This window comes from Robbsia andropogonis, assembly GCF_000970345.1.
Classification (GTDB): Bacteria; Pseudomonadota; Gammaproteobacteria; order Burkholderiales; family Burkholderiaceae; genus Robbsia; species Robbsia andropogonis.
Genome location: NZ_LAQU01000011.1, coordinates 57,672 through 162,197 on the forward strand (window position 1 = coordinate 57,672; position 104,526 = coordinate 162,197).

Genomic DNA, 104,526 nt, shown 5'->3' on the forward strand with positions numbered 1-104,526 from the left:
ACAAACTCGGGTGTCAGCACATGCTGCTCGAAGGCGCGTACCTTGGGACGCGCCGCGGTAATGAGGCGGTCATAGTTTCCGGTCTTCACTGCAACACGCGCTTCATGCGTCAAGGTATCGAGCAACGGCTTATACAAATTGCCCGTTTCGGCCCATGTGTCCTTGACCTGCGGATTGAGGGCATCCGATCCGAACAAAAAGCGATTCGGAAATTCGTTGATCAATGATGCCCAGGCGTGAATCGACTCGTGATTGGGCACTTCGGTGCCATCGGGCTGTGTTTTCAACACGATTTGACGCGCTACCCGCGACCAGGAAATATCGATGTGAACATGCTGCATCTTCGGGTCCGACAGAATCGTTCGCAGATTGTTCGCATGGTCTTCCGGTTTTTGCACGAAGCGCCCGATGCCGCCGCAATGCGCCCAAATCACCGTCGTTCGACTCGTCTCGGGTGACGCGAACAGCGATTTAAGGTCATTCAAATAAAGCGGCTTTCCAATTCCATTGGCTCGCTGATTATCCGTCGAGTCTACATCGCAATGCAATACCACCGGCATCCCGATGACGCCGGCGGTCGCTACCAGATTCTTGAAAGATTGAACGTTGGTGGTCAGGTTCGCTTGTCTTGCACCCTCATATTGCTTCTCAACAAGTTCTTTGTGGATGGTCACTTCACCCACTCCGGTAAACATCCCAGGATGCGTAGCAAGCTTCAGCAGCAGTGCTTGAGGACTTAAGGGCGAGCCCAAATGCAGTCCGGTTACCATAGGGTCCAGCCGGTCGCGTTCCGCTTCCGAAAGGTGCGAGAGCTGCATGAATAACGCTGTGTCCGCATCCACCTGCTGGTTCAGCATCAGGTGTGCGCTTTGTGCGATTTCATTCTCGACCGCGGACGTGAGTTCCTCCGGCTTTATGTTGGCGTACTGCTGCTTTACATAATAAGACTCAGGAGGAATGTTGTTATGGTGTGCCGTCTCGGAATGCTCGTCGTGACTGCCGCATGGCATCACATCCGTAGGGATGGGCGACAGTACAGTACGGTGAATACCCACCTCGTCCATCATCGCCAACGCTTCTCGTGGCACCATGCCTTGCTGAACGTAGTTCGTGGGGTGAAAATGGGAATCGTGCATCCAGTGGCCGGTAGCGTTACGACTCGCATGCGCGTCTGCCAGCGGCTTTTGCGCCATTGTGTCCACGGTCGCGGTCAAAGCCGCAGTCAATTCCGGCGTCTCGCGCAAACGCTGCGACACCGCACGACTTTCGTTGGCTGTACCGCGCCGCACTGGGGTCACATCGAACCCTTGGATCGACACGCTGTTGTCGTCAAAAAACCGTGTGTGAGAACGCAGCAGTTTCTGTGCACCAGTGCCTAACGGTGGGTTGCCGCTCACATTTTTTTCGGTCCCGGGACGCTTGGGTGCGGACCCTGAAGGCGCTCCGGCACCACCTAACGACGTGGCATTTCGTTTTCGTGTGCGGCTTGTGTTCGAGCCGCTATTACCGGGGGCGCTCGCTTGCGATGCATGTTCGCTGGCGGAAGCGTGGGACGAATTGATGCGAGGCATATACTTCTCCGTGAAGGTACTTGGTTGCGAAAACTCCTGAGGATGCTAAGCGCCGTAAAGCCAAGAACTCCGATGTCATGGCGAATATATGTTATCGGAAACGAAACAGTGCATATGCACGGAAAAACCGTGTATTTGCCTATGCGCGCTTATCCTCTCTAGGACTTTGAACGCATTAGCTCACGCTGTGCCAACACGCTTTCTGACGCGATACCGAAGATTGGCAAGCCCAACCCAGGAGTGCTCTTCTCGCGACCAACCAATTCGTTGGCGGCGATACGCTCCGGTAGCCAAGAGGCGCGCTCGTGCTACATCGCGTTGAGCGGCTTCGACCAGTCGGTACTGGCACCAGGAGCGGTCTCCCCTGTTGCCGCGTGCATGACCTCCAGTGCACGATACACATCAGCACGCATGGCTTTCGCTGGCTTGAGGCGACGGCGCATCAAAAATGTTTGATTCTTGCGCTGATGCGTTTTCATCAGGTCAAGATCGTGGTCGAGCTTGGCGGATGCCTCTGGATAGTCGCAATGGTAATTCTTCGAGTACATCTCGATCCATTCCTCGCGAGACTGCCTGACAGCCGCGGCAAATGCATCGAACGAAACGAACTGCTGATCCGCATAGCAACCTCGATTGAGTAGTCGCCCATCACGCGCCACCAGCATCACACGCCCGGCAGAGAGACGACTGAGGTGCGCGCCACCAATGCCGAACGGTACGGCACCAGGCAAACCACCGTTAAGATCGCCGTCACGCCAACTCGGATTCACGCTTGTATTACCCTGGGCACTTAATCGCGTCGTGTTGACAAGGGTCTGCCGATCGTATCGGCTCGACCCTTTTTCCTCACGCATTGACGTATCGTTGACACTGTTCAGGTCCAGTATCACGGTCCCGGTCAATCCATACGATCCTCGAACCGACGCCTGCCCGGGCGTCACCGATGCGCCAAGCGTCCCTCGGATATTCTGGCGTCGTGTCTTCCAGTGTGTATCCTGCCAGCCAATCGAAATGTCGGAGCGATCCCCGATTTTCGCTGCAAGACGCTCGAACATCGACGTTTCGGCACCGCTTTCGCGCACCGGCTCTTTGGCTTCGTCGGACAGGAAGTCAACCAGTTCGAGCGCGGTATTGGTTGTCCGTGCATCGTCGTAGGCCATGACGCCCCAATCCCGGCTTTCGTCTGTAAGCCGTTCGCGTGCTACGCGAATCAATACCCCTCGCGGGTTACGATGTTCGCGATCCAACGGCATAATACCGAATGACCCTCCGACCCGTAGTCCGCCAAGCCAGCGCAATTTTTCACTGTAGCCCAGCCGCGCTCCGACGCCTGCCTGGGTGCGACTTCCTTGTTCGGTACCGGTAAATATGTCGAAGCCGGCATTGTTGCGTTGAAGTGTCACCATCGCGCGACGGCTGCGATAATGGCCTAGCGTCAATTCGCCTCCCACGGGCAAATGCCGCAATACGCCTCGATTGGTACTTGTTGATAACCCCCCTGTTCTAACACCATATCGTCCGCCGTCTGCAAAGGACACCTGCGTCGACTGCTGAATATCGGTGATCAACTGCCGCAGTACCCGCTTGACCTCGTCCCGGCTCAAACGCTCGGGCTGCAGGAGCTTGGCTTTGCCCACATCGTCGACATGGTCGAGCGCGGTCTTCACCGTCTCCCATCTATGCACGAGAAATTGCTTGGCAACCGCCCGCAACGCACCGGCATCGAGAAGCATTGGTGCCTCGTCCCGTTCCATGGCACCCGCCACCGGCGCACGGCATTCGAGAACTGCACGCGTGGATTCGTCGACTTCCAAGTCGCCTATGTGGCTTGCAGGCCGAGTCGAAAGGGCCGCAAGCGCCGCAGCCGCGGCCTCACGTTCACGTGCTCGCGGGCTGTCGGGCGGCAAGACAGGCCCCCGCGGGCTGCGCAAGGCTTCGGCCAGTGCGCCACAAGCCGCCTTCAATGCATTGGCATAGCGGGCAGCCTCTTTTTCATACGACGGCCGGCTAGCGCTGGGCTTCCCAAGCATCATGCTGCGTAACGCCGATTTCTTCTGGCCAAACATGCGTTGAAAGAACCAGTTCTGCTTGCCCAGGCGCATCATGCCCCGCGAAATGAAACGATGCAGACGCGTTTGCACTTGTTTGAGGTTGCTTCCCGGTGCGTCACTTCGAAAGCCCTGGCGCCACGCATAAAGTGCGGCCACGTCTTTTGGCGCCACGGAGCCGGATAGCGCACGCAACACGCGTGGTGCCAGGTTGCCATCGTCGGTCCGGGCGGCGTGCGCGGCGGTGAGCGCGGCCTCAAGATCGGGATGCTGTTCGGGCAAGGCGTTCCACGCCTGCAACAATGTCGCCGCGGCGTCGCTTTCAGCACGGCCGGCATTACTCCCGGTTATGCCCTTCAAGACGTCGATACCGATGGGCGTGGCAGCCAAGAATTGCGCGATCCGCCACGCATCTGCCTGAGCATCATGCTGTGGCGGCGCATGAGTCACCTGATCAGTATTGGGTAGGTCACTGACAGAAGTCCTGGGTGTATGCCACGCTTCCTCCGTATCGTCCTGCAATCCGTGCGCTTCCGCATCGACTGCGTGGTCAATCTCCGGCCTTACGCTCGGACCACTCGGCTGGCGCGAAACGTGTACGTTTTCATCGGCAAGCGTGTCGGGCGCCACGAACGCGACCGAACGCCGAGTCAACTCTTCGAGGTCGACGACGTCCGGCAGAACCTGCAGCGCCGCAAGTAAACGCGCGGGATTGTCTGAACCAAGCGCAGACAATGTAGCGTAGCCGAGCATTAACGAGCCTGCGTACGGCGGTGTATTCTCTGCGATGGTGTTTTCCGCCTGGTCTGTGACACCGGTGGCCGCGTCACTGGCATCGGTGCGTGCAAGCGGCTCGGGAGCGCGCGCTTGTCGGGGCATGGTGGCCAGGACATCCGCAAGCGCGTCGACGGTCGCGTCGTGCGTGTCCGCACCATCCTGCGTGCGGAAAGTCTTACACACCCAGTTGTTCAGGCCATCACGATGTTCCAGCCAATGGTTGAGTTGGGTCGCATCGGGCGGAGGCTCCGCGGATACGCTCGGCTTCGCCATCGGTCCGTGATTGACCCGCGCCGTGAATTTATGCACTGTCTTTGCCAGAATATTATTGGCTTTCAGCGCGCGCCGCTCGGCAGGTAGGCCCACACCAGGCGCGGACGGTTGCCTTGCCGCGCTACGCCAATCCCCCGCGGGCTCGAGCGGCACGACTGGCTTTTGCTCGGGCCTCCTGATATCCCGGGCTTGAAAGGACGTTCCAAGCGTCCTGACCGCCGTGAACGGCGTGTGCCATTCCGTCTGGAGAAGCGACTTTCGCTCTCGCGGTACGCTTGGCTTGACGTAATTGGGACGCCCAAGTCCCAAAAATGATTTGAAACGTGCACGCGCCGCAGTAAAGCCGGTTTTTTATTCTTGCGTGTAGCAGCTTCGCTATCTGCGTCTATTGTATCTCGTGCGTTCAAGGTTTCCCGCATTGCAGACGACTTACCGAAAAAAAGGCTCGATAACTTCATGGACTTTCCTTGGAAGATCGCGCCGATTATTAATGACTAATATGACATTTCGGACTCCATGACGAAAAACTAACGACCTCAACGAAAGAAACGCGCGTTGTTTCCTTACCGCAGAAATCTGCATTTTTTCGTCGGCGTACCTGGAACTTCGCAGTGTCACGCATGACGTGGCGGCATAGTACCCGTAGTCTGTGGACTGTAACCTTTCCCGCGCGCTGTCTATCGGCATGCGCGTCATTTCCTTACCTATTGGCGATCCCCATGATACCCAGCGATCTGGCGAGTACAAGCCGCGCGCATGAGTCTATCTCTGCCGAGGAATCCGATAAAGAAACGACACCGAATCCTGCCAGGAATAATCATGTTGAACCGACGCGTCCTGAAATAAGCCGCCGAAACGACGGCTTCTGGTCGAACATGAAACGCGCACTCGCGCCGCGGCCCGTGACCACCACGAGCACGATATTTGGCAGTTACACACAAGCGCGCCCCACAACGGCGCGGGCGAAAGTCGGCGTGCCGCAGGACAAGCGGCATCGACCCAACCTTGATGCGACAGCGCCCGCCGCGGTCGAGAAACATACGAAAAAAGTGGCGCAGACCTTAGCCGGCACCCGTAAAACCGCGTCGGTGCCACAGACAATCGCCGCCCATGGCGGTGTTGACGCTTTCCCGATGGAACGATTGAATCTCCAAGGGTTAGAGGGCCTGGATCACCAGGCGCCGGACATCGTCCAAGCCTTGCGCGAGCGCCTGGAACCGCCAGGAAACGCGGACGAAACCGCTCGGATGGTGTCCGCCGCCAAGCAAGAACTAGTGTTGCATCGACTGCATCAGGCTTTTGGGACAAATACGGAGGCGGCGCGCGCGGCAATCACGCAACTCGACGCCGCCGGCGCACTGCTGGACATACGCGGCGAAGGATTCGAACTCGCGCGCCGCCTCACTTCATCGTCATTAGGCCATGAAACATTGCGGACGCTGTGCGGCGAGGCGGCAACGGATTCCGACCCCGTTTCACACGCCGTGCGTAATGACGCGACCAAATTGGCACTGCGCGCGAGTAACGCCCTGATCGACGCATTGCCCGCAGGTCATCCCGTGCCCGACAATATGGCGGCCATGGTGCAACTCGCGTTGTCCGCGCTACCTGAACACGAACGCCCTGCGGGCACAACCGGCACACCCGAACCCCTAACGATGCAAAGCGATGTAAGCGTGCCAGCAAAGGCGTTACTTGCGGCGGTGCAGCTTGCCGCCGATCCCTCGGCGAACCCCGAGGCGCACTTGAAGAGCGCTTATCTCGCGTGGCGCTGCGGATTCAAGCACGAGGGCCCGGGAACGCCGCTCGCGCATACCCAGCATCGACTGTTCAAGCTTTCACGCTATGCAAAACGCGCAAGTCAACCCGGGACATTGGCAACGCTCAGGCGAATGTTCGGTTTCAACAAATCGCCGATGTCTGCGCTTGCGTTCGGGGTAGCTGGCGCGAGTCTACGGCAACCGGAAGACGATTTGCAAAAGGCGGACGTGATATGGCAACTGGGCGCGGCGCTTGAACGGAGCGCGGCGACACCGCGTACGGGCCCCCTCGCACCACAAATTACCAACGCCGTGCGTGCCGCAACGCTGCAAGTCTGGTACGAGCGCGTAGCGAAAAAGGGGTGGCGGGACACGACTGCGGTGCCAAAGCGCATGCGGCAGACCATCGCTTCACGTGCCGCGGCCATGCTGAATATCTCTGAAACAGAGATCAAGCTCAGTCAGGCCTATGCCATGCTGAAGACGTCTAATGGTGCCAGGCTTACGACCGCGACGCTAGAAAACTGGATAGAACAGTTGGAAGCCACTCAGCCCGAGGAAGCTGAATTGGCGACGCGGTTAAAAGGCGCGTTGCAACAACTCGTCACGCTCGAAAAAAACGGCGAGATGCCTTTGGACACAGCCACGCCACAAACGGTGCTCGATAACTTCAAGCGCGTCATTACCGAGCCTCGCATGACATACGACGTACGGCTCTCGGATGGTGGGCAGTTCGGGGTCAATACGAGCATCGTCGAAGCGCTCAAACTGCCAGTCGTCAGCAAGGTACCGCTCGCACTCGTCGGGCCTGACGCCAAGCTTATTCATGGCCGCCATGCCATGATCAATGCGGGCTCTTCCGCCAACCACGGGCAGCTGTTCGTGGGCAGTGATCGCCGGTGGGCCGCGCATCTCGGCGTCAGTGGCGCGGCCGGCGCCAATCTGCTGCACAGTAATTTGCAGATGACGGGCACTGTTCAACTACTGCCAGGCGTGTTGGATATATCTCAACCGAAAGGCGTGATGGTGCGCGCACGACTTCAGCCGACAGGGACACCACCCGCCGGCCAGCAACCGGCGGGCGAACCAGATCCGTGGCGAAAGAAGCTCGTCGATGTCATCGACGCAGCCACCGCAAGTGGACCGAACAAGCAGTTACCTCGCGATGCCGGTGCGATGTGGGACGCTGTCGCCCATGCTTTCTACAAAGACCCTGACGTCTCTTTCAACTGGATGGACTCAAAGGCACAATCTGTTTCCAGCAGCGTTAACCTGACCACTGCCGCACGCTATGAACATCATAATTACAAGATCGGTCCTTACGCGCAAATCGGCGTGTCAAAAACGTGGGCGACCCGCGTACGTCGCCGCGAAGAGGGTCCACTGAAGGCGGATTTCGCGACTCGTAGCAGCGCGTTGCAAGTGCCTGTCTCGGCAGGGCTCATAGCAGCGGCGCCCCCGCAAGGAAATTTTTCGGATGAAAATGGTCACGTCAAATCGGTCGTGTTGCCAAGCGTGGGGATTGTAGGAGTAGGCACCACGGTATTTCAATCGGAAACAGGTTCGACATGGCGCATCGCGGAAGAAGACGGACATATCGATGCGTCGCTCAGCTATCGGGACACCACCTTTACCAATGTCGGACAATTCAAGCGCTATGTCGATAGCCAGCGTACCGCGTGGGATCGCGCCTATCGCGAGCAGCCGACGGGGGCGGCACAGCCCGAACCGATCGATGAATACCTGGCACGTGTCGACCACGATGCTACACGCGGTAACCAGTTGTATGCCGAGCGCGTGTGGCTCAGACCTGACGCTGCTGCCAAAATCAACGCCCTGCGCGAACTTCGCGACGCGATCGTGCCGCCTGGTCATGCACCAGATGCAACGCAACGCGCCGGCATAGACGCGCGCAATGCACAAATTGCAACGCTCCTGTCGGCGGAGGAAAGTTGGGACAAACGCTTTCTTTACTCGCTCGAAACGAACGGAACCTCGCGCGCGCTCGGCCCCGGCTTCATGGCGACAGTCCAGCGTATCACCGAGGTATCCCATCCGAGACAGTTGACCGTCTTGCGCGTCGAACGCCCCGTTTCGCCGCCCACGGACGACGCTTGAAGCAACGGCGCGGCCCCCTATCGCGCTCATTCGCCCTCAAACATGGTGCTTCGTTTTTGGAAACAGACAAAAACACCAAGTCTCTTACGCTTTCACATGGGACGGGTGGCATGCTGCCGCCGTCGCGCGGCCAGTAGGATTTCCATGCGGAAAGCGCTTATCGGCGCTGCGATCCGATCATCGTTCAATGTAAGAGGCTACGAATGAGCAACGTCAACAACAATGCTATCAGCAACGACAGCATCCAAACCGATCTCCAAAATCTAGAGTCCGACCTTCAAAATAACGGCAAGCTTAGCAACAACGATCTCGAGAAACTTCTCCAACTGATCCTCGAGATTATCGAGCAGAAGCTCGGGGGCGACCAGCAAAGCGGAAGCGGGTCCGCCGGCGGTGGCGGTGGCGGTGGCGGCACAGGTAGCGCAGGCGGCGCTGCTGGTTCGGGTGGTGCTGACGGTTCGGGTGGTGCTGACGGTTCGGGTGGTGCTGACGGTTCGGGCGGTGCCGATGGTTCGGGCGGTGCTGATGGTTCGGGTGGTGCTGACGATTCGGCGCAGAACCCGGATTCGACGCAAGGCGCGTCATCCGGCAATAACGTCGATCAAAGCGGCAATTCGAACAGCCTGCAGAGTCAAATCGCGTCGCTGCTGGAGCAAATCCTGAAGGTTTTGCAGCAATCGTCGCAAGGCAGTAATGGGGCTGACCAGCAGTCGGGGCAAACAAATCAGATCATCGATGATTTACTCAAGCTGCTGCAACAGATGCAAGGCACGCAAGGCGGTGGCCAGGCTGGCGGCGGCGACCCGGCAGGTGGTGGTGCCCCGGCAGGAGGTGGGTCCCAAGCAGGCGGACAGGATCAAACCTTGCAATCCTTGATCAGCGACGTGATCAAATTGTTACAACAGTTGCAAGGGTCCCAGTCCGGCAGCGCAGATAACAACGGCGGCGACGCAGGCGGCGGGGATTCAGGCGATACCTCCGGTGCCACTGGTGCATCCGATCCAAGCAGCGGCTCCGCAAACGGGACGAACGGCACGGACGGCACGGATAGCTCGAGCGACGCTAACTCGCAAACCAACGAGATGCTGAAACTGCTGTCCCAACTCTTGGCGCTGATCACCCAGAACCAGCAGCAAGGGGCAGCGAACAGCTGATTCTTCGGCACGTAACTCTTCATGCGGATAGTCACAAGGCCATCCGTTCAGCGTCGGCTCTCACGAGCCGAACGCATCAAGGAGAAGAAAATGAGTATATTTTCGAAGATCAAGCACGCGTTCCAACACCTAGGTCACGATATCGAAAATGCCGCGAAAGCGGTCGTGCACGGGGTCGAGCATGTAGTACATGCGCTTGAAAACGATATAAAGAAAGTGCTGCAGGATGCGCTTGCGATGACGGAGGCGCTGATGCAAGGTAACCTCAAGGAGGCCATGCAGGATTTGCTGAAGACAGCCGAGGACGTTGAAAAAACGGCCAGCGATGCATACACTGCCGGCGCGGAGGCAACACTCGAGGGATTAAAGGGGCTTCATCTCGGAAAAGGCTTCGACAAAGTGTTGAACACTGCCGAGAAGGGTGTCGAGACGGTCAAGAAAGACATCAATCAGGGAATAGATTCGGTTGCATCCGATCTCATTTCGTCTGCCGAGGGAATTGTTTCGGGCTCGGTCAATGCGGTAAAGGACCTTGCACACGGCAATTTTAAGGGCATGATGAACGATATGGAAAATGTCGCCAGCGATGCGCTTGACGTTGCGGCCGATCTTACACCGGAGGGGCTGGGTGCAAATGTCGTTGCCTCCACGCTCGCCGCGGCGCATGTGGGTAGCGCGCAGCTTGATGACGCGATTGCCGGCGCCATGCATGGTGGCGTGGGCAAGGTCGTCAAGGCGGTCGCCAAGACGGAAGCCAGCGAGGGTGCGCAAAAACTAAGCGAAACCGTGCTTGGCGATAACGGCACGCAAACAGCAGAGGCTGGCGCAACGGCCGGAGCAGCATTGTTCGCTGGAGGCGCCGGTCGGGGAGGCCGCCGCGGCACCCAAGGAACGCGGGAACCGAGTGAGCGTTTTGCCAAGACATCGAGCAACGGCACGAAAAACAGCAACAAGGCCGATGGTACATCCGAAAAAGAAGCGGATGCCAAGCAAACGCAGGATAAATCCAAGGAGCCTGACGACAAGACGAAACAAGCCGCCGGGACGCCTCCGAGCACGCTCAACACGTTGCTCCTCAGCTATCTTGAAGGTAACCAGCGCAAGCTCGCGTGAGCCGACCAATCATGATCACACACCCTGATCGACAACTGCTGACGTAGTGTACGTAGCAGTGGCGATCAGGCCATATTTTAGCAATATTATCGTGCGCTTATCGCTCGGGCATCCATGCGCGGGCGGTTCTTCTTTTTCGCGCTTGGCACGTATTACGTACGGGGACCGCCTGTAGGGTTGCAAGGCTTCTCCCTCCAGCGCAGGATGCCGCTCCATCGCTGAAGGCGGTTTTAGGACAGTCACCCCTATTGGTCATGTCCCGCGTCATTGTACATCCCAATAGTCGTCGGACCTGTCCGAAGGCCGGTTATTGAATGCATGTCAGAAAGACCGCTATCGCCCTGTTGCCGGGGATAGAGATTCATCGGAACGGGCGGCGGCGGCATCCTTTCCATTTGATTGTCCGGCGGCACTACTACACCTAAACCCGTATCATCGCTGCGTACTGCGCCACTGTCGCCACCACCCGCCGCCGCTGACAGCACTCGCGGCGTAAGAAGAAAGAGACGCTGAAAGCGCTGTCCCTGATGATGCCGAAAGCGAAAGAGACCACCAATTACCGGGATTTTCGAGAGTAGCGGTATCCCGGTTTGCGTGCGATCGTCTTGATCCACCGAATAGCCTGCAATCAGCAAACTGTCGCCCTCTTTGATCAACGCCTGGGTATCGATCGTGCTGTTGCTGACAACTGGCAATTTTCCCACCTCCTGATCGCTCAGCTTGCCATCCTCGATGTGCACGTCCATGCGTATATTCTCGCCATCAGGTGTGCTTACAATAGATGGAAGAACACGTAGGGAGACGCCTGCCGAGACGCTGTACAAGTCGGCCGACTGATAGCCAGATACTTGCACATAGAAGGTCTGCTTGTTGTCCATCAGCGCCTCGACGTTGTCGAGTGTTTCTACTTTCGGACTTGCCGTGACCCGGGCTTGCTCCGTCTGCTCCATTGCACTGATACGCGTCAACAAATAGCGCCCTGCGCCACCGATCACTGCGGTCAAGACACCGCCAGCCGGGGTTGTCAACACGCCAGCCGTCGTGGAGTCCAAAGGGTTGCCGAATCCCTGCGGATTCAATGAACTCGTACTGCTATTTTGCGATGTCTGGCCATTGCCAGTCTCGATATCGAAGTGGCCGGAATGCAGGCGCCAGTCGACGCCCAACTCTTTCAGAGCATTGTCCGTGATCTCGATGATGCTTGCGTCGATTTCCAGCACGCCCGGTCGCATGTCAAGTGATTGAATCAGCGAACCGAAGGCAGCCATATTATCTGCTCTGTCGCGTACGAGAATCGAATTACTACGCGAATCGGCCTCGATCGTCGGGCCGCCTTGCGCCCCTCCACTCCCGCCAGCGCGACCGCGTGCTCCGCCCGCGCCCCCTCCGGCCGACGCGCTCGCCATTTCCGTATCGCCAGCCGGTAGCGCCGCACCATCCCCCTTGGACGCGGCGGACTGCTGGTCAGCGCCCAGACCAGGCATGGAGGGTAGCGGCGGCGGTCGTCCGCTCGAAGCACGCGTGGCGCCTGCTGTCATGCCGTCGTCCTGCATTTCACGGACGCTGGGCATTCGGTATGCATCGCGCCGCGCCGGCGGCACATCGGTGGCGGCGTCGCCATTACGGGGCACGCCTTGCCCGTACAGCGAGCGCAGCAACGAGGCCACGCCACGCACCGTCACATTGCGGCCATTGATCGTGATGGTACGGTCGGTGGCCCATGCATAGCGCAGCGGAAACCGCTGCACCACCACCTTGTCGGCAGCGTCGGATTTATGGTCGATCAAATGCGCGACATCGGTCACCAGTTCGACGAAGCGCGGAGGGCCGGACACCACCGCGGTACCGGACACGCTATCGTAGCGTACCGGAAACCGAGGATCGTCGATCTGCAGCCTCGAGAGAGCGCGCCGCAGTTCATCGGTGCTCACATTAGAAAGACCCAACGTAGCGCTGCGTGCTTCATTGGCGCCATAGATCCGTAGCACGCTACCGTCGTAATACCACAATACCCCGAATGACTCAGCCATTTGATCGAGAAAGCGTTGCGGCGTCGCATTGAACCGTCCCGCCACCGTGCCTTCGACATGCGGAGAAATCCACGTGGCCACATGCTGGCTCGCGCCAAAATCCCGTAATACATCCTTGAGATCCTTGTGATCCGCCACGTACTCGAACCGGTTGCTCTGCCACGGAATATGCTCGGCATGCACCGGTAACGACAGCACGCCCGCGGCGAGAAGCCCCGCGCACAGCGTCCTTACCCGTAGAACCTTCTTGCGGTCGCGAAAAAGAGGTTTCATGACTGGCCCACCTCGCGATGCATCGTCTCTGACGGAGACTCATTGAATTCACGCCGGTAACCCTTGGCCAACGCGGAACGACTCTTCAGGCCCCAACGGCTGGCTGTACCAAAAATAGAACCGGCCGCGCGTTCGTCGCTTAGCAAGTCGCTCCGAATGCTTTCCAAACGAAGCTTGCGTATCAACGCGCTGGGTGACATACCGATCGATCGCCTGAAGGCAAGTTGAATGGCGCGCTCGGTAACATTGATTTGCGCGGCAATTTCCCGGGTATTCAAATCGGCCCGCTCCAGATTCTCGATAATGTAGCGATATGCCCGGCGATACTTCGCTGGCAAACGCGCAAAAACGTCATCCGTCGGCAGCGCACGACTCACCGAAGATTGCGTAATGCCGATATCCGTCGTTTCACTGCGCAAACAGCGCAACGCTTCCGATGCATAGCTTGCGTAAAGCTTCAGCGCCTCCGCGGGATTGCCACGGCACACCGCCATTTTGGACACGCAATAGAGATAATCGAAGTTGCTGCGACGGGTTCCCGTCTCGGCTTCGGTACGGCTGATCTTCGCGAGCACCAGGTCGGCGATGTCGTCGAGGCCGCCCGCCAGTGCAGCAAGTACGATATCCAGTTTCGCGAGGAACGCTTGATCCGCACCCCTAAATACCTGAGGTCGACTGATCGCATCCAGTAGTGGTCCGACCGCGGCGCGCTCGCCTCGTGCCAACGACGCGAGCCATGCAAGATATTCATGGCGCTGTACCAACAACGCAGGCATCGGCGACACAAGGACCGTGCAATCCGTCAGCTTGTTCGTCACGTCGATCCGATCAGCCGCGCCCTGCGCGTGCGACAGATAGGCTGAACTCCAAAATGCGTGATCCTTGAGTGTCGTGGCCGTACGAATGCGCAACTGTACGTCGAATTCGAGTGCAAGTAGCGAAATTACCAAGCGCCATGTGGGATCGGTATGGCAATCAGCAAGGTCGGCGGCCTGTAATAGCGCTTCGTCGGCGTCGCGCTGCCTACCCACCTGATGTTGCACCAATGCTGAGGCGATTAACGCTTCAAGTCGATCAGTAGTACTTGACGCTTCGTCGTTAATAATACGCACAAAGCATTTTGCGGTGGCTGCGTAGCGATCTCGCGCCATGAGTTGCCAACCCGTATTGCGGCACGACATGATGCGCAACCGGTTATCATCACCCACGATCATGCTCTGTGCACGACGATACGTTTCCTCCGCATCTTGCGCGTAACCTAAAACGAGTGATGCATCCGCCGCAGCGACCAGACGCTGGATATCGGTGTCGACTCGCTTATGAGACGGGCGCTCCAAGGCGTCGTCGACCAGACAATAGGCCCTCTCCGTAGCACCGTCGAGCATGGCGGCACTATATGCAGGCAAACCGTTCTTCTGTGTCAGCCCGGACAACAGGGCAAAGTAGATTGATGAAAACATGATGATCCCATCCCAGAATGTTGCCGATGCGGATCGGACAATCCGCGCAGGTAGCACAGCGTGACCTATGTTTTTCCCGGCCACGGGTTAATGGTAATGACATCACGTTCGCACAATCTCAATAATCGGCAGTGCTCTCCACAACAATGCTCATCAAAATGATGTGTAACAAGCAGACATAGCATCATGCACAGGTAACTGAAACGTCACAATACGCTTCCTGCCACGGGTCATGGCAGCATGCCTTTGATCAATTCGGTAGATAGACCCTGTATCTGCACGTCCCCAACCACCTGAGAGGCAAAAACTGCCACCAGAGCAATCAGCATCAGCACGCCAATGACGCCTCGCAGCGGTTGGCTGAGCGAACTGGGCTCAAGCTTGTCAGCGGCGCGAGCGACGATACCCAGACCCACGTCGACCAACACCAGCACAAGCATTACTGGGGTGCCAAGCTTCGCCAAGGCTGTCCAGATCGAATCCGTGCGCTGGATGAGAAACGTTTCGGTCGTGGCGGCAAGCGATGGGTAGAGGACGGATGGCGGCCACCATTTGAAAGAGCGAAACAACGCACCCAAGACAAACAGCATGCCGCCGCCGGCGTAAAAGAGCGTCACCACGAGTTGTAGTAGCAACGTGGAAACGGGCGTACTTTGATCACCTCGCAAAGGATTAGTCATCTGGACATTATTGAAGCCGGCCAAGTCATCAATCATCGTCCCAAGGGATTGCGCAATCCAGAAAACCGGTGCCGCGCAATAACCAAACGCCAGACCGAGGAAAGCTTCCTTGCAAGCCAGCACTAGGAACCCACCGCCACCAAGTCCTTCGAAGGCTTGTGGTGATTGCGCGGCGGCAGCAAATATCGACAAGACGTACACCACGCCATTGCGTGCCGTGCCGGGCAACACGGTATCACTGGTGGCGGGCAGTAGGATGAATGCCACCATGATGCGAATGCCAGTGAGCATCAGCATGACGATGAAGTTGTGATACGCCTCGAACCATCCTAGGAGTGCCTCGGACCATGCATGAAAATCGTGTGCCATCGATTACCTCGCGTGGCGGCGAGCCAACAGGTTTTCCGCCGCTTCTTCGTCAGTCGCAAGCTCTACCGCGACCGCAGCACGCTTCAGCAACTTGTCAAGCTTGCGACGACATTGATCAAGTGCCGATTGTGCCCGTGCAAGCGCCGCCTGCGCATCGGCGAGCCGCTGCTGCTGGTGTGTCACCGCCGCGCGGCATTTTTTCTCCGCGTTGCGCTCGGCCATAAGGACATCCTTCAGCGGCGCGCGCCAGGCGTCATGCGCAAGATAGTCGGATGTGACGACGTGGGTCGCACCATCGATCAACGCCACAATGCGTGCTTCGTGTTCAACGCATTTCTTTTCCGCCACGGTCACCGCGTGCATGGCCTCGGCGAGTCGGGACTGACGCTCGACGAGTGCCTTGCGCTCCCTTGTCACATCCGCTTCGCATCGTTCGCAGTGGCGCGTCTTTACGGATACGATGATGCGCCATTGACGGATCGCAAGCGCGGTCATGTCGGTATGAATTCGGAGATAAACGAGAGTGTGCGTGCCTCATCCGTCACTTCATCGGTGGGCTGTCCCAGAAATGATTCAATTGCCTCATGCTGGGCTATAGCCTCGTCGGCTAGCGGGTCGGACCCCTGTTGATACTCTCCCATCTGCATGAGCAACTCGACCTCCGCATACCTTGCAATAAGCTTACGTATATGGGCGGCGCCGCTGCAATGTTCTGGCGTTGCCACCAGGGTCATCACACGGCTCAGGCTGTGCAAGACGTCAATGGCAGGATAGCGATTGCGGGCCGCTATTTCACGAGAAAGCACGATATGCCCATCGAGAATGCCGCGGACTTCCTCGCTGATTGGATCATTGCCTTCGTCATCCTCCGCGAGCACTGTATAAAAAGCCGTGATCGACCCCTTCTCTCCCATTCCCGCCCGTTCCAACAACCGCGGCAACTCGGCGAAAATAGACGGCGGGAAACCCCGTCTTGTCGGAGGCTCGCCCGCCGACAGCCCGATTTCTCGCTGGGCGCGAGCGAAGCGTGTGAGCGAATCCATCATCAGCAGCACGCGCAAGCCACAATCGCGGAAATACTCGGCGACTGCCGTGCCAACGTAGGCGGCTTTCGTACGCTCGATGGACGAGCGATCCGACGTTGCGCAAATGACGACGCTACGAGCCATGCCCTCCTCTCCCAAAATCAGCTCGATGAACTCGCGAACCTCGCGCCCCCGCTCGCCGATCAGGACGATCACGTTGACATCGCATGCCGCCCCGCGCGCCAGCATGCCCAGCAACGTGCTTTTACCAACGCCGGCAGGCGCAAATATGCCTACGCGCTGCCCCTCTCCTACCGTCATCAGTCCATCAATGACTCGTACGCCGGTAGGCATCGGGGTGTCGACCATTCGTCGCTTCAGCGGATCAGGCGCAGCGGCCATCACCGGGCGTAGCGACTGCCATTCCAGCGGGCCTTTACCGTCGATCGGGTCGCCAAGGGCATCCACGACTCGCCCCAGTAACGTGTCTCCCACCGGCACCGAAAGCGGGCGACCAAGACCCGTTACCCGCGTTGCACGGGATAGCCCGGTGATACTGCCGAACGGCGCGAGTAATGCAAACTGCCGCGTGAAGCCCACGACCTCCGCGCGTTGCAACACCGCGCCGCGCGCATCACGCAATTCGCATAGCTCACCGAACGTGGCATCCAGTCCACCAACCTTCAACAGCGTGCCAACCGCCTCGACCACCTTACCATGACGCGCGCTTCCGTCTAGGACCGCAAGTTTCTCGCTCAAAGCATCTATATAGGCGGTAACGTCATTCATGGGTTCACCCTGGTGACGTCTACAGCATTGTCAGGCAGCGTATCATCGATGTCGCCTTCCGGTACAAGGCCCTCCTGATACGTGTCCGCGCTTTCGCTACTTGCGGGTTCGGCGGACGTCACGCGTCGAATCGCCGCCGCGATCGCGCGCAATTGCATGGGCAACCCGCCTTCAATGACGCCGTGATCCCATTCGCAAACGCAACTGCCGGGCTCCGCCTCAGGATCAACCAGGATTTCGGGATTCACCGGCCATCCGTTCGCCTCGCACACGTTCCTGAACGCGTGCGTTGCCTCGCGAATATCGCACTCGGCAACGCGTACAGTAAGAAAAGATGTATCTTCCAAGCTGCGCGATAGCGACACGGCGACTTGTGTGAACAACGCGTCGCGTTCTGTCTCGCCAACTACCTTCGTGACCGTGCGCATGATAAGCCCGGCAATACGCTGCCGGGACGCCACCAGGACATCGCGCTCGGCCTTGGCGCGGCGAAGCATGGTGGCGTGTGCCTCCTGCATCGCGCGTCGGCGGCCGGCCTCATAGCCGAGACGCGCGGCATTCTCATATTTCGTTTGCGCGGCCCGCAGCGTGCGCTGCGACTCTTCTTCGGCGGCGCTGTGTATTGCCTGGGCATCCCGCCGCGCCGCTGAGAGCAGTTCCTCGGTGCACCTTTCAAAATGGACCGAAGCGCGGTCCAGTTCAACCAGTTGCGCCAATTCGCTCGCGCGCAGGACATCCTGTCCGACACCGATGCCCCCGCTTGGTTTTCTCAGCCAAATAACCATGTCAACTCCGGAAACAACTTACCTGCATCCGAAAGAAACGCTTCCGAATCATCCGTCGGGCCACGTTCCAAACGGTTTGACGCCGCTTCTAGCACCGGTCCTTGTGCAGGCGTATCGCTTTCACCGGGATTATCGTCCAAGGCCAAGCCGATCAATCTGCGCGCAGGTGCGAGCGGCCATGCCTCGTCGCGCTCGAACAATAAGCGTCCCGCGGCAACAAGTGTGTCAGCCGTCGCGTCCTCTGGAACCGGCACGTTTGCGGAAAGCGCATTCAGCCCCATTTCCGTGAGCGCAACGAATGTAGGTTCGCCCAATGCATTGGCGAGAACGTGGCGTTGTTTGCCGGAGACGATACGGCGCAGTGCGCCGCGCGATGGATAAATGGCGCGTGCAGCCAGCACCGGTCGCAGTGATGCCGCATCCAGCAACGCGAGACGACTTGCCCGGTGCACGTAAGCGCTGACTGGTGCCGACGCACCTAGCCAGACATCTCTTGCCGCGTACCACATGCGGTTTGCGCGTGGGTTGAACGGCACGCCAAGCCGACGGCATTGCCCCGCCGCCAATCGCGCGGCACCGCTCGTTATGCGCGACTCATATGCGCGAAGCCATTGAAGCGTACGTTGCGGGTCAGGCGGCCTGTCATCCCAGCGCCGGTCGTGTCCCGCTCCATGCGTTAACGCAACTGACGCATGACCGTTGTGCGGTTCGCCGCCCATGATAGTCTCGATATGACCGCTCATGTAGCAGCCCCGCTGGCACGTGCGCGCAATCGCAAGGCTGCCGCCTTCAACGTTGAGCCAAAACGAATTACCAGATAGCAAAGTGCAACACCCAGCAAAGCAGCCGCGGTGATACTGATGGCCCAAAGCCACTGCGACGGAATCGAGGGCGCGGGAAGTTGCGGCGGTTCGGGCGATGCCGTGCCAGGCACCATCGTCACACTGACGTTATCATAGGTCAACCCCTCGACCGCGTGCATGACGAGGTTCTTCAGATTCGGAGTCAACGTCGAGACATCAGTACCGGGCAGGTACTTGATGAACACGGAGGCCGAAGAAGGTTTAACGGTTGTGGCGAGTGGGTCATTATTCGGCAGCACGATCTGCACGTTGGCATAGACGACACCATCGATGCGCGACAGTACTTCCGAGAGTTGTTGTGACACGCCGTAAATAAAACGCACGCGCTCCTCCGTCGGCGTGGAAATCAACCCCTCCTTCTTGAACATATCTCCTAGGTTCTGGAAGCGCTGGTGGGGCAAACCTCGCGCGCGCAGAACATCGATCGCCCGGGCAAATTGGCTTCCTTCAACGGACACGCTCCACGTCTTGCCGCCATCGTCGCTTTCCTTCGATGCGTCTACCCGGGCGTCCAGCAGCACGGCCAACATGTCATTTGCGTCGTTCTCCGATAACTGCGCAAATAGTTGCTTGCTGCAACCGGTCATCGCGATTACGACGCAGCACATAAGCAATACTGTACGGAACCACTTTAAATAGTAGGCCATTTGCATCCGTCCTGTACAAGGCAGTCGAACTACTGGTTCTTCATCAGTGTTTGCACCGAACTCTTACCACCCTGCGCGACCGCCTCGCCAACATACAATTTTCCCACCATTTCGGACACCATAAGTTGTACCTTGATCGACTGAGCCGCCGCCTCCTGCATCGACATCGTGGATGCGTCCCCGGCAAACTTGTCAACCTCACCACGCAAGTTCGCTACGGCCTGGTCTTGCTGGGTAACGACATCGGACAAGGCAGATGGACCCTGTGTGTGAGACATGCTGGGCGGAGCAAGACGCGCCGAATCCAGCTTGCTGCGAAACAGATCCACGAGTTGTGCGCTCGGCTCCTGGGCGGTCCCCGAACCCACCGCCGCGCCAGGAACGCTCGAGGAGATCGGTTCCTGGCGCGACACCGTGGATGTTGCGTCTAGCGGGGGAACGGGTGGAATCGTCAGACTCATCGTCATGCTCCTTTTGTTAGGCCCGCAAGTGGCGATGCTGCATCAGTTTCTGAAGATCGTCTCGATTGAGCTGCGACGCGTCCGCGGGCGTTTCGGGGGTGCGTTTCTTCCCGAGTAATGTCATCACCAGATCCACCGAGTCCTTGTCCTCATTGCGGCTTGCCACGTCGTTGGCATAGACGCGCCACGCCGGGTCGTCCAGACCGCACAGCGACACGGCAAGCAGCGCGGCCACGTAAGGACCGAAAGAACCTCGCAACGTGCGTTGTTCGAGTACACGCAGTTCGCGCACGGCTTGGGCAAAATCGCGCCGCCGGATCATCAACCACGCGTCATACGCATACAACTCCATGAAATCGGGACGTAACACATGCAAAGCAGCGAGCAGTCGCTCCGATTGCTCAATATAGCCATGCTTGGCACCAAACATCAGCGCCTCAATCAAGGCCGACACGAGTCGGTTACTACATTTTGTCAGCGACATGGAATGCTCCCGTTTTTGGTCGAAACACCAGATATCCGAACGACTTTCCTATTTTGGAATGGAAAGTCTGCGCCTCGGCGATGTGCAACGGTACTGCGGTGCGCACGTGCGATGAATCGTGGCGACGAACCACATGCGCTGTTAACGAAAGGGGGGCTTCGTCGAAAAGCGGCGCACGGCGGCGTTCGTCGTTAGACCCATCGTTTCGCCGCGGCCACCGGCAATCGTGATGAACGGCCACGAAAATCGCGCCGATATACAAGACAAAGGCTTCGCGATGGCCGACGAAAAGACAGAACAGCCCACTGACAAAAAGCTGCGAGACGCACGCCGCGACGGCGAGACCGTGAAGAGCACGGATCTTCCCTTCGCGGCGATGTTGATCGTCGCAGCCATCGCGTTTTCAGTTGGCGGCCCTCATATGGCGGAGCAACTGCGCATCGTCATGCGTGGCGGACTAGACGTGGTCAACTCGCAAAACGGCAGCGCTTCACTGCATGAGCTGCTTGTCTCGGCAGGCATTCACGCACTGCTATTGCTGCTCCCCATTGTCATGGGTGCCGCCTTTATCGGCGTTGCAACGATCGCTGCGCAAGTCGGACTGGAAATATCGCTCAAACCACTCGAGCCGAAATTCGACGCGATCAACCCGGCTTCCGGCCTCAAGCGTATTTTTTCGGTACGTTCGCTTATCGATCTCGTCAAGACCATCGTAAAAGCCGTCCTGATCACGGCGGTGCTTTGGAAAACGATGATGATTCTGATGCCGTTGATGCTCGGCGTGGTGTACGAGCCGGTCGACAGCATCGTCAAGATCGCGTGGAGCGTGGTTTGCCGGGTGCTCGGCATAGCGGGTGTCCTTTATCTTATTATCGGCATCGCGGACTATGGTATCCAGCACTGGCTTTTCATCCGCGATCACCGCATGAGCAAGGACGAAGTCAAGCGCGAACACAAGAATTCAGAAGGTGATCCGCTCATCAAAAATCAGCGCCGTAAAATCGCGCGGGAATCAGCATCGTCCGGTCAGCAGCAACCTGTCAAAAACGCAAATGTGGTTGTTGTGAATCCGACGCACTACGCTGTGGCGCTCCGTTACGACCCGTCCGAATTTGGATTACCGCGTGTTATTGCGAAGGGTGTTGATGCGGAAGCCCGCGTTATCCGTGAAGAGGCGGCGCGCCACGGTATACCGATCGTCGGCAATCCACCGCTCGCACGCGCGCTTTATACCGTGACGATCGAAGACCCGATACCCGAACAGCTCTTCGATGCTGTGGCGAGCGTGCTTGCCTGGGTCGAGAGCATCGGTGGCAAGCGTGAAGGCGCGGCTACCCCACACTGATTCCCCACGGAGGGACCCATGCTGAAGACATTACGCCTTGACGAGTTTGGCGGCGAGGTTGCGATCGCATCCTTGGTCGTTGCTGTTATCTCGCTGATGATCCTGCCATTACCGCCCTTTCTGATCGACACCTTGCTAGGGCTCAACATCACCATCAGCGTGGTGCTGCTGATGGTGACAATGTACATCCCGAACGCCACATCGCTCTCATCGTTCCCCGCGCTGCTCTTGTTTACAACGCTCTTTCGCTTGTCGTTGAACATCGCGTCGACCAAGTCTATCTTGTTGCATGCCGAAGCCGGGCACATCATCGAGAGTTTCGGCGAGTTGGTTGTCGGCGGTAATCTCGTTGTCGGCCTGGTGGTCTTCCTCATCATCGCGACCGTGCAATTTATCGTGATCGCGAAAGGTTCGGAGCGTGTTGCCGAAGTGGGCGCCCGCTTTACACTTGATGCGATGCCCGGCAAACAGATGAGCATCGACGCCGACGTGCGCGCGGGCAATATCAGTGCGGAGGATGCGCAGCGCCGCCGCGGCATGCTCGCCATTGAAAGCCAATTGCACGGCGGGATGGACGGTGCTATGAAATTCGTGAAGGGCGATGCGATTGCGGGCCTGGTGATCACGTTGGTCAATATCGTTGCCGGCATCGTCATCGGCGTGAGCTATCACGGCATGACGGCCGGCGAGGCCGCGAATCGCTTCTCCGTGCTTTCCATCGGTGACGCGATGGTTTCGCAGATTCCGTCCCTCCTCATTTCGGTTGCTGCAGGTATATTGATCACCCGCGTTGCAGACGAACACAGCAAGCCGAGCTCGCTCGGCACTGAAATCGCGAAACAATTGTCCACGAGCTCGCGTGCGCTTTACAGCGCCGCGGCATTGCTGGGCGGCTTTGCGCTGGTACCTGGTTTTCCTTCTACGCTGTTCGCGATACTGGCTGTGACCCTGTTCGCATCGGGGCATGTGCTGCGTAAGCAGTTGAATGATAAACAGCCGAAACGCGGGCCGGAACTGGCTTCGCTGCGTACCGATGGCTACAAAGGCCATACGCCCACGATCGGTGAGCATCCGCCGGCGTTTTCCTCGCCACTCTCGGTACGCCTGGCCCCGCGACTGGCGGCACAACTCGATACCACCGCGCTCGACCGAGCCTTTGATACAGCGCGCAGGAATCTCGTCAACGAGCTCGGACTGCCCTTCCCGCGCACCGCCGTATGGAAAGACAATGCGGTGCCAGACGGGTGTTACCAGGTGTTGTTGCACGACGTGCCGCAATCCCCGGTCAAATTAGACGCAGCCCGAAACATCCGTGAAAAAGTCCTCGTCGAAGCCATTACAGAGGCAGTGCACGAGAACGCACACTTGTTCCTGGGTTTGCAGGAAACGCAATGGATTCTCGAACGCGTCGGCACGGAATACCCTGGGCTTATAGCGGAGGTGCAGAAAGTCGTGCCGGTGCTGCGCATCGCAGAAGTGTTAAAGCGACTGCTGGAAGAACACGTGCCGATCCGCAATCTGCGCGCCATCCTCGAAAGCCTGACCAACTGGGGTTCGAAGGAAAAAGATCTCCTGCTGCTCACCGAATACGTTCGTGGCGACCTCGGCCGGTTCATTGCCCACCGAGCGACGGGCGGCAAGGGGGCATTGCCCGCGATTCTGCTCGACATCGAGGCCGAGCAAACCATTCGTCAATCGATCAAGCAGACGCCTGCTGGCAACTTCCTGACGCTCGAACCGCAGCAAGTCAATCAACTGCTCGACGCAATCGAGGAGATCGTCGGTACGCAGCCTCCGGAATATCTTGCCATCGTCACATCAATGGACATTCGTCGATATTTCCGCCGCATGGTCGAACAACGGCTCAAGTGGCTTCAGGTCTACTCCTTCCAGGAACTGGGAGATGACATAAATCTGCAACCTGTCGGCCGCATCGCCATTTAAAGCGAGATGATGCGATGACACGTATTCACCCGTCACGAGCAATTCGCGTCATGGCACCCGCAAAACCGGTCGGGCCATCGGTAGCGAACACCGCGCGTACGCTCGACGCAAAGGCACGACAGTTCGGCGCGTTATATGAGGATGCCTGCCTGCGCGCTACCCAGAGCAAATCACCAGATGATGACCCGAATGGCAACCCGCAGGGGTATCCGGACAACCCGGACCCTGGCGAAACCAAATCGGAGACGTCGCACGGCGTTGCTACGGTAACAGAATCCCTTTCATCGACACTTGAAGCCACGCAGCCGTTCATACCACCGGCGACGCTGTCTCCGCTGCCGATGCTGTCCTCGGAGACGCGCGCGTTGCTCGCAAATAAGGCAAAACCGCGCATTGTCACTGTGCGTCACGCCATCGGATCGGGAGTGCAAAGGAAAGGCCGGGACTATGACCGGACGCGAGCGTTCCATCAGCATGAGGAAAATGACGCGCAAAATGCCGTTGCAACACCATCTGTCTATTTGCAGTCCGGTCCGAGTGGTACGCATGTTTCCGAACACGTGTTACTCACTTCGCATATCGCGGAGCGCGTTGCGTCATTGTGCGTCAATTCCGTCATCCGAAAAACAAATCCTTTGGAAGTTCGGCTCACACTGGACCCCGCTATTTTGCCCGGCGCGGAACTTCATCTACATCTTTCGGGCTCGGCCTTATCCCTTCGCTTCAGTAGCACGGACCCGCACGCCAGAACGCTAATGTATGACAATCTCGGTGCGTTAGACACACGTCTCAGGAAGCTGCTTGACAGCGATATGAGCGTAATCATCACGGTTACTTGAAGGATTCCATATCTATGTCCATGCCACGCGACTTTACTCGACTTGGCGACCGACTGCGTCGTTATACGCCGGCGCTCGCCAGCATTTCGCGGACGATGTTCGACGCGCGTAACGGGTTTGCATCGAAGTATCAAATTGCATCAGCGTCAAGCGTGAAAGATCCACCGTTGCATCGGACCGCATGCGTGCGAATCGGGAGCGGACACGGTCAACTATCGGTGCGCGTGCGCGTAAGCGACTATGCTGCATTGGAATTGATTGCCTTGGAACCAGACCATGCACAGCGTGTGGCGCTGGCAAATCTTTGGCTCGCTTCGTCGACGGAAATGCTATCAAGGCATGGCATCATCGATGCCGAAGTGCTGGACGTTTCCCTCGATACGGAAATAATAGACACCAGCATGAGGCAACAGAGCAAGGACAGTGACCAGGCACTACACCTTGCTTATCATGACGCCAACGCTATACATACGGCATCGTTGCTTGATGCGTCGACCGACATCGCCGCAGCGCTTGCACGGCACGCCGCCGCCACTCGGGACGCGTCGTCGATGCTCGCCGATTCGATCACCACTATCTCGGTGCCAACACGGATACGCCTGCGTAGCCGCCGATGTACATCAAGCGTGCTGGCGTCGTTACGTCGGGGCGATGTCCTTCTTGGATGGCCGCACGCGCGCGGCTATGCGTCGGGCAATGCGCTTGGACACGTGACAGCATACTGGGGTGCAGCGAGCGGTCTTGCTGCCTGCGCCCAAGGCAGCATCGACGGTTGCAACATCATCCTTGAAACGCCTCCAAAAATGATGAGCTACGACACAGACCTTTCCCTCAAAAGCGCCTCCAATGCATCCGACGAAAATACGGCTCCCGACAATCCGATCGACATGAACCAGGTTGAATTACCTGTTCACATTGAAGTGGCGACCGTCAACCTGACCATCGGCCAGATCGCGGCGCTGCAACCGGGTTACATCCTGAACTTGCCGCTCACACTGAACGATTCCGAGATCCGTTTGATCGCACATGGGCAGACGCTCGCGACAGGCGAACTCGTCGTGGTCGGGGACAACCTCGGTCTCTTCATCCAGCATATTGCGAATCCCGATGAACGGAACGCCTGAAATCGCCTCGCTGCTGATAGCCGCTGTTGCAATAGCGGTTTTGCCATTCGCGGCAATGGTGGTCACCTCCTATACAAAAATCGTGGTTGTGCTCGGATTGCTGCGAAATGCGCTGGGCCTGCAGCAGGTGCCCCCTACGTCCGTTCTCAATGGCGTGGCCATCATGGTGTCGTGCTTCATCATGGCCCCCGTGGGCATGGACGCAATGCACCGCGCACAACTTTCCAGTGACGGCACTTCAAGCGTACAGGTTATGCCGCTTCTGGACGCGGCGCGCGATCCTTTTCGCGTTTTCCTGAAACGCCATGCCTCCGAGCGCGAAAAAGCGTTCTTTTTGCGCTCGGCGCGTGAAATCTGGCCTCCGGAACGTGCCGCCGAACTGAAGCCGGACGATCTTATCATCCTCGCCCCGGCTTTCACGCTAAGCGAGCTGACGAGTGCGTTCAAGATAGGCTTCCTGCTGTACCTCTCGTTTATCGTGATTGATCTCGTCATCGCGAATGTCCTGATGGCGCTCGGGTTGTCCCAAGTCAATCCGACCAATGTCGCCATTCCCTTCAAGCTTCTGCTGTTTGTCTCCCTGGACGGCTGGTCGACGCTCGTGCATGGACTTATCTCCACATACAGGTGACGCCTTGGAATATGACGCCATCACACATCTCACCACGCAGGCCTTGACGCTGTGCCTGCTAGTGTCATTGCCGCCAGTGGCCATCGCGGCCGTGACGGGCCTTTTCATCGCGTTCTTGCAGGCCATTACGTCACTGCAAGACTCCAGTATTTCGCAAAGCGTGAAATTGATCATCGTCACGGTCGTCATTGTCATTGCCGCGCCGTGGGGGGCGGCGGCCATCCAGAACTTCGCACGTACGCTTTTACAGGTGATGTTCCCATGAGCATTCAACGCCTTGGTGGCGGGTTCACACCGTCAGATACGCCTTCGGATACTGATATAGCAGATCAGCAAACCATGGCGGCTCAGACGCATCATCGTCGCAACCACAGGGGCATGAGCTCCCGGCGCCCATCGCTGCGCAAGCGACGTAGCGCAGAGACGCCCGACGCGAACGATCCCGGTGCCGAAAGCGAGGAACTACTGCAGATGCTGGATCAGCATCTCAAGAAGGACCGCGATGCAACAAAAAAGATCGACGCACGTGAGAGAGGGGGCAACCAGCAAGCCTTTGATCAAGACGAACACTTCACCAATGCAGGCAAGGAGACGCATCGTGACGTCCCCACGGGTGATGACAATGCGCAAAGACACGCCAGAAAACTGCGTTTGGTCGATCGCGATACCCGCGACGAATCCGTGCTATTGAAACACTGGCAGGCGCATCTTCGTGGATCAGGCCCCTTGCCGCGAGAGCAGGCCGAAGCGGCGCTTATCGGCATGCATAAGAGCGTGCGCACCAAGTCGTCACTCCCCTATGTCGACGAGTCCCAACCCGCGAGCACGACCTATGAAATCATCGCCATCGCGCGCGAATTTCTCCAGCAGCTCGCGGAAGGCGAATCCGCCTCGCCCATGCGATTGACGGAAATACGTCAGCGACTGGTGTCCCTTTCGGAACGTAAAGAGCGGACCGTAGCATCTGCTTCAGGCGCGGCGGGCATGCGCCCACTCGCCGCTGCCGAGGAGTCCGTGAATCTGCTCTTACCGATCGCGCTGCTGAACATCAGTCGGCGCCGGACGCGCAAAGGACGCGCGATGGCAATCTCCGCACTTGCTGCACTGATTCGCCGTGGACGCAGCTGGTGAAATTTTCCGATTGATTAGCGGTACTATTCAGGAGTTTCGCTCATGTCTAAAGAAATTCGCATACTTACCGGCTTTCACGCTGGCGCTCGGATAAAGTTGATTACACCAACGATGTCGATCGGTGCCCATCCCGGCGCTGACATCCTGATCACTGACTGGAGCGAAGTCGGCATGCAAGTAACAATAGATGCGCAGGAAAACGTGTTCATCGGCACGCCTGAGGGCGGTGGGGACTCGCCAATGGTCGACTTCGCACCGGAACGCTTTGGTCAAATCGCATTATGCGCGGGGCCCACGGACGGGCACTGGCCATCCGATCTCGAATTGATGGATGTCATGCTGGGACGGCGACGGGAAGGCCGAAAGTATGAAGGTGAATCGAGTGATGGCGTCTACCCTGCCGGGCCGACGGTTCCACAGATCACCGTACGTCGACGCGTGCCGTGGTTGCACACCGGCGTGGCGGCGCTCCTGGTCGGATCGATCGGTGCAGCTGCCGTACTGCTGCCTGGGGGGAAAGCGCCAATGGCGGCTGACAATGCACCTTCACGCGTTTCATTGACCGACGTGAAGCGGGTGTTGGCGCAATCCAATCTGTCCGGGCTTACCGTTATCCCTCAGGCAGACGGCTTCTCGGTCATGGGAATCACGTCAAATTCCGCTGAAACAGGAAAAGCGCATGCCGCATTGCTCGCGTTGATTGGTAACCGGCTGGACTGGCGCGTCAGATCGGGTGACGTCATCGCCAGTGCGCTCGAAGAATCCCTGCATCAGGCTAACGTCCATGTTCAGTACGTCGGCGACAATCGCTTCGAGGTGACCGGCACGGCGCGTGACCCTTCATACACGCGGAACGTGGCCGCGCGATTTCGCGGTGATATGGCGCCGCTTACCGCCCATATCGATGTCAATGTGGTACGCGCCGATGAGCTAGCCGATGCAGGCGGCGTCGATTCAGCGCTGTCCGCGGACAATGTGCAATACGTTGAGGCAAGCGACGGCACGAAGATTTTCGAGGCCAAAGCGGCCGGCAATGTGACCCTTCATTGAGGAACGAAAAAATGTATGCAGCAATGACCGACAAACTGATAGACGTACTGAGCGAGCTGCCGGAGGCTGTGACGCAGGCGCATCGCCAACAGGATGTCCGCGATCTGGCCAATGCGCTTGACACAGTCGCCAACACCATTGCGGCACATTCGAGCGGCACCGGCAGTACTGAAGCACAGTCTGGCCGTGTCGTCGTCGACGGATTTCGCGCAGCGGCGCAGTTGTGCCGCATCGCAACGTAGCAGTATCGCGTGTGGCGCAAGGCATCTGACCAGGTCGATGCGCGACACGCGTGCAATTGTGCACGGCCAAGTGGCGGTGTACTTTTCCCGGCGTTCCGTCCCATGCGGAATGCTTCAATGTTGTAAAGGCAGTTTCTTTTAAAGGAGAATCAACATGTCAGGAAGCAGCGCAGTTTCGGGTGCAGCATCGACCAGCAGTTCCATCTCGGACATCTACCAAGCAATGGCAGAGGAAAACGAGATCAATAAGGCCAACACGATCGCGAAGCTGGCGACGATGGGGCCGAAAGCCGCGAAGGATATCGTAGGCTAAGCGATCCGGCGCGCCATCCGGCCGCGCGTGGTGCGCCGGTTGGGAGCCCTGGCGTTCCCAACCGGTTTTTTTATGCGTGGTGCATTCATATCCAGATACACGCTAGTGAATCGTATCCGCCATAGCCATGAGTATCGAACGACGAGACGATTTGATCCGCGAAATTTGCGGGATTCGTGAGATTCCCGCTCCGGAAGCCGTATTGAAGCGCGGCGTACTCGAGATCGACGGATTCGACACGGCAATCGATCATTTCGAGGAAGATCAGGAAGCGCTATACGTCACTTTCCAGTTCGGAATCGTCACCGCCGGTCGTACTTTGCGGGTGTTTCGCCTGTTGCTTGAGGCAAATCTGGCTGTGTATGCGCAAGACCAGGCGCAACTCGGTCTGGAAGCGGATACCGGTGCAATTGTCTTGATCGCGCGGGTTGCATTGAGCGACGAAATCACCGCTCAGTGGCTACTGGAACTGATCGAACACTATGTCGAGCACGGTCGTTACTGGCGGGACAATATCTTCATTGCCCGCGACGACATGTTCGAAAATCTGGCACGCGGCGACTACGTCTGGATACGCGCATAACGTCATCTTCCTTGGGAAAATATCATGACTCATGTTAGCAGCAGCAATAGCAGCCACGGAACGGCGGAATCGTCTTCCACGAATAAACCCGACGATAAAAAAAACAAGGATACCCAGAGCAATCAGGGTGGTAGCTCAAGCGATCTGGAAGCCGCGATCCAGGCGGCAGGAGCCCAGATCATGACCCAAATATTCCAGGATCAACAGGAGCGGACGGCCGAAGACCGGGAAGACGACGCTGACGCGGCTTAAGCCGACATCGATGACCTCCGCGCGTCGGCGGACCCTTGCAACCACCTGATAGCACTCCGTTCCGCCGGCGGAAAACAGTCCAGCGGAACGGCCGGCCATTAGAACGTCATGGGCAATTGCCGCGCAAGCGCCATCGCGCCGGAGCCGCTTTGGACATACTCCTCTGTGGGAACGTCTTCTCCGTCGTCAAGGTCCTCTCGTGCAACGCCGTTTCCCAGCATGTCGGGCAAGGAGGAAGGCGCATGCCGCAGTGACGCACCGCTGTCGGACCCGGCCTTCGCCACCTGAGCGACGTCGAGCTTGTACCCCAGCGCATACACAGTCTTGAGATTCAGCGCGGAATTTTCCGACAGGCGCAACTTTTTGCGCAGCTTGTAGATGTGCTGCTCGAGCGTACGCGCGGCAATCTGCTCCGTCGCACCCCAAACGCTGGCAGCAATCTGCGCCCGGCTGAGAAATGCGCCAGGATTAGAGAAAAACAACCATGCAATCGCAAATTCACGCGAGGTTAACGGGATCTCGACGCCATCGATGGTTGCAACGCCGATATCCCGACGAAGCAAATAACCGCCTATCCGAATCTGATGCGTGACAGTCTCCGGGCAACGTCGCTGCAACGCCAGATGAACGCGGAAATAGATCTGTTCCATGTCGAATCGATTGACGACATCGGTCGCGCCCGCATCAATCCAGCGCAACAGCCCCATCCAACTTGCCTGATTTGTTAGGACAATTACCGGAGATGCTGTATCGGCGTTGCAATCACGCCAGGATAGTAACGCACTGTTTGGTGACGGCACAGTTTTCGCATCAATCAATACAAGATTGTAACGACTCGTGCGCATGGCACGCAGCAGTTCGAGTTCACAGGAAAAAGCTTCCACGACGATCCCATCCTGCCTAAACCCTTCTTGGATGTTTCGTTGAAGCACCTGGTCTGCTGTTACGAATGCAAAAAGCAAGTTCAGATTCACGGCGGTCCGCATCCCTAAAAAGCAATACTTCGCTATTCCGACCATCGTCTTACTGCAATGACGACGACATTTTCATAAAGCCAGCTTTTTACCGATGTGTTCTCGTTATTTAATCGCCACGCGGATCGATTTCGATGAAGGACGTTCGCGACCGATGCGTTGGGCTGTGACGATTAACTGTATCCGGCATGGTCTCTCTGTCCGTTAGTGCCTGCTGGAGGCACTTTGGATGCGCGCACCTGGAAATTTTCCACGAAACACCGAAATCGCTTCACCATGGTGCGGCAATACCGAGACGCCCCTGGCGCATGCACTCGGCTCTCCTCAGCATTGTGGTTGCCGAGAGGGCGTACCAATGTAGCTCCATTGGCGTGGTTCTGCAAACCACATGGTTGAAGCCTGCACCGATCACCGTGTACCGGTCCGTGCTGGAACGACGAGAACAGGCACGCACACGTATGAAAACGTTTCATCATGCGCGCTGAAAGCATATTGGACGACGGCCAAGATACGTCTCAGGACACAACGACCGAAAAGGTGAAAGCTCCAACGAAGGGGGCCGCAGACGTGTCTACGGCCCGTCCTCGGGGGTACTACGTGACGCATCAGGCATCCGCCGATAGCGTCAGGAGCGACTATTTCGTGACATGACCCGAATTTTCGCGTTATCGATAACGTAAAGAAAGGAGAGATCTCCACAATCCGGCTTTTCACAAGGTAATGGAGGAAACCCCGTGCGTCGCGACAGTCATCGTCCCAGGCTTGCACGCCGCAAACACATCGGTATCATGGTCGCCATAGGTCTTATGACATGGGTGCAGTCCGCCAGAGCCGACTGCTTCGACGACGCTGCTGTATATCAGCACGTCAATCCGATGGTGTTGCGCGCCATCGCCTGGCAAGAGTCACGCGGTCGGCCGAACGCGATGCATCTCAACGCGAACGGTTCGTTGGACTACGGGGTAATGCAAATCAATTCCATTCACTTGCGGGAATTGGCCCGTTACCATATTGATCGCGCCACCCTGATGCAGCCCTGTAAAAACGTTTACATCGCGGCATGGCATTTACGCGGCAAGATGGAAAAGTACGGCAATAACTGGACCGCGATTGGCGCCTACCATTCAGAAACACCGGCCGAACGCGATCTTTATGCACATCATATCGCTGCTATCCTCATGGCATGGCATCAGCTCGGCAAGCAAGCAGAAACTTATAAAAGAAAATAATTCAAGACGCAAGCCGTACCGTCACCGACTTAACGTCCCCACCTCGGTGACGCGGACAAGTTCAACAGCATCTCGAACCGCCCAACGCCCCTTCCTACGCGACAAACCAGCGAACGCAAGTGCACGTATCGCGTAGCGCATGTTTGCGCCCTGTCGCGCCGGATCAGTATCGTTTGCCTGATACGCGCCCCAAAGATATTTTAATTATATGATGAATATTTCACGCTTTGTCTGCTTTTAACCATAAACACGTCGTCATTTTGCATGTATGCTCATGCTTCGTGCAAAGTAATAATTTGCAATAATGGAGGTGCTGAACCGTAGCATGCTAGGTGCAAAGGACTGCAAGGAGCAAGCAACCTTTCGATATCAGCGACGTACACACTTGTATTGTGTGCCAATCCCTTGCTGGGTAGGTGCGTCGCGGTGTAGAGCAATAATGAGAGAAGCCAATGGTGCCAAACCTGATCATGGACATGGGCGTTTTCTGGTCGAGTTCCACTGGTCGCAATATTACGGATGCCTTACATAATCAGGGCGTTCAAATCTTGCATCAAGACCATTTGATTGCGGAAGCGCGTCCGGCAATTGTCTTCGTCGATTGCTTCAACGTTGACGCGACCACCGAGATAGAAAAACTGCGAAATCGCACGACAGATCAGCACTACTTGATAGCGGCTCAGCGCGCACCCTCCGCAGAGGGAGTTGTATCGCTCATCGCAAGCGGCGCCAACGATGTCGCCACCGAAAATGATCTGATGAATCCCAAAGCCATCATCACTCGGGCACGGGATCATACGCAACTGCTTCGCTTCGCGCGCAATGGTGTTGCCGATTTCTCCGCGTTGCAACGTCATGCGGACGGCATGCGTTCGGCGGTGTACTTCAAAGACAAAAATGGTGTCTACACCGGGTGCAACGAGGTATGCGAAAAGTTTCTTGCGATCGCCCGCAACGACATCCGTGGTAAAACCGTACATGACATCTGGCCGGCGCACCTCGCCACCACCTACTACAAAGCGGATCGCCAGTTGCTGGCGCGAGGCGGCACCCAGGTTTATATCGCCGCCGTGCGGGATGGGGCGGGCGTTGCTCGCATCTTGCGGTTCTATAAGGGCGTGGTGTACGACGAAAGCGGACGTATAAGCGGCATCGTTGGGACCATACATGAAATAGGCGATAAACAGGCGTATGAAGTAGCGCGGGACGAGGTCGAGGACATCATGCAGCATGTGTCTACAACCGTGTATGCGCCGCATTGCTCGCCTCCGGCCGTGGATAACGAAAGTTCCTTGCTCGACCAGGTTGGGCGAGGCGATGCCTCGGCGCTGGCTCGACTGTACAGGCTTTACGTTCGCCGCATCACGCGTTTTCTGAACCGACTTACGTGGAAGACCGAGGTGATTAATGAAATCATCAACGATACATTCATGGTCGTATGGAATAAAGCCAAAAGCTTTCGCGGTGATTCCAGCGTAGCAACATGGATCACCGGTATTGCCTATCGCTGCGCGCTCAGGTCGCTACGTTATCAAAGCCGTTCGGAATTCGAACTGCTGGACACGGATACGATGATGTCCTATGAACCCGATTACGAACTATCTGATCTGCTGAAAAAGGCGCTCGATCTATTACCAGAAGACCAACGCCTTGCAATGACATTGGCCTATATTCTTGGCCACACCGTCGAAGAAATATCCCAAATTCTGGGCTGCCCTGCAACCACCGTTAAGGCGCGCATGCATCGGGCGAGAAATAAACTTCGCGAGACGCTTGAAACCATTGGGAACACGCAATGCCAGCCCGCGCAGTGAGATAAGAAAAAGGCAAATTCGATGCTGGGCGGGTACCGCCATCTCGCCAACCGGCGGGCGGCACGTACCGTCTTTTACCGCTTTGCCCTATAACTGGCATCGGGAATGACGGTCTTCGGCGGTTGTCGTATTTCCGATCGGAATATCGACACGTTTTCATCAAGCGCATCATTCGGCGTGCTTGTCATGGCGGCGCGTTAGCGTCTCCCCCAACGATGATCGCTATAGGCGACGCGCATCGCCATCATGTGGTCGTCACGCTACGATCCAATTACGGTTTCGTTGCCATATCTTTAAGGCTTCGTTGCTATCTCGATCTTGTCTTGCTATCGCATCGTCGCCATTTTATTGCCAAGTCATTACGATGTCTACGCAACGACACGATTGACCTTGCCTCGAAACGACCTACAGCAGAGATATGTTAAAGAATCTTTTGAATAAAGGTGGAGATGGCTAAAAGAAAATACCGAACCGTCGCTACCCGAAGGAATTCCGAGGGGAAGCGGCAAGACTAGCAAATTTTGTAGCGCACAATGAGGGTGCACGCCGTCTAGGGGTTGCCGGTGGATCGGCAACCGGGCGCAGCGGCGCAAAGGCGCGTCTGCGTGCGGCGCTTATCCGCGGATCGTCTCGCTATATCCAACGCGCTCCATCGTGCCGATATGCCTGCTAAGCAATTGCAAGGCACGATCGGCATTCTTGTCTTTCAACGCCGTAATGATCAAGCAGTGATCCTGGTCAGAACGCGGTTGCCATCCGCGCTGCAGCCCTGCTGCAAAGAGATAACGAGAATTCGTCTGCTGCAACTGCTTCAGCATCGCCAGCAGTCGCGGCATGCGGCACTCCTTTACCAGAATGTCGTGAAATGCGCAGTTCGCCTCATCCCATTCGACAAGTGACTGTGCTGTGAAACAGCGTTCCTGCGCTGCCTCCAGTTGCGCGATCTGCACCGGGCCCAGCCTTGGAACACTGTGTTTTAAAGCGAGTAACTCCAGAGCGCCTCGCATCTCCACAGCCTCCTTGATCGCATCCTGGCTCAACGTCGTTACGCGGACCCCACGGCGCGGCAGGGCCACGACCAATCCCATGGCCTCCAAGCGCTGGAAGGCTTCGCGAACCGGAACGTGACTGGTATTGAACTCCCTCGCGACATGGTCCTGGCGTAGCGGACTCCCCCCTTCGATCTCGCCTCGGATGATGCGCGCACGCAATGCCTCGGCGACGTATTCCGCGGTTGTCGGGCGAACCGGCATCTCTTCTATTTGCGCATCCATTTGTAGATTATCTATAAAAATAGACATTGTTTTTTGAGTCGAGAGGTTTTTAAAATAAAAAAAGCTAATAAATGCTCAATACCAGGTCGAAATTCATATTTTATAGATAGTTTTATCTCACCGCATCTTTTTTCGAACGCAACGAGAACCCGGTCCCAACGCATGCCCCATACCGCCCACCCAAAGCCCATCCGCGTTTCAGGTCGCCTTCCGGATACCACCAGACCTGACTCATGGGTGTTAAGCGATGTCGAAGCTTTGTTCGCACGCCCTTTCCTGGATCTGTTGTTCCTCGCACAAAGCACCCATCGAGCAACGTTCAAGGCCAACGAAGTACAACTGTCTACCTTGCTTTCAGTCAAGACCGGCGGGTGCCCCGAGGATTGCGGTTATTGCTCTCAGTCCTCAAAGCACGAGGTGGCGGGCATGAAAGCGACGCGTCTGATGTCACCGTCCGCGGTCGTCAGTGCTGCAAAGCAGGCGAAAGAACAAGGTGCTTCGCGCTTTTGCATGGGCGCGGCATGGCGTAGTCCGAAGGCACGGGATATGCCCGACATCGTGGAAATGGTGAAGCAGGTGCGCGCCTTGGGCCTTGAGACCTGCATGACGCTCGGCATGCTCGACGGCGATCAGGCGAGGACATTGAAGGACGCTGGACTGGATTACTACAATCACAATCTGGATACGTCGCCTGATTTCTACGGCAGCGTTATTTCTACTCGATCTTATCAGGACCGTCTGGATACGCTGCAGCAAGTCCGCCAAGCCGGCTTGCACGTGTGTTGCGGCGGTATCATCGGCATGGGTGAAACGCGTCGTCAACGCGCGGCATTGATTACGCAGCTATCGAATTTGTCTCCCTATCCCGAATCCGTTCCCATCAATCATCTCGTACCCATAAAAGGCACCCCGCTAGCGGATGCCGAGCCGCTTGATCCGCTCGAATTCGTGCGCACCATTGCGGTCGCGCGCATCACGATGCCGAAAGCCTTCGTACGGCTGTCTGCCGGCCGCGAACAAATGGACGACGCTTTGCAGACCTTGTGTTTCGCGGCCGGCGCAAATTCGATCTTCCTAGGCGCGACGTTGCTGACCACGCCTAATGCCTCGATGGATCATGACCGCCAGTTGCTCGACCGCCTGGGAATGCGCGCCATGACAATGCCCACCGACGACACCGCTCAAACGCAAGGATAAGCCTTGGCCGACATTCAAAACATGCGACGGGTCGAAGTCAGGCACGGGCGGAAAGTTTCCGATACCGGTGATTATGGCGTCGCGCCGATATGGGATAAAGAACACGGTCCCGGCGCATGGATAGTACAGCGATACGCCGATGTCGCTGCGGCGCTCCGTGACCCACGATTCTCTGCCGCGCGTGCCGCTCGATGGGTCAACAGCAGCGTCTCGGCACCGATGCGGGACGAATTGCGCGAATTCAAGCGCATTTTGTCCCGCGCGCTTTTGTTTATCGAGGGCAATTCCCATGGTCGTGTCCGCCGCGCGCTCGCAGCCGGTTTCCATGGTGTCTCCCTTCAGCAGCACGCACCGACCATCACCGGAATCGCCGATGAATTGCTGGATGCCGTTATCGCGAAGGCCACACTCGATCAAAATGGCAACGCAAGCGTCACATTCGACTTTGTGGAAGATGTCGCCCGCGCGCTTCCAGCACGCGTCATTGCCAACCTGATGGGAATCGCTCCCGAAATACAACCGAGATTCATCGCGGCCGCCGGCGAGATAGCCGCGTTCATCGGTAGTCCTCTTCCGGATGCCCGACGCGTTTTCGCCGCGCAGGACGGCCTGCTCGCCATCCGCGACCATTTTGCATCGATGCTGCGTTACCCGGTCGAGGTCCCACCGCATAGCTTGACGGCGCGTATACTACGACAACGCGATGGAGGTACGTTGAGCACGGCTGAAATGCTGGCGCAATGCTGCACACTGCTCTTTGCGGGCTACGAAACGACCCGGCATTTGCTTGGAAATGGCATGCTGGCGCTGTTGAACCATCCCACCCAATGGCTGGCGTTGCAACGCGCGCCGCAGCGCCTGCCGATTGCTCTACGTGAGTTGCTTCGTTATGACAGTCCCGTGCAATATACCGGCCGGCGCCTGCGCGAAGACGTTGTCGTCGGAGGGCAGACGATGCGCAAAGGCCAGTTGGTCATTCTGGACCTCGCAGCGGCCAACCGCGATCCAAGCCGATTCAGTATGCCGGAACGGCTCTATCTGAAGCGTGACGAAGGCAACCATCTTGCTTTCGGGCATGGTCCACATGTCTGTCTTGGCGCCGGGCTGACCTATCTGGAAGCAGAAATTGCTTTTCGCGCCGTCATGCAACGTCTACCGAATTTGCAACTTGCGCCGCACACTCCGGAATGGCAAGACAACGCCGCATACCGAGGGGTGGCATCGTTGCCAGTGTACTGCTCGCTACCGAGCCCCGGCAAACAGCCAATTCCTGTGAACCTGACGGCCCAGGACAATACGTAATGCACGATTTCAAAGTGGCATTGGCCGAACTGGAAGCACAGCATTTACTGCGAAAGCGGCGTGTCGTAAGCAGCCCCTCCAGCCCCCGCATGCAAGTGGCGGACCGTTCGGTGCTCTCCTTCTGCAACAATGACTATCTTGGCTTGGCCAATGACCTGCGGATCGCGGCTGCCGCGCGCGATGCGATGGACAGCTTTGGCATTGGTGCCTCCGCGTCGGCGCTCATCAGCGGTCACAGCGCGGCGCATGCGTCATTGGAATACGCGCTGGCGCGCTTCGTCGGCATGCCTGGCGCGCTGACGTTCACAAACGGCTATATGGCCAACATCGGCGTTATCACGGCGTTGATAGGCCCAGGCGACACGGTGTTCTGCGATCGCCTCAATCATGCATCGCTGATCGATGGTATCCGGCTGTCACGTGCCGAGCTTAAGGTCTATCCCCACGTCGATACCGATCGATTGGCGCATCTGCTGGCAAAATGCACGAGCAAGCGCAAGTTGATCGTCACCGATGCGGTATTCAGCATGGACGGCGACATTGCCCCCCTACCCACGTTGCTGGCGTTGTGCGAGCGTTACGATGCATGGCTGATGGTCGACGATGCGCATGGCTTCGGCGTGCTGGGCCCCCAGGGCCGCGGTAGCCTCGCGCATTTCAAAACGGATTCCACGACACACTCGGAACGTGTGATCTACATGGCCACGCTGGGCAAAGCGGTGGGAGTCGCTGGCGCATTCGTTGCGGCAAACGAGGACATCATTGCCTGGTTGATTCAGCGAGCACGAACCTATATGTTTACCACCGCCAACCCAGCATTGCTTGCCCATGCCGCGTCAGCAGCGCTGACACTCATCGAAGAGGAGGAATGGCGGCGCGATCACCTCAAGATGCTTGGGGAAGCGCTGCGGCATGCGTTGAAGGGTCTGCCTTGGACGTTGGCGCCATCGCAGACAGCAATCCACCCGCTGATTATCGGGGATAACCAGACAACGCACATGCTCGCACGACTGCTTTGGAACCAATCAATCTGGGTTCCCGCAATCTGCCCGCCCACCGTTCCAAAGGGCACTGCCCGCCTGCGCATATCCCTTGGCGCCCTGCATACCATGGCAGACATTGCACACATTGCAGCATCATTGCACGCGGCCGCCGCGACACTCACAAAGGAACCCGGATGAAGGTCAACTACTCGGAAGATCTGGTCCAGCGCACGCTGCGTAGCGTCTGGCATCCGTGTACGCAGATGCAACACCATGAAAGGACACCGCCCATTCCAATCGTGCGCGGCCAAGGCGCCTGGCTGTACGACGCGGATGGCAACCGCTATCTAGACGCGATCAGCTCGTGGTGGGTCAATCTTTTCGGTCATGCGAATCCACGCATCAATGCGGCCCTGAAAGATCAGTTGGACCGTCTTGAACATGCAATGCTCGCCGGGTTCACCCATGAACCCGTGGTGGCGCTGTCGGAAAAGCTTGCAGCATTAACCCACCACACGCTCGGACATTGCTTCTATGCGTCGGATGGAGCATCAGCCGTCGAAATCGCACTGAAAATGAGCGTGCATGCGTGGCGTAACCTTGGGCAACCAAACAAACGGGAATTCATCTGCCTCCAAGGCAGCTATCATGGCGAGACACTTGGCGCGCTGGGTGTGACGGATACCCCATTATTCCGCGAGGCATATGGCGGCCTGATTCGAGCAGCCCACGTGATGCCCTCGCCCGATCCGCGCCAGGCGCGCGACGGACAGACTGCCGGTGACGTGCTGGCCCATGCTCTGAAAACACTGGAATCTCACTTAGAGCGCCTTGCCGGAAGTATCGCCGCCATCATCGTGGAGCCCATGGTGATGTGCGCGAACGCGATGGCGATGTACGACGCGGATTACCTTTACGGCCTGCGCGGACTATGTGATCGGTACGACGTCCATCTGATCGCCGACGAGATCGCCGTGGGATGCGGCCGCACAGGCCACTTCTTCGCATTTGAGCATGCCGGGACATGGCCTGATTTTCTTTGCCTGTCGAAAGGCATCAGCGGCGGGTATCTGCCGTTGTCACTGGTCATGACACGCGATGCGATCTACGAAGCGTTTTACGATACCGACATTGCACGTGGATTCCTGCACTCCCACTCCTACACCGGTAATCCGCTTGCCTGCCGCGCGGCGTTGGCAACGCTGAACCTATTCGAAGAGGACGATGTTCTCGCACACAACCGCATCCTCGCGGCCCGACTGAATGCCGCGTTGCAGCCGTTCGCGCACGATCCGCGTTTTCATCATTTCCGTCAGCAAGGGATGATATGGGCGTGCGATGCGATCATAGCGGACCCCAGCGAGGCAGCAGCGTTCTCTCGTCGATTCTTTGCCGAAGCGGCAAAGACCGAACTACTGATTCGTCCCATACGCCAAACAATCTATGTCATGCCGCCCTACATTTTGAACAATGAAGACATCGACGATTTGGGCAGCCGCTTGTATCGACTCGCTGACCGTATAATCGGGAGCACGCGCGATGCGCATGGATAAGGTAGCTAAAGAGAGGCACTATTTCATCGCCGGGACGGATACCGGTGTAGGCAAGACCTTGGTCAGCACCGCGTTGCTGCACCAATTTGCAGCAACCGGTTTGCGCGCCGTGGGAATGAAGCCCGTGGCGTCCGGTGCGGTGTTACACGCAGGACGGTGGTGCAACGACGACGTGTCCGCCCTCCGTGCGGCATCGAACGTGCCGGTACCTTATGCGTTGGATAACCCCTATCTTTTCAGGGAAGCCACGGCACCTCATCTCGCCGCTGAAGATGAACGCGTCCACATCGACCTCCTTCACATCAAATGTTGCTATGAGGCCCTGCTCGATCATGCCGACACGGTGATTGTCGAAGGCGTAGGCGGACTGCTTGTCCCACTAAACGACTACGCATGCACGGATGACCTCGCCGTACTGCTTGGACTGCCTGTGATTCTCGTGGTCGGCATTCGCTTGGGCTGCATCAATCACGCCTTGCTGACCGTACGCGCCCTATCCGCCAAGGGTCTAATACTGGCAGGATGGGTTGCGTCCACGCTGGATCCCGACATGTTGCAACTTCCAGCGACGCTGGATTGCCTGCGCAATCGGATACCGGCACCGTTGCTTGGCTGCGTACCATATTTGCGCAACCCCGACGCGTCCTCGGCTGCGCAATTTCTGGATTTGGCCCCCCTAGACTAGGCCGTGAACTTATTTTGAGGCGGGTGCGGCGCTCAAGCATACGTGCGCGACGGCACGATCCAACGCAATCCGATGCAGGACATCGAGCGACCTTGCCTGTGCAACGTCTCCCACTGCAACGGCAAGCTGCCTGTGACAATCCACATCGTTACGCGCCGTTGACGCCGCTTGCAGATCTTGCAGGATGGCAGTCTGTAGATTGTCCAGAATAGGACGTATGACGCCGGTCAGGCTCTTGCGTGCCGTCGCTGGTGCATTGCCCTGCCTTCGCCAGTCGTTCAACAGCGCATACTGAATTTCCTTGTTCGCTTCGATTTGGTCTTCAAAGATGCGCGTGGCGTCCTCGGCGCCGACGCCCAGCGCCGGTGCCATTGCCGCGACGCTGGTAAGAACCTGTGCCTCGCGCTTCGGATCGTGTACCGCTTTTCCGGAATCCCATTTGCTAAGCGCGACCTGCTCCGCGGTATCGAGGCGCTCCGATATGCTTCGCACCAGCGGGACAAGTGCTGGCACGGGCGCGGCAATACTTTCGGCGCAGCCCAGCATGACTGAAAGGATCAGCACTGTGGCAGGGATGCGCATGTGACGCCGCTGACAATTGGCCCGGATATGCCTGATCAATTCGTTTCGCACCATATCTTTATAAACGCTCCGCAAGGAAAGTAATGCTGTGATTGACATCGCTTGGATAAGCGACTTCTTACGTGAGCGGTATGGTACACGCTTCCTCGCTATTGGCGAGCATAACGTAAAGAAACTTTATATTCAGGTCAACGCATTGTGTCCACCCTCGGGCGCGAACACGCCTACCGCTCCCGGGTTTCACGGCGTACAACGTTACAAATCTAAACGAGGTCGATGCTCCGGATAGCGGAATGGCAACGGATCGTTTTGCATTTCGATTGTTCTTTCGCTTTTGGACAAACTATTTCGCTACCCCTCGCAGGCCCTGTACGCGACTCCGACCTGACTCAACCTGCACGTAACAAAGGAGAGACCATGGCCCTTCCGCTGCAACACGTAATACTGCTTTTCTTCATGCCTCGTATCGCCTAACACCTTGCGTATAAAACCGTACTGCCCCGACGGATCTTCTCGAACCAGCAATGATACGCGTCGCTAGCTGGATGTCTGAACCTCCTGCTTTCCGACGTAGCGATGCTGCGTGACTAACGTCTAGATCGAAACCAGCTCGCGCGCAGACATCCGCTACGCACGCTAATTGACGGGGAAGAACGTCATGAAATGGTTTCACAACCGAAACTTTCTGAAATTGGGAGAGTCCGTCATTGTCGAGCCATTACATCTCAGCCATTTGATGTTTCTCACCGATGAAAGCGAACTAACCACGCCACATCCCTCGTAACAACGCCTCTTTCGCCATGCGCCACACGGAAAGCGTACATGCCGTACGAACTGAATATACTTCATCGACGAAGTATGAAATTCAGAAAAATTATAACGTTGTGCAAATTGGTTGTTGGATTATGGATATTGAACGCAGCTAAACTGACTTTTCCTAAAAACGCATTGATAGACGCGTTTATGCACGTCCCTCATTGGAAATTTCATGACTATCCGTTCACAATCCGCCTTTATGGCCGCGCCCGCACCAGCACCCGATGAAGCGGGTGATTTCAGCACAACGCGCTCAGCACAGCCAGCCGCCACATCACCGCGCGAACTGACGCGTTCCGATGCTTTGAAGCAGTTACGTCCACGGCCAGAAAGGAACGTTGAGGACAATGCCTCAACCTCATCGGCGGCGGATACACGCGCACCCCTCCCACTTGGTCAGCGGATCAAGGCCTTGATCTCGCGCAGGCAGGTTTCGGTAACCGCGGTCATACCGGGCACTGGTCGAACCTTGAATCGTCCGCTGCGCGCCACCGTTCCCTCGACATCAGTCAATCCTGTGATGCAAGGTCCGGAAGCGGCAATCCTGGAAGAAGCGAAGCTACTTTCAAGCGTGGCGGAGTCACTTACGATGAGTATCGGTCGCCCCGAGGCCGCGCTATGGAAGCGCCCCGCGCCTTCAAAAGCTTATCGACTGATGACGACCCTAATCCCGTGGGCGAAGCCGGCCCCACTCGCGAAAATCGCCGCGTCCAGTATTGGCGGTAACGGCCGGCATACCGCACCGACACATCAGACATCGCCGAACCACTTTGCGGGAAAAGCGGCAATTGCCGAAAGCGTGGCAACACTCAGGGAGCTGGTCGCGCAGCGCCGAGCAGCACTCGACGAGGCGGTCGCGCATTTCGAGCGTGCGCAATCAGCGCATGATGCTGCTCGTGGCGTATCAATGATTTCGGATCAGACGCAGAACACGGCTACACGCCGCTTGCACGCCGCTGCCGCGGTGCGCGACGCAAGCAGCGCGCTGCATGCGGTCATCTCCGGCCCGGATCTGGCCGGACTTGAGGGGCTGCGCTATCTCGCGGAACAACGCGATAAAGCCGATGCATTCACGCATAGGCGGATCAATGAGTTGCAAGCCAAGGCGCATGCATTGCGTTCACATGCGTACGATCGCCGTGATGCAATCGATGTCGAATTGCAAGTACGAAAAGAAGAGGCGCATGCGCTGACGCTCGTTAATCACGATCTTGATGCAGCGGAGAAAATTGTCCTTGACGCGCGAGGTCGTTTGCATAACCTGGAAAAGCGCTTCGGCAAGTTGCCTTCGGGGTTTGTTGAGATGGGCAGCACATCACCAAAGGCCTCCGCCTTACACGCGGATCTGCTTAACCAGATCGCGCAGGCCCGCACAGTGCTTCAAGGCGCGGAACGCGCGCGAGCGCGCGCCTTGCAAGGTCTGGATTCCGTCAATACAGGAATCGAACGGGTCAGCCAGCAGCTTTCAGAACTGATGCAGCTGCGCGCAACAGCGGAAGCGCAGCGTGAGCAAGCCGAGCGTTCACTGGCGTGGCTCACGGAAGCATCGTCGCTGCTCGCACGACAAGCGGATACGACGGCAGCGCCAGAAGCCGGTGGTCAGGAACAATCGGTGAACGCGTTGCACGACCTCTTCGTCGCACGGCAATCCGATCTGCCGCCTGCCTTCGGCCAACGCCCCGACGCACGTTTGCAATCCGCGCTCGCAGCGCTTCCCGCTCGCCTGAAGGCATCCAGCTCGCCCAGTCTATTACCGACCATGATGGCCATGGAGACAGTGATCCATGCGCTGGCGGACGTCACCCAAAGCGACGCGGGAAGGGCAACACGATTGCTCGATGCATTGCACCAACATCCAACCACGCACTGGTCCGCACTGGCGCAGACCGAGGCAGAAACGCGGCGCCTGCATAGCGCCTCGACTGCCTTTCCCAACCCTACCGCGGCCGACGTCCTTGCGTTCAGTCGGGCGATCGCCGCGTTGCCTCGTGGTAGTGACCTGCTGCATGCACTATCGCGCGACAGCCATCAAACCGCGACGAAAGAACAAATCCAGGCACTGCATGTCTTCTGGACGGCCGAAGCCGCTGGTCGCACCGAACCGGACACGGCGGTTTCGGCGTGGCTCAGTCAGGCGAGGCAGGTTGCATTGGCCCGATGCAAGGGAGACGAAAACCTCGAATTCGACGACGTCGCATATGCCGCGTATAACGCTGTTCGTAGTGGTTACGTCAGCAATGCACCCGGCTCGCTTTATGCACGACACGATGCGCGCATGAGGAAAGCACTGACCGAGTGGGTGATCCGCGCCACTTCGGCAGACAACAGGCCAAACGACGCGCCGCGGCCTGCCGTATGGCGCCGATTTGTCCCTACCCTGAACAAAACCCCGTTCAGCAAGCGCTTGTTGAATCGCGGTTATGAGGTCTCGGAAAGCATGGGCCTTGATTCAGCGCGGATGCAAGTAGACCGTGCAATACGACGGCGCATGACGCGCCTCACCCCATTGATTGAGGCCAGTCGCCAGCACCGAGGTGGGGAAGGCACGCTTGACGCCCTATTTTCTCAGACGTTGCTCGATTACCTGAAGCGGCTTGACAATCGCGGGCGACATCTGTCAAAAGTCACGCTATCCGGCCGTGACGCCAAGAAGATCATCGAACGTCTACCCAGCGTGGTACGGACGATGCACGCGGCGCGCTTTCAATCGTTCATCAAACAAGTGGCGCCGCACGGCGCCACGGCCTATGAGACGGTCTCGCGTCTTGAGGAGCGCCTCCGTGCGCACATTCCCTCCGCGCGACAACCCCCGGCACTAGAAGCCGTCGATGCGGATTTGGTCACCGCGATCGGTCTACTGAAACATCAGCATCTGCGCAACAAGGAAGACATTGTTACCTTCTTCAAGCCTTTCATCCTAGACATGGCATTGCGGGACAAGGTACGGCTGGGTGGCGGTGGCACACTGGGGGTCGGCCTGCCTACATTGCCTTATGGCCCGCAAACCCCGATCGTATCGCCTCTTCTTTCGGTAGAGACATCCCGGTCCGATGAGGCGTTTACGCAGTTGTTCATGCCGGTGCTTGGCATTGAGATGATGTTCGGCAAGACTCGCACCAACGCGCATGAGGCGACCATCGGAATGGTGGCAGGTGCGGCGCTTGGCACCTACACATCGTTGCAGGGCACGGCGAGCTTGCATGGGTTAAAACAGCATGCAAAAACCGATGCCACGCTGTTGCGCTTTTTCAGAAAGCGTCATCAAGACGAGACGATGCGGGCCAACATGCTTAACGCACTCGACAGCATGGTGCGATGGGATGTGATCGCACCTGAGCGTGGCCGGGCGTACCATGGTCCGTTGGAAGCGGTGTTCGCCCGGAATCCGGATGTCTCCGTCTCTCAGATGGAGAGCGTCGCGGATACCACGGCAATCAGTGCGGCTGTGACGGCGCGGCTTCCTTATGTGCGATTCAATGATCCGGACGCGCAAGGCCTCGCGCAAACGTTTCGTGTCGAGCCATCGCTCACCGGCGAAGGACAGCGCGTCCGGGAGCGGCGAGACGAGCGTGGCGGTCATGTGAGCGTCTATGCGGCCGTCGGTGATACCGCGCAACAGCGCGCGAATATCGGTTTGACACTGACGGGCGCACCTGTCTCGTATTTACCGCCAAGTGGGCGGCGCCATGCGCACAACACCGGCACGCAGCGCCAGGCCCTTGGATTGCAACTCGGCGTCACACGCGACATCGCCTTGGCCATCGAGAAGCACGAGATTTCCCCTTTCTTGATAGATGGCAAGCAGGACGGCGACCTAGATCGCCACTATGCGACGCCAGCCGATATGCTGCGAGAAATCTCGGCCAACCGCACGCAATGGTTGATGCGGTGCGTGGAGACGCTTGAACCTGATGAAAACGGCAACACCGACACGCCGGACAACCGCATGCGAGCGGGGATCTTGCTGGACGCGTTCGAACATGAGATCAAGCGTCTTGGCAAGGACAACCAATACTGCCTCTACAACGTCAATTATTCGATGCGCGGCGCAGCAAGCGGATGGATCGACGGTTATCGAGGGCTTGCGCAACTCGCACGCAAACGCGGCGATACCCAAGGTGAACGTCGCGCATTGGAAGCCATCGACGATATTCTGCTCAATAGCGGTACCTGGCGACCACTTATGCTGATCGTGCGGGAGCGTGCAAAGGATTCGACCACGTTAGGTTGGCGTAACCTCCTTCGCTGGCAACGCTTGGCGAACGTTGACGGGCAGCGCACGGCCGCACAATTTCCGCCACCCTGACCTGTTTGTGCGAATGCGTATCCCGACCACTGACTAGGCGTATCACATCGTTTAACGATGTCAAAGCCCGACGGTTGTCTTACTAAAACGCGAATACACAATCCGGGCACACCAATCAAGGGAAAAGCCGAGCGCGCCGATGATCAGAACCACCGCCATCAGCTCCGAATACGCCAGCCGGTCTCGGGTATCCAGGATCAAATAACCAAGTCCGGAACTTACGCCAAGCATTTCGGCAGGGACCAGCACAATCCACAATATGCCAATGGACAGACGCACACCGGTCAACACATGCAAGGCAATGGCAGGCACGAAGATGTGCCACATCATTTCGAAACGCGTGGCGGCAAGGCTCTCCCCCAATTGCAGCCAACGCTGATCGATTTGATGTACGCCCGCCGCGGTGCTCATGACAATGGGCCATACGGCCGCGAAGCTCAACAGAAAATATACAGCACGATCCCCCACGCCCAAGGTCATTACCGCAATCGGCATCCACGCAAGCGGGGAAATCATCCGCAAGAACTGCAATGCCGGTGAAAGCAGCGCGTCCAGTGCCTTCACTCGACCGATCAGAAAGCCCAATGGCACGCCAACCAGCAAGGCACAAGTTAAGCCGACGGCGATACGCCGCAGGCTTGCGGCAACGTGTACGAACAATCGATCCTCACCGATCAACGCAGGCATTATCTTGAAGGCCTCCACCGGCGAGAATTGTGCGACGAGAAGATTCCGACCGGCACATGCAGTGACTGCCGCCCACCACAGACCGATGACAATGATGATGCCGGCAGTCCCCAACAGGAGTCGGCGCAGACGTTGGCTGCCGCGCGTCAATGCGGACAATGTCTGGCGTTGTGGCTCGAAAGCGTCCGAGGGGTGGGGCCGAGAAGGATGGATAGCCATCTCAGATTGCAATGGTCTCTTTTCGGGACCATGCCTCCGGTAGTCCGAATGCTTTCATGCCACCTTGCGCGGCAATGCTTTTCTTGACGAATCGATCATCGACGAGGTCGCTGGCGACCCATGCCGGGTCGAGTTTCGCGAGAAATGGTGCCTCCCCTTCCACCTGAGTTGCCTTCAGGCGACGAACCAATTCTTCCGTATAGCTTGGATAGGGATACGGCTGGAAATCGATTCTTTTTTCATGCCAATCGCCATGCAGTACGGCGCGGTCCGCAAGGTAACGCGGCTCCTCCGAAGGCTGCTGCCGCAACACGGTGGAAAGCAAGCTGGCAGCATGTGGCGTGTAATGATTCGTCCCGCTCTTCGACAAAAGTTCCGCGGCTTCTTGCGGATGGGCGCGTGACCAGACCTGGGCCTTGACGATCGCATCCACCACCTTCTGTGACCACGCTGGGCGCGCATTTAAATCCTGCTCGTGCATGAATACGACACAGCAAGCGTGGTCACGCCAGACGTCGCCCGTAAAGCGCAGCACTTTGCCAACCTTCAACGCTTCCGCGGCGGCATTGAAAGGCTCAGCAACGATAAAACCGGCAATCTGTCTTGATGCCAGCGCAGGCGGCATATCCGCAGGTGCCATCACGACCAAGCGCACTTCCGTGGCTTTCAACGCACCCTCCTTGCTGAGGACCGGCGTGAGGCCTTGCGCACGCAACAAGTCCTGCACGACGACGTTGTGAATCGAATACCAAAATGGCACCGCAACAGTCTTGCCGCCGAGATCCCGTAATGACTGGACGTCTGGCGCCACCGTCAGCGCGGAACCGTTGATGTGATTCCACGCGACAACCTTCGCGGGGGCACGACTGCCATATCGCGCCCAGATCGTCATGGGCGAAAGAATATGCACGACATTCACTTGGCCCGATAAAAACGCTTCCACCAACTGCGCCCAACTGCGTAACAAAGTGGGTTTCTCCGCGCCGAGACCCGCGTCAGCAAAATAGCCGTTGTTATGTGCAACCAGAAGGGGTGTCGCATCCGTAATCGGTAGATAGCCGATTCGCACGGGGGCGTCCGGCTCCGTTGCAGCGCGGGCCGTCAGGCTGCTCAGTAATGGCGTGGCGCCGCCGACAGTGAAAAGCGAGGCAAGCTTGAGCCACTCGCGGCGAGACATCGGCAACTGACACATGCTACGGTCCTTATTGGAGAGAATGCGGGATGAGTGGTATATCCGATGCGGGGCGAGAGGCCATCGAAGCGCGCAAAGCGGCAACGACGCGTACCCGTAACGAGCCCAACGCCTGAACATGATCATCCCTGGGATGCGGCAACGTTAAGTCGATTGAGGCCGCGAGCGCCCCATCGCGCCCCAGCACGACAACCCGGTCCGACACACACAACGCTTCATCGATGTCGTGCGTGACGAGCAAGGTCGCCGCCTGGGTGTCGCGGACAACCGAAACAAGCAGACGTTGCATATCCGCGCGGGTTACCTCGTCGAGCGCGCCGAAAGGCTCGTCCAGCAACAACGTGCGGGGTTCGCGGGCCAGGCATCGCGCCAGTGCAACCCGTTGCGCCATGCCCCCTGAAAGCTGTCGTGGCGCGAGATGCGCCGCATGCGTCAAATCAACCTCTTTGAGTGCCGCGGCGATACGCGACTGCATCTCATGGCGGCTAAGCTTGCGCTGGCGCGAAAAGCCCAGACCAAACCCGACGTTCCGATGCACCGTTAGCCAGGGCAGAAGACAGGGATCTTGAAAAGCCAAGGCGACATCAGGCCTTGGCGAGACGACTTCTTGACCGTCCACCAGAACATGGCCGCCATTAGGCGAAAGCAAACCAGCGGCAACCCGTAGCAAGGTCGACTTCCCGGCCCCGCTTGCACCCAGGATCGTTATAAGCTGGCCAGCATGGACATCCAGCGAGATACCGTCCAATATGGCGCGCGTGCCGCGACGCAGGGACACTTCCCGTAATGCCAACCGGGGTGAGATACCCGTGTTTTCGTCAGGGATTGGCAACGCCCCCTCTTGATGGATCGGTTTGTCGAGGATGTTGTCGCTGGAATCGCTCATGCGGCGCCCTGTTGACGATGATGGGCAAGCTGATTCTTTAGTTGCACGACACTAGGCGTGATGATCGGCACGAAAGCGGCTTCTCGCGCGCGGCGCGCGGGCCCGGTATCGGAGGCATTGCGCAAATAGCCGCGACCGCCGGCCGCCTGTAGCTCCAACTGGCTCGCCGCAACCGCTATCTGCGCCAATGCAATGCGGATCTCAAATTGGCGGGCGGGCGCCGCGACGAAGACGCCGGAGTCGACACCGTGATAGAGCGGTTCGCATAGCGCGTCGAGCCTACTGCGCAATTCCGCCAATTCATCGGCGAGTGCCGCCTGCGCGGCGTCCCCACAGGCGTCGACGGCATCAAGGGAGCGACGCGCCAACCCAATGGACATGCCGCATTGCAATCCCAGAAATGCGGGGCGCGCATGCATCAGAAAAGCCCTTGCATCGCTGGCAATGATCCAGCGCGCATCCAATTCGACGTTTTTGAACGTCAGCGCCGCCGTGTTGCTCGCTCTTAGCGCAATCAGGTCCAGATCGTCACTGCGGCAGACGCCCGCGATATCGTGTGGCACCGCGAAAATCGCCGGGGGCGCACCCGCGTCGCGATCAAATGCGACTGCCGCCAAAAACCCTTCCTGGCGCAAGTTTGTGATCCATGGCAAGGCCCCATTCAACGAGAAACGAGACGCTCCCGCATCCAAGGCATGGGCGCGGGCTTTCAAGGGCTCGATGGCAGACAGATATTTCATCGCATTGGACAGGCCAGTGGCGCCAGCGTGCTCGCCATGCAGCAACGACGGCAACCATTTGTCCCGTAACGTCGCGTTATCACTTTGCAACAGGTATTCGATGAATGTGCGCTGCCCCCAGAATACGAATGCGGCGGAAAGCGAATGCCGGGCCACCGAAGCGATGGCCTTGATCGCATCGCATGTGGTGCCACCCACGCCCCCCAGCGCGACGTCGACGCCGATACGAAACAAGCCTGCATGGCCCAGACGGGGAACGATCTCGCTGGCGCTGCCGGCATCGCTGTCGAGGTACAATGCATGGTCATCGAGCCACGCAGCCAACCCGGCATCAATCGCGGGCTCTTTCACGCGAATTGCGGAGGGTTGTATGGCGTCGATGACCGATGGGATCATGCGATGCTCTCTGATGGTACCCATCGATAAACGTCGAGTTGTGGATTGAGAGGATTTTGCGCGAGGTTATTGGCAAAATTGCACAGCGTCGCGAGGCTCACCCCCAAAACGACCTCCAGGGCGTTCGCGTCGCTATACCCTTGCGCTTGAAATGCGGCGAGCGCGGATTCCGAAACGGCACCACGCGTCCAGATCACTTCTCCGGTGAAGCTTGCCACCGCGTCGAGCCGCGAATCACCGGTCGGCATCCCGGTGCGCAGCGCATCCACGATCCCGGCCGATAACTTCGCTTTTTTTAGCGCGACAGCGGTATGTCCGGCTACGCAAAAACCGCAACCATGAATAGTAGCCGCCGTAATTTGCACCACCTCACGCTCGGCGAGCGTCAGACCGCTTCGGCTGTTGATATCGCCGACTGTCATATAAGTTTCGAGTGCCGTGGGCGCATTCGCAAGCGATGCCACCAAGTTAGGCAGGAAACCGTTGGCCGCTTGCGAACGCTCAAGAAATGGGCGACTCGCTTCGGGTGCGTTTTCAATGGTCAGTAATGGCAAACGACTCATGGCCCATCCCCGCGAAAAGTAAACCGATAACGCATAGTGTGAGCCTGCCCCCGAACGGGATCAATGCGCGGTTTTCTGCGTTTTCTGCGGATTTGTCTAACAGACGTACGTGCATCGCGTTTTAAAGAGACGGAACAAGGCGGCGGCTATCGTGCTCGACGCCGTTGCTACCGGCCGGCAGAGGGAATCCACGCCGCCATACGCCGGGCTGAATGCCGGTGACGCGTTTGAAAGCCTGGGCGAATGCCGACTCGGAACGATAACCCACCTCCTCCGCCGCATCGGGGGTGCTGGTGCCATTGCGCAGCATCTTGGCGGCCGCCTTCATTCGGACCAACGTCACGAATTGGCCGGGGGACTGTCCGGAAAGCGCCACGAATCGCTTGCAGAATGTAGCCCGCGACATATGCAGGTAATCAGCCATTCTGGCCGTGCTCCAATCATCGCCCGGCGCGGACACAATCGCCGCGACAAGCGGGGCGAATGCATGATGCCGCAGCAGCGTCCAACAGCATGGTGCCAGGGCATCGTCCTCATCCAGCGCTCGCAACGCATACACGAATAAAATACTTGTCAGCCGTGCGATCAGGGGCGACGGTGTGTTGGGGCTGCGTTGCGCCTCCACGCGGATCAATTCGAATATCTGTCGCACCCCCTGCTGCGATGGTGCGTCTTGCCTCGCAACGAGATAATCGGGCAAGAACTCCAGTAGAAAATGATCGGACTCCGACTGGAATTCGAAAAAACCGCATGCGAGACCAAGACTTTCAGGCACCGACTCGCCTGAATTCGAAAGCGAGGTCATCGTCCCGCGTTTGTAGCAGTTGTCCGTGGGGGCCTGCGGGTCGGAAGACAAACAGTGGGCGATATCGGATAAAAGAAAAACAGCATCCCCTTGCCTGAGCACGAGACTACGAGCCGGAATCGCACCTTGCGCACGAAGGTGCAGCCAACATTGGCCATGCAAAATAATATGAAAGCTGGCTTTCCCGCGCCCTTGCGTCGAAGCGCGCCACGCGCCGCAATATTGGCCCATGTGGAAAAGCGTACTTTTGACGTCCAGGCCCGTAAGCAGCCAGTCCGCAAAGACGTCTGCGTTAGACGACATAACTCGGTCCCTAAAGTGTCAGCACTAGGCAACAGCTACACCATACCGGGTCGCAATAACGCGTCAACGAAGATTTTTTTAGATGCTTATAACGATCGAGAATACGCTATGCAGCGATGTCGCCTCTTCTCGAGGATGGCGGGCCATTCGGATGAATGCGACGTTGACGCTGGGGGTATCCCAGTTCGATCATTGCAGCGCACCGCCGTATCGGCTCATCAGGCGGTAGCAAATAATGCCATGCATTGTTAATTTGCCATGGCAGTAGCTGCGTTGACGGTATCAGTGCATTTCAGCACATCGATAAAGAAATCGTTCGCCGCTGGCGACCTCACGACACCGCCAGCTTCGGTCCCGTTGTATCGCGCGGCATTAACACGGGCGGCGGGGCGATACGCATTTTGTTTGGTGTTGCATCACCGAACAAAACCAACTCACTCAGCAGCTCCACGGCTAGATCGGCCGCCGCGATTGTTGGAATTGCCGCGCTGGTGAGTGCCGGACGGGATTCCCTGGCAAGTTGAATGTCGGTAATGCCGATGACCGACATATCTCGTGGAACTGACAGGCCCATGTCTGTCGCGGCGGCAATGGCACCCAACGCTGGCAAATCATTAGTCGCGAAAATTGCCGTTGGACGCGGATTCCCACGGAGTAATGCCTGTGCCGCGAGATAACCGCCTTGTATTGAATCGACCGTGAACCGGATATCATTCTCCGACAACGGCACGCCCGCACGATGCATTGCCGCCCGGAACCCATCGAACCGCGTTGCGTGAATGCCTGTCGCCTCACTACCCACGATCGCGCTGATGCGCCGATGCCCCAATGCGAGCAGATGGTTTGTCGCCAGCACGGCGGCGGCAAAAAAATCCACCGCGACACAAGGCAGTGCCGGCGGCTGATCAGGACGCTCCCACATGCAAAGAACGACCGGCGCCGGATGCGCCTCCCCACGTAAGGATGCAACGTCCAGACCGCTATTCATGACAAGCATGCCTTGTGCGAGCGTTCCGGCGATCTGGTTGAAATACGCCCGCCCGATCTCCGGATCTTCGTCCGTATTACAGATAATGAGAAACTGTCCCTGCCGGCGGGCGGCTCGCTCCGCAGCCAATGCAAATTCGGGATAGAACGGGTTTGCAATACTGGTGACCATCAGTGCGATCGTCGGCGGCCGGCCTTCCGCCAGGGCACGAGCCATCAAGTGCGGGCGATAGCCGGATTGCTTGATCGCGTCCAGCACACGATCGCGAGTCTCCTGACCGACTTTGCCACGTCCACGAAGGACGTTGGATACCGTTGCGGCCGTCACGCCAGCGAGCCGGGCCACTTCTGCAAGCGTTGCCATAATCATCTCAATAGTCAGCGCCGATCAACAAATTCCTGTTTGCTAATTCGCAGGGAACGAGCTACATTCATCAAAAAGCAGCGCATAAAAAGTATTTGGAGACGTGTTTCGAATGCATGGCGGATTACCCTTAAGGGTAAAAACCTATCGCTCTCGAATTACAAGGTTAAGCGCTTAACCTTACCGCGTCTCCGAATTTAAACATGGAGACGGCAGCATGGCGAGCATCTCGTTGCGATCGGTTCAAAAATCCTACGGCGGAGACACGCCAGTTATTTGCGATGTAGATCTCGATATTGCCGAGCACGAGTTCTGTGTATTTCTGGGGCCATCCGGATGCGGCAAGTCAACGCTGTTACGGATGATTGCCGGCCTGGAAGATGTGACGGACGGTACCGTTCTGATCGATAACAAGGTCGTCAACGATGTGCCCGCGGCACAACGCGGCGTGGCGATGGTTTTCCAGAGCTACGCGCTGTTCCCCCACATGACCGTGTATCAGAACATGGCGTTCGGGCTGACGTTGGCAAAGACACCGAAGTCCGTGATCCATGACAAGGTGACCGAGGCGGCGCGTATCTTGCAGCTCGAACCCTTGTTGGAACGCTTGCCCAAGGCCTTATCTGGCGGACAACGGCAACGAGTCGCGATCGGCCGGGCAATCGTGCGCAATCCGGGCGTATTTCTATTCGATGAACCCCTGTCGAACCTCGATGCCACGTTACGCGGTCAGACGCGCATTGAAATTGCGCGCCTTCACAAGCAATTTTCCAAGGCCAGTGTCGTGTATGTAACGCACGATCAAGTGGAAGCCATGACGCTTGCCGACAAGATCGTACTACTCCATGCCGGAGCCGACACAGCGACATTCGGCAGCATCGCGCAGGTCGGCACGCCTCTCGACCTTTATCACAGGCCCCGCAGTCGCTTCGTTGCCGGATTTATCGGCTCACCGCGGATGAACTTCCTGTCCGCTCACGTCAGCGAGACAGGAGCAGATCATGCCATCGTGACACTCGATGGTGCGAATGAGCGGTTACGAGTCGACATTCGACCGGAAACACCCCGGCAAAACGATGCGGCTCCCAAGCTTCGTTCCACAGCGAACACGCTCGCCAGTTTGCAGATCGGACAGCACGTGACGATAGGTATTCGCCCGGAGCACCTGCATCCGGTGCCGAAAGACGCGCCGAGCGTGGCCGATGGCATGCATGGATCCAACCAGATAAACCGTGCAATCACATTGGTGGAACAACTGGGTGAACACTGTTATCTCCATTTGGAAACCACGGACAGTACGCTGCTGATTGCCAAAGCCCCCGGTGACTGGTCGATTGTCCAAGGCGGACGCTGCACATTTATGGCGCCGCCCGACGCGTGCCATTTATTTACGGACGACGGTCTTGCCGTGGTCTACACCCCCGCTCATCAATTTGCGTAGGAGCACACATGCATATTGGCGTTTGTTATTACCCCGAGCATTGGCCAGAATCAATCTGGCGCGAAGATGCGGCACGCATGAAAACGTTGGGCGTGGAACGAGTACGTATTGCGGAATTCGCGTGGAGCCGGATCGAACCTGTGCCAGGTGAATACGATTGGGGATGGCTCGATCGGGCGGTGGACGTACTGGGCGAGGCCGGACTGCAGGTGGTGATGTGTACACCCACGGCGACGCCGCCAAAATGGCTGGTGGATCAACATCCCGACATCCTCGCGATAGGTGCCGATGGCAGGACACGCGCCTTCGGATCACGACGCCATTACGATTTTTCATCGCCTTCTTACCACAAGGCCGCTGCGAAAATCTGCCTGGCCATCGCAAAACGCTATGGCAATCACCCGGCAGTGGCCTTCTGGCAGACCGATAACGAATATGGCTGCCACCACACGGTGGTGAATTATTCGCCTGCTGCAATTGAAGGTTTTCGTCGTTGGCTGAAGTTGCGGTACGGCGATATCCAAACGTTGAACCGTGCCTGGGGCACCGTCTTCTGGAGTATGGAGTATCGGAACTTCGACGAAATCGATCCCCCCATAGGGACCGTTACCGAAGCCCACCCGTCGCATCGACTCGACTACCGTAGATTTGCGTCCGATGAAGTCGCGCGTTTCAATCGCATGCAAGTTGACATCATTCGGCAAGTCTCGCCGGGCCGTCCGATAGCGCACAATTTCATGCAACTCTTCACGGAGTTCGATCATTATCGTGTTGCCGATGACCTTGATATCGCGGCTTGGGACAGCTATCCACTCGGCGCTTTGGAGGAGCAGTGGTTTGATCCCGAAGTAAAAGCGAAATGGTTGAGGACCGGCCATCCGGACTTGGCGGCGTTCAATCACGATGTCTATCGAGGCATGAGCAAACTGCCGTTCTGGGTCATGGAGCAGCAACCCGGTCCCGTCAATTGGGCAAACTGGAATCCCGCGCCATTACCAGGCATGGTACGTCTCTGGAGTTGGGAAGCGTTTGCGCACGGCGCCGGATGTGTTTCCTATTTCAGGTGGCGACAAGCGCCATTTGCGCAGGAGCAGATGCATGCTGGTTTGAACACGCCGGACAACCTTCTGGATGTCGGCGGCAATGAGGCGCGGCAGGTAGCAGAAGAAATTCGTCTCCTCAAGCAGCATGTCGGCACAGCCGTCGTTACGCCCATGTCGCAACAGTCGCGCGCCCATCGCGTGGCGCTGATTTGGGACTATGAATCGAAATGGCTTTTCGAAATTCATCCGCAGGGTCAAGATTTCCATTACCCCCGATTCGCGTTTGAGTACTACAGCGCATTGCGTAGTCTTGGATTGGATGTCGATATCGTCCCGGCGAATGCAAAGCTCGATGGCTACCGGATGATTGTCGTACCGCCGTTGCCGATCGTGCCAGATGATCTTGCCGTACAACTGACGCGTCTGGCCGCAACCCAGGTGGAAGTCGTCATCGGTCCGCGCACCGGGTCCAAGACAGTCAATCTGACCATCCCGGCAGCGTTACCACCCGGAAATTTGACATCGATACTGCCGATTCGCGTGTGGCGTGTCGAGTCGCTTCGCCCTAACGTAACCGAACCCGTAGACGGCGGTAGCGCGCGACACTGGCGAGATTTTGTCGAAGCGGGTGCCGATGTGGATGTTGATGCGCGATTTTCCGACGGTCTTCCCGCGGTGTTGCGATACGGCCACGTCCGTTATTTCGCAAGCCTCTTTGATCCCTCGTTGACGCAGTCACTGTTCCAACAAGCCGCTACCACGGCAGGCCTCACGACAATGCATTTGCCGGAAGGCGTGCGTGTCAGCGAATTAGCCGGCCTTACCTACATCGTCAACTACGGACACGTTCCATACGACATCGTGCCGGCGGCAGGGGAAATCCATGATTTCGTCATCGGGGAGCGTCACGTGGCGCCGCAACAAGTCGCTGTTTTCCGTCGAACACCGGCGTAGGCCCACGCGGATGCGCCATGCCGTGGTAATGCATGCCAGTTGCTGGCATGGCGTAGTAAAGGCAAGATGTAACCAGTCGGAACGATAGATAAAAAATACGATATCCGGAGACAAGCAAGATGAAAATACCCGTCATGTATCCCCAGGACGCAGTGCGCAGCCTCTATAGCACATTCGAACGCGCGCGGCGCGTGACTTCCCGTGTCATCGCGCTGCACGCCACCCATGTCGTGAGCAACGCCGCCTCTCACATCGCTGGTCGTCTTACTGCAAAGGTCGCGGTAAGCGCTGCAGCTATCGCGATAAGCGCTACCGCATTGAATCTTGGCATGGTCAACGCCGTCCAGGCATCGACGCTCGAGATCAATGTGGCATTCAAAGGAGCCAGTCAGCGCGCGGTCTGGCAGCGCATTTTCGATCAGTTCAAGACCGCTCATCCCGGCATTGACCTTAAGGTCTCGTTTGTTGACGAGGAAGCGTACAAGGTACAGCTTCCCGGGTGGCTATCGACCTCTCCTCCTGATGTGGTCACATGGCACAACGGCGAGAGAATGGCCTATTACGCGCAACGTAATCTTTTCGAGGATCTGAGCGCGGACTGGAGCAAAAACAATTGGAACGCGATGTATGCGTCCACCAAGGAAGCATCATCGTACAAAGGAAAGCAATACGCAGCCCCCACTGTTTACTACTCCTGGGGCATGTTCTACCGTAAAGATTTGTTCACGAAAGCCGGTATCGCACGCGAGCCCAAGACCTGGGCCGAATTCCTGGATGCTTGCAAAAAGCTGCAGGCAGCAGGTATCACGCCGATAGCGGTCGCGGGACGGGACGCCTGGACCCTCGCGGGCTGGTTCGACTACCTCGATTTGCGTATCAACGGCAACGCATTCCATCAGCAACTGATGTCGGGAGAGATACCCTACACGGACGCGCGCGTCAAAAAGGTCTATGCAGCATGGAAGCAATTGATCGATGCGAAGGTCTTTATCGACAACTCGCTGTCATACGACCTGGATTCCGTTCAGCCTTTCCTCTATCAGGGCAAGGCGGCGATGATGCTGATGGGCACCTTTGTGGCGGCGGGCTTTCCAGCCAGCGTGAAATCCGAAATGGGCTACTTTCAGTTTCCCATCATCGATCCAAAGGTGCCAACTGCCGAGGATGGACCAGTCGAATCCCTGCACATCCCGGCAAAGGCCAAGAACAAGGCAGATGCGCATACGTTCCTTGCTTTCGTAGAAACACCAAAGATCGGTGCCGAGCTTGCGCAGGGCCTGGGATCGCTTTCCGCAAACAATCAATCGCCTCCGCCTGACGATCCCATTTCCAAGATCGGCTTCCAGATTCTGTCGAACACGAAAGGCGGTATTGCGCAATTCTACGATCGGGACATGACCAAGGAGATGGCGGATATCGGCATGGAAGGCATGCAGCAATTCATGTCGAACCCTTCGCAGATCGATGCCATTCTCGCGCGCCTTGAAGCGGCTCGTAAGCGTATTTATCATAAATAGCGCCTAAGGAGTGTCCGAATGAAATTGGAGGCCATGAAGGTGTCCGATGCCGCGCCGACCCGACGCGCGAAGCGGGTTAGCCGCACAAGTGCGGTGTCGCGGCAACAGCGGCGTGCGGCGTTTTTGTTCCTGGCGCCGGCATGCATCATGATCGCGGTCTACGTCGTGTGGCCGATCCTGTCTTCAATCGCATTGAGTTTCTATAACTGGGACGGGATGTCACCCAAAGAGTTTGTCGGGTTGGCGAACTATACGGAACTCATTCATTCGGATACGTTCTATACGGCCCTCAAAAATAATCTGATCTGGCTGATTCTGTTTTTACTGGCACCGCCCATGGGGCTCGCCGTCGCCCTTTATCTCAATCAAGTGGTGCCCGGCATCCGTCTGGTCAAATCCTTGTTTTTTGCGCCATTCGTCCTCTCTGGCGTCGTGGTCGGATTGATGTTTTCCTGGTTTTACGACCCGACTTTCGGCTTGCTAAAACTTTTTCTCGGACATGGTATTCCGATATTGGGGGATGCCCGCTACGTCACGTTCGGCATTATCTTTGCGGCACTATGGCCGCAAACGGCATACTGCATGATTTTGTATTTGACGGGTCTGACGTCCCTGAATGCCGAACAAATCGAAGCAGCTCGCATGGAAGGGGCGCGAGGATGGGCGATGTTGTGGTATGTCGTGTTACCGCAATTGCGTCCTACTACCTTCATGGCGGTGGTCGTCACGATTATCGGTGCGTTGCGCAGCTTCGATCTGATCGCGGTAATGAGCGGTGGCGGCCCATACCAAAGTTCGACGGTACTGGCTTATTACATGTACGACCAGGCAATCAAATACTACCGGTTAGGCTATTCGGCGGCTATTGCCGTAACCCTATTTGCGATCATGATGATTTATATCGTGTATCACCTGCGCCGCCTGCTGCGTCAGGAAACTTGAAAACCGATCTCTTCAAGAACGGAGAACACTATGTTTCCCATGCCGATTGCGAAATGGCGGCCGCTGAATCGCACTTTCTATAAATTATCGTTACCACTGGCCCTGGTCATCTGGTTACTACCGCTCATTGCGGTATTGGTCACCTCCGTGCGTTCATCCGACGAACTGGCGGAAGGGAACTACTGGGGCTGGCCACGACATTTCGCAATGGTTGCAAATTATAGCGATGCATTGACGACATCACCCATGCTGCATTATTTCTGGAATAGCGTGCTGATCACCGTGCCGTCCGTCGTGGGCTCGATCAGTTTGGCCGCCATGGCGGGATTCGCCTTAGCCACCTATAAATTCCGCGGTAACACGACCTTGTTCGCGGTGTTTGTCGCCGGCAATTTCGTGCCGATCCAGATTCTGATGATCCCCGTTCGCGATTTATCGCTGAAGCTCGGCTTATTTAATACTGTCGGTGCGCTCATTCTATTTCACATTTCGTTTCAGACCGGATTTTGCGCGCTGTTTTTAAGGAATTTCATCAAGCAGCTGCCGTTTGAATTGATCGAAGCGGCTCGCATCGAAGGCGCGAATGAGTGGACCGTATTTTATAAGATTATCTTGCCATTGATCCGACCGGCACTGGCCGCCCTGTTCATCCTTGTTTTTACCTTTGTGTGGAACGACTATTTCTGGGCGCTCTGCCTAACCCAAGGTGATGACGCCGCGCCGTTGACTGTGGGAGTCGCGGCACTGAAGGGACAATGGGTAACTGCCTGGAATCTCGTCTCCGCCGGCTCCGTTCTTGCGGCCCTGCCCTCGATTTTCATGTTTTTCGCGATGCAACGGCATTTTGTCGCTGGTCTGACATTTGGTGCGACGAAAGGATAAGGAAGGGAAGGCGACGGAAACCGTGCCTTTCCGCCCTTTACCCGAAATCCTTTGGCGCGAACGCGGGTGCGTGCACTTCGGGCCACAAACCGGCTTTTCCTTGTGGCGTACCTCGTTCATACGCGACGCGACATACTTACCACACCGGCGTTGTTATCTCTTTTTCACTTGCGCCCCCACAACTATTGGGAATACAATCCGCCGCAAGTAAACCCTGGAGTCCCGCCGTGGACATATGCCCTAGTTGCCCCTCGATGCCGGTCCAAGCCGGCCAAGCCACCGCGAGATAGCAGCCGCCCAGGGTGTACCCCTTTGCCGCTAGCTCGCATTTGTCGAGTTAGCGCGCGTCATTCCGGATCAGCATCAGTCGGTCCTTTCGTTGCACGCTTCGTTACGTTTCAACTGCAGGTCGCGCCGCATGCGCTAGGGGTAAGCACGTCCCCAGCGCTGCCGCCCGGCTGCCGTGAGCAACCGTATCGCCCTATCTCGGCAAGCTTGGTTTCCTTGGATATGCATTCGTTACGTATAACTAAGCAATATAAAAAGGAAGTCACGTGAAGAATCATATCGATCTCGTCTCGCGCAGGTTCCGTCTGAACGCACTCACCGCACTGACGCTGTCACTTGCCTGCGCACCTGTTTTCGCGCAAGGCGCGGCATCCACTGCCGAGCCATCGTCCGGTGCAAGTGATGCGAGCACGACGTCAACACAGACCCCCGATGCGGATGCGCCCGCCCCCACCAGTTTTTGGGAGCGCTCGAACCTTCTCGGCAACATAGGCGGCTTGCGCGACGTTCTCGGCGATCACGGCATTACCTTGACCCTTCAGGAAACCAGCGAGTACCTTTACAACACGTCCGGCGGCACGCATCGCGGCGGCGCCTACGACGGGCTCACGCAATTCGGCTTCACCGTTGATACCGGCAAGTTGGTCGGCCTGCCGGGTGGCACATTCAACGTATCTGGATTGCAGATCCATGGCACCAACCTCACGCAGCGCTACCTGCAATCGCTGCAGGCTGCTAGCGGCATCGAAGCAGATGCGACAACCCGTCTCTGGGAACTCTGGTATCAGCAAACGCTTTTTGATGGTAAAGCCGATGTGAAAGTGGGTCAGCAGAGTCTCGACCAGGAATTCATGGTGAGCCAATATGCGACCCCGTTCATGAACGGCACATTCGGCTGGCCCGTGCTGGTATCTTCAGACCTTCCTGGCGGTGGCCCCGCGTATCCGCTGTCGTCGCTCGGCGTGCGGCTTCGGGTAAAGCCATCCGCTTCGTGGACCGTATTGACCGGGGTGTTCGACGGCAACCCGGCGGGTCGCGCAAGCGGCGATGCACAGCAATTCAATGCACACGGCACGAACTTCAACCTGGGCAGCGGGGCGCTCGTCATTGGTGAAGTCCAGTACGCGTTGAACGCGCCGCCGGCTGACCCGAAAGCAGCACCGCCAGCAGGTTTGCCAGGCACTTACAAGCTCGGTTTCTGGTATCAGTCGCAGCATTTCGACGACCTCAGCAATGGTACCGACGGCTTGTCATTGGCAAATCCGGCAAGCAACGGCGTGCCGGTCAGCCATCACGGCGACTATGGATTCTACGGTGTAGCGGACCAGATGGTATGGCGGCCCAGCGCCGATAGCCCGCGCGCGGTCGGGGTATTCGCACGCGTAATGGGTGCGCCCGGTGATCGTAACGTCGTCGATTTTGCGCTCAACGCGGGTGTCACACTGAAAGCCCCCTTCGCAGGACGTGACAACGACACCGCGGGTATCGCGGTCGGCTATGCGAAGATCGGTTCGCATGCGCGCGCGCTCGACAGCGCCGTCGGCACCTACACGACACCCGGCTACCCAGTGCGCAGTGCGGAGACTGTGGTAGAGGCGACATATCAATACCAGGTCACGCCTTGGTGGCAGTTGCAAGCCGACTTGCAACATATCTTCAGACCGGGCGGCGGCATTCCGAATCCGAATAAAGCCGGGTCGCGCATCGGAGACGAAACCGTGGTTGGTTTGCGGACGGTCATTACATTCTGAAGCGTGATCATCTCACGACTCGACGCGTCGCGCCTGCCGTGATACAGGAACGCAAATCTCGTGGCTAGGCGTGCCGGATAAAGTCCGGCATCGATCGAAATGCCACGATAAAATCGGTTATCGCGTCACCACGCCTCAAGCAAATCCATACAACGCCGCGGGATTCGTTTTAAAAATGCGTTCCTGCCAATCGGAACGACCTATCCATGCTGCAATCGTGTCCAGTAAGGCAGCATCGTCCGGCTTATGTGTCTTCTCCGTTGGATGCGGCCAATCGCTACCCCAGAGCATTCGTTCAGGCGCCATTCTGATAAACGCCTTTGCAACCAGCGCGACGTCTTCATACGCCGGTGCGCCCGTCTTCGTATCGATGTATGGACCCGACAATGTCACCCATACATTGCCTTTTTCCACCAGCCGCGCGGCGGTACGAAAGGCATCCGAATTCAACCCGTCAGGTTGCGGCAAGTGTGCGATGTGGTCGAGTACCAATGGGCACGGCAAGGCCACAAGATGCGATTCGAGCGCCGGCAGTCTGGTACCCTGCACGACTAACTCGATATGCCAACCGAGTACGGCAATACGCTTGGCCAACGGCGCGAGCATGTCGAGCGTGGTGGCGCCAGGGTAGCTCAAGTTGAAACGGATGGCGCGTACGCCATCACGATCCATCTGCTGAAGCGTGGCATCGGTAACCGTATCATCGACGACGGCAACACCGCGCGCGGCATCGCCACATTGCCGTAGCGCGTCCAGCATGCATCGATTGTCGGTACCATAGGTGGAAGGCGTCACCACGACATTGCGCTTCACGCCTAGCCGGGCTTGCACGCTACGATACTGCGCGAGGACGGCGTTCGGTGGCCGTAATGTCGTCCCCGGCGCGACCGGAAAACGGTCGTCGTAGATATGCATGTGGCAATCAATCGCACCTTCCGGCATGTGAAAAATGGCCCGTTCGCTACCGCTCGACCAGGTCTCACCCTGCTGCGCGCGGATCGGCATGGCCGGTAGCGTCAATGCCGCAACCGCCAGGCCGGCATCGCGCATGAAACCTCGTCTCGTGATGGGCAACATCATTCAGACCGGTTCTGTTTGTTGAACGACTTTTGCTTGCGGACCGTTGCGCGTCAGAACCAGTAAGGTAAAGACGCTGATCAGTGTGAGGATTGCGAGAGGCAGCAACGCCAACGCGTAGCTGCCGGTCGCATCCTTCACCCAACCGTAGACGTTGACCATTAATCCCCCGCCAAGCAGATTAGCCAGCGCGTTGATCGCCGCCAGACCAGCGGCGGCAGTTGCGCTTGACAAGATGCTCCCTGTCAATGCCCAGAACGGCCCTTTGAAAGCGTAGGCGCCCACGAGCACCGCCGAAAGCATGCACACGGTAGGGAGCAAGGCGGCGCTGAGCGAGGTCGCAAATAGCCCGACGCCGATCAGCAGCATGGGCACCACGGTATGCCATCGGCGTTCGCCCAGCCGGTCGGAACGTCTTCCCCAATACACCATCAGCACCGATGAAAGCAAATAGGGAACCGAATTCAGCAACCCGGTCTGCATTACCGTCAAACCATACGATTTCAACAATTGCGGTTGCCACACGGACAACGTGCTGCCTGCGGCCGAAGCGCATGTATCGACAAGTGCAAGACAGAGGACGTAACGGTTGAGGAAAAGCTTTCCCAAAGGCATCGACGCTACTTTCTTTGGTGCTTTTTTTTCATGCGCCAGCGCGTTGAGCAACCATGTACGCTCTTCATCATCAAGCCAGCTTGCCTCTGTCGGTTTGTTCGTCAGATAGAACAGGCATGCCACACCAAGCAATACAGTGGGGATCCCTTCCAACAAAAAAAGCCAATGCCATCCACGCAAGCCACCGACCCCATTCATTTGCAATAGTGCTGCGGAAATGGGCGATCCAATAAAACTTGCCGCGGGAATGGCCACCATGAAAACAGCGATGATGCGTGCACGATACGTCGCCGGTATCCAATACGACAGATAAAGCAATACACCTGGGAAGAAACCGGCCTCGGCGGCGCCCAGCAGAAAGCGAAGAATATAGAATGACGCCGCATTCTGCACCAACGCCGTCGCGGCGGAGACAAGCCCCCAGGTAATCATGATCCGGGCGATCCAGGCCCGCGCACCGTATTTCTGCAATCCCAGATTGCTGGGAACTTCGAATAGAAAATACGAGATAAAGAAGAGGCTGCTGCCAAAGCCGAATACGGTTGCCGACATGCCCAGGTCATGGTTCATCTGGAGCGACGCCATGCCAACGTTACCACGATCGATGAAAGCCAGCAGATAGCATGCCATCAAGAACGGCACGAGGCGCCAGACGACCTTGCGAATGGTTCTGCGTTCGACGTCGGAGACGGGGGAACGGTCGTTATCTTGCATGATCGAATCTCTCACTTTCTATTGATGTTCCAATGCCACGCCCTTGCTTATCGCAGGCGTTTCCCACGTGTCTCCGGTGCCATCAGGACCACGACCGCCGCCGCCGCGAAGGCAACAATCGTCGTGGCCAATCCAAGGGTGAAACCACCGGAAGTCGAGGCCAATGCGCCGATGACGAGCGGCGCCAGGAAGCCGCCCAGGCGCCCCCCGTTATAGGCAAGTCCCATCAGAAAGCCACGGGACTTGGTATCACCGATGATCTCTGCAAGAAAAGGTCCCGATCCGGCAAAGATGCCATTGACGCCGAAGCCTGTCAGGAAGATGGCGATCATTAACGGCAACGATGCGTTGGACGTGATGTAGACCGCTACCGCCCCGGCACCAACAAGTAGATAGGCAAGAAACATGGGCCGACGACCAAGTCGGTCGACAAGCGCTGAAAAGAGCAGGAAACCAGCGATGGCCCCACATTGCAATGCCAAAACAAACTTCAAACTATGGACAAAATCGAGGTGCTTGACGACTTGCAGGAAGGTCGGCGTCCAGGTAAAGACACCCCAGTACAAATACTGCAAAAAGAATATGAAACCAAACGCCAATACGAGCCCTCGCACGTCCGCCTTGGCCTCGGGCCCGATCACGATGGCCTCGGTTTTTTCCGCGTTCTTACGCTGCCGCCAGATCGCTGGTTCCGGCGTGTTGCGCGCAACCAGGAAGAGGATGAAAAACGGTAGCGCGCCGATCAGGAACAGTAGGCGCCAACCATTACCGGCAAGGCTGCCGTAGACATGGCCCACCAACCCTGAGATAAAGATCGCCAGGATAGCGCCCACCGGCAACCCCATCTGCATCAGCGCTCCCCCTTTGCCCCGACGGCTCGCATGCCACGTCTCCGCAACCAGTGCAGCACCTGCAGTCCACATGCCTCCCATGCCGAGCGCGCCGCAGAAGCGCAAGATTGCAAAACAGGTTCCGTTGGGCGCCAGGGACAACAAGCCGGAGAACAGCGAATACACGGCGATACATAACATGGCCGTGCGCACGCGGCCGATACGATCCGACACATATCCGAAAACGATGCCGCCAAATATCTGACCCGCGGCGGTCACACTGGTGAATAGTCCTGCTTCCGCCTTCGACAACCCAAACTGCGTGGCCAGTACCGGCAACAGCAGTGATAGCAGAAACGAATCGTAACTCTCGAATGTCCAGCCGAGGCCCGCCAGCGACAGGGAGCGCCACTCGGTACGCGTGATGCTGCTGTAGCGCCGTGCCGCGACGTCTTCTGCCGCCGACGCGTCATCTGTATCGCCTGCACCAATACCCGTTGATGATTTCATGGAAATTTCCGATTGATCACGTCATGACAGGCGCTACGGTAGGCATCGCTCGCAAAGGCCGTGCGACAACGGTATGCTGCGTGTGGTCCGCGCGGGCACGTGGTGGCAGTCCGATCCGCATGCCTGGCAACGCGCAATGGTGAAAGCGTCGCATCGTCAAAATGCATCACGCGCTCCGCTTTCCGGGATCGCCCAGCAACGCCATCGTGAACGCTCCGATGAGCATGACGGCGGATACCGCCATCAGCGGCACGGTGTAACCGTTGGAGATCTGCTTCAGGGTTCCGATCATCGAGGGTCCGACAAAGCCACCCAGATTGCCGATAGACACGATCAACGCCAGACCACCGGCGGCCGCGCGCCCGCTCAGGAACGCCGACGGAATGGCCCAGTACGTGGCCTGGAATGCGAGAATGCCACTGACGGTGACACACAACGCGGCCAGTTTGAGCGCCGGTACATTCGTGAATACACTCGCCGTCAACGCGCATGCGGCAATGATGAGCGCACCGGAAATATAGAGGACGCGATTCCGTGCCCGTCGTGCCAACCGGGCCCACAACAGCATGACGAACGCACCAATCAGATAAGGCAGCGCGGTCAACCATCCGACGGTCGCGTGATCGACCCCAAGCTGCTTGATGATCTGCGGCATCCACAAACCAACCCCGAGCGAGCCGACAATGCCACAGAAGTTGATAAAGGCGAGCACAAACACACGCCAATTCGTCAATGCCCCTCGCAGGGTCGCACCATGTCTTGCCGCAATGGATAGTTGTTCAGTGGCGAGGCGTTGTGCCACGCTCGCCTTTTCAGCGTCGGTCAACCATGTCGCTTTTTCCGGGCGGTCCGTCAACACGAACAGACAGGCGATGCCGAGCAGCACCGCGGGCAGGCCCTCGACAAGCAATAGCCATTGCCAACTGCGCAGTCCGTACATGCCGCCCAACTGCAATAAAGCACCCGAAATCGGCGAGCCAATCATGTTCGCCACCGGAATCCCTACCAGGAATGCCGCGGTGATCTTGGCGCGCCACTCGCCAGGAAACCAGAGCGTGAAGTAGAAATAGATTCCAGGCGTGAAACCCGCTTCCGCGATGCCAAGGAGAAACCGTGCCGCCGCAAAACTTTTCGCGCCAACGACAAACGCCGTCAGCATGGAAAACACACCCCACGTAATCATGATGCGCGAGATCCAGAGACGCGCTCCAAATTTCTGCAAGGCCAGGTTGCTCGGTATCTCGAAAATAAAGTAACCGATGAAGAACAACCCTGCCCCAAAACCGAATTGTTCGGCCGTCAGACCGAGATCACGATTCATCGTCAACGCGGCAAACCCAACGTTGGTGCGATCCAGATAACTGACGACATAACACAGGAAAATAAAAGGCAAGATGCGCCGATAGGCCTTCTTCAGCGCTCGTTCACTCAGATCATGCGCATCATGTTGCGCCGCCGACAGCATCGCGCCTTGTGCGCTTTCATTCGCCGCATTAGCGACAACGATTTGCGAAACGCTCATGATTGTCTCCTGCATCGCGCTTCATTGAGCACGACTTATTTGGGATGGCTGCCGCGATCGCCCCAATGATCGTGGTGTCGACCGCGGATCTGCCGCGGTCAGCGCAGGTATGACGCGCAGAAATCAGGTCTGCGGTGGGCCACGCTTCGGCAATACGCCCGGCATGCTCATCCGTGCCGTCAAAACGGTGCCGCTGGTCGACTCCGTCATGAATAGTGTCTTCATATCCGTGCCGCCGAAGCAGAGATTCGTCAACGATGCACCTTCGGGGCTGTTGAGGACGACCACCGGCTCGGCGCGATCATTCAGCACCCAGACACGGCCAAGGCCTGGGTTTGCGACAAACAGACGGCCGGCGCTATCGATCGTCAAGCCATCCGGGCCGCTCGGACCATGGGATGTAAAGAACTGGCCCACCTTGCTGACCGACCCGTCGTCCTGTAACGGCACGCGCCAGACACTGTTACCGCGCGTCATGGCGACAAACAACACTTTTTCATCGGGAGACAACACCAGACCGTTCGGGCTCGGGCAGTTGCCAAGCAGCATATCGAGCTTGCCCGCAGGGCTCAGTCGGTACACACGACCGGTCGGATCGTGCAGGCCTGTCTGTCCTTGGTCAGTGAAATAGAGATTGCCGACGCTATCGAATGTAAGGTCATTGACGCCTTTGAATCCTTCACTGTTGCGACGCGACAGATAGGAGCGTATCTCTCCGCGAACGATATCAAGCAACATCAGGCCATTGCGATAGTCGGTGATCAGTAAATGACGATCATCCAGCAATTTCATACCATTCGGTTCGCCCGCATACTCGGCGATACATTCCCATTCACCCGACAGGCCGATATGGAAAATCCGGCCGTGAGGGATGTCGGTTACATAGAGCGTGCCGTCCGGCGCCCACACCGGGCCTTCGAGGAAGGAATCGACCGGCCGGCCACCGCGATTCGCGCGAGCCCAGTCGGTAAGCACATCGCCGCGTCGAAAACGATCGGGCATGCGGGAAAACACGTCGGCGGTGCGCACTTCCGGGGCGTTAAGCAAAAACATGTAAGCTCTCGTTCACTGTCAGCATCGTTGATGTTGCAGGTCAGTTCGCCGTCTGCGCGCGTTCGTCCAATACGGCGAGAATGTTCATCGCTGCACCTTTCCCCATGTTCACGTAAGCCGCATCGCTGACCCCACCGATATGTGGTGACAGAATGACGTTACCGATATCACGAAGTGGGTGCGGCGTGACCATTGGCTCGATATCGAAGCTGTCAAGCGCGGCGCACTGGAGCGTGCCATCCGCCAGCGCATCGATCAACGCCGCCTCATCGACCAAACCGCCACGCGCGGTGTTGACCAGGATCGCGCCGCGCTTGAAGCGCGCGAAGGTGTCCTTGTTCAGCATGCGGCGATTTTCATCCGTCAGCGGGCAGTGCAGCGATACCACGTCCGCGCACTGGTACACGGTGTCGAGTTCGACCAGCGAGACATTATCCGGCGCGGCCTTGGCGTAGGGATCGTAGGCGATGACCTTCATCCCGAATGCCAGACCGATCGCGGCAACGCGTCGTCCAATCGCACCTAACCCAATGAGCCCGAGGATGCGGCCTTCGAGTTCGATCGATTTGTGCGTCGACTTGTCCCAATGACCAGCACGCATCCGCTGATCGAGATACGGTACCGCCTTCGCGCATGCCAGAATTTGCGCCCAGGCATGCTCGGCCACCGCGGCTGCGTTCGCGCCTGCGGCCGCACGTACGGCAATCCCCCGTTGCGCGGCGGCAAGCTGATCAATGACATCGATGCCGCTCCCATGCTTCGAGATGACTTGCAACGCCGGCGCGGCGTCCATGATCCGTGCATTCACCTTTCCGTAACGGACGATGATGGCAACGGGATTGTGTTTCTCGCACAGGCGGACGATATCGTCCTCATTCGGCTGCTTGCCGGCAAATACGACATCGAACGACTGCAGCAAATCAAGCGCCTGCGACGCGAGATCCGCCGCGGTCACCAGCACGACTGGCTTGTATTGTCCGTTCGGCATCACAGTGTCTCGCCTTCGCCCAGCATGTCCACGCTGCGCAATGCCTTCTCGAGCCAGCTCGCACGAGTGTCTCCCGCCTTGATCGACGCGATCCGCTTGGTCTCGGCATCCACTTTCTTACGAGCCGCAAGCAAGATCGGCGCAACATCGTGACGCGGTATCACCACCACGCCATCGGCATCGCCGACCACGAGATCGCCGGGATAAATGGTCGTCCCACCCGCCGAGATCGGTGCGTTGACACGACCGGCAACGCTTTTCGTGGGGCCCGCCGGGTTCAGACCCGCCGCGAAGACAGGGAAAGTGCCTTGCGCCAGTTCATGTGAATCACGCACGGCGCCATCGATCACAAATCCCGCAATGCCCGTGGCCTGGGCTTGCGTTGCCATGATTTCACCGATCAACGCCGCCGATAAATCTCCCTTGCCATCTACGACGATGACGTCGCCGGGTCTGGCAATCGCCAATGCTGCGTGAATGGCCAGATTGTCTCCCGGCCTTACCTCGACGGTCAGTGCCGGGCCTGCAACTTTCATCGTGGACGACAGAGGTTGCACACGACCGTGCAAAGTGCCGCGACGACCTGCGACATCAGCCAGAATCGCCGCCTGAAATTGAGAGGCGTCCGCAACCTGTTCGGCAGAAACGCGTTCAAAGTCACGCGTGATGGGTGCCGAAGCGTTCGATGATCGCTGCATAATTCACACTCCAGAAATCGTTTGTTTTACCTAGTACACTTATAATGTACCTGTCGAAACAACTATATCGTTTAGCACCGCGCACTTTCCATTAGCGTTTACCCCTTTACCAGGCGCACACGTGTTTTACCCTGTACAATGGTCTGCGTATTTTTTGGGAGGAACGACAATGGGAAACGATGGGGTGGCAGCGGTGGAGAAGGCGCTTGCCTTGCTGGATTGTTTCAAACCGGGCACCGAGTCACTGTCATTGAGCGCGCTGGCTCAGGCCTCCGGCATTCACAAGACCACGGTTTACCGGTTGATGAATTCGCTGGAGCGCATGAATTACGCCGTCCGCGCCGATAACGGAAGTTACTCCCTCGGCTCGCGACTACTGTTTCTCGGCAAGCTGTACGAGCAGTCGTTCCACTTGTCGTCGGTGATCCAGCCCGTGCTGCATGCACTGGCGGCGGCGACAAAGGAAAGTGCGTCCTGGTACGTCATCTCGAAGAAGCAACGGCTTTGCTTGTTCAGGGCAGAACCGTCGGAGGGCCTTCGGGAAACACGCCTGCCCGGCACCGCGTTACCACTCGATGGCACCGCGATCAGTCAGGTGCTGACCTACTGGGGCTTGCAGTCTCGTGCCGACACGCCACAACCTGCGCTGCCGCTTTTCACGTCAGGCGCGCGCGACCGCCATACGGCCGCGTTTGCCTCGCCGGTGTTTGGCGAGGGCAATGCGTTCATGGGTGCGCTCACGCTCTCGGGCCCGGCGTCTCGTCTCGAAGCGGCGCATGCATCGGGCGATCTAGATGGCGTGCAGTTGAAGGCTGCTTCGGACCTATCGCGTAAACTTGGCGCAAGTACGGGATTTTGCGAGCAGATGTATGGGCAGAAAACAGCGCTCCCATGAGACGCATGACGACGCCTGATGGGCGTGTTGCTCGCGCACGATATCTTGAGGAAACACGCTGTTTCGCACTGCTCGGGAGCAGTCACATCGGCGCACGGCGTTGGATGGTCGGCGGCAACGCCGCCGCCGGATCAAGCAGCTCAAAAACGCATGACCAGTGACACGCCCGCCACCATCAATACCGTGCCAAGCAGACGCAGCCAGGTAATGGGATGGTCCGCCACGCCGATAAGGCCAAAATGGTCGATCACGACCGAGGCAACAAGGTTCGCGCAGATGGTCAGCCCATTCAGCGTTCCTACTCCCACCTTCTGCACCAACGTCAAACCGGCCACCACCGCAACAGCACCCACGATGCCACCCAGTGGCGCCCACCACTTCATGCCTCGCAAATCGTCAAGTGTCGGGACCGGTGTCGGCCGCACGCACAATACGGCGATCGCCACGAAAGTGACAAGCAGGAACGACACGCTGGTAGCAAGCCAGGGGTTGATGAGCGCGCCCTTGAGCTGCCCGTTGATCGGCGCGCCGGCCGCCTGGAGAACACCGCCGATGATAATGAACAGATAAATCCAAGCCTGGCTCATTTTTCTTCCCTGTAAGCGTTCTTTCGATGTCTGCAATCTAGAAAGCGAGAAATCACGAGATCAGAAGTCTTGCACCCAGCGCCAGCACGAGTGCGGGCACCATCACAAGCACGCCGACCTTCAGGAATTGCATAAAGCCAACGTCCATTCCTTCCCGGCGGATGGACGAAAGCCAGAGGATCGTGGCAAGCGAACCCGTAATCGACAGGTTTGGTCCGAGATCCACGCCTATCAGCAAGGCGTCGACGACCCGTTCGGGACTATGCGCGGACAGCGCCGTCGCGCTGGCGATCAATCCGGCAGGCAGGTTATTGATCGCATTGCTGCCGAACGCGACGGCGACGCCGGACACCACCGCCGCGCCAGAAGGATTGTGCTGCACGGCCATCGTAAGCAACGCTGACAGTCTTGCGATGACACCGGTATGCACGAGCATTTCCACGAGCACGAACAATCCCGCGACAAGTGGGAGGACGCTCCACGAGATATCGCGGACGAGCGCGAACGGAGACTGCCGTTCCTTTACCATCACGACGACAGCCGTGAGGATGCCGAGTATGGCGGTAGGCAGACCCAGTTGCATGTCGAAAGCGGAGACGATGAGCAGCGCGATGGCGGTGAGGCAGATACCGGCGAGCGTCACCTTTCCGGCTGCGCTAAGCTTCTCGACTGGTAGATCGCGCGCGCATGTACCCACCAAGTCGCCGCGTTGTGTCCAGCGCAACATCGCGAATGTCGCGACGATCGACAGAATTGAAGGTACGGCGAACCGCGCCACCCACAGGCCCAGCGCGGGAGGATGGTTTGCGTAGAGTACGAGATTAGCCGGGTTCGATATCGGTAATACGAAGCTCGCCGCATTGGCGATGAACGCGCATACATACAAAAGCGGCATCGGATTCGTATCCGCTTTTTTGGCCGCGGCGAAAACCGCGGGTGTCAGCACGACCGCCGCCGCATCGTTCGAGAGAAACGTCGTCACCACCACACCGACGAGATACACCAGCAGAAAGAGTCGACGCGGCGAACCTTTTGCATGGTTCACCGCAATCGCCGCGATCCACTCGAACAACCCTTCACGACGACCCAGCTCCGAGAGCAGCATCATGCCTATGAGAAAGAGATAGACATCGGTGCCCTTTCCAACTGCGTCCCAGGCGATAGACACAGGGAGCAATCCAAGCACGACAAGCAGCAAGGCACCGGCCACGGCCCAGATTGCCTCAGGCCATTTGAAAGGACGCAAAATCACACCGGCTGTCGCCGCCAGGGCAATACCCCAAGATAAAAAAATTGAATTCATGTAGGAAGAGACTGATCAGTGGTACCGCTGCCCTGGGGCACGATAGCGCGTTCGTGATTATTGCCGCAGGCTTTCTTGAGGGTTGCCCCAAAGCACAGCCACAGCGCGATCGATCCGGTAGATATCCCACCGAGCACGAGAAATGCGGTTGCAAAACCGAAGTGTTGGGCGAGCATCCCACCCAATGCGGGACTCAGCGCCGCGCCAACGCCCTGCACGGTCATGACCACGCCCTGGCCGACGTTCACACGCCCCGTTCCCTTCAACAGACGAACGACGAGCGCTGGCACGACCACGCTTTGCAGACCCGCACCGATACCGTCAAGCGCCTGCACCGGCCACACCCCCCACGTGCTCATGAACATCGCCGCCACCACGCCGCGCAGCGGCAACGCAAGGAATGCGATTAAAATCACCCCCCAATAACCGATACGACTAACCAGGCGGTTGGCGAAACAGGCAGCGATAACCATCACCAACTGCGCGATGACAATGGTCTGGGCGGTAAAGGCGCTCGGATCGGTCTTGTGTGCGGCCACGATTGCCAAGCCATAAAGCGGAAGCATGGCCGCATTACCGAGATGAAATATCGCGAGCGCGGCGGCGAGCAGCAACAAGGGTCTGGACGACAGTAACACGTAGAAACCCTTTACTTGCTCCGGCCCAGATGCGTCGGGTTCGGACAAAAGACCACGTGCACGGCGGTGATCGATGGCATCGTGTGGAATGAGCAGCGTCGAAATAATGGCCAGCACGGTAAATACCCCTACCAGCGCGAATACCGCGCCAAACCCATAACGCCAGCCAAGCCAGCCAGATAACGCCGCGCCCGCAACATTGCCAGCATGATTGGCGACCTGGTTGTGCCCGAATTGCCGGTCGAAACCACCATCGCGCACCATGCCAAGGGTTATGCCGGCAATTGCGGGACCGAGTACCGCGCCCGTTATCGCCGTTAGTATTTGCGATCCCGCGACCATCCAGTAACGCGGAAACGTCCACAGCGCAAGTGCCGCAAGCGCGATGATTATGCCAGCAACCACGATCAGGCCGCGCTTGTGACGGGTCGCATCAACGAGTGCACCGGCAGGTGACGTGGCCAACATGCCGGCAATGCCACCGAGGGTCATGACCGTGCCGATCGCGCCGGGCAGCCAGCCGTGCGCTTGCAGGAAAACGCTTAGAAACGGGCCAAGGCCGTTCTGCACATCGGCCATGAAGAAGTTCAACGCTACAAGCGCAAATAGAGGACTCATCGATCATTACCAACCATGTCCGTTCTTATTGGGGCCGAGCTGCGAACCGATAATCCCATGCTCGGGCCAGGCATCAACCGCGTGAACGTCGGTACCGAGCGAATCCGGCGGACTGGGGTTGCGATCTGCCTCATCCGCGCCAGGCAGCTCGATCGCGTCCTGGCCGATTCGTCCATCGGCGGTGCGCGCCGTTACGCTCAGGGCGCGACGGTGCATCGACGTCACCGCAGGAAGGGGTGCCTGCCATACACCTGGTTCGTCCGCGACTCGCGCAAGCGCGAAATGCACGCCGTCCAGGTCAGCGGAGACCGATACCACGTCGTCGTTGGAAACCAGCACTCGTACCTGCGCTTTTGCCTCCGTGGCGTACAAACCGAAGTGCTTGCGATACATTCGTCGATCTGATGGCTGCGTGATCATGACGAACGGGAACCCGGCGTCGAGCCGGTGAAACTTCCAGCTCACGGCGGGTCCGTCCACGGCCACGACGGCGAAGCCCGGATACCCATCGTCCTCTTCGATCTGTCCCGTCGAACGGGTGGCAGCATAAATGACATACCCATCGTTGAGGAGTTCGTTGTAGTGCGTATGTCCGGTATCGACGATGGCAACGTTCGCGTAAGCGAACGCGCAAGCCAGCGACCCACCATCGACAAGATCGCCAGGGTAGGCATGCATGAACACCACCGGTGAACCGCGATCGTGCGTCGCGCGTTCGAGCTCTTCGTTGAGCCATTGGCGATCCGGCGCGGAAAGCCTGAAATCGGGTCCACCGCCTCCCGCCGATACGACATCCAGGAACAGACACCGATGGCCCTTCACGATGCGTGACGTGGGCAACGGTGCATTTGCAAATGCCTGAAATGCACCCAGGTGCCCCGGCTCAAAATCGTGATCGCCGGGAATCACATGGAGCGGTACGTTCAGTTCGCGCAGCGCGTCGCGGATGCGTTCGAACTGTTCAGGCGTACCATTATTCGCGTTATCACCCGGTAAATAGGCGAAATCGATGCGCTCACTGAAATGGCGATTCACCAACCCAACCATCTCCTGCAGTACGCTCAGGCTTTTGAACCCGTCATCGGAAGACGCGTGAAGGTCGCCGAAATGCACCCAGCTCAACATGTCAAAGCTCCTGTGTATCGAGGCTGTCATCAGACCCCGCCTCGACCAGCTCGGCGATCTCCTCTACCTCCATCGTGCGACCGTGCCGATTTGCCACACCGTGCCCCCACGCCTGGACATGCGTGCCCGGTGTAAGGTACGACACCAGCTCGGTAGCAGCATGCGGCGGCATGCGCAGTGACGTGCCGTCGTCCAGCAACGCGCCGCGCAACTCCCCCTTCGGGCCGTGCAACGACAACAGCACCTCGCCGCTGACCTGCATCGGCTTGTGTTCGACGTGCGGCTTCTGATGCTTCTGACCATGGTGATCGGGACCTTCGTCAAGAATGACATTGCCGCCCGCCGTGACAAGAGATACCGCCGCGATCATGTCCACGCCACGCGGCTTGACGCCACGCACGCGGATCGTATCGCCCAACTTCACGTTTCGGGCAATCTGCGATGACAGGTGCGGTGGACAGTGGACTTGAGACGATCGTCTTGTGCCAAGTACCAGGCCGTCGATTTCGCCGTGTGAGTTCAGCAGAAAGCGTGTCACCACGCCGCGTGTCTCTGGAAGACTCTGTGGATCAATCCAATGCATATTGCTTGTCCTCGTTGGAAATGGTTAAAAGCGACTTTCTCGTCGCACCGATCACGGGCTGGGTGGCATGCGATCGTAGAGCTGGGTCAGGTTGCCGGGCGCACCGAATGCCGTGGCCTGTAGCGCGGTGCCATACTGATTACGCGAGCCGTAGCCCTCTGCGGCGACCAACGCACCAGAGCGCAGGATGCCCGCGAACTGCTGCGCGACGGGCGGCGTGAGTTTGATGACGGTGCCATCCACAAGGATCACACCATCAGGCTCACCGCGCGGCGCAGTCGTGATACGTGCCACTCGGCCCTGCACACTCAGACGGGACAACCTATCGCCACGCAACGGACCCGGAAGCGGTAAGGCACCAGGTTGCGGCGGCTGGTCGACCAATTGCTGATTGCTTCTCATGTTGATGATCCGCTGCGCCGTGATCTCGCCGCCGCCATTACGCCATCCGCTGATCTGCACGCTGTCTCCCGGTCGTAAGGCCGAGGTGAGTTGGGTACTCAGGTGCGGGGGGAAATGCACCAGTCCGCCATCGCTTGTCAGGAAACCATCTACATCGCCATCCGGGTTGATGAGAAAGCGGGAGACGGTTCCTTGGATATTGACCGCCGTGCCGTCGGCAGCCGGTGGCGGTGGCGCGATGCCCGGACCGGGTGGTGGCAAGCCAGCAGCCGCTGCCGGAGGGGGCAGCGCTGTGCCATCGGGGGTGGTTTGTGCTACACCGCTGGTGCTCGCGGCGAGCAGTGCGGAGAAAAGGACCGCGCCGACAAAGCGCTGGCTTGAATACATCGATATGGATTGCATGATTCACTCCTCCAGTTGGCAAGGAGTGTCATGCAAGAGCTGTGCCTTCGCTAGCGCCCCGGCTGGCGGGGGTTTCGTCGGTGAAATAAAGCGTCATGTGTCAACGAATCAGACACCAGCCGTCCGATTTCCCGACACACCCGCAGCATGCCGTCAGTTTTCGGGATCGGAGACGCCAAGGCTCGCCAGACGGGTATAAAGCGATTGACGGCTGATGCCCAGCCGCCGTGCGGCTTCCGTGCGATTGCCGTTCGTAAGCGCCAGAGCGCGCTCGATCAACGTACGTTCGAGCAGCGCAATGGCATCATTCAGCGACAGATCAGTGAACGCGGCAGGAAGGGCAAGAGAGGCGGCGGAATGCGAGTTGGAGAGGAATGCAAAGTCTTCGCGCGTGAGCATGGTGCCCGGCGCAAGCGCACTTGCACGCTCCATCGCATTGGCAAGTTCGCGTACATTGCCTTGCCACGCGTTGGTAACGAGCAGATGCTGCGCATCTGCCGACAGCGGCTTGACTGGCCTTCCGTGCGTTGCCGCAATGCGTGACAGGAAATGCTCCGCGAGTGGGAGGATATCCGCTATTCTTTCTCGCAGCGGCGGCAGATGCATCGGGATCACATTCAGCCGGTACAGGAGATCGTTTCTGAACGTACCGGCGGCGACCATCTCGGTCAGGTCACGATGCGTCGCTGCGACGACGCGGACATCGACGGTCACCGGACGATTCGCACCGAGCGGCGTGACCTGCCGCTCCTGGAGCACGCGCAGTAACTTGGCTTGCATTGCAAGCGGCATATCGCCGATTTCATCGAGAAACAGCGTGCCGCCGTGCGCTTCCTCGAAGTGGCCGCGCCTGTCCGCATGCGCGCCAGTAAAAGCGCCCTTGTTGTGCCCGAACAGCTCGCTTTCAAGCAAGTCCCCCGGAATCGCAGCGCAATTCACCGCCACGAACGGACCCGCCGCGCGCGCCGATGCCCGATGCAGCACCTGCGCTGCCACCTCTTTCCCAGTGCCGGTTTCGCCAGTGATGAGAACAGGCACATCCGTGCCCGCCGCACGGCCCAAACGCTTCTGCACGTCACGCATCGCCTCGCTGATGCCAAGCAACTGTGGCTTTTTGCTCGAGCCCGTTTCATCGACGAACGCCTGTGTCGATTCGTTGCCGGTCATATCGGCGTGCGTGGCGAGAATACGCGTCAGCAGCGCCGCAATCTCGTTACGGCCGACGGGCTTCGTCAAATGCTCGAAAGCACCAAGCCGCATTGCGCCGATGGTGTTGTCACTGGTCGCATAAGCCGTAAGCATCACAACCGGCACGCTTTGCAAGGAGGCTATGTCGCGGAGCGATTCGAGCACGGCCAGGCCATCCGCACCCGGCAGCCGAAAGTCGAGAAAGATGCAGGCCGGTGCCGCACGCGCGCGCAACTGTTCCAAGGCCTCCTCACCCGATCGCGCTTCCACTGGCGTGTGACCAAGATCGCAAATCGTTTCGACGAGGCCTTCACGGAACGCGTCGTCGTCGTCGATGATCAGTATGGTCGCCATGGCAACTCAATCACAAATCGCGTCACACTATCCTCCGCAAGCCAGACACGACCACGATGCGCCAAGGCAATTTCGCGCACCACCGCAAGACCAAGGCCGGAACCTTGCGGCCTGCCCGTTACGAACGGCTCGAAAATACGCTCGCGCTCGATCTTGCCAACGCCAGGACCATCGTCGATCACTTCGAACCGAAGCCGTTTGCCTTCCTCTGATTCCAACACAGACGCACGCACCGTCACCTGGCCGCCCTGCCGTGCATGTTGCAACGCGTTCACGATCAGATTGTCAAGCGCGCGCGCTAGTTGTGCCGGATCGAAGGCAGGCATCGTCGTGACGGGCTCAGACTCCACTGTCAATGTAACATGACGGCTTTGTGCGGATGCGTCATGCACCTGACCGATATCGTGCAACCATCCGCCTAGATCGACATCGCGCGCGTGAATCGTCACAGGCTGCGTGAGCGCGAGCAGACTGCTCATCTGCGCTTCGATCCGACCAATCTGTCCGACGATCGTCTGCAATGCCGCTTCGCGCCGGGCGTCGTCGCCCGCAAGTGCATTCTCTGCCTTAAGGCGCATTGCACCCACCGGATTGCGTATTTCATGTGCGATTTGCGCGGCCATCTTCCCCAGTAGACTGAAACGCTCGGCCTGCGTGAGTTGCGCGCTCAACGTCTCTTTTTCACGCTGAAGTCGCTCGGCACGTTCCACATACCGATTGAACGCATGGACGATGTGATCCAGATCGGGCTCGCCGAGTGGCTCAAGACGCCCGCCTTGCCCCAGCCCGCCGGCGGGCTCAAGTGCGCCTTCGAGCCGCACGAGATTACGCCGCCAACGCCGCAGTGCCATTGCCAGCAACAACGCGAGTACCGCGATGATTGCCAGCACGCTTGCCAGAACGGTAACGGCACGCTCCCCATACGGTCCCAACGGTGGTCGTGCACGGACAAGCGTCCATGCGAACAGTCCGGGGTGATGCGGCACCGGACACGCCACGGCGATCACGGCATCCGCGCCGCTTGCGACCGAATCGGTCTGCGTTTTCCCCGTGCGCGCGACGTTCTTCAGCGTTCGCACAATAAGTGGCGTCTCCGCTTCTGGAATATCGCGCTTCACACCACTGCCTTCGTAAGTGGGAAAGGCATAGGCGAGGAAACCTTCCGGCACGCCCGCGACCGACGCGTCAGCCCAGAAACCGCCTTCAATACCATCCATCCGGATCAGCACCAGATCGAGCACCGCATGCATGAGATCAACGTCGACTGCGCCTGGGCGCTGCGCCGACACGTCATAGCGCGCGGCAACCGTCGTGCACGCCTCGCCCGCCTGCAGCTTCACAGTCGCGATCCGTTCCCCGAGCGCGGAAAAAAGCATCAGCCACACCGCCGCGGTGAGAAGGGCGCACAGAAAAGCGACAAGAATCCATAACGCCGTGAGCTGTGTCGAAAACGGAATGCGCAGCAAGCGCTCCGCACGTTCCAGCAAGACGCGCCTCCCGAGGTCTAATTTCATCTGCCCTTACGCTTGTTCATGACGCGCGACATTCACGTCTATCACCGGTCTATTTAGTGCATGCCACGGAACATCATAACAAATGTGATCGCACCGTGATCCGCGGGATGCTTTGCGATGCTATCGAAAGACAGGGTGCCTGCCATGCGGGACGCGCATCGACGGGAATGGCTCAAGTCCCGCGATCTATCGCCGTTAACCGAGGCGAATAGAGATCTTTCATTATCGCGACCGTTGCATGGCATGCCGCCACCGGCAAGTGGCAACGATCCATTCCGGTCGCAATATTCTTTACAAAACGCTTTCGCGCTGTGTGAACCGCAGTGCGTCCACGAGTAAAAAATGAAGAATATCCGTATCGGTGCACGGTTGGGGCTGGGGTTCAGCGTGGTGATGGTACTGCTTGCGTTGACGACATGGCTCAGCCTGATTTGTTTATCTAGCCAGAACGCCACAACGCACTCCATCACCAAGGTTGCCTATCCGAAATCGGAAGCGGCCGCGAAAATCACGCTTCTGGTTACCGACATCGGCCGCGTATCGCGCAATTTAATTTTGCAGTCCACACCCGCATCGCTGAAGAAGAACAAAGCTACCTTCGACGCCAACAAGCAGGCGATCGAAGCGCAAATGTCGGTGATCGAAAGCCGTATCAATAACGATGACGAGCGGACGATGTTCAATACACTCCGATCACATCAAGGCGAATACTTTACTTTCGTCGACCGCATCGCGTCCCTGGCGCTCAGTGGTGACAAACAAGGTGCGACGGACTATCTTTTCGCCGCATCCAACGCGCAGATGCAAGGGCAATACGTTACCGCGCTGAGTGCGGTAACCAAATTCGAAGATGCACAGATAGAAACCCTGGCGAACGATTCGAATAGCGCCTATCAGATGGCTCGCCTTTACGTCGCCAGCGCGGCGTTGCTTGCGTTGATCCTGGCGACGATTTCCGGATGGTACATCGCGCGATCCGTCACGGCGCCGCTGCGCGATGCAGTGGGTGTGGCCGCCCGCATCTCCGAGGGCAGGCTGGACGCAGCCATAAGGCCGGGCCATCGTGACGAGACGGGACAATTGCTCAATGCGCTCTCGCAAATGCAAGGCAATCTGGTAAAGACCGTTCGACTGGTACGCGACAATAGCGAGAACGTGGCCACCGCCAGTTCGGAAATCGCGCAAGGCAACCTCGACCTCAGCCAGCGAACCGAGGAGCAGGCGGCGTCGGTTGCTCAAACGGCGAGCAGCATGGCGGAACTGACCGACAGCGTGAAACGTAATACCGAAAATGCCGTACGCGCAAGTGCATTGAGCAGCAAGGCATCGGAAATGGCGGCGCGAGGGAATGACGCTGTCGGCCAGGTCGCCGCAACGATGGGCGACATCACGCGCGAATCCAGACAGGTTGCCAATATCGTGGGCGTGATCGAAAGCATTGCGTTCCAGACCAATATCCTGGCCCTTAATGCGGCGGTGGAAGCCGCGCGTGCGGGAGCCGAAGGACGCGGCTTCGCCGTTGTCGCCAACGAAGTTCGCACGCTCGCGCAACGCAGCGCCGCAGCAGCCAAGGAGATCAAGTCGTTGATCGACGCCTCGGGAGCCCGCATCGCCGAAGGTGAGGCACTGGTCGGAAACGCAAGCGGGACCATGGCCCAGGTCGTAGACACGGTGCAGCAGGTCACCGGCCTGGTCGGCGAAATTACGTCGGCATCGGAGGAACAACAGCGCGGTATCGAGCAAGTGAATCTGGCGGTAATGCAGATGGATGCGGTGACGCAACAGAACGCCGCCTTGGTCGAGCAAGCCTCCGCCGCCACGCAGTCGTTATCAGGACAAGCCGACACGCTTCGCGCATCGGTCTCCGTATTTAGATTGGCGCATGGATAATGGCATGTCGCAATGGCAACGCGTCATCAGCGAGCCACATGGCGACGACGCTTCATCGCGATAAATACCAGCAAGAGCACGATTAGCAAGACCGCAACCAAACCGACGCGCGCCATCAACAGCAGCGGCGACCGTGGTCCACCTGCCCGCAACTGCGTAACATGTGCAGCATTCGTCTGGATTTCCGCCACACCGAACTGTCGGAACAGGTAGTTCGTTAGGTCGGCGATATCGCCGTCCGAAAGCTTTTCGGCAAAGCCCGGCATATCCTGCCCTGATGCCGGCGTCATGCCATCCAGAATCGCCATGATGACATTGTCCGCCACCGGTCGCGAGAACGCGGCATTGCCAACGAGCGCGGGCAAACCGCGCGCACCCTGCCCGCTGGCCTGATGACATGAGGCACAATTATCGGCGTACAGCACCGCGCCCTTCTCCGCGCTCCCGCTCATCAACGTGAGATCATTCGGAATGGGATGCTGCGCGATGTTTCCTTTGTCGACCTTTCCTGAACGTATCGCAGGGACCGACTTCACCCACGTCGCAAGTGCACGAAGATCACCATCATCGAGTTTCGAGAAGCTTTTATCAATCGCTTCGCGCATTGGACCGCCCGCCTGCGAACCAACAGCGGCATGCCCCGTCTTCAGATAAGAGAAAATATCGTCATCCGACCACATCCCGATCCCCGTCGCCTTGTCCGACGTGATGTTCGGGGCATACCACGTCCCCAGCGATGCACCCGATAACCCGCTGCCCGTTTTCTCCGCCATCAGAAAATTACGCGGCGTATGACATGTCTGGCAATGGCCCAGCGCTTCAGCAAGATAAGCGCCTCGGTTCCATTCCGCGCTTTTGCCAGCGACCATTTCGAATGGCGTGTCGTCAAGGAACAAGCGATTCCAAATCGCCATTGATATGCGAATATTGAACGGAAATGGCAAATCAGTTGAATGCGCCGGTGCGCGGTCGACCGCCGCAACGTCTTTCATGAAATAGGCATACAACGCTTTAACATCATCGTCCGTTAATTTCGCATACGCCGTATAGGGCATCGCCGGGTACAGATTCATGCCATCGGCACGAACGCCACGACGAATCGCGCGATTGAACTGCTCAAGCGTATACCCGCCAATCCCTGCTGTCCGGGACGGCGTAATGTTCGTCGAGACGATACGACCGATGGGTGTTTCGATATCAAGCCCACCTGCAAACGGCTGCCCGTTGGCCACGGTATGGCATGCCGCACAGTCCGCCGCCACCGCGAGATACTTGCCACGGATGACCAGCGGGTCGCTGTTGTCCGTGGCGGACGGCGAGACATTCGCCACGCCGCCTGTTGCCGGGATCAACCCGTCAGGCACGGAATGCGCGCTGGCGGGTTCAACCGCATGGACTACCAACGGCGCGACATAGAGCATGACAGATAGCACGCTGCCCGCAATGGGCCACAGGACGTTCTGAAATCGCATCCGGTTCTCCTTAGGCCGCGTGCTTGATGGCGTTTGCCGTTCGCAATGACAGCGCGATGGCGGTCAGCGTGGCATTGCAGGTGGCAACCGTGGGCATGACCCCGGTGGAAACCATATAGAGATTCTCGTGATCGTGTGCACGTCCGAATGCGTCGGTGACACTGGTCGCCGGGTCTGATCCCATCGCGAGCGTACCCGTTATATGTTGCCGATTCGAAAACGCACCCTCCTTCGAGTGGACAATATTCGTCCCTCCCATCTTTGCGGCAATCCGATCGTACATTTCGCGGGTCTTCTGCGTACCTCGTATCACATAGTCATCGATGTGCCACGACAGCCTCGGTGTCGGAAGGCCCAACGCATCCTTACGATCGCTCAACGTGACGCGGTTGTTCGGATCGGGAAGCTGTTCGAGGCAATTTTTCAACGATACCTGACGCGCGGCATGCTTACGTATGGCCTGGTCCAACGCCACACCGTAAACCCCCTTTTTGATAAGCGCGGCCGTGACACCGGCAACCGCCGAAGCATTCGATAAATCGAGACGGAAACCACCGTGTTCGCTGCGAAAGCTTCCGTCCCGGAAATCACCAATGGAGCAGGGACTGACAGGACCGCGCCCCGGCCAGACATCCTCATCCACTTCGAACGTCACGCCAACCGCGGGGTGATCCATGAGGTTACGGCCCATGGTCCCCGAGCTGTTGGCCAAGCCATTCGGAAATTTACCCGATGCGGACATCAACAGCAGTTTCGGAATTTCAATGGCATTGGCTGCAAGAATGAACGTATCGGCCACCACGCGATGGGAGCCTTTGTCCCAGTCGTAGAAATGGGCCGCTACGATCCGTCCTTTTTCATCATGTTCGAGACGATAGACGACCGCCTTGGTTTGAAGCTTGACGCCGGCCTTGACCGCCGCATCAACCGACAGACCGCCATGATATTGCGCATCGATCGGACAAAGCGGCATGCAGTTGTTATTGCCGCAGCACGCGGGACGCCCATCAAAAGGACGGCTGTTACGCGCGGTGGAATCGCTGACCAGCGTAAAGTCCGGCGCAAGCCGATCCCGAAAGCGCTGCTGCAGCCATGGCTCGGCGACACGTTGCATTGGCCAGGGCTGCTTGCGCGGAGACAGCGTTTCCTCGCCCCCCACCCCCATGATGACTTCGGCTGCGTAATACCAGGGTTCCAGATCATCGTACGAAATCGGCCAATCCCGGCCGACGCCATACAGACTCTGGATGCGAAAATCATTCGGCAAGAACCGCCATGTTTGCGCCGCCCAGTGCCAGCTCGTGCCACCGACGAGCTTCAAATACTGCGCATCGAAGTGGTGCGGCCCGACTTGCTCCAAATAGCCGTTGTTGCTCGGCGCGTAGATCGGTTGCGGAGCCTGCGGCCAGAACGGATAAGGCGCGACGAAGTCGGCTTTATTCGTGGATGTCCGGTAATTGTGAACCAGCTGCGCGGTGGAAAGTTGGGGGCCCGCCTCCAGCATCAGCACTGACGCGCCGGCTTCGGCAATTCTGCGAGCCGCCATGGCGCCACAAATTCCGGCACCGATCACCACTACATCGGCGGAGAGCGTGTTATTCATTTCGTCAAGGATATCGAATGATTCAAGATCAACACATCGTGCGTGTCATATCGGTTTTTGTGCCCAGCTGTTACACGGGCCATAGGCATAGCTTGGCGGCGATAGAACGTCCGATACCGCCGCATTGGCCAGATCATTCACATACGTTACGCATATCGCATGTTTTCCTGATCCCGCCACACCGAGATACCACCCGGCGAGAATCACTTGTGGCAAGCTTGCAAGATCAGGATCGTTCGCGCTCAGCGTCTCGTGAAGATTTTCAGCCGTCACGTTATCCCTGGCGATAACGGTGCGCAAAGCGGCGAGCTTCGCGCCAAACCCCGTATCCAGCGCGGCGAACGCTTTCAAAAGCGCCGCCTGGATGTCAGGATCAAGAGAGGCTTTCCCGGTCAAGAACGTGGAGACGAACGAAAAGTCGTCTGCCACGGTAGACGTGGAAGCCGTAGCCGACGCCGCCGCGGCAGCCCCAAATGGCACGCTCGTCACGGCCACTGCTACCGTTGCCAATTTCAAGACACCGCGACGAGACCGGGACTTGGCCATGCTGGTCGAATCCTGTTCGGCCGTTTTTTTTCCTGACACATGCATTGCGCGTTCCTTTCTTCGATCGCAACCTCCGCCGCACCGCTGGATGGCGGCGGCCCTTCCCTGGCCGGCGAGATTCTACGTGACTTTGCGGTCCATTGTCACAGGGACAGCTAGCGCTGGAAATGAACAGATGCGTTAGCGCGGTGTTGTCGGAAGAAAGCCACACACGGTACTCACCGTTGCGAGCAATGGGGTTGCGCTCCTAAGCGGCTCATGTCGTTACGCAAGCGACGCAGACGTGCTGCCCAGTAGTTCCGATGGCGGGATGAGAGTGTGCGCAATTTCCTTAGTCAGCCGCATGACGGTCCGGCAGGCCAGCGTGAGTTCGCCGTGGGGCGACATGGCGAGCGCGATGAATCGTGGTACCGGAGGATCAATCACCATTGCGGATTGGAGCTTGCATTCCTTTGCGGCATTGGCAATTGCATAGGGGCCCAGTAAAGCGTACATGCCCCCTTCCGCCACAATATGTGACTGAAGGATCAGGGAGTCCGCCTCGACAGCGACATTCAGTGAAACGCCGTGAATGACGCTGAGTTGATCGAGCCTGTCGCGCCAACTGTTTGGCCTACAAAATGACACCAGCGGCACACCGTCCAGATCGCGAAATGAAATCGTAGGCCGCTTCGTCAGTGGATCGCCAGCCGCGCCGACCAGATATGTCGCTGTCTCGACAAGATATTCATCGCCGTTCTTCGGCGTTGAACTATGCCTGAAAAGGATCGCAAGATCGACGTTGCCGTTCTCCAACCACGTTTCCAGAAGGGCACCTTGCCCTTCCCGTACCCGCAGTTGCACTGACGGATAGTGCGCCTTCAGGCGCTGGTACAGTGTGCTGACAAGGGGGTATGCGGTGGACGGCAAGATTCCGATCCGGACGATGCCGATAGGTTCTCCTGCCGTGGTCCGAATGTCATTTGACAATTGCTCCGTACTGGCGACCCAGGCGCGTACTCTTGGCGCGATACGTTCGCCCAGCTCCGTCAAAACCACCCCTCTTCCGGTGCGATGAAAAAGGCGGCCTCCGCAATAATGCTCCAGCTCGACGATCTGCCGGCTGATATGCGGCTGGCTTGTCTCATAAAACACGGCGGTTTTACTCAAACTGCCGAGTTCCGCCGCATCGATGAATAGCTTCCATGCTGCATAGTCCACGCCAACCTCACGATCCGGATATGTGCAAGCAGTATAGCTGAAATGCCCATTTACGCAGTTCCCGCATACGTCGTCGATCCATACACTGAAATTCACGCGACGATGCACTCCCCTGAATGCCTCGAACGCGTCGGACACTTTCCGGCACATCCCCGCTGAGAAGCGGATCAATTCCAATCTGGAAGGAGACAACATGAAAGCACTCGATTTGCGCGGCCTCGTCCCGGCACCCGTCACCCCCTTCACACGCGATGGCGCCGTCGATCACGCGGCAATCAAGCGTCTGGGTTCCTGGCTCGGCAGTATTGAAGGCATCAAGGGGTTAACCGTTCTCGGTCATGCGGGCGAAGGTACATTCCTGACACAGAAAGAACAGGCTGCCGTCATCGAAAGTTTCGTAAGGTCCGTGGACAACAAGATTCCGGTAATTGCCGGCATCACGCTGGAAGGTACGCAGGTTGCCGCGGAAGAAGCAAAACGCGCCGTCGAAGCCGGCGCAGCGGCGGGGTTGGTTTATCCGTCCCATGGCTGGCTGCGTTTCGGTTACCAGAAAGGCGCGCCCCAGGACCGATACCGCGCGATCCATGAAGGAAGCGGCCTGCCCCTCATCTTATTTCAATATCCAGACGCGACCAAGGCGACTTATAACCTTGAGACGCAATTGGAGATCGCCGCGCAGCCTGGCGTCTTCTCGATGAAGAACGGCGTGCGCAACATGCGCCGCTGGGATACCGAGATTCCCATCATCCGTCGCGAGCGCCCCGAACTTCAAATCCTGACTTGCCACGATGAATATCTGTTGCACACGATGTTCGATGTCGATGGTGCCCTCGTCGGCTACGGCGGCTTGGCACCGGAACCACTGCTGGAGTTGATTGCCGCGGGCAAAGCGAAGGACTACAAAGCCGCTCGCGCGATCCACGATCGCCTCCTTCCCGTCACCCGCAACGTCTATCACCGCGGATCTCACATGGAAGGAACGGTGGCCCTCAAACACGGCCTCGTTGCGCGCGGCATCCTCGAGCACGCCACGGTGCGCTCGCCGCTGCTGCCGCTTGCCGACGGCGCGGACGTCGATATCGCACAGGCGCTCCGTTCCGCTGGCTTGATCGACTAAGCAACCCGGCCGGGACAGTGTCCTGGACCCAGCAAGCCGCACCGCGATCGCGATCCAAGCGCCGCCAATGGCGGTGCGAACGACACGAACGCGATGCCTCTCAAAATAAAAAGACACAAAAAAATGCAGCAATTCAGGAGACGGCATGAGTACCCCGAAGACTGCGTACGACATAAGCGTTGTAGACAGTAACAACGCCGCGCAAGATACAAGCGCGCGGTGGCGCGCCGCACGATTACTATTTCGCTTGGAGAACGTGCCGCATACCCGATGGCACATGAAGGCGCGCATCATCATGGGTAGCGCAACGCTATTCGACGCATTCGATGCACTGTCGCTCGCATTCGTTCTACCAGTGCTACTAGGACTATGGCATCTCTCGCCCGCGCAGATCGGATCGCTCATCGCGGCGGGCTATCTCGGACAAGTCGTGGGGGCGCTGCTGTTCGGGTGGCTGGCGGAGCGCATTGGTCGAGTATCCAGTGCAACGCTCACGGTTGGCATCATGTCCGTCATGAGTGTGGCGTGCGCATTTGCCGGCAATTTCCAGATGTTGTTTGCCCTGCGGTTCGTACAGGGTATTGGTGTTGGCGGAGAAGTGCCGATTGCAGCAACGTACATCAATGAGCTGTCGCAGGCGCATGGCCGAGGGCGATTCTTCATTCTCTACGAACTCATCTTTCCCTTGGGTTTACTGGCCGCGGCGCAATTGGGGGCATTTCTGGTTCCGCGCTTCGGTTGGGAATACATGTTTCTCGTCGGCGGCATCCCTGGACTACTCGTGGCATTCTGTATTGCCCGACTCCCGGAGTCACCGCGATGGTTGATCGCTACACGCCGCTATGACAAGGCCGAACGGGTAATCGAACGCCTTGAGGCAAGTACAACGAAGCGCGCGCTCGATTGCCACGCAAAAAAAACCGACGTGGAGCAACGCGTGGCAAGGCTTGCCATTGATCAGAAAGTGTCGCGAAAAGCGTCTTGGAGGGAACTTTTTTCATCGTTCTACCGAACGCGCACGATCGTGGTCTGGTTGCTCTGGGCGACATCCTACTTCGTGGCAAATGGCATCAATAATTGGCTGCCCAGTCTGTACAAGACCGTCTATCATCTCCCCTTGGAAACGTCGCTCCGAATGGCGTCCATCTCCAACGTGTTGAGTGTGTTCGGCGTCGTGGCGTGTGCATTACTCATCGATCGGGTGGGACGGCGGCGTTGGGCAATGGGGTGCTTCGCCGTCAGCGGAATATTGCTCGCGGCGCTAGGCATCCTTGGCGCAGGTACCGCTTGGTCGGTCATGTTGCTCGCGTCTTCCGCTTACGCGGTGATGGCGACGACGACCGTACTCCTCTATCTTTACACGCCTGAAATCTATCCGACACGGATGCGGGCGATCGGAACCGGATTTGCAACCTCCTGGTTACGTGCTGCCTCCGCCGCGGCGCCGGCGATTGTAGGGGTTGTATTGATCGATAGAGGCATCGCGACCGTTTTTATCCTTTTCGCCCTGGTCTGCGGTGCGGGTCTCCTGGTTTCCATGCGAATGGTGGAGACAACCAATCGCACCCTGGAAGAAATATCACCTTAATGCGATATGACCGCCACGCGCGGAACGGTGGAACGCCTTCTCCACGTTCATGAACGGGCCTGCCCTTGTAAAGCAGGCCAGCACGCGATTGATCCAAAGGCGCGATTCAGGTAGTCGTCACCTTGAACTTCGCTACGGATTTTCGCAATTCCGAGGCTTGCCCTTCCAGCGAACTCGCAGCCGCTGCGCTCTCTTCAACCAGCGCCGCGTTTTGCTGCGTTACATCATCCATCTGGTTTACCGCCTGATTGACCTGCTCGATTCCCTGACTTTGCTCCCTCGATGCGGCGGCGATTTCGCCAATGATGTCTGACACTTGCTTTATCGCCACTCTCACGTTGGCGACTGTATCGCCGACATTCGTCGCCTGTTGGACACCTTCCTGAATAACCATCACTGAACCGCTGATCAACTCCTTGATCTCTTTGGCCGCCGCCGCCGAACGTTGCGCGAGCGTACGCACTTCGCCGGCCACCACCGCAAACCCCCGGCCTTGCTCTCCTGCTCGCGCCGCTTCTACTGCCGCATTCAAAGCCAGGATGTTTGTCTGAAATGCGATGCCTTCAATCACACTTGTGATCTCTGAAATTTTCCCCGAGCTACTATTGATATGTCCGATCGTCTCCACGAGATTTTGCACCGCATCATGCCCCGCATCGGCCACACCCGTGGCGTTTACGGCAAGCGTGTTCGCTTGCGACGCATTCTCGGCATTTTGCCTCACCGTTTGGGTAAGCTGAGCCATGCTCGACGCGGTCTCCTCGAGCGAGGCTGCCTGTTGTTCAGTACGCGTCGAAAGATCAGCGTTACCGCTGGCTATCTGCTGAGAAGCGGTCGCGATATGGTCGCTCGATACCTGGATGCTTCCGACAGTCGCCACGAGCTTCTGCCGCATCATAGACATGGAATACAGAAGACTAGTACGATCATTCCGCGCAATCGATACCTCTTGCGTAAGATCCCCATCTGCAATACGCTCGACAATCGAAGCGGCATAGGCAGGTTCGCCACCAAGCTGGCGCTGGATGCTCTTCGCGATTGCGAACGCGATCCAGACCGCGACGATCAAACTCACCGCACTGAATGCGAGTACCACGTTGCGCCCGGTTGCGTATGCATTGTGCGCAACCTCCCCCTCTTGCGCGCCCCGCTCAACTTTGTAGGCCACAAACGTTTTTATCGCATCGGTCCATTTATCGATAGCCGGACCCGCCTCTTTCATCAAAAAATCCGGGCCAGCCGGATCATTCGTAAAACCAAGCGCGGCAGCGCGCTCCACGAGAGGCATTGCCGCTTGCCTAGTCTCGGCCGTCAGCGCGAGAAGCTCTTTCTCCCTGGGCGTGACGCTGGGGTCAGCATCGAACAAATCATGGGCCTGCTTTGCAGTAACAAGATATGCCGCAATCTTCTGGTCATAGATCGTTTTTTGAAGCTTCATACTCGCTTCGTCTTGTAAGATGATCAGATTACGCATGGCGGCCGATGCATCCTGCGCGTCGCTCAAACATTGCGAAAGGAGGTCCGTTTCCGCTCCTCCGTAATCAACCACTTTCGTTATGGACGTGTTAACGGCGTATAGCTTCAGAACGCTGATGCTCGAAATAGCAAGCAATAGGGCAACCATCACACCAAAGCCAATATTCAAGCGAGCGGCGACAGTTAATTTTGAAATTTGCATTTATCATTCCTTGTTTTATTGCAATCGTTGACAACAGCAGACCGTCACATCACCATTCGGCAAAATACATTACCTTCCAGCACGAATTTATTTAATAAGATAAATCAAATTCTTTCTCCTTTCCTAGATGAATCGAAAAATAAATCCATCACGCTTACGCCATGTTGACGAACTATATTTCGCAGAAAATGAATTATCAGATCACGAGTTACGTAAAACGCTCGTACAAGCAAATCATTCAACAAACTCACTATGTATTCATCTTGCGCCGTCTTTTCAAATAGGAATTGCATGCATTGCCTCGTACTCATCGTCTTACCCAGGCATCTGTATGAGACATGGATAACGTGATTCCGTACAATAGCGATTTTCCGAGTGCACGAAGGCTACCGCGCATCCGAAAATTTCTGTGACAAAAGAATGGTGTGCGGGCTTAAGTACAAACCCCCGCTAATAAAACGATGGCGTTCAGCTATTTCTGTGATTACGATGACTGACTCAACATGCACGTTCAGAAAAGCCTTCATCGGACGCGTGTGAACGGAAAGAAAAGGAAATTTCATAAAAGCCTTTTTTGAGACGATACCCATAGCATCAGCCCGCACGGTAACCTTGCAGGTAGTGTGCCGTGCGAATAACAATTCACTGTCTTCTTGCAGTTATATGGATTTTTGCCGTCACGATAAAACATGCCGACCGTCTCAAGCAAAGGAGGCTGCACGAGAAGAACCGCACCCACTATCCATTATTGGCAATCACTGACAAGATGAGGAAATCGCGACAAAAAAACGACGTCTGACGCCATTAGATTGATTGCATGTGCGGGACGACTTTATGAACGTGGTGTAAGTTTGCACTAGTGCGAAACAAAGAGCGCTTGAGGTGTAAGAGTCGTTGCATTTCGAATATCGCCGCCTGGTCGATGACTGACAAGACGGTTAATGACGACTGAGCCTAACCGACCACGCTAAGCTGATCGACCACTAGCTATGCAACCGCGATGTATCGAATACCTTGCCCAATTTCTCTCGCCTGACAAAGCCAGCGACAAGGCATGGCTTGCCCAGACGGGCTGTTAATGAAAACGTGTCTTGGCACACTCTCGAATTCCCATTGCAGGCTAGGCATCACATCGATACCTGGCGATTCAACGACTTCACAAGCAACAAACCAATGCATGAACATTATGCTGAAATTCCGTCGGTCCGATGTCACGATTTCCAAGACGTTGCACAGTTAGCGAAAGGTCTAAGTCACTGGGAGCAATCATTCGATCAAATTAGCGCGGGGCCATTTCTGGGTCGCTTGCAGGAAATTCAATTCGACGGATTGCAGTTGATACGAGAGCAGATTAACTGCGCAATCCTTAAGCGCAGAGTCACCTTACATGACGTAATGACTTTCTGTATTCCGCTGTCTGTTATCGGCGAAGGAAGGTGCGGCCGCGTCACACTGGATGGAAACGGCATCTTCATCTCGCATGGCAAAAAGATACCTGAGTTTCGGACCTCACCCGTGCAAGATATCGTCATTGCCGCGATTGATACCAACCTGATCGCTCACATTTGTGACGCGACCAACATCGATTTTTCAGTGACAGCCCCACAAGTCGCCATACTAGGCGCACAGCGCAAAGCAGAAACCGTTAAATGGCTCACTAATGTATTTTCTCAGGCAATAGCGACAGGCGAACTCCAACAGCACCCAGGCTTATTGAAAACCCTTCGGGACTCAATTGTTTTGGAAGTTCTTGGATTGTTTAAATCAGCAAGTCGAGCCCTCTACATTGATCCGTCGAAACGTTACAAAATCATTGAGCAAGTGCGTGAACTAGCGATGTCCGAACGCCAAAGCCCGCTGACTGTTCTTGACGCGTGCCTTGCGGTAGGAACGAGTCGTCGCACGCTGCAATCGTGTTTTGACGAGATGTTGGGAATCCCGCCTGCCGTCTACGTCCGGATGGCTCGTCTTAACGCGGCACGTCGCGAATTACGACGTTCCGACCCCGCAACCACATCGGTAACGGACATCGCCACCAAATGGGGATTCTGGCATTTGGGACGTTTTTCCGCGAACTATCGCGATCTTTTTGGCGAGCTTCCCTCTCATACCCTTTCCACCTTCTGCTGACGCCAGACTCATTGAAATCTTCACTACTTTTACCATGGAAGCATTGCTGTCAAGATACTTCTCATACTCTGACAGAAAAATTAACGAAATTCCGATGAATTATTTTGCGCAAGAAAACTACAAACGTAAATTTCCAGTAACTGCAATATTGCGTAGCAATTTTTTCTACGCACGCTCAAACAACCGTCACACCTGATAATGAATTCCATCCAATAATAACTTATTATTTCTATTGAGTGAATATACATTATTTATTTCACATCGAAATATTTGCAAGGTTTCTTTCGTTACCATCGAAATGGTGTTGCATAAAATATTAATATATAAATAACATAATTTATAACCTTCTGAAATTAAAATGCAAAATACTCAAGAATCTCGAATTTGACGATGCATCCTTTCCGGCGACTGCACCATGATTCGATTGTCTGGATCTCGATTCATAAGCGATTGCGCTCATCTCGTCATTCGACTGAATACGTCATTTCAATTGCTTTGGCATGCATTTTCTTGTTTATTTGTGCCCGCGCTCCCTATCGAGGGTAAACATTACAAAATATTCCTAAAGTTTTTTCTGTGATGATCGTTATACAGCCAAATTGAATAGTCATTTACTATCACCCCGTGGAGAATCGTGATGCAATGGTTTCAAAAGATGACCGTATTTGCACGACTGCTTACCGGATTTTCGGCGATTCTTTTGTTGCTCTCGCTGCTCGGTGGATTTTCGCTTTATCAGATTTATCAACAAAACAACCACGTTGCCCAGCTACGTGATAACTGGTTGCCATCGGTGCGAACCAGCCTGCAAATGGCCGTCCAACTCGCAGACTTGCGCCTCACTGAAGTGCGACTGGTCAATGCGCAAAACGATGGGGAGTTAAAGCAGGCACGTGAGTCGATTGACTCGAGCATGAGTGAATATCTTTCCGCCGCGAAAGAGTATGAAGCACTCATTTCCGAACCTGGGGAAAAAATCGCCTTTGCCGATATTCAAAGACTTACCCCCCAGTACACGGATATGCAGAAACAGTTGATTGCTCTGATGACAGCGGGGCGGCGCGACGACGCCTTGAAGCTGCTCGACGGTCCTTCCCGTACGACGCGCAACGCGATAAAAAAGGATATTCAAGATATCGTTGCCATTAACGAGGACGGGGCAACACGAGAAGGAGCTTCGGCGGCACAAGGCTATTCGCGTACAGTCTATTTTGTCATCATCGCTATTGCAGTAGCGTTGGCATTTGGCCTGGGTATTGCGTTAACTATCGCCAGAAGTTTCGCGAAACAATTGGGCGGCGAGCCAGCGGATGTTGCCGATTTGGCAAGCAACATTGCCGGTGGCAACCTTGCCGTGCCGGTCAACCTGAAGCAAGGGGATGCAACGAGCCTGCTATATTCACTAGGAACGATGAAGGATCGCTTGACCACGATTGTCAGTGGAATACAGCGCTCAAGTGAGTCTATTTCGGTTGCCTCCGGACAAATTGCGCAAGGCAATACCGATTTATCGCAGCGCACGGAGGAGCAAGCCGCTTCATTGGAAGAGACTGCGGCAAGCATGGAAGAGCTGACCGCGACGGTTCGCCAAAACACAGAGAATGCAAAACAAGCCAATTCGCTTGCTGAAAAAGCATCGCACGTTGCAGTACGGGGTGGCACGGCGGTGGCCAACGTTGTCGAAACAATGGAGGGCATCTCGCATAGCTCGAACCAAGTGGCGAACATCATCAGCGTAATCGAGGGGATATCTTTTCAGACCAATATTCTGGCGTTGAATGCTGCCGTTGAAGCGGCACGAGCCGGTGATCAGGGTCGGGGCTTCGCGGTGGTTGCCGGAGAGGTGCGAACACTGGCGCAACGTAGCGCCACCGCCGCGAAGGAAATCAAAGGTTTGATTAGCGATTCCGTCGCGCGCGTATCGGTGGGGACGCAGCAGGTTGCGGATGCCGGCGCCACGATGGCCGAAGTCGTCAATGCGGTAAAGCAAGTGACCGATATCATGGCCGAAATTGCTGCCGCCTCATCTGAGCAAAGTAACGGAATCGAACAGGTCAATATCGCCGTCAGCCAGATGGACGATGTCACGCAACAAAATGCGGCACTCGTCGAGGAGGCCTCGGCAGCAACGCAAGCCATGGCTGCCCAAGCGGTCAGTCTGCGAGAAGCCGTCAGCTTTTTTAAGGTCGATGCGGTGTCCGAGTCAACGTTGTTCAGGCCATCTCACAGCATGGTTAATACGTTACGAACGCCAGCCCGGTCGTATTAATTACTTTCCGCCACCTGATTTGGAGACGTCGACCGGTAACGCTGATTGGCATTGGCCGGTTATCTTTCTTCGCGAGAGACCGGAGGCGATCCCACATTTTTATGTCTCATCCGATATCCGAGTAGGAAATGACGGCCATCCACCAATGAAACCATCGCCCTTTTCATCTCAGATGCGGCCGTTATCGTTGATCGCACCAGCGTAAGGTCAAGCAACGGCTTGAGGCTGCTCCGGGCGTGCGCCCACATAAATCGCTTTTGGACGGATAAGCCGATTGTTGACGGCCTGCTCAAGCACATGCGCGCTCCATCCGACAATGCGTGAACAACAAAACGTGGGCGTGTATAACGCTTGGGGCATTCGCACGGCACGCAGTACTGCCGCTGCCCAGAATTCTACATTTGGATAGAGATTGCGCCCCGGCTTCACTTCTTCCAGCACGCGCACGGCGATACGTTCGACATCAAGACTCAAATCGAGCATGTGATCCTTCCCCTCCAACGCGCTGGCAACTTTCTTCAGCGCGGCGGCACGTGGGTCCCATGTCTTGTAAACCCGATGGCCGAAACCCATCAACCGCGCCCCGGAAGCCAGTTTATCCCGCAATACCTTCTCCGCTTGATCTGCAGACCCTACGTCATCAAGTAGTTCATCGACCTTGGATGGCGCGCCGCCATGGAGTGGACCGATCAGCGCACCAATCGCGCCACAAATCGATGACACAAGATCAGCTTGCGTGGAAGAAATCACGCGTGCGGTGAACGTCGATGCATTGGTATCGTGGTCGATACACAGGATCAGGTAGGCTGACAGCGCCTTCGCAAGTTCCGGATCGGGCACCTCTCCGGTCAGCATGTACATATAGTTTTCGATATGGGACAGATCGCAGCGAGGTTGCACCGGCTCCAGGCCCTGAAGCAAGCGGTACCGGGCGGCAAGAATGGTCGGTGCTTTCGCAAAGACGGTCAATGCCTGTTCCAGTGTGGGAGGCCAGTCCGCGCCGGGTGTGTCAAGGCACGAGATCGCGGCACGCAAGGCGGCCATATACGATACATGCCGCGGCATGGAACGGAGCAGACCTAGCAGCGCGTCATCCAGCTCACGCAGAGATGCGAGTTGCGTCTTAAAGCGGCTTAATTCCAGCATTCCAGGAGCGTTTCCGATCAGGATCAGATGAACTACTTCTTCGAAGGAGTGGCTTAGCGCGAGATCGCCCGCCCAGAACCCGCGATAAATCAATTCCCCCTTCTCACCGTTCGCGTGGCTAATCGCACTTTCCGCTACCGCAATATCCTCAAGACCAATGTGCAGTTCCATTTCGTTCCCCCTGATTGAATGAATCGCTTTTTAGAGCGTCCAGCCCTTATGGACATCCAATAAGTCAGAGCTTATGATATTTACATGTATACATATATGCAACATTGATTCATGTAATCAATGTATATTGTTCCCTTGAAATACGCTCGGCAAAGGCGTTGGCGTCGGTTGAACGGAGGACGGAAATGGGCAAACAGGATGTCCCGATTCATCGCAATACGGCGGAATATCGCGCCAGGTAATGCGACCGATGAATCCACGTCAGCGGGATCCGGCGCAACGCACGCCAGGCTCGCTGGCGACCCTGGCGCTATACACCCGGGCATTCCGCGCCGCATGTCGACAAAAGCAGGTCGGAGATAATCTGGCTGCCTGAAATGACAACGGCGGCAGGGCAATTAACGCATCCAAGACAGGTAACTCGAATAACGCAGACCAGGTGTTTGCAAACACAATTTCCGTATGCAGCCACGCAAAAATTGGGAAGCATTAGGTACAATTGAACCCCTTTCCGATCACGCTCGGTCGTATTACTCAGCACGTAAACTACGTGATAGACGCTATTTTTACCGGGCAATATGAAAGAATTCTTGAGTTCTGACGAGGCTTCGGCATTGCTGCAGATATCGCTGCCGACGCTGTACGCATACGTTAGTCGCGGATTGATCCGCTCGATCCAAGGCGAAGAGCGCCGAGCGCGATCCTATTTTGCGGAGGATGTTTATCGCCTTATTTCGACACGAACCGCCCGGCAGACGTCCAACAAGTCTCGGGGTAGCAGCGACGTCTTCGGGGTACCGATCGAGTCACGCATTGCGCTGATCGACAAGGGAATGTTGTGGTATCGCGGCCGTAGCGCAATCACATTAGCCCAGACTTCCACGATTGAAGAGGTCGCGTCCATGCTCTGGGAAGTCTCCAAATTCGATCAAGGATCGGCTAGCGACAATGATATCTTCCGCTTGGCATTGGAGCGTATCCGTCACGCTGGCGATGATGCATCGCCTCTGCATCGCGCGTTGATAGGCCTCGGGTTCGCAGCCTCGACGCATGGTCATTTTTGGCTGCGCGATGACCGCGCCACCGCCGCTGCGGGCGCTTTCGTACTGAAGATGATGCTTGCCTGCGTGACCGGTGTCGCGCCAACGTCCGAGCCGATTCACCAGCAGCTTGCCCGCGCGTGGAAGATCGACGACCCGAACGCGGTGAACGTGCTCAGGGCCGCTTTGATCCTTTGCGTGGATCACGAACTTAATCCGTCTACCTACACGGTGCGCTGTATTGCCTCGACAGGCTCGAATGTCCTGCTCGCCGTCATGGGCGGATTAGGCGCGTTGTTCGGCCCCCGCCACGGCGGCGCAACCGGCAACGCCCGAACCTTGATTCGTGAAGCATTGCGCGAGTCAGATATTCCGACCTATCTCGTCGGACGCCTGAACGGTGGTGAGCAATTCGCCTCTTTCGGCCATAAGCTATATCCAGATGGCGATCCTCGCGCCACATGCCTACTGGCGCTACTGCGTTCCTGCCGGGACGAAAGCGCCCGGTTGAGCGGCATCCAGGAAATTGCCAATACCATCCATCGCGCGATCAACCTGCGTCCCAATCTCGACTTCGCTCTTGCGGCAATCGAGGAAACCCTGGCGTTACCGGTGACGTCGGCACTCACGCTGTTTGGTATCGGTCGCGCTGTCGGATGGATAGCACATGCGAAGGAACAAGCCATGATCAAGGAGCCAATCAGACCGCGGGCAATCTATATTGGCCCACGGCCGGTTGATTGACTCGGGCGGCAGGATGCTTTCAAGCGACAGCAAGCCATGACCAGACACCATGCGCCGCGACGTTTCACCACGCGCCAAGCATCTCCTTACTGATCTCCAGCCATGCGATTGCCGCGCGTGAGAGGTAATCTCCCGACCAGACGTGGGCGACTTCCCAAAAAACGGCTGGCTCGGTGAGCAGCACCGACTGGCTCGGCAAATCTGACAGGCGATTCAAAAAAGGCTCCGGCAATAACGCCACGCCAATCCCCGCGGAAGCCATCGCGGCGACCCAATCCCATTGCTTGCTTCGTGCCACGATCGTCGGCGAAACAGGCATTTTTCGTACAGTTGGCGTCTTATCATCCCGTACCATTACCTCGGAGAATGCCTGTCGAATCCGCCGGGTCAGTGCGAATTCGTCACTGAGCGATACCATTGGCATGCGATGTAATACTTTCACCGGGAGCGTCGTGTGATGCTTCGGGAACGTGCCTTCGGCAGCCACGACCCACACGGGATAGCGCGCCACGCCCTGGCTGCGAAGATCAAGCATTGGATCAGTAGGCAAAACCGATAAACCAATATCCAGATGCCCCGCGGCCACTTCGCGCTCGATTTCCTGCCCGGTGCCCTCGGACAAGACCAGCTCTATGTCCTTGTGACGTTCCCGAAAACGTTTCAGCACCCCGGTGAAAAGCACATTCACCATCGGGGGGATGCCAATCCGAAGCGTGCCCCTTCGCAATAATTTCGTATCTTCGACGTCCCTTTTCAACAGGTCCAGCGTGGCAAGCATCTGCTCACCACGCGCAAAGACAACGACGCCCGTATCGGTTAGCGCCAGATTCCGGCCCTCGCGAATCAACAGTGGTTCGCCAACCTCCTGCTCGAGCAAGCGAACCATCTTGCTCACCGTCGATTGCGTGACGTTGAGGCGCTCGGCAGCCTGCGTAAAGCTCTTGAGCCTGACTGTCTCGATGAAGTAGCGGACCGAGCGTATATCCACCGCCTGACTCCAGGGAAGAAGTATGAATTTTACGACTGGTTCTAGCGATTTTAAATCATACGACGCACTTTTAAGTGGTTTTATATTGGGTATCAAAAGCAACGGTCCACGAAAGCCCCTGATACCGATGGAGACAAACCATGCAGATGACCTCCCCCTTATGTTCGACCGTACAACCTAGCGACGCCGACGCACATGACGGACTCGATCGCATTCATCACGTTGATCTGTTAAACCGCGTCTGTAGCGCCGAACAGGCCGCACGGCTGGTATCGCATGGCATGACCGTTGGCATGAGCGGCTTCACGAAAGCCGGCGACGTAAAGGCCCTGCCCCAAGCGCTTTCAGATAGGGCGCGTAACGCATCTCATGACAAGCCGTTTTCCATCACGGTTTTAAGTGGCGCTTCGCTGGGCCATGACAGCGACGGCATCATGGCCGAGTCCGGCCTCTTGGCGCGACGGTTGCCGTTCCAGGTCGACACCGTCTTGCGAAGAAAGATCAATGCCGGTGAGATCATGTATCTCGACCAGCATTTATCGGAAACGGCGGAACAACTACGCTCAGGACATCTTCCACCCGTAGATGTCGCGATCATCGAAGCAGCGGCGATTCTCGAAGATGGCAACATCGTGCCAACGATGTCCGTTGGTAATTCGGCAAGCTTTGTTGCGCAAGCCACGAAGGTGATCGTCGAGCTGAACAAAAGCGTCCCGCTGGCATTGGCCGGCATGCACGATATTTATATGCCTGAACCGGTAAGCCAACGTGAACCCATTCCGTTGACTCGCCCAGCGCAACGCATCGGGCATGCAAGCATCAAGGTCGATCCAGCGAAGATCGCCGCGATCGTTATCACCGATCAGCCCGATAGCCCATCGTCGGTGCAACCAGCGGATCATGAAACGTCCGCTATTGCGCGACACATCGTGGATTTTCTCATCGGTGAAGTCGAACGTGGTCGAATGGGCTCGTCGCTTCTGCCGCTCCAGGTTGGCATCGGCTCCATCGCCAATGCCGTGATGCACGGCTTGATCGATTCGCCGTTCCGGGATCTGACGATGTACTCGGAAGTGTTGCAAGACAGCGCGATCGCATTGATCGATTCGGGCACGGTTTCATTCGCATCGACCTCTTCGATTACCCTTTCATCGGGCATATACGATCGATTCGTGTCCCGTATCGACGCGTACCGCGATAAGATCGTATTGCGGCCCCAGGAGATCAGCAATCATCCCGAAATTATCCGAAGACTCGGCGTGATCTGTCTCAACACCGCGCTGGAATGCGATATTTACGGGAACGTGAATTCCACGCATGTGTGCGGCACGCACATGATGAATGGCATTGGTGGCTCCGGTGATTTCGCGAGAAACGGTCAGCTCTCCATCTTCGTCACCAAATCCATTGCAAAAGCGGGCCAGCTATCCAGCATCGTGCCGATGGTCTCGCACGTGGACCACACCGAACATGATGTAGATGTAGTCGTCACGGAATGCGGACTAGCCGACCTTCGCGGGTTGGCGCCACGAGAGCGCGCGGAAATCATCATCGAGCAGTGTGTTCACCCGACATACCAGCCCGCGTTGCGTGATTATGCATCCCGGGCCCGAATGCAGCGTGGCGGCCAAACCCCGCATCTCCTCGAAGAGGCACTTTCCTGGCATACGCGATACCAGAAGACAGGGTCGATGTTGTAATGTAAATAGCAGCGATATCCAGGGACACACGCGTTCCGGCACCTACTTCACAACCATAAAGAACGCTGACGAGTGCGTCGGGAGCACCGCCCTGGCGTCCCTCGATGCGTGTGCCACCTTTCTTCTCTTCAGACCACCTTCCCCCTGTCTCTTTCGTTTTCCCCTCGCGACATCCATTGATTTAGCAACCGACAACCCATCACCGCTATTTTCCGGTCGACATGAAAAGTAGGTGACGACTCGATACCTGAAAAGATAGTATTACGGCAAGTTACGACAACGAACAGTCTCACAGTCGTTCGAACCGATCACTTATTTGCGTTACCAAGCGAGCGAGCTGTCCCGCCACGTCACGTCCAATGGGGCGTGACCATCAATGTGAAGCGATCGTGCAATGACATCAGGCAACAACCGGCAGTTCGACGATGCAAAGACTTGGCGTCTCGAGAGCGCTGGCCTTTTCGTGTTGCAGCGCGCTGTCAAGGAAGAGCTCGCCGCTCCTTTTTGCCGACGCCGCACGATCATCCCGCGACGTACTGCCGTCGCCTTGCGAACGATCTTGGGAGTGACCCTTGCCGCCGCGATGTCGATGCCCGGCGCATACGCCGCGCGCATTGTCTCGATGTCGCCGCAAGGGACGGCAAGCGAAGCAAGACAGGTCGTCGCTACCTTTGATGAAGCGATGGTGCGCTTCGGCGACGCAGCGGCGCCCGCGCCCGCCACGGTCGAATGTGATGCAACGCAAGGCAGTATTCGCGGTCAGGGACATTGGCGCGATGCAAGGACCTGGCTCTACGATTTCGAACAAGACTTGCCTGCCGGCAGTCGTTGCCGCATTGGTCTGAACCAAGGCATCCGCGCGATATCGGGCACGGCCTTCAGTGGTCCACCGCTGTATCGCTTCAACACCGGAGGGCCCTATCCGCTGTCCGTACAGCCTTCGCAATATACCGAAATCGAGGAACATCAGGTCTTCGTGCTGCGTCTGACAAGCCCCGTCGAGACCCGCTCGGCACTTGAGAATATCTGGTGCGAAGTCAGTGGCATCGGCAACCGTATTCCCGTCCAGTCCGCGGATGACGCAACACGCAAGGCAGTGCTTGCGCACTTCAAGCTCGGTAAAGACGCCGCGCGCGTGCTGACATTGTCCTGCGCACAGGCGCTGCCCGCCGCGGCAAAAATGCAGCTCGTATTTGGTGCCGGCGTCGCCGCGCCGAACGGCGTGCGCAACGAATCGGAAAAGCGTTTCGACTTTACCGTACACGATCCCTTCACAGCCACGTTCTCGTGCGAGCGCGAAAACGCGAGCGCGCCATGCACGCCGTTGAGCCCGTTGCGAATCGCGTTCAACGCACCGATCCCGCGCGCCCAGGCAGAGGCGATACGCGTGCAAACGCCCAAGGGCACCTTATCGCCCGTGTTCAAGGCGGACGATCACGCCACCGAGGTCGTATCGGTGGAATTTGCCGCGCCGCTGCCCATCGATGCAGCATTGACGGTAACGCTTCCCCCGAACCTGCGGGACGTGGCAGGACGGTCGCTATCAAACGCCGACGGCTTCCCGCTCTCGATGCGCACTGCAGCATTGCCGCCATTGGCGAAGTTCGCGTCCGGCACCTTCGGCATCATCGAACGGTTTGCCGAACCGAACATGCCGGCCATTGTTCCCGTAACCTTGCGCCGCATCGAACCATCGATCTCGGTCACCGGCAATGGTCATGCCGGCGCGCAAACCATGTCGCCCCTTGCTCAGGGCGCACGCTTGAACACGTTGCGTATCGACGACGATTACGCTATCCGCAAATGGATGCGCCTGGTGGAGCGCTTCGACAACGGCGCCATGACCGTCAAGTCCATCGAGGATGCGCGTCCGGGTCTTCTTGCAAAAGGGCAAGACCCGGTATATCCACCGCCAGCGCCGGACCAGCCCGCACCGAAACCGCAAGACCGGGAAATCGACATACGGTCGCTGTCGTTGCTCGCCGGACAGTCCGGGGTGCAGGCAATGACGATACCGGGCACCGGAGAGGATCAGGCCAACAGCCCCCGTCCCTTCGAGGTCATCGGCATTCCTCTGCAAAAGCCGGGTTTCTATGTACTGGAATTGGCATCGGGAGCCTTGGGCCGCTCCTTGCTCGCGGCACCGAAGGACATGTATGTGCGCACGGCCGTATTGGTCACCAATCTCAGCGTGCATTTCAAGCGAGGGCGCGACAATAGCCTGGTTTGGGTGACCTCGCTCGACAAAGGTCTGCCTGTACCGAATGCCACCGTGCGGGTCTCCGATTGCAATGGCGACGAACTCGCGCTCGGCGTGACCGATGCCCAGGGCTTGTATCGCATCGACGCGTCGCTGGCGAACAAACGGACCTGCGCCTACAGGAATGGCGTGGATGGCCTGTTCGTGTCTGCCCGCATCGACGATCCGAAGACCGGGCCGGACATGGCTTTCGTGCGCGCGGACTGGAACCGTGGCATCGAATCCTGGCGCTTCGACGTGCCGACCGACACCGACAGCACGCCGACGGTGCGCGCCCATGCGGTCTTCGATCGCACATTGCTGCGCCTGGGCGAGACGGTGTCGATGAAGTTCTTCCTCCGCACTGAAACCCTTACCGGTCTCGCATTCCCCGCGGACTATCCCTCCCGCGCGATCATCACGCACCTCGGCAGCGGGGACACATATCGTGTGCCGCTGACCTGGAATGACGACCACGCCTCGGATATCCATTTCGAGATCCCCCACGCCGCCAAGCTCGGTGCGTATTCGGTGTCGCTTGAATCGGGCGACGAGAACGCGCCGACGCAGCATTACGACG

Annotated in this window: 85 protein-coding genes (1 of these 85 cut by a window edge); 40 read left to right on the forward strand and 45 right to left on the reverse strand. The window is 57.4% G+C overall.

Translation table 11 applies throughout. The features are described from left to right. Nucleotides 1-1,571, reverse strand: the 5' portion of a protein-coding gene (locus WM40_RS12305) for an amidohydrolase family protein (RefSeq protein WP_024903167.1). The gene continues 124 nt to the left of window position 1, outside the view; 1,571 of the gene's 1,695 nt are visible here — the first part of the coding sequence; the start codon lies at nucleotides 1,569-1,571; its stop codon lies off the left edge, out of view. Nucleotides 1,572-1,879: 308 nt separating this feature from the next. After that, nucleotides 1,880-4,822 (reverse strand): hypothetical protein, encoded by a 2,943-nt coding sequence (locus tag WM40_RS12310; RefSeq protein WP_157685781.1) that lies wholly within the window; start codon nucleotides 4,820-4,822, stop codon nucleotides 1,880-1,882. Between the two features lie 722 nt (nucleotides 4,823-5,544). Between WM40_RS12310 and WM40_RS12315 the strand changes: the two genes are divergently transcribed. From WM40_RS12315 to WM40_RS12325, 3 genes are all read left to right on the forward strand, one after another. Further along, nucleotides 5,545-8,547: a hypothetical protein gene (locus tag WM40_RS12315; protein WP_157685782.1), complete on the forward strand. Its 3,003-nt coding sequence runs from the start codon at nucleotides 5,545-5,547 to the stop codon at nucleotides 8,545-8,547. A 203-nt stretch (nucleotides 8,548-8,750) separates the two neighbouring features. Next, complete coding sequence (locus WM40_RS27890) at nucleotides 8,751-9,701, forward strand: hypothetical protein (RefSeq protein ID WP_052738301.1); 951 nt, start codon at nucleotides 8,751-8,753, stop codon at nucleotides 9,699-9,701. Nucleotides 9,702-9,791: 90 nt separating this feature from the next. Then, nucleotides 9,792-10,814 carry a hypothetical protein gene (locus tag WM40_RS12325; RefSeq protein ID WP_046152997.1) on the forward strand — a complete coding sequence of 341 codons (1,023 nt, stop codon included), beginning with the start codon at nucleotides 9,792-9,794 and terminating at the stop codon, nucleotides 10,812-10,814. Nucleotides 10,815-11,059: 245 nt separating this feature from the next. Here the strand turns inward: WM40_RS12325 and sctC are convergent, their stop codons facing one another. From sctC to WM40_RS12375, 10 genes are all read right to left on the reverse strand, one after another. Next, the gene (gene sctC / locus WM40_RS12330) at nucleotides 11,060-13,117 is read right to left on the reverse strand and encodes a type III secretion system outer membrane ring subunit SctC (protein WP_096335556.1); all 2,058 of its coding nucleotides are present in this window, start codon (nucleotides 13,115-13,117) and stop codon (nucleotides 11,060-11,062) included. After that, the gene (locus WM40_RS12335) at nucleotides 13,114-14,577 is read right to left on the reverse strand and encodes a helix-turn-helix transcriptional regulator (RefSeq protein ID WP_046152998.1); all 1,464 of its coding nucleotides are present in this window, start codon (nucleotides 14,575-14,577) and stop codon (nucleotides 13,114-13,116) included. The genes sctC and WM40_RS12335 overlap by 4 nt, the downstream gene beginning before the upstream one ends. A 230-nt stretch (nucleotides 14,578-14,807) precedes the next feature. After that, nucleotides 14,808-15,626, reverse strand: a complete 819-nt coding sequence (gene sctT / locus WM40_RS12340; RefSeq protein WP_024903174.1) for a type III secretion system export apparatus subunit SctT — start codon at nucleotides 15,624-15,626, stop codon at nucleotides 14,808-14,810. A 3-nt stretch (nucleotides 15,627-15,629) separates the two neighbouring features. Further along, complete coding sequence (locus WM40_RS12345; RefSeq protein WP_024903175.1) at nucleotides 15,630-16,121, reverse strand: hypothetical protein; 492 nt, start codon at nucleotides 16,119-16,121, stop codon at nucleotides 15,630-15,632. Continuing rightward, the gene (gene sctN / locus WM40_RS12350) at nucleotides 16,118-17,440 is read right to left on the reverse strand and encodes a type III secretion system ATPase SctN (RefSeq protein ID WP_024903176.1); all 1,323 of its coding nucleotides are present in this window, start codon (nucleotides 17,438-17,440) and stop codon (nucleotides 16,118-16,120) included. Before sctN ends, WM40_RS12345 begins: the two co-directional genes overlap by 4 nt. Then, on the reverse strand, nucleotides 17,437-18,225 hold the full coding sequence (sctL, locus tag WM40_RS12355; RefSeq protein ID WP_024903177.1) for a type III secretion system stator protein SctL: 789 nt from the start codon (nucleotides 18,223-18,225) through the stop codon (nucleotides 17,437-17,439). Before sctL ends, sctN begins: the two co-directional genes overlap by 4 nt. Further along, on the reverse strand, nucleotides 18,210-18,944 hold the full coding sequence (locus WM40_RS12360; protein WP_157685783.1) for a type III secretion protein HrpB4: 735 nt from the start codon (nucleotides 18,942-18,944) through the stop codon (nucleotides 18,210-18,212). Before WM40_RS12360 ends, sctL begins: the two co-directional genes overlap by 16 nt. 20 nt (nucleotides 18,945-18,964) lie before the next feature. Beyond that, complete coding sequence (gene sctJ / locus WM40_RS12365; RefSeq protein ID WP_164468524.1) at nucleotides 18,965-19,735, reverse strand: type III secretion system inner membrane ring lipoprotein SctJ; 771 nt, start codon at nucleotides 19,733-19,735, stop codon at nucleotides 18,965-18,967. Between the two features lie 29 nt (nucleotides 19,736-19,764). After that, nucleotides 19,765-20,196 carry a hypothetical protein gene (locus WM40_RS12370; protein ID WP_157684996.1) on the reverse strand — a complete coding sequence of 144 codons (432 nt, stop codon included), beginning with the start codon at nucleotides 20,194-20,196 and terminating at the stop codon, nucleotides 19,765-19,767. 16 nt (nucleotides 20,197-20,212) lie between these two features. Next, a complete protein-coding gene (locus tag WM40_RS12375) occupies nucleotides 20,213-20,680 on the reverse strand; it encodes an HrpB1 family type III secretion system apparatus protein (protein WP_024903181.1) in 468 nt (155 codons plus the stop codon). A gap of 229 nt (nucleotides 20,681-20,909) precedes the next feature. Here WM40_RS12375 and sctU point away from each other — a divergent pair, with 229 nt between their 5' ends. The 12 genes from sctU to WM40_RS30105 all read left to right on the forward strand — a co-directional run bounded on the left by sctU (nucleotide 20,910) and on the right by WM40_RS30105 (nucleotide 30,134). Beyond that, nucleotides 20,910-22,025, forward strand: a complete 1,116-nt coding sequence (gene sctU, locus WM40_RS12380; protein ID WP_236693489.1) for a type III secretion system export apparatus subunit SctU — start codon at nucleotides 20,910-20,912, stop codon at nucleotides 22,023-22,025. Nucleotides 22,026-22,043: 18 nt separating this feature from the next. Beyond that, nucleotides 22,044-23,969 (forward strand): FHIPEP family type III secretion protein, encoded by a 1,926-nt coding sequence (locus WM40_RS12385; RefSeq protein WP_036009435.1) that lies wholly within the window; start codon nucleotides 22,044-22,046, stop codon nucleotides 23,967-23,969. Nucleotides 23,970-23,983: 14 nt separating this feature from the next. Beyond that, nucleotides 23,984-24,808: a type III secretion HpaP family protein gene (locus tag WM40_RS12390; RefSeq protein ID WP_081764891.1), complete on the forward strand. Its 825-nt coding sequence runs from the start codon at nucleotides 23,984-23,986 to the stop codon at nucleotides 24,806-24,808. A 14-nt stretch (nucleotides 24,809-24,822) separates the two neighbouring features. Further along, a complete protein-coding gene (sctQ, locus tag WM40_RS12395) occupies nucleotides 24,823-25,932 on the forward strand; it encodes a type III secretion system cytoplasmic ring protein SctQ (RefSeq protein ID WP_046152999.1) in 1,110 nt (369 codons plus the stop codon). Next, nucleotides 25,916-26,563: a type III secretion system export apparatus subunit SctR gene (gene sctR, locus WM40_RS12400; protein ID WP_024903186.1), complete on the forward strand. Its 648-nt coding sequence runs from the start codon at nucleotides 25,916-25,918 to the stop codon at nucleotides 26,561-26,563. Before sctQ ends, sctR begins: the two co-directional genes overlap by 17 nt. A gap of 4 nt (nucleotides 26,564-26,567) precedes the next feature. Next, on the forward strand, nucleotides 26,568-26,828 hold the full coding sequence (gene sctS, locus WM40_RS12405; protein ID WP_024903187.1) for a type III secretion system export apparatus subunit SctS: 261 nt from the start codon (nucleotides 26,568-26,570) through the stop codon (nucleotides 26,826-26,828). A 113-nt stretch (nucleotides 26,829-26,941) separates the two neighbouring features. After that, complete coding sequence (locus tag WM40_RS12410) at nucleotides 26,942-27,694, forward strand: hypothetical protein (protein WP_157685784.1); 753 nt, start codon at nucleotides 26,942-26,944, stop codon at nucleotides 27,692-27,694. Between the two features lie 42 nt (nucleotides 27,695-27,736). Then, nucleotides 27,737-28,744 (forward strand): hypothetical protein, encoded by a 1,008-nt coding sequence (locus tag WM40_RS12415; RefSeq protein ID WP_157684998.1) that lies wholly within the window; start codon nucleotides 27,737-27,739, stop codon nucleotides 28,742-28,744. A 23-nt stretch (nucleotides 28,745-28,767) separates the two neighbouring features. After that, nucleotides 28,768-28,986 (forward strand): hypothetical protein, encoded by a 219-nt coding sequence (locus WM40_RS12420; RefSeq protein ID WP_157684999.1) that lies wholly within the window; start codon nucleotides 28,768-28,770, stop codon nucleotides 28,984-28,986. A 154-nt stretch (nucleotides 28,987-29,140) separates the two neighbouring features. Next, a complete protein-coding gene (locus tag WM40_RS30745) occupies nucleotides 29,141-29,299 on the forward strand; it encodes a hypothetical protein (protein WP_164468525.1) in 159 nt (52 codons plus the stop codon). A 127-nt stretch (nucleotides 29,300-29,426) separates the two neighbouring features. Continuing rightward, on the forward strand, nucleotides 29,427-29,882 hold the full coding sequence (locus WM40_RS12425; RefSeq protein ID WP_024903191.1) for a CesT family type III secretion system chaperone: 456 nt from the start codon (nucleotides 29,427-29,429) through the stop codon (nucleotides 29,880-29,882). Nucleotides 29,883-29,906: 24 nt separating this feature from the next. After that, nucleotides 29,907-30,134 carry a hypothetical protein gene (locus WM40_RS30105; RefSeq protein ID WP_157685000.1) on the forward strand — a complete coding sequence of 76 codons (228 nt, stop codon included), beginning with the start codon at nucleotides 29,907-29,909 and terminating at the stop codon, nucleotides 30,132-30,134. 98 nt (nucleotides 30,135-30,232) lie between these two features. Here the strand turns inward: WM40_RS30105 and WM40_RS12435 are convergent, their stop codons facing one another. Continuing rightward, complete coding sequence (locus WM40_RS12435; protein ID WP_157685785.1) at nucleotides 30,233-31,018, reverse strand: response regulator transcription factor; 786 nt, start codon at nucleotides 31,016-31,018, stop codon at nucleotides 30,233-30,235. A gap of 878 nt (nucleotides 31,019-31,896) precedes the next feature. Here WM40_RS12435 and WM40_RS12440 point away from each other — a divergent pair. Further along, the gene (locus WM40_RS12440) at nucleotides 31,897-32,337 is read left to right on the forward strand and encodes a lytic transglycosylase domain-containing protein (RefSeq protein WP_036009442.1); all 441 of its coding nucleotides are present in this window, start codon (nucleotides 31,897-31,899) and stop codon (nucleotides 32,335-32,337) included. A 524-nt stretch (nucleotides 32,338-32,861) separates the two neighbouring features. Here WM40_RS12440 and WM40_RS30645 read toward each other — a convergent pair. Further along, nucleotides 32,862-33,194, reverse strand: a complete 333-nt coding sequence (locus tag WM40_RS30645; RefSeq protein WP_162199066.1) for a hypothetical protein — start codon at nucleotides 33,192-33,194, stop codon at nucleotides 32,862-32,864. Nucleotides 33,195-33,203: 9 nt separating this feature from the next. On the opposite strand from WM40_RS30645, the gene WM40_RS27895 reads away from it, so the two are divergent. After that, on the forward strand, nucleotides 33,204-34,151 hold the full coding sequence (locus WM40_RS27895; protein WP_176026058.1) for an RNA polymerase sigma factor: 948 nt from the start codon (nucleotides 33,204-33,206) through the stop codon (nucleotides 34,149-34,151). A 614-nt stretch (nucleotides 34,152-34,765) separates the two neighbouring features. Here WM40_RS27895 and WM40_RS12450 read toward each other — a convergent pair. Further along, on the reverse strand, nucleotides 34,766-35,452 hold the full coding sequence (locus tag WM40_RS12450) for a GntR family transcriptional regulator (RefSeq protein WP_236693490.1): 687 nt from the start codon (nucleotides 35,450-35,452) through the stop codon (nucleotides 34,766-34,768). A 135-nt stretch (nucleotides 35,453-35,587) separates the two neighbouring features. On the opposite strand from WM40_RS12450, the gene bioB reads away from it, so the two are divergent. The 5 genes from bioB to bioD are packed head-to-tail and all read left to right on the forward strand — an operon-like array spanning nucleotide 35,588 to nucleotide 41,145. After that, nucleotides 35,588-36,622: a biotin synthase BioB gene (gene bioB, locus WM40_RS12455; protein ID WP_024903197.1), complete on the forward strand. Its 1,035-nt coding sequence runs from the start codon at nucleotides 35,588-35,590 to the stop codon at nucleotides 36,620-36,622. 3 nt (nucleotides 36,623-36,625) lie between these two features. After that, nucleotides 36,626-37,924, forward strand: a complete 1,299-nt coding sequence (locus WM40_RS12460) for a cytochrome P450 (protein ID WP_236693491.1) — start codon at nucleotides 36,626-36,628, stop codon at nucleotides 37,922-37,924. Next, nucleotides 37,924-39,105 (forward strand): 8-amino-7-oxononanoate synthase, encoded by a 1,182-nt coding sequence (gene bioF, locus WM40_RS12465; protein WP_024903199.1) that lies wholly within the window; start codon nucleotides 37,924-37,926, stop codon nucleotides 39,103-39,105. Before WM40_RS12460 ends, bioF begins: the two co-directional genes overlap by 1 nt. Next, a complete protein-coding gene (locus WM40_RS12470) occupies nucleotides 39,102-40,460 on the forward strand; it encodes an adenosylmethionine--8-amino-7-oxononanoate transaminase (protein ID WP_046153003.1) in 1,359 nt (452 codons plus the stop codon). Before bioF ends, WM40_RS12470 begins: the two co-directional genes overlap by 4 nt. After that, entirely contained in the window at nucleotides 40,453-41,145 is a 693-nt protein-coding gene (bioD, locus tag WM40_RS12475) for a dethiobiotin synthase (RefSeq protein WP_024903201.1), read from the forward strand. The genes WM40_RS12470 and bioD overlap by 8 nt, the downstream gene beginning before the upstream one ends. Before the next feature lie 9 nt (nucleotides 41,146-41,154). On the opposite strand, the gene WM40_RS12480 is transcribed toward bioD, so the two are convergent. Beyond that, entirely contained in the window at nucleotides 41,155-41,727 is a 573-nt protein-coding gene (locus WM40_RS12480) for a chorismate mutase (RefSeq protein WP_051504356.1), read from the reverse strand. Between the two features lie 658 nt (nucleotides 41,728-42,385). On the opposite strand from WM40_RS12480, the gene WM40_RS32085 reads away from it, so the two are divergent. Next, on the forward strand, nucleotides 42,386-42,511 hold the full coding sequence (locus tag WM40_RS32085; protein WP_269083090.1) for a hypothetical protein: 126 nt from the start codon (nucleotides 42,386-42,388) through the stop codon (nucleotides 42,509-42,511). 204 nt (nucleotides 42,512-42,715) lie between these two features. After that, nucleotides 42,716-46,849 (forward strand): coiled-coil domain-containing protein, encoded by a 4,134-nt coding sequence (locus WM40_RS12485; protein WP_157685786.1) that lies wholly within the window; start codon nucleotides 42,716-42,718, stop codon nucleotides 46,847-46,849. 60 nt (nucleotides 46,850-46,909) lie between these two features. On the opposite strand, the gene WM40_RS12490 is transcribed toward WM40_RS12485, so the two are convergent. The 7 genes from WM40_RS12490 to WM40_RS12520 all read right to left on the reverse strand — a co-directional run bounded on the left by WM40_RS12490 (nucleotide 46,910) and on the right by WM40_RS12520 (nucleotide 53,991). After that, nucleotides 46,910-47,755, reverse strand: a complete 846-nt coding sequence (locus WM40_RS12490; protein ID WP_052738305.1) for an ABC transporter permease — start codon at nucleotides 47,753-47,755, stop codon at nucleotides 46,910-46,912. A 1-nt stretch (nucleotide 47,756) separates the two neighbouring features. After that, nucleotides 47,757-48,947: an ABC transporter substrate-binding protein gene (locus WM40_RS12495; protein WP_024903206.1), complete on the reverse strand. Its 1,191-nt coding sequence runs from the start codon at nucleotides 48,945-48,947 to the stop codon at nucleotides 47,757-47,759. Between the two features lie 10 nt (nucleotides 48,948-48,957). After that, nucleotides 48,958-49,833 carry an ABC transporter ATP-binding protein gene (locus WM40_RS12500; protein WP_081764894.1) on the reverse strand — a complete coding sequence of 292 codons (876 nt, stop codon included), beginning with the start codon at nucleotides 49,831-49,833 and terminating at the stop codon, nucleotides 48,958-48,960. Continuing rightward, the gene (locus WM40_RS12505) at nucleotides 49,830-50,969 is read right to left on the reverse strand and encodes an acyl-CoA dehydrogenase family protein (protein ID WP_024903208.1); all 1,140 of its coding nucleotides are present in this window, start codon (nucleotides 50,967-50,969) and stop codon (nucleotides 49,830-49,832) included. Before WM40_RS12505 ends, WM40_RS12500 begins: the two co-directional genes overlap by 4 nt. After that, on the reverse strand, nucleotides 50,966-51,532 hold the full coding sequence (locus tag WM40_RS12510; protein WP_024903209.1) for a carboxymuconolactone decarboxylase family protein: 567 nt from the start codon (nucleotides 51,530-51,532) through the stop codon (nucleotides 50,966-50,968). The genes WM40_RS12505 and WM40_RS12510 overlap by 4 nt, the downstream gene beginning before the upstream one ends. A 121-nt stretch (nucleotides 51,533-51,653) precedes the next feature. Then, the gene (locus WM40_RS12515; RefSeq protein ID WP_024903210.1) at nucleotides 51,654-52,640 is read right to left on the reverse strand and encodes an AraC family transcriptional regulator; all 987 of its coding nucleotides are present in this window, start codon (nucleotides 52,638-52,640) and stop codon (nucleotides 51,654-51,656) included. A gap of 331 nt (nucleotides 52,641-52,971) precedes the next feature. After that, a complete protein-coding gene (locus tag WM40_RS12520) occupies nucleotides 52,972-53,991 on the reverse strand; it encodes a LacI family DNA-binding transcriptional regulator (RefSeq protein WP_024903211.1) in 1,020 nt (339 codons plus the stop codon). Between the two features lie 217 nt (nucleotides 53,992-54,208). Here WM40_RS12520 and WM40_RS12525 point away from each other — a divergent pair, with 217 nt between their 5' ends. The 6 genes from WM40_RS12525 (at nucleotide 54,209) to WM40_RS12550 (ending at nucleotide 62,809) form a co-directional block, all read left to right on the forward strand. Further along, nucleotides 54,209-55,432 carry an ABC transporter ATP-binding protein gene (locus WM40_RS12525; RefSeq protein WP_046153005.1) on the forward strand — a complete coding sequence of 408 codons (1,224 nt, stop codon included), beginning with the start codon at nucleotides 54,209-54,211 and terminating at the stop codon, nucleotides 55,430-55,432. An 8-nt stretch (nucleotides 55,433-55,440) separates the two neighbouring features. Continuing rightward, nucleotides 55,441-57,429: a beta-galactosidase gene (locus WM40_RS12530; RefSeq protein WP_024903213.1), complete on the forward strand. Its 1,989-nt coding sequence runs from the start codon at nucleotides 55,441-55,443 to the stop codon at nucleotides 57,427-57,429. A 119-nt stretch (nucleotides 57,430-57,548) separates the two neighbouring features. Continuing rightward, nucleotides 57,549-58,946 (forward strand): ABC transporter substrate-binding protein, encoded by a 1,398-nt coding sequence (locus tag WM40_RS12535; protein WP_236693492.1) that lies wholly within the window; start codon nucleotides 57,549-57,551, stop codon nucleotides 58,944-58,946. 18 nt (nucleotides 58,947-58,964) lie between these two features. Further along, on the forward strand, nucleotides 58,965-59,888 hold the full coding sequence (locus tag WM40_RS12540; protein ID WP_024903215.1) for a carbohydrate ABC transporter permease: 924 nt from the start codon (nucleotides 58,965-58,967) through the stop codon (nucleotides 59,886-59,888). A gap of 30 nt (nucleotides 59,889-59,918) precedes the next feature. Further along, a complete protein-coding gene (locus WM40_RS12545) occupies nucleotides 59,919-60,770 on the forward strand; it encodes a carbohydrate ABC transporter permease (RefSeq protein ID WP_024903216.1) in 852 nt (283 codons plus the stop codon). Between the two features lie 554 nt (nucleotides 60,771-61,324). Next, a complete protein-coding gene (locus tag WM40_RS12550) occupies nucleotides 61,325-62,809 on the forward strand; it encodes a carbohydrate porin (RefSeq protein ID WP_024903217.1) in 1,485 nt (494 codons plus the stop codon). A gap of 135 nt (nucleotides 62,810-62,944) precedes the next feature. On the opposite strand, the gene WM40_RS12555 is transcribed toward WM40_RS12550, so the two are convergent. The 7 genes from WM40_RS12555 to WM40_RS12585 form a co-directional block, all read right to left on the reverse strand. Next, nucleotides 62,945-63,886: an amidohydrolase family protein gene (locus WM40_RS12555; RefSeq protein ID WP_024903218.1), complete on the reverse strand. Its 942-nt coding sequence runs from the start codon at nucleotides 63,884-63,886 to the stop codon at nucleotides 62,945-62,947. Nucleotides 63,887-63,889: 3 nt separating this feature from the next. Continuing rightward, entirely contained in the window at nucleotides 63,890-65,215 is a 1,326-nt protein-coding gene (locus WM40_RS12560) for an MFS transporter (RefSeq protein ID WP_046153006.1), read from the reverse strand. Between the two features lie 47 nt (nucleotides 65,216-65,262). After that, nucleotides 65,263-66,555 (reverse strand): MFS transporter, encoded by a 1,293-nt coding sequence (locus WM40_RS12565; protein WP_024903220.1) that lies wholly within the window; start codon nucleotides 66,553-66,555, stop codon nucleotides 65,263-65,265. A gap of 166 nt (nucleotides 66,556-66,721) precedes the next feature. Continuing rightward, nucleotides 66,722-68,020: an MFS transporter gene (locus tag WM40_RS12570; RefSeq protein WP_046153028.1), complete on the reverse strand. Its 1,299-nt coding sequence runs from the start codon at nucleotides 68,018-68,020 to the stop codon at nucleotides 66,722-66,724. Between the two features lie 180 nt (nucleotides 68,021-68,200). Then, a complete protein-coding gene (locus WM40_RS12575; RefSeq protein ID WP_024903222.1) occupies nucleotides 68,201-69,130 on the reverse strand; it encodes an SMP-30/gluconolactonase/LRE family protein in 930 nt (309 codons plus the stop codon). A 40-nt stretch (nucleotides 69,131-69,170) separates the two neighbouring features. Then, nucleotides 69,171-70,118 carry an NAD(P)-dependent oxidoreductase gene (locus tag WM40_RS12580; protein WP_024903223.1) on the reverse strand — a complete coding sequence of 316 codons (948 nt, stop codon included), beginning with the start codon at nucleotides 70,116-70,118 and terminating at the stop codon, nucleotides 69,171-69,173. Continuing rightward, nucleotides 70,118-70,816, reverse strand: a complete 699-nt coding sequence (locus WM40_RS12585) for an RraA family protein (protein WP_024903224.1) — start codon at nucleotides 70,814-70,816, stop codon at nucleotides 70,118-70,120. Before WM40_RS12585 ends, WM40_RS12580 begins: the two co-directional genes overlap by 1 nt. A gap of 169 nt (nucleotides 70,817-70,985) precedes the next feature. Here WM40_RS12585 and WM40_RS12590 point away from each other — a divergent pair, with 169 nt between their 5' ends. Then, complete coding sequence (locus WM40_RS12590) at nucleotides 70,986-71,711, forward strand: IclR family transcriptional regulator (RefSeq protein ID WP_024903225.1); 726 nt, start codon at nucleotides 70,986-70,988, stop codon at nucleotides 71,709-71,711. 140 nt (nucleotides 71,712-71,851) lie between these two features. On the opposite strand, the gene WM40_RS12595 is transcribed toward WM40_RS12590, so the two are convergent. The 8 genes from WM40_RS12595 to WM40_RS12630 form a co-directional block, all read right to left on the reverse strand. Beyond that, a complete protein-coding gene (locus WM40_RS12595; RefSeq protein ID WP_024903226.1) occupies nucleotides 71,852-72,298 on the reverse strand; it encodes a DMT family transporter in 447 nt (148 codons plus the stop codon). A 52-nt stretch (nucleotides 72,299-72,350) separates the two neighbouring features. Beyond that, nucleotides 72,351-73,601: an arsenic transporter gene (locus WM40_RS12600; RefSeq protein ID WP_046153007.1), complete on the reverse strand. Its 1,251-nt coding sequence runs from the start codon at nucleotides 73,599-73,601 to the stop codon at nucleotides 72,351-72,353. Next, nucleotides 73,598-74,857, reverse strand: a complete 1,260-nt coding sequence (locus tag WM40_RS12605; RefSeq protein WP_024903229.1) for an MFS transporter — start codon at nucleotides 74,855-74,857, stop codon at nucleotides 73,598-73,600. Before WM40_RS12605 ends, WM40_RS12600 begins: the two co-directional genes overlap by 4 nt. 6 nt (nucleotides 74,858-74,863) lie before the next feature. Continuing rightward, nucleotides 74,864-75,982 (reverse strand): metallophosphoesterase family protein, encoded by a 1,119-nt coding sequence (locus WM40_RS12610; RefSeq protein ID WP_024903230.1) that lies wholly within the window; start codon nucleotides 75,980-75,982, stop codon nucleotides 74,864-74,866. Nucleotide 75,983: 1 nt separating this feature from the next. Further along, the gene (locus WM40_RS12615; RefSeq protein ID WP_024903231.1) at nucleotides 75,984-76,565 is read right to left on the reverse strand and encodes a hypothetical protein; all 582 of its coding nucleotides are present in this window, start codon (nucleotides 76,563-76,565) and stop codon (nucleotides 75,984-75,986) included. Nucleotides 76,566-76,616: 51 nt separating this feature from the next. Beyond that, a complete protein-coding gene (locus WM40_RS12620; protein ID WP_024903232.1) occupies nucleotides 76,617-77,369 on the reverse strand; it encodes a hypothetical protein in 753 nt (250 codons plus the stop codon). Nucleotides 77,370-77,522: 153 nt separating this feature from the next. Then, nucleotides 77,523-78,911 carry a sigma-54-dependent transcriptional regulator gene (locus WM40_RS12625; protein WP_024903233.1) on the reverse strand — a complete coding sequence of 463 codons (1,389 nt, stop codon included), beginning with the start codon at nucleotides 78,909-78,911 and terminating at the stop codon, nucleotides 77,523-77,525. Further along, nucleotides 78,896-80,425: a sensor histidine kinase gene (locus WM40_RS12630; RefSeq protein ID WP_407691478.1), complete on the reverse strand. Its 1,530-nt coding sequence runs from the start codon at nucleotides 80,423-80,425 to the stop codon at nucleotides 78,896-78,898. The genes WM40_RS12625 and WM40_RS12630 overlap by 16 nt, the downstream gene beginning before the upstream one ends. A gap of 342 nt (nucleotides 80,426-80,767) precedes the next feature. Between WM40_RS12630 and WM40_RS12640 the strand changes: the two genes are divergently transcribed. Beyond that, nucleotides 80,768-82,315: a methyl-accepting chemotaxis protein gene (locus tag WM40_RS12640; protein ID WP_046153008.1), complete on the forward strand. Its 1,548-nt coding sequence runs from the start codon at nucleotides 80,768-80,770 to the stop codon at nucleotides 82,313-82,315. Nucleotides 82,316-82,341: 26 nt separating this feature from the next. Here the strand turns inward: WM40_RS12640 and WM40_RS12645 are convergent, their stop codons facing one another. The 4 genes from WM40_RS12645 to WM40_RS12660 form a co-directional block, all read right to left on the reverse strand. Further along, nucleotides 82,342-83,787, reverse strand: a complete 1,446-nt coding sequence (locus tag WM40_RS12645) for a cytochrome c (RefSeq protein ID WP_024903237.1) — start codon at nucleotides 83,785-83,787, stop codon at nucleotides 82,342-82,344. A gap of 10 nt (nucleotides 83,788-83,797) precedes the next feature. Continuing rightward, complete coding sequence (locus tag WM40_RS12650) at nucleotides 83,798-85,390, reverse strand: GMC family oxidoreductase (protein ID WP_024903238.1); 1,593 nt, start codon at nucleotides 85,388-85,390, stop codon at nucleotides 83,798-83,800. 45 nt (nucleotides 85,391-85,435) lie between these two features. Continuing rightward, nucleotides 85,436-85,936, reverse strand: a complete 501-nt coding sequence (locus WM40_RS12655; protein ID WP_157685787.1) for a sugar dehydrogenase complex small subunit — start codon at nucleotides 85,934-85,936, stop codon at nucleotides 85,436-85,438. 264 nt (nucleotides 85,937-86,200) lie between these two features. Continuing rightward, the gene (locus WM40_RS12660) at nucleotides 86,201-87,331 is read right to left on the reverse strand and encodes a LysR family transcriptional regulator (protein ID WP_236693493.1); all 1,131 of its coding nucleotides are present in this window, start codon (nucleotides 87,329-87,331) and stop codon (nucleotides 86,201-86,203) included. Between WM40_RS12660 and WM40_RS12665 the strand changes: the two genes are divergently transcribed. Together WM40_RS12665 and WM40_RS12670 are read left to right on the forward strand one after the other, a co-directional pair. Next, entirely contained in the window at nucleotides 87,330-88,253 is a 924-nt protein-coding gene (locus tag WM40_RS12665) for a dihydrodipicolinate synthase family protein (RefSeq protein ID WP_046153010.1), read from the forward strand. The genes WM40_RS12660 and WM40_RS12665 overlap by 2 nt on opposite strands. Nucleotides 88,254-88,398: 145 nt before the next feature. Further along, nucleotides 88,399-89,841, forward strand: a complete 1,443-nt coding sequence (locus tag WM40_RS12670) for an MFS transporter (protein WP_024903242.1) — start codon at nucleotides 88,399-88,401, stop codon at nucleotides 89,839-89,841. Nucleotides 89,842-89,947: 106 nt separating this feature from the next. Here the strand turns inward: WM40_RS12670 and WM40_RS32280 are convergent, their stop codons facing one another. Next, on the reverse strand, nucleotides 89,948-91,519 hold the full coding sequence (locus WM40_RS32280) for a methyl-accepting chemotaxis protein (RefSeq protein WP_036009536.1): 1,572 nt from the start codon (nucleotides 91,517-91,519) through the stop codon (nucleotides 89,948-89,950). A gap of 1,173 nt (nucleotides 91,520-92,692) precedes the next feature. Here WM40_RS32280 and WM40_RS32285 point away from each other — a divergent pair. Together WM40_RS32285 and WM40_RS32290 are read left to right on the forward strand one after the other, a co-directional pair. Beyond that, nucleotides 92,693-93,649, forward strand: coding sequence for a helix-turn-helix domain-containing protein (locus WM40_RS32285; protein WP_024903243.1), 957 nt, complete (start codon nucleotides 92,693-92,695; stop codon nucleotides 93,647-93,649). Nucleotides 93,650-94,286: 637 nt separating this feature from the next. Further along, nucleotides 94,287-95,918: a methyl-accepting chemotaxis protein gene (locus tag WM40_RS32290; protein WP_046153032.1), complete on the forward strand. Its 1,632-nt coding sequence runs from the start codon at nucleotides 94,287-94,289 to the stop codon at nucleotides 95,916-95,918. Nucleotides 95,919-96,125: 207 nt separating this feature from the next. Here the strand turns inward: WM40_RS32290 and WM40_RS12690 are convergent, their stop codons facing one another. After that, complete coding sequence (locus tag WM40_RS12690) at nucleotides 96,126-97,235, reverse strand: citrate/2-methylcitrate synthase (RefSeq protein ID WP_046153011.1); 1,110 nt, start codon at nucleotides 97,233-97,235, stop codon at nucleotides 96,126-96,128. A 250-nt stretch (nucleotides 97,236-97,485) separates the two neighbouring features. Between WM40_RS12690 and WM40_RS32090 the strand changes: the two genes are divergently transcribed. Then, nucleotides 97,486-97,611 carry a hypothetical protein gene (locus WM40_RS32090; RefSeq protein ID WP_269083091.1) on the forward strand — a complete coding sequence of 42 codons (126 nt, stop codon included), beginning with the start codon at nucleotides 97,486-97,488 and terminating at the stop codon, nucleotides 97,609-97,611. A gap of 202 nt (nucleotides 97,612-97,813) precedes the next feature. Beyond that, on the forward strand, nucleotides 97,814-99,019 hold the full coding sequence (locus WM40_RS12695; protein ID WP_046153012.1) for a citrate synthase family protein: 1,206 nt from the start codon (nucleotides 97,814-97,816) through the stop codon (nucleotides 99,017-99,019). 64 nt (nucleotides 99,020-99,083) lie between these two features. Here WM40_RS12695 and WM40_RS12700 read toward each other — a convergent pair whose 3' ends face one another. Continuing rightward, entirely contained in the window at nucleotides 99,084-100,007 is a 924-nt protein-coding gene (locus WM40_RS12700) for a LysR family transcriptional regulator (protein WP_024903247.1), read from the reverse strand. 146 nt (nucleotides 100,008-100,153) lie between these two features. Between WM40_RS12700 and WM40_RS12705 the strand changes: the two genes are divergently transcribed. Beyond that, on the forward strand, nucleotides 100,154-101,707 hold the full coding sequence (locus WM40_RS12705) for an acetyl-CoA hydrolase/transferase family protein (protein WP_046153033.1): 1,554 nt from the start codon (nucleotides 100,154-100,156) through the stop codon (nucleotides 101,705-101,707). 394 nt (nucleotides 101,708-102,101) lie between these two features. Next, on the forward strand, nucleotides 102,102-104,526 hold a 2,425-nt coding region (locus WM40_RS12710; protein ID WP_236693494.1), incomplete at its 3' end, for an MG2 domain-containing protein.

Bases quoted from the DNA above. Each gene is read 5' to 3' on its own strand.
- WM40_RS12595 (WP_024903226.1), bottom strand. From the start codon at position 72,298: ATGAGCCAGGCTTGGATTTATCTGTTCATTATCATCGGCGGTGTTCTC.
- WM40_RS12345 (WP_024903175.1), bottom strand. From the start codon at position 16,121: ATGACCGCGCTTGCGATCCGTCAATGGCGCATCATCGTATCCGTAAAG.
- WM40_RS12315 (WP_157685782.1), top strand. From the start codon at position 5,545: ATGAAACGCGCACTCGCGCCGCGGCCCGTGACCACCACGAGCACGATA.
- WM40_RS12495 (WP_024903206.1), bottom strand. From the start codon at position 48,947: ATGTGTCAGTTGCCGATGTCTCGCCGCGAGTGGCTCAAGCTTGCCTCG.
- WM40_RS27895 (WP_176026058.1), top strand. From the start codon at position 33,204: ATGCGTTCGGCGGTGTACTTCAAAGACAAAAATGGTGTCTACACCGGG.
- WM40_RS12555 (WP_024903218.1), bottom strand. From the start codon at position 63,886: ATGTTGCCCATCACGAGACGAGGTTTCATGCGCGATGCCGGCCTGGCG.
- WM40_RS12645 (WP_024903237.1), bottom strand. From the start codon at position 83,787: ATGCGATTTCAGAACGTCCTGTGGCCCATTGCGGGCAGCGTGCTATCT.
- WM40_RS12640 (WP_046153008.1), top strand. From the start codon at position 80,768: ATGAAGAATATCCGTATCGGTGCACGGTTGGGGCTGGGGTTCAGCGTG.
- WM40_RS12370 (WP_157684996.1), bottom strand. From the start codon at position 20,196: ATGAGTCTGACGATTCCACCCGTTCCCCCGCTAGACGCAACATCCACG.
- WM40_RS12620 (WP_024903232.1), bottom strand. From the start codon at position 77,369: ATGCAATCCATATCGATGTATTCAAGCCAGCGCTTTGTCGGCGCGGTC.
- WM40_RS12690 (WP_046153011.1), bottom strand. From the start codon at position 97,235: ATGGAACTGCACATTGGTCTTGAGGATATTGCGGTAGCGGAAAGTGCG.
- WM40_RS12580 (WP_024903223.1), bottom strand. From the start codon at position 70,118: ATGCCGAACGGACAATACAAGCCAGTCGTGCTGGTGACCGCGGCGGAT.
- WM40_RS12655 (WP_157685787.1), bottom strand. From the start codon at position 85,936: ATGGCCAAGTCCCGGTCTCGTCGCGGTGTCTTGAAATTGGCAACGGTA.
- WM40_RS12600 (WP_046153007.1), bottom strand. From the start codon at position 73,601: ATGAATTCAATTTTTTTATCTTGGGGTATTGCCCTGGCGGCGACAGCC.
- WM40_RS27890 (WP_052738301.1), top strand. From the start codon at position 8,751: ATGAGCAACGTCAACAACAATGCTATCAGCAACGACAGCATCCAAACC.
- WM40_RS12425 (WP_024903191.1), top strand. From the start codon at position 29,427: ATGAGTATCGAACGACGAGACGATTTGATCCGCGAAATTTGCGGGATT.
- WM40_RS12665 (WP_046153010.1), top strand. From the start codon at position 87,330: ATGAAAGCACTCGATTTGCGCGGCCTCGTCCCGGCACCCGTCACCCCC.
- sctU (WP_236693489.1), top strand. From the start codon at position 20,910: ATGAACGGCCACGAAAATCGCGCCGATATACAAGACAAAGGCTTCGCG.
- WM40_RS12480 (WP_051504356.1), bottom strand. From the start codon at position 41,727: ATGCGCATCCCTGCCACAGTGCTGATCCTTTCAGTCATGCTGGGCTGC.
- sctL (WP_024903177.1), bottom strand. From the start codon at position 18,225: ATGGTTATTTGGCTGAGAAAACCAAGCGGGGGCATCGGTGTCGGACAG.
- WM40_RS12530 (WP_024903213.1), top strand. From the start codon at position 55,441: ATGCATATTGGCGTTTGTTATTACCCCGAGCATTGGCCAGAATCAATC.
- WM40_RS12415 (WP_157684998.1), top strand. From the start codon at position 27,737: ATGTCTAAAGAAATTCGCATACTTACCGGCTTTCACGCTGGCGCTCGG.
- sctN (WP_024903176.1), bottom strand. From the start codon at position 17,440: ATGAATGACGTTACCGCCTATATAGATGCTTTGAGCGAGAAACTTGCG.
- WM40_RS12670 (WP_024903242.1), top strand. From the start codon at position 88,399: ATGAGTACCCCGAAGACTGCGTACGACATAAGCGTTGTAGACAGTAAC.
- WM40_RS12515 (WP_024903210.1), bottom strand. From the start codon at position 52,640: ATGTCGTCTAACGCAGACGTCTTTGCGGACTGGCTGCTTACGGGCCTG.
- WM40_RS12410 (WP_157685784.1), top strand. From the start codon at position 26,942: ATGAGCTCCCGGCGCCCATCGCTGCGCAAGCGACGTAGCGCAGAGACG.
- WM40_RS12705 (WP_046153033.1), top strand. From the start codon at position 100,154: ATGACCTCCCCCTTATGTTCGACCGTACAACCTAGCGACGCCGACGCA.
- WM40_RS12510 (WP_024903209.1), bottom strand. From the start codon at position 51,532: ATGAGTCGTTTGCCATTACTGACCATTGAAAACGCACCCGAAGCGAGT.
- WM40_RS32090 (WP_269083091.1), top strand. From the start codon at position 97,486: ATGAATCCACGTCAGCGGGATCCGGCGCAACGCACGCCAGGCTCGCTG.
- WM40_RS12490 (WP_052738305.1), bottom strand. From the start codon at position 47,755: ATGGCTATCCATCCTTCTCGGCCCCACCCCTCGGACGCTTTCGAGCCA.
- WM40_RS12575 (WP_024903222.1), bottom strand. From the start codon at position 69,130: ATGTTTTTGCTTAACGCCCCGGAAGTGCGCACCGCCGACGTGTTTTCC.
- WM40_RS12570 (WP_046153028.1), bottom strand. From the start codon at position 68,020: ATGCTGTCGGCGGCGCAACATGATGCGCATGATCTGAGTGAACGAGCG.
- WM40_RS12560 (WP_046153006.1), bottom strand. From the start codon at position 65,215: ATGCAAGATAACGACCGTTCCCCCGTCTCCGACGTCGAACGCAGAACC.
- sctJ (WP_164468524.1), bottom strand. From the start codon at position 19,735: ATGGCCTACTATTTAAAGTGGTTCCGTACAGTATTGCTTATGTGCTGC.
- WM40_RS12660 (WP_236693493.1), bottom strand. From the start codon at position 87,331: ATGTTGTCTCCTTCCAGATTGGAATTGATCCGCTTCTCAGCGGGGATG.
- WM40_RS12505 (WP_024903208.1), bottom strand. From the start codon at position 50,969: ATGATCCCATCGGTCATCGACGCCATACAACCCTCCGCAATTCGCGTG.
- WM40_RS12625 (WP_024903233.1), bottom strand. From the start codon at position 78,911: ATGGCGACCATACTGATCATCGACGACGACGACGCGTTCCGTGAAGGC.
- bioB (WP_024903197.1), top strand. From the start codon at position 35,588: ATGCCCCATACCGCCCACCCAAAGCCCATCCGCGTTTCAGGTCGCCTT.
- WM40_RS30745 (WP_164468525.1), top strand. From the start codon at position 29,141: ATGTCAGGAAGCAGCGCAGTTTCGGGTGCAGCATCGACCAGCAGTTCC.
- sctC (WP_096335556.1), bottom strand. From the start codon at position 13,117: ATGAAACCTCTTTTTCGCGACCGCAAGAAGGTTCTACGGGTAAGGACG.
- WM40_RS12630 (WP_407691478.1), bottom strand. From the start codon at position 80,425: ATGAAATTAGACCTCGGGAGGCGCGTCTTGCTGGAACGTGCGGAGCGC.
- WM40_RS12385 (WP_036009435.1), top strand. From the start codon at position 22,044: ATGCTGAAGACATTACGCCTTGACGAGTTTGGCGGCGAGGTTGCGATC.
- WM40_RS12615 (WP_024903231.1), bottom strand. From the start codon at position 76,565: ATGCATTGGATTGATCCACAGAGTCTTCCAGAGACACGCGGCGTGGTG.
- sctT (WP_024903174.1), bottom strand. From the start codon at position 15,626: ATGGCACACGATTTTCATGCATGGTCCGAGGCACTCCTAGGATGGTTC.
- WM40_RS12390 (WP_081764891.1), top strand. From the start codon at position 23,984: ATGACACGTATTCACCCGTCACGAGCAATTCGCGTCATGGCACCCGCA.
- WM40_RS30645 (WP_162199066.1), bottom strand. From the start codon at position 33,194: ATGACGTTGCAACGCGGAGAAATCGGCAACACCATTGCGCGCGAAGCG.
- WM40_RS12335 (WP_046152998.1), bottom strand. From the start codon at position 14,577: ATGTTTTCATCAATCTACTTTGCCCTGTTGTCCGGGCTGACACAGAAG.
- WM40_RS32280 (WP_036009536.1), bottom strand. From the start codon at position 91,519: ATGCAAATTTCAAAATTAACTGTCGCCGCTCGCTTGAATATTGGCTTT.
- WM40_RS12525 (WP_046153005.1), top strand. From the start codon at position 54,209: ATGGCGAGCATCTCGTTGCGATCGGTTCAAAAATCCTACGGCGGAGAC.
- WM40_RS12585 (WP_024903224.1), bottom strand. From the start codon at position 70,816: ATGCAGCGATCATCGAACGCTTCGGCACCCATCACGCGTGACTTTGAA.
- WM40_RS12375 (WP_024903181.1), bottom strand. From the start codon at position 20,680: ATGTCGCTGACAAAATGTAGTAACCGACTCGTGTCGGCCTTGATTGAG.
- WM40_RS12500 (WP_081764894.1), bottom strand. From the start codon at position 49,833: ATGAGCGATTCCAGCGACAACATCCTCGACAAACCGATCCATCAAGAG.
- WM40_RS12650 (WP_024903238.1), bottom strand. From the start codon at position 85,390: ATGAATAACACGCTCTCCGCCGATGTAGTGGTGATCGGTGCCGGAATT.
- WM40_RS12470 (WP_046153003.1), top strand. From the start codon at position 39,102: ATGAAGGTCAACTACTCGGAAGATCTGGTCCAGCGCACGCTGCGTAGC.
- WM40_RS12420 (WP_157684999.1), top strand. From the start codon at position 28,768: ATGACCGACAAACTGATAGACGTACTGAGCGAGCTGCCGGAGGCTGTG.
- WM40_RS12590 (WP_024903225.1), top strand. From the start codon at position 70,986: ATGGGAAACGATGGGGTGGCAGCGGTGGAGAAGGCGCTTGCCTTGCTG.
- WM40_RS12485 (WP_157685786.1), top strand. From the start codon at position 42,716: ATGACTATCCGTTCACAATCCGCCTTTATGGCCGCGCCCGCACCAGCA.
- WM40_RS12605 (WP_024903229.1), bottom strand. From the start codon at position 74,857: ATGAGTCCTCTATTTGCGCTTGTAGCGTTGAACTTCTTCATGGCCGAT.
- WM40_RS12540 (WP_024903215.1), top strand. From the start codon at position 58,965: ATGAAATTGGAGGCCATGAAGGTGTCCGATGCCGCGCCGACCCGACGC.
- WM40_RS32290 (WP_046153032.1), top strand. From the start codon at position 94,287: ATGCAATGGTTTCAAAAGATGACCGTATTTGCACGACTGCTTACCGGA.
- WM40_RS32285 (WP_024903243.1), top strand. From the start codon at position 92,693: ATGCATGAACATTATGCTGAAATTCCGTCGGTCCGATGTCACGATTTC.
- WM40_RS12545 (WP_024903216.1), top strand. From the start codon at position 59,919: ATGTTTCCCATGCCGATTGCGAAATGGCGGCCGCTGAATCGCACTTTC.
- WM40_RS12325 (WP_046152997.1), top strand. From the start codon at position 9,792: ATGAGTATATTTTCGAAGATCAAGCACGCGTTCCAACACCTAGGTCAC.
- sctR (WP_024903186.1), top strand. From the start codon at position 25,916: ATGAACGGAACGCCTGAAATCGCCTCGCTGCTGATAGCCGCTGTTGCA.
- WM40_RS12450 (WP_236693490.1), bottom strand. From the start codon at position 35,452: ATGTCTATTTTTATAGATAATCTACAAATGGATGCGCAAATAGAAGAG.
- WM40_RS32085 (WP_269083090.1), top strand. From the start codon at position 42,386: ATGAAATGGTTTCACAACCGAAACTTTCTGAAATTGGGAGAGTCCGTC.
- bioD (WP_024903201.1), top strand. From the start codon at position 40,453: ATGGATAAGGTAGCTAAAGAGAGGCACTATTTCATCGCCGGGACGGAT.
- WM40_RS12565 (WP_024903220.1), bottom strand. From the start codon at position 66,555: ATGAAATCATCAACGGGTATTGGTGCAGGCGATACAGATGACGCGTCG.
- WM40_RS12520 (WP_024903211.1), bottom strand. From the start codon at position 53,991: ATGGCAACGCTTGCAGAAGTGGCCCGGCTCGCTGGCGTGACGGCCGCA.
- WM40_RS12360 (WP_157685783.1), bottom strand. From the start codon at position 18,944: ATGGGCGGCGAACCGCACAACGGTCATGCGTCAGTTGCGTTAACGCAT.
- sctQ (WP_046152999.1), top strand. From the start codon at position 24,823: ATGTCCATGCCACGCGACTTTACTCGACTTGGCGACCGACTGCGTCGT.
- bioF (WP_024903199.1), top strand. From the start codon at position 37,924: ATGCACGATTTCAAAGTGGCATTGGCCGAACTGGAAGCACAGCATTTA.
- WM40_RS12440 (WP_036009442.1), top strand. From the start codon at position 31,897: ATGGTCGCCATAGGTCTTATGACATGGGTGCAGTCCGCCAGAGCCGAC.
- WM40_RS12610 (WP_024903230.1), bottom strand. From the start codon at position 75,982: ATGTTGAGCTGGGTGCATTTCGGCGACCTTCACGCGTCTTCCGATGAC.
- WM40_RS12695 (WP_046153012.1), top strand. From the start codon at position 97,814: ATGAAAGAATTCTTGAGTTCTGACGAGGCTTCGGCATTGCTGCAGATA.
- WM40_RS30105 (WP_157685000.1), top strand. From the start codon at position 29,907: ATGACTCATGTTAGCAGCAGCAATAGCAGCCACGGAACGGCGGAATCG.
- WM40_RS12535 (WP_236693492.1), top strand. From the start codon at position 57,549: ATGAAAATACCCGTCATGTATCCCCAGGACGCAGTGCGCAGCCTCTAT.